This is a genomic window from Rhodanobacter sp. PCA2 (genome assembly GCF_013620825.1).
In the GTDB taxonomy this organism is placed as follows: Bacteria; Pseudomonadota; Gammaproteobacteria; order Xanthomonadales; family Rhodanobacteraceae; genus Rhodanobacter_A.
The window spans coordinates 55,772-171,114 of sequence record NZ_NJIC01000001.1 but is presented as its reverse complement, the minus strand read 5'-3'; the positions used below and the strand labels follow the sequence as shown (position 1 = coordinate 171,114).

91 protein-coding genes and 1 tRNA gene (2 of these 92 running past the window's edge) are annotated in these 115,343 nt (G+C 70.1%); 44 read left to right on the top strand and 48 right to left on the bottom strand.

Annotated elements, in window-relative coordinates:
* Positions 1-413, bottom strand: the start of a protein-coding gene (gene mprF, locus PCA_RS00745) for a bifunctional lysylphosphatidylglycerol flippase/synthetase MprF (protein ID WP_343204383.1). 2,194 nt of this gene lie to the left of the window's left edge; the window shows 413 of its 2,607 coding nt (coding positions 1-413); its start codon is at positions 411-413; its stop codon lies off the left edge, out of view.
* A 162-nt stretch (positions 414-575) separates the two neighbouring features.
* A complete protein-coding gene (locus tag PCA_RS00740) occupies positions 576-2,585 on the bottom strand; it encodes an oligopeptide transporter, OPT family (protein ID WP_181300220.1) in 2,010 nt (669 codons plus the stop codon).
* Positions 2,586-2,758: 173 nt separating this feature from the next.
* On the opposite strand from PCA_RS00740, the gene PCA_RS00735 reads away from it, so the two are divergent.
* Together PCA_RS00735 and PCA_RS00730 are read left to right on the top strand one after the other, a co-directional pair.
* Positions 2,759-3,502 (top strand): glutathione S-transferase family protein, encoded by a 744-nt coding sequence (locus PCA_RS00735; RefSeq protein WP_181300192.1) that lies wholly within the window; start codon positions 2,759-2,761, stop codon positions 3,500-3,502.
* Positions 3,503-3,563: 61 nt separating this feature from the next.
* Positions 3,564-4,031 carry an FKBP-type peptidyl-prolyl cis-trans isomerase gene (locus tag PCA_RS00730; protein ID WP_181300191.1) on the top strand — a complete coding sequence of 156 codons (468 nt, stop codon included), beginning with the start codon at positions 3,564-3,566 and terminating at the stop codon, positions 4,029-4,031.
* Positions 4,032-4,211: 180 nt separating this feature from the next.
* Here PCA_RS00730 and PCA_RS00725 read toward each other — a convergent pair whose 3' ends face one another.
* Complete coding sequence (locus tag PCA_RS00725; RefSeq protein WP_181300190.1) at positions 4,212-5,192, bottom strand: LLM class flavin-dependent oxidoreductase; 981 nt, start codon at positions 5,190-5,192, stop codon at positions 4,212-4,214.
* Between the two features lie 63 nt (positions 5,193-5,255).
* The gene (locus tag PCA_RS17455) at positions 5,256-5,441 is read right to left on the bottom strand and encodes an oxidoreductase-like domain-containing protein (protein ID WP_343204382.1); all 186 of its coding nucleotides are present in this window, start codon (positions 5,439-5,441) and stop codon (positions 5,256-5,258) included.
* Between the two features lie 106 nt (positions 5,442-5,547).
* Between PCA_RS17455 and PCA_RS00715 the strand changes: the two genes are divergently transcribed.
* From PCA_RS00715 to PCA_RS00695, 5 genes are all read left to right on the top strand, one after another.
* Entirely contained in the window at positions 5,548-6,666 is a 1,119-nt protein-coding gene (locus tag PCA_RS00715; RefSeq protein WP_181300188.1) for a glycoside hydrolase family 18 protein, read from the top strand.
* 106 nt (positions 6,667-6,772) lie between these two features.
* The gene (locus tag PCA_RS00710; RefSeq protein WP_181300187.1) at positions 6,773-8,209 is read left to right on the top strand and encodes a hypothetical protein; all 1,437 of its coding nucleotides are present in this window, start codon (positions 6,773-6,775) and stop codon (positions 8,207-8,209) included.
* Between the two features lie 55 nt (positions 8,210-8,264).
* Positions 8,265-10,574 (top strand): transferrin receptor-like dimerization domain-containing protein, encoded by a 2,310-nt coding sequence (locus PCA_RS00705; protein ID WP_181300186.1) that lies wholly within the window; start codon positions 8,265-8,267, stop codon positions 10,572-10,574.
* 388 nt (positions 10,575-10,962) lie between these two features.
* Entirely contained in the window at positions 10,963-11,505 is a 543-nt protein-coding gene (locus tag PCA_RS00700; protein WP_181300185.1) for a hypothetical protein, read from the top strand.
* 76 nt (positions 11,506-11,581) lie between these two features.
* Complete coding sequence (locus PCA_RS00695) at positions 11,582-12,082, top strand: DUF6794 domain-containing protein (RefSeq protein ID WP_181300184.1); 501 nt, start codon at positions 11,582-11,584, stop codon at positions 12,080-12,082.
* A gap of 108 nt (positions 12,083-12,190) precedes the next feature.
* Here PCA_RS00695 and PCA_RS00690 read toward each other — a convergent pair.
* A tRNA-Arg gene (locus PCA_RS00690) sits at positions 12,191-12,267 on the bottom strand.
* A 114-nt stretch (positions 12,268-12,381) separates the two neighbouring features.
* Here PCA_RS00690 and PCA_RS00685 point away from each other — a divergent pair.
* Positions 12,382-13,917 (top strand): aldehyde dehydrogenase family protein, encoded by a 1,536-nt coding sequence (locus tag PCA_RS00685; RefSeq protein ID WP_181300183.1) that lies wholly within the window; start codon positions 12,382-12,384, stop codon positions 13,915-13,917.
* A gap of 104 nt (positions 13,918-14,021) precedes the next feature.
* Here the strand turns inward: PCA_RS00685 and PCA_RS00680 are convergent, their stop codons facing one another.
* Positions 14,022-14,615: an ACP phosphodiesterase gene (locus PCA_RS00680; RefSeq protein WP_181300182.1), complete on the bottom strand. Its 594-nt coding sequence runs from the start codon at positions 14,613-14,615 to the stop codon at positions 14,022-14,024.
* 60 nt (positions 14,616-14,675) lie between these two features.
* On the opposite strand from PCA_RS00680, the gene PCA_RS00675 reads away from it, so the two are divergent.
* From PCA_RS00675 to PCA_RS00655, 5 genes are all read left to right on the top strand, one after another.
* Positions 14,676-15,362, top strand: a complete 687-nt coding sequence (locus PCA_RS00675; RefSeq protein WP_181300181.1) for a CocE/NonD family hydrolase — start codon at positions 14,676-14,678, stop codon at positions 15,360-15,362.
* Positions 15,363-15,415: 53 nt separating this feature from the next.
* Positions 15,416-15,727, top strand: coding sequence for a DUF2845 domain-containing protein (locus PCA_RS00670; RefSeq protein WP_255436572.1), 312 nt, complete (start codon positions 15,416-15,418; stop codon positions 15,725-15,727).
* 42 nt (positions 15,728-15,769) lie between these two features.
* The gene (gene zapE / locus PCA_RS00665) at positions 15,770-16,897 is read left to right on the top strand and encodes a cell division protein ZapE (RefSeq protein ID WP_181300180.1); all 1,128 of its coding nucleotides are present in this window, start codon (positions 15,770-15,772) and stop codon (positions 16,895-16,897) included.
* A 97-nt stretch (positions 16,898-16,994) separates the two neighbouring features.
* Positions 16,995-18,806, top strand: a complete 1,812-nt coding sequence (locus tag PCA_RS00660; protein WP_181300179.1) for a sensor domain-containing phosphodiesterase — start codon at positions 16,995-16,997, stop codon at positions 18,804-18,806.
* Between the two features lie 34 nt (positions 18,807-18,840).
* Positions 18,841-19,224 carry a peptidase C13 gene (locus PCA_RS00655; protein WP_181300178.1) on the top strand — a complete coding sequence of 128 codons (384 nt, stop codon included), beginning with the start codon at positions 18,841-18,843 and terminating at the stop codon, positions 19,222-19,224.
* Positions 19,225-19,254: 30 nt separating this feature from the next.
* Here PCA_RS00655 and PCA_RS00650 read toward each other — a convergent pair whose 3' ends face one another.
* The 4 genes from PCA_RS00650 to gpmA all read right to left on the bottom strand — a co-directional run bounded on the left by PCA_RS00650 (position 19,255) and on the right by gpmA (position 24,693).
* A complete protein-coding gene (locus tag PCA_RS00650) occupies positions 19,255-19,800 on the bottom strand; it encodes a DUF1453 domain-containing protein (protein WP_181300177.1) in 546 nt (181 codons plus the stop codon).
* A gap of 232 nt (positions 19,801-20,032) precedes the next feature.
* Entirely contained in the window at positions 20,033-22,342 is a 2,310-nt protein-coding gene (locus tag PCA_RS00645) for a protease pro-enzyme activation domain-containing protein (protein WP_181300176.1), read from the bottom strand.
* A gap of 269 nt (positions 22,343-22,611) precedes the next feature.
* Positions 22,612-23,907 carry a helix-turn-helix domain-containing protein gene (locus PCA_RS00640; RefSeq protein ID WP_181300175.1) on the bottom strand — a complete coding sequence of 432 codons (1,296 nt, stop codon included), beginning with the start codon at positions 23,905-23,907 and terminating at the stop codon, positions 22,612-22,614.
* A gap of 42 nt (positions 23,908-23,949) precedes the next feature.
* Positions 23,950-24,693, bottom strand: a complete 744-nt coding sequence (gene gpmA, locus PCA_RS00635; protein ID WP_181300174.1) for a 2,3-diphosphoglycerate-dependent phosphoglycerate mutase — start codon at positions 24,691-24,693, stop codon at positions 23,950-23,952.
* Between the two features lie 142 nt (positions 24,694-24,835).
* Between gpmA and PCA_RS00630 the strand changes: the two genes are divergently transcribed.
* A complete protein-coding gene (locus tag PCA_RS00630) occupies positions 24,836-25,486 on the top strand; it encodes a hypothetical protein (RefSeq protein ID WP_181300173.1) in 651 nt (216 codons plus the stop codon).
* A 93-nt stretch (positions 25,487-25,579) separates the two neighbouring features.
* A complete protein-coding gene (locus PCA_RS00625) occupies positions 25,580-25,804 on the top strand; it encodes a hypothetical protein (protein WP_181300172.1) in 225 nt (74 codons plus the stop codon).
* Positions 25,805-25,845: 41 nt separating this feature from the next.
* Here the strand turns inward: PCA_RS00625 and PCA_RS00620 are convergent, their stop codons facing one another.
* Together PCA_RS00620 and PCA_RS00615 are read right to left on the bottom strand one after the other, a co-directional pair.
* Positions 25,846-26,415, bottom strand: coding sequence for an energy transducer TonB (locus PCA_RS00620; protein WP_181300171.1), 570 nt, complete (start codon positions 26,413-26,415; stop codon positions 25,846-25,848).
* A gap of 67 nt (positions 26,416-26,482) precedes the next feature.
* Positions 26,483-27,766, bottom strand: a complete 1,284-nt coding sequence (locus PCA_RS00615; RefSeq protein WP_181300170.1) for an acetyl-CoA C-acetyltransferase — start codon at positions 27,764-27,766, stop codon at positions 26,483-26,485.
* A 177-nt stretch (positions 27,767-27,943) separates the two neighbouring features.
* Here PCA_RS00615 and PCA_RS00610 point away from each other — a divergent pair, with 177 nt between their 5' ends.
* Both PCA_RS00610 and PCA_RS00605 read left to right on the top strand, forming a co-directional pair.
* Positions 27,944-29,077: a hypothetical protein gene (locus tag PCA_RS00610; protein WP_181300169.1), complete on the top strand. Its 1,134-nt coding sequence runs from the start codon at positions 27,944-27,946 to the stop codon at positions 29,075-29,077.
* 219 nt (positions 29,078-29,296) lie between these two features.
* Positions 29,297-31,714 carry a GGDEF and EAL domain-containing protein gene (locus tag PCA_RS00605; RefSeq protein WP_255436571.1) on the top strand — a complete coding sequence of 806 codons (2,418 nt, stop codon included), beginning with the start codon at positions 29,297-29,299 and terminating at the stop codon, positions 31,712-31,714.
* 13 nt (positions 31,715-31,727) lie between these two features.
* Here the strand turns inward: PCA_RS00605 and PCA_RS00600 are convergent, their stop codons facing one another.
* Positions 31,728-32,177, bottom strand: coding sequence for a GNAT family N-acetyltransferase (locus PCA_RS00600; RefSeq protein ID WP_181300167.1), 450 nt, complete (start codon positions 32,175-32,177; stop codon positions 31,728-31,730).
* 157 nt (positions 32,178-32,334) lie between these two features.
* Here PCA_RS00600 and PCA_RS00595 point away from each other — a divergent pair, with 157 nt between their 5' ends.
* The 10 genes from PCA_RS00595 (at position 32,335) to pgm (ending at position 50,322) form a co-directional block, all read left to right on the top strand.
* Entirely contained in the window at positions 32,335-40,938 is an 8,604-nt protein-coding gene (locus PCA_RS00595) for a glucoamylase family protein (protein ID WP_255436570.1), read from the top strand.
* 243 nt (positions 40,939-41,181) lie between these two features.
* Positions 41,182-41,514: an MliC family protein gene (locus PCA_RS00590; protein WP_181300166.1), complete on the top strand. Its 333-nt coding sequence runs from the start codon at positions 41,182-41,184 to the stop codon at positions 41,512-41,514.
* 372 nt (positions 41,515-41,886) lie between these two features.
* Positions 41,887-42,633: a type I methionyl aminopeptidase gene (gene map, locus PCA_RS00585; protein ID WP_181300165.1), complete on the top strand. Its 747-nt coding sequence runs from the start codon at positions 41,887-41,889 to the stop codon at positions 42,631-42,633.
* A 59-nt stretch (positions 42,634-42,692) separates the two neighbouring features.
* Positions 42,693-43,079, top strand: coding sequence for a DUF1304 domain-containing protein (locus tag PCA_RS00580; RefSeq protein ID WP_181300164.1), 387 nt, complete (start codon positions 42,693-42,695; stop codon positions 43,077-43,079).
* 112 nt (positions 43,080-43,191) lie between these two features.
* On the top strand, positions 43,192-43,536 hold the full coding sequence (locus tag PCA_RS00575) for a TfoX/Sxy family protein (protein WP_181300163.1): 345 nt from the start codon (positions 43,192-43,194) through the stop codon (positions 43,534-43,536).
* Positions 43,537-43,774: 238 nt separating this feature from the next.
* Entirely contained in the window at positions 43,775-45,178 is a 1,404-nt protein-coding gene (gene zwf, locus PCA_RS00570; protein ID WP_181300162.1) for a glucose-6-phosphate dehydrogenase, read from the top strand.
* Positions 45,172-45,879: an HAD family hydrolase gene (locus PCA_RS00565; RefSeq protein ID WP_181300161.1), complete on the top strand. Its 708-nt coding sequence runs from the start codon at positions 45,172-45,174 to the stop codon at positions 45,877-45,879. The genes zwf and PCA_RS00565 overlap by 7 nt, the downstream gene beginning before the upstream one ends.
* 32 nt (positions 45,880-45,911) lie before the next feature.
* On the top strand, positions 45,912-47,015 hold the full coding sequence (gene tal, locus PCA_RS00560) for a transaldolase (protein WP_181300160.1): 1,104 nt from the start codon (positions 45,912-45,914) through the stop codon (positions 47,013-47,015).
* On the top strand, positions 47,012-48,679 hold the full coding sequence (gene pgi, locus PCA_RS00555) for a glucose-6-phosphate isomerase (RefSeq protein WP_181300159.1): 1,668 nt from the start codon (positions 47,012-47,014) through the stop codon (positions 48,677-48,679). The genes tal and pgi overlap by 4 nt, the downstream gene beginning before the upstream one ends.
* Positions 48,676-50,322 (top strand): phosphoglucomutase (alpha-D-glucose-1,6-bisphosphate-dependent), encoded by a 1,647-nt coding sequence (gene pgm / locus PCA_RS00550; protein ID WP_181300158.1) that lies wholly within the window; start codon positions 48,676-48,678, stop codon positions 50,320-50,322. Before pgi ends, pgm begins: the two co-directional genes overlap by 4 nt.
* A gap of 258 nt (positions 50,323-50,580) precedes the next feature.
* On the opposite strand, the gene PCA_RS00545 is transcribed toward pgm, so the two are convergent.
* A complete protein-coding gene (locus tag PCA_RS00545; RefSeq protein WP_181300157.1) occupies positions 50,581-50,766 on the bottom strand; it encodes a hypothetical protein in 186 nt (61 codons plus the stop codon).
* Between the two features lie 47 nt (positions 50,767-50,813).
* Positions 50,814-52,094 (bottom strand): phosphoribosylamine--glycine ligase, encoded by a 1,281-nt coding sequence (purD, locus tag PCA_RS00540; RefSeq protein WP_181300156.1) that lies wholly within the window; start codon positions 52,092-52,094, stop codon positions 50,814-50,816.
* Between the two features lie 159 nt (positions 52,095-52,253).
* Here purD and PCA_RS00535 point away from each other — a divergent pair, with 159 nt between their 5' ends.
* The gene (locus tag PCA_RS00535) at positions 52,254-53,411 is read left to right on the top strand and encodes a heparan-alpha-glucosaminide N-acetyltransferase domain-containing protein (RefSeq protein WP_181300155.1); all 1,158 of its coding nucleotides are present in this window, start codon (positions 52,254-52,256) and stop codon (positions 53,409-53,411) included.
* A 39-nt stretch (positions 53,412-53,450) separates the two neighbouring features.
* Here the strand turns inward: PCA_RS00535 and PCA_RS00530 are convergent, their stop codons facing one another.
* From PCA_RS00530 to PCA_RS00510, 5 genes are all read right to left on the bottom strand, one after another.
* Positions 53,451-54,815 carry an AMP-binding protein gene (locus PCA_RS00530; protein ID WP_181300217.1) on the bottom strand — a complete coding sequence of 455 codons (1,365 nt, stop codon included), beginning with the start codon at positions 54,813-54,815 and terminating at the stop codon, positions 53,451-53,453.
* A gap of 341 nt (positions 54,816-55,156) precedes the next feature.
* A complete protein-coding gene (locus PCA_RS00525) occupies positions 55,157-55,729 on the bottom strand; it encodes a Sua5/YciO/YrdC/YwlC family protein (RefSeq protein WP_181300154.1) in 573 nt (190 codons plus the stop codon).
* Complete coding sequence (locus PCA_RS00520) at positions 55,729-58,218, bottom strand: DNA topoisomerase I (protein ID WP_181300153.1); 2,490 nt, start codon at positions 58,216-58,218, stop codon at positions 55,729-55,731. Before PCA_RS00520 ends, PCA_RS00525 begins: the two co-directional genes overlap by 1 nt.
* Positions 58,219-58,354: 136 nt before the next feature.
* The gene (gene dprA / locus PCA_RS00515) at positions 58,355-59,485 is read right to left on the bottom strand and encodes a DNA-processing protein DprA (RefSeq protein ID WP_181300152.1); all 1,131 of its coding nucleotides are present in this window, start codon (positions 59,483-59,485) and stop codon (positions 58,355-58,357) included.
* An 82-nt stretch (positions 59,486-59,567) separates the two neighbouring features.
* Positions 59,568-60,692, bottom strand: a complete 1,125-nt coding sequence (locus tag PCA_RS00510; RefSeq protein WP_181300151.1) for a LysM domain-containing protein — start codon at positions 60,690-60,692, stop codon at positions 59,568-59,570.
* 136 nt (positions 60,693-60,828) lie between these two features.
* Here PCA_RS00510 and def point away from each other — a divergent pair, with 136 nt between their 5' ends.
* From def to PCA_RS00485, 5 genes are all read left to right on the top strand, one after another.
* Positions 60,829-61,338 (top strand): peptide deformylase, encoded by a 510-nt coding sequence (gene def, locus PCA_RS00505; protein WP_181300150.1) that lies wholly within the window; start codon positions 60,829-60,831, stop codon positions 61,336-61,338.
* A complete protein-coding gene (gene fmt, locus PCA_RS00500; protein WP_255436568.1) occupies positions 61,335-62,294 on the top strand; it encodes a methionyl-tRNA formyltransferase in 960 nt (319 codons plus the stop codon). The genes def and fmt overlap by 4 nt, the downstream gene beginning before the upstream one ends.
* Before the next feature lie 844 nt (positions 62,295-63,138).
* The gene (gene rsmB, locus PCA_RS00495) at positions 63,139-64,434 is read left to right on the top strand and encodes a 16S rRNA (cytosine(967)-C(5))-methyltransferase RsmB (RefSeq protein WP_181300149.1); all 1,296 of its coding nucleotides are present in this window, start codon (positions 63,139-63,141) and stop codon (positions 64,432-64,434) included.
* 31 nt (positions 64,435-64,465) lie between these two features.
* A complete protein-coding gene (locus PCA_RS00490; RefSeq protein ID WP_181300148.1) occupies positions 64,466-66,226 on the top strand; it encodes a glycosyltransferase family 39 protein in 1,761 nt (586 codons plus the stop codon).
* Positions 66,223-67,188: a glycosyltransferase gene (locus PCA_RS00485; protein WP_343204381.1), complete on the top strand. Its 966-nt coding sequence runs from the start codon at positions 66,223-66,225 to the stop codon at positions 67,186-67,188. Before PCA_RS00490 ends, PCA_RS00485 begins: the two co-directional genes overlap by 4 nt.
* Here the strand turns inward: PCA_RS00485 and PCA_RS00480 are convergent.
* From PCA_RS00480 to PCA_RS00465, 4 genes are read right to left on the bottom strand one after another with little or no spacing between them, the layout of a single operon-like run.
* Positions 67,185-68,015, bottom strand: a complete 831-nt coding sequence (locus tag PCA_RS00480) for a glycosyltransferase family 2 protein (protein WP_181300147.1) — start codon at positions 68,013-68,015, stop codon at positions 67,185-67,187. The genes PCA_RS00485 and PCA_RS00480 overlap by 4 nt on opposite strands.
* Positions 68,016-68,022: 7 nt before the next feature.
* Entirely contained in the window at positions 68,023-68,937 is a 915-nt protein-coding gene (locus PCA_RS00475; protein ID WP_181300146.1) for a glycosyltransferase family 2 protein, read from the bottom strand.
* Between the two features lies 1 nt (position 68,938).
* Complete coding sequence (locus PCA_RS00470; protein ID WP_181300214.1) at positions 68,939-69,877, bottom strand: UDP-glucuronic acid decarboxylase family protein; 939 nt, start codon at positions 69,875-69,877, stop codon at positions 68,939-68,941.
* A 27-nt stretch (positions 69,878-69,904) separates the two neighbouring features.
* The gene (locus PCA_RS00465) at positions 69,905-71,134 is read right to left on the bottom strand and encodes an O-antigen ligase family protein (protein WP_181300145.1); all 1,230 of its coding nucleotides are present in this window, start codon (positions 71,132-71,134) and stop codon (positions 69,905-69,907) included.
* Between the two features lie 273 nt (positions 71,135-71,407).
* Between PCA_RS00465 and PCA_RS00460 the strand changes: the two genes are divergently transcribed.
* The 4 genes from PCA_RS00460 to PCA_RS00445 all read left to right on the top strand — a co-directional run bounded on the left by PCA_RS00460 (position 71,408) and on the right by PCA_RS00445 (position 75,603).
* Positions 71,408-72,223, top strand: a complete 816-nt coding sequence (locus PCA_RS00460; RefSeq protein WP_181300144.1) for a glycosyltransferase family 2 protein — start codon at positions 71,408-71,410, stop codon at positions 72,221-72,223.
* A 230-nt stretch (positions 72,224-72,453) separates the two neighbouring features.
* Positions 72,454-73,491, top strand: coding sequence for a CDP-glycerol glycerophosphotransferase family protein (locus PCA_RS00455; RefSeq protein ID WP_181300143.1), 1,038 nt, complete (start codon positions 72,454-72,456; stop codon positions 73,489-73,491).
* A 67-nt stretch (positions 73,492-73,558) separates the two neighbouring features.
* Positions 73,559-75,286 carry a glycosyltransferase family 39 protein gene (locus PCA_RS00450; RefSeq protein WP_181300142.1) on the top strand — a complete coding sequence of 576 codons (1,728 nt, stop codon included), beginning with the start codon at positions 73,559-73,561 and terminating at the stop codon, positions 75,284-75,286.
* Positions 75,283-75,603, top strand: coding sequence for a hypothetical protein (locus PCA_RS00445; RefSeq protein WP_181300141.1), 321 nt, complete (start codon positions 75,283-75,285; stop codon positions 75,601-75,603). Before PCA_RS00450 ends, PCA_RS00445 begins: the two co-directional genes overlap by 4 nt.
* A 20-nt stretch (positions 75,604-75,623) precedes the next feature.
* Here PCA_RS00445 and PCA_RS00440 read toward each other — a convergent pair whose 3' ends face one another.
* The 7 genes from PCA_RS00440 to glnA all read right to left on the bottom strand — a co-directional run bounded on the left by PCA_RS00440 (position 75,624) and on the right by glnA (position 86,536).
* Positions 75,624-76,301, bottom strand: coding sequence for a YoaK family protein (locus tag PCA_RS00440; RefSeq protein WP_181300140.1), 678 nt, complete (start codon positions 76,299-76,301; stop codon positions 75,624-75,626).
* A 59-nt stretch (positions 76,302-76,360) separates the two neighbouring features.
* Positions 76,361-77,740 (bottom strand): nitrogen regulation protein NR(I), encoded by a 1,380-nt coding sequence (gene ntrC / locus PCA_RS00435; protein WP_181300139.1) that lies wholly within the window; start codon positions 77,738-77,740, stop codon positions 76,361-76,363.
* On the bottom strand, positions 77,733-78,740 hold the full coding sequence (locus tag PCA_RS00430) for an ATP-binding protein (protein ID WP_181300138.1): 1,008 nt from the start codon (positions 78,738-78,740) through the stop codon (positions 77,733-77,735). The genes ntrC and PCA_RS00430 overlap by 8 nt, the downstream gene beginning before the upstream one ends.
* A 39-nt stretch (positions 78,741-78,779) precedes the next feature.
* Positions 78,780-80,144 carry a hypothetical protein gene (locus PCA_RS00425; protein WP_181300137.1) on the bottom strand — a complete coding sequence of 455 codons (1,365 nt, stop codon included), beginning with the start codon at positions 80,142-80,144 and terminating at the stop codon, positions 78,780-78,782.
* Between the two features lie 55 nt (positions 80,145-80,199).
* The gene (locus PCA_RS00420; RefSeq protein WP_255436567.1) at positions 80,200-82,002 is read right to left on the bottom strand and encodes a sulfotransferase family protein; all 1,803 of its coding nucleotides are present in this window, start codon (positions 82,000-82,002) and stop codon (positions 80,200-80,202) included.
* A gap of 193 nt (positions 82,003-82,195) precedes the next feature.
* Positions 82,196-85,033, bottom strand: coding sequence for a TonB-dependent receptor (locus tag PCA_RS00415; protein WP_181300135.1), 2,838 nt, complete (start codon positions 85,031-85,033; stop codon positions 82,196-82,198).
* A gap of 93 nt (positions 85,034-85,126) precedes the next feature.
* Positions 85,127-86,536, bottom strand: coding sequence for a type I glutamate--ammonia ligase (gene glnA, locus PCA_RS00410; RefSeq protein WP_181300134.1), 1,410 nt, complete (start codon positions 86,534-86,536; stop codon positions 85,127-85,129).
* Positions 86,537-86,826: 290 nt separating this feature from the next.
* Between glnA and PCA_RS00405 the strand changes: the two genes are divergently transcribed.
* Positions 86,827-87,621: an undecaprenyl-diphosphate phosphatase gene (locus tag PCA_RS00405; protein ID WP_181300133.1), complete on the top strand. Its 795-nt coding sequence runs from the start codon at positions 86,827-86,829 to the stop codon at positions 87,619-87,621.
* Between the two features lie 28 nt (positions 87,622-87,649).
* On the opposite strand, the gene PCA_RS00400 is transcribed toward PCA_RS00405, so the two are convergent.
* From PCA_RS00400 to adh, 7 genes are all read right to left on the bottom strand, one after another.
* Complete coding sequence (locus PCA_RS00400; RefSeq protein ID WP_181300132.1) at positions 87,650-88,036, bottom strand: DUF779 domain-containing protein; 387 nt, start codon at positions 88,034-88,036, stop codon at positions 87,650-87,652.
* A 23-nt stretch (positions 88,037-88,059) separates the two neighbouring features.
* Positions 88,060-90,207, bottom strand: a complete 2,148-nt coding sequence (locus PCA_RS00395) for a TonB-dependent receptor (protein ID WP_181300131.1) — start codon at positions 90,205-90,207, stop codon at positions 88,060-88,062.
* Between the two features lie 47 nt (positions 90,208-90,254).
* Positions 90,255-91,502, bottom strand: a complete 1,248-nt coding sequence (locus tag PCA_RS00390) for a c-type cytochrome (protein WP_181300130.1) — start codon at positions 91,500-91,502, stop codon at positions 90,255-90,257.
* Between the two features lie 13 nt (positions 91,503-91,515).
* Positions 91,516-93,216, bottom strand: a complete 1,701-nt coding sequence (locus PCA_RS00385; RefSeq protein WP_181300129.1) for a methanol/ethanol family PQQ-dependent dehydrogenase — start codon at positions 93,214-93,216, stop codon at positions 91,516-91,518.
* A gap of 31 nt (positions 93,217-93,247) precedes the next feature.
* Positions 93,248-94,444, bottom strand: coding sequence for a porin (locus PCA_RS00380; RefSeq protein WP_181300128.1), 1,197 nt, complete (start codon positions 94,442-94,444; stop codon positions 93,248-93,250).
* Between the two features lie 174 nt (positions 94,445-94,618).
* On the bottom strand, positions 94,619-96,967 hold the full coding sequence (locus PCA_RS00375; protein WP_181300127.1) for a TonB-dependent receptor: 2,349 nt from the start codon (positions 96,965-96,967) through the stop codon (positions 94,619-94,621).
* 192 nt (positions 96,968-97,159) lie between these two features.
* Positions 97,160-98,680, bottom strand: a complete 1,521-nt coding sequence (gene adh, locus PCA_RS00370) for an aldehyde dehydrogenase (protein ID WP_181300126.1) — start codon at positions 98,678-98,680, stop codon at positions 97,160-97,162.
* Positions 98,681-98,946: 266 nt separating this feature from the next.
* Between adh and PCA_RS00365 the strand changes: the two genes are divergently transcribed.
* Positions 98,947-100,812, top strand: a complete 1,866-nt coding sequence (locus tag PCA_RS00365; protein ID WP_181300125.1) for a sigma-54-dependent Fis family transcriptional regulator — start codon at positions 98,947-98,949, stop codon at positions 100,810-100,812.
* Between the two features lie 18 nt (positions 100,813-100,830).
* Here PCA_RS00365 and PCA_RS00360 read toward each other — a convergent pair whose 3' ends face one another.
* Positions 100,831-101,832 carry a LysR family transcriptional regulator gene (locus PCA_RS00360; protein ID WP_255436575.1) on the bottom strand — a complete coding sequence of 334 codons (1,002 nt, stop codon included), beginning with the start codon at positions 101,830-101,832 and terminating at the stop codon, positions 100,831-100,833.
* Between the two features lie 145 nt (positions 101,833-101,977).
* On the opposite strand from PCA_RS00360, the gene PCA_RS00355 reads away from it, so the two are divergent.
* The 4 genes from PCA_RS00355 to PCA_RS00340 all read left to right on the top strand — a co-directional run bounded on the left by PCA_RS00355 (position 101,978) and on the right by PCA_RS00340 (position 108,967).
* On the top strand, positions 101,978-103,222 hold the full coding sequence (locus PCA_RS00355; protein ID WP_181300124.1) for an efflux RND transporter periplasmic adaptor subunit: 1,245 nt from the start codon (positions 101,978-101,980) through the stop codon (positions 103,220-103,222).
* Between the two features lie 237 nt (positions 103,223-103,459).
* The gene (locus PCA_RS00350; protein ID WP_181300123.1) at positions 103,460-106,645 is read left to right on the top strand and encodes an efflux RND transporter permease subunit; all 3,186 of its coding nucleotides are present in this window, start codon (positions 103,460-103,462) and stop codon (positions 106,643-106,645) included.
* 124 nt (positions 106,646-106,769) lie between these two features.
* Entirely contained in the window at positions 106,770-108,230 is a 1,461-nt protein-coding gene (locus tag PCA_RS00345; RefSeq protein WP_255436566.1) for an efflux transporter outer membrane subunit, read from the top strand.
* Complete coding sequence (locus PCA_RS00340) at positions 108,227-108,967, top strand: SDR family NAD(P)-dependent oxidoreductase (protein WP_181300122.1); 741 nt, start codon at positions 108,227-108,229, stop codon at positions 108,965-108,967. Before PCA_RS00345 ends, PCA_RS00340 begins: the two co-directional genes overlap by 4 nt.
* 261 nt (positions 108,968-109,228) lie before the next feature.
* Here PCA_RS00340 and PCA_RS00335 read toward each other — a convergent pair whose 3' ends face one another.
* From PCA_RS00335 to PCA_RS00305, 7 genes are all read right to left on the bottom strand, one after another.
* Positions 109,229-110,386 carry an AI-2E family transporter gene (locus PCA_RS00335; RefSeq protein ID WP_181300121.1) on the bottom strand — a complete coding sequence of 386 codons (1,158 nt, stop codon included), beginning with the start codon at positions 110,384-110,386 and terminating at the stop codon, positions 109,229-109,231.
* Positions 110,383-110,694, bottom strand: coding sequence for a hypothetical protein (locus tag PCA_RS00330; RefSeq protein WP_181300120.1), 312 nt, complete (start codon positions 110,692-110,694; stop codon positions 110,383-110,385). Before PCA_RS00330 ends, PCA_RS00335 begins: the two co-directional genes overlap by 4 nt.
* On the bottom strand, positions 110,691-111,164 hold the full coding sequence (locus tag PCA_RS00325; protein ID WP_181300119.1) for an ABC transporter ATP-binding protein: 474 nt from the start codon (positions 111,162-111,164) through the stop codon (positions 110,691-110,693). Before PCA_RS00325 ends, PCA_RS00330 begins: the two co-directional genes overlap by 4 nt.
* 6 nt (positions 111,165-111,170) lie before the next feature.
* Entirely contained in the window at positions 111,171-111,533 is a 363-nt protein-coding gene (locus PCA_RS00320) for a DUF883 family protein (protein ID WP_181300118.1), read from the bottom strand.
* Positions 111,534-111,591: 58 nt separating this feature from the next.
* The gene (locus PCA_RS00315; RefSeq protein WP_181300212.1) at positions 111,592-111,747 is read right to left on the bottom strand and encodes a DUF1328 domain-containing protein; all 156 of its coding nucleotides are present in this window, start codon (positions 111,745-111,747) and stop codon (positions 111,592-111,594) included.
* A gap of 120 nt (positions 111,748-111,867) precedes the next feature.
* Positions 111,868-112,491, bottom strand: a complete 624-nt coding sequence (locus PCA_RS00310; protein WP_181300117.1) for a YbhB/YbcL family Raf kinase inhibitor-like protein — start codon at positions 112,489-112,491, stop codon at positions 111,868-111,870.
* A 50-nt stretch (positions 112,492-112,541) separates the two neighbouring features.
* The gene (locus PCA_RS00305; RefSeq protein WP_219918423.1) at positions 112,542-113,627 is read right to left on the bottom strand and encodes a PQQ-dependent sugar dehydrogenase; all 1,086 of its coding nucleotides are present in this window, start codon (positions 113,625-113,627) and stop codon (positions 112,542-112,544) included.
* 98 nt (positions 113,628-113,725) lie between these two features.
* Between PCA_RS00305 and PCA_RS00300 the strand changes: the two genes are divergently transcribed.
* Complete coding sequence (locus PCA_RS00300; RefSeq protein ID WP_181300115.1) at positions 113,726-113,956, top strand: DUF3820 family protein; 231 nt, start codon at positions 113,726-113,728, stop codon at positions 113,954-113,956.
* A gap of 18 nt (positions 113,957-113,974) precedes the next feature.
* On the opposite strand, the gene PCA_RS00295 is transcribed toward PCA_RS00300, so the two are convergent.
* Together PCA_RS00295 and PCA_RS00290 are read right to left on the bottom strand one after the other, a co-directional pair.
* Entirely contained in the window at positions 113,975-114,988 is a 1,014-nt protein-coding gene (locus tag PCA_RS00295) for an alpha/beta fold hydrolase (RefSeq protein ID WP_181300114.1), read from the bottom strand.
* On the bottom strand, positions 114,985-115,343 hold the 3' portion of the coding sequence (locus PCA_RS00290; RefSeq protein WP_181300113.1) for a lysophospholipid acyltransferase family protein. The gene runs 457 nt beyond the window's last position; 359 of the gene's 816 nt are visible here — the last part of the coding sequence; its start codon lies beyond the right edge, outside the window; its stop codon occupies positions 114,985-114,987. Before PCA_RS00290 ends, PCA_RS00295 begins: the two co-directional genes overlap by 4 nt.

Sequence of the window (115,343 nt, the reverse complement as noted above, 5' to 3'; positions counted from 1 at the left end):
AGGCCGTTCTGCAGGTAGAAGCGGTAGCGGATCGAGCCGGACACCAGCAGCGACATGCCCACCGCGTTGCTGAAGGCATAGCTGATGAAGGAGATCAGGGTGACCCGCCGCCACGGCAGCGACTTGCCGATCGCTTCGAGGCCGAAGCGGTCGTAGAACGACATCACGCCGAAACCCAGCGTGGTCAGCGCGATCGCCATCAGCAGGCGCGTGCGCGACACGCTTTCCACGTACTGGCGGATCTCGTGGTAGGTGACGTCGCGCGCCAGCAGGTGCAGCGCCCACAGCGCCAGGCACAGCATGCCCACCGACAGCAGCGGCCCGGCAATCCGGCGCAACAGCACCACCCGCTGGCTGGGCGGGTCCAGGGCCTCTTCCGTGCGCGGCACCTGTTCGACTTTTTCCTGCTCCACGCGACGCTCGTTTTCCCTGGAAAAGATCCGGCAGACGGCCGGTTGGCGGTCCGGCGGCATAGCCGCACCGGACCGGTGCGCCGGGCGGATGCGGCAAGGCGACACCCGGCAGACGGCTAGTTTAGGGCACGCCTTGTTGCAGGCGATGAACAGCCGCCGCGCTCAGGACGCGACCGTGCCCTGCCCCGTGCGCGCGATCCAGCGGTACATCACCACCACGCTGGCGACGAACACCAGGCCGCCGATCCAGATCGCCGTGCCGTGGAAGTCCTCGCCCACCAGCGCCAGCGGCGCCTTGGGGTTGGAGAAGCCCAGCTTGTCGGCGAACGCCACCAGCGCCGCCACGAACACGCCCAGCAGGCTCTCGCCCACGATCAGGCCGGAAGCCAGCAGCACGCCCAACTGCTTGGTGGCCTCGGCCCTGGGGCCGCGATCCGCGCGCCGGTCGAACCACGCGCCGACCAGCGCACCCACCACCACCATCAGCGTGGTCGAGGTGGGCAGGTAGATGCCCAGGCCCACCGCCAGCGGCGGCAGGCGCATCGATTTCGTGGTCTTGCCCAGCACCTCGTCCACCACGATCAGCGCGACGCCGATCGCGGCGCCGATCGCGATCAGGCTCCAGTCGATGTTGCCGGTGATCACGCCCTGCGCCAGCGCCGAGATCAGCCCGGCCTGCGGCGCCGGCAGCGCGCGCGCCGGGTCCACGCCCGGGGTGCCGAGGAAGCCGTAGGCCTCGTTCAGCAGGTTCAGCACCGGCGGGATCACCACCGCGCCCGCGATCACGCCGATCACCAGCGCCCACTGCTGCAGCGACGGCGTGGCGTCCACCAGCTGGCCGGTCTTGAGGTCCTGCAGGTTGTTGTTCGCGATCGAGGCCACCGAGAACACGATCGCGGTGACGAACAGCGCGAACGCGACCAGCGCCTTGCCCGCCTCCGCCGGCAGCATCGACTTCACGCCCAGCACCAGCAGCAGCGCAGCGATGATCACCACCAGGATGCCCACGCCCGACAGCGGGCTGTTCGACGAGCCGATCAGGCCCGCCATGTAGCCGCACACCGCCGACACCAGGAAGCTCAGGATCACCACGAAGATCAGGCCGCCGATCACCAGCAGCGCCACGTGGTCGCCCAGTCCGCTGACGTTGCTGAAGTGCGCCAGCAGCCAGCCCACCGGGATCAGGCACAGCAGCGTGATCAGGCCGACGATGCCGATCGGCATGTCGCGCTCGGTGCGCGGCAGGGTTTCCAGCTTGCCCGCCTTGCGCACCTTGGAGGCCGCCATCGCGCCGGCGAGGCCGCTGATCACCGGCTTCACCAGCTTGGCCAGCGTCCAGATCGCCGCCACGCCTATGGTGCCCGCGCCCACGAAGCGCACGTAATGGCTCCAGGTGGCCTGGGCGGCGGCGGCCGCCGTGCCGCTCTCCGGATGCATGATGAGGAAGTGCGGCACCGCCCAGCCCCAGCCGATCAGCGCGCCCAGCAGCATCGCCACGCCCACCCACAGGCCCACCAGGTGGCCCACCGCGAACAGCGCGAACGACAGGCCGAAATCGAAACCGGTGGCCGCGCCGCGGTCGCCCACCCGGAAATAGCTGGACACCGCCTCGGCGAACAGCCTGGTCTGCACCACCACGTAGAACACCGCCGAGACGATGGAGCCCACGATCACCGCCTTGAGGCCGGCGCCGCCGGATTCCACCGATTCGGCCGCCTCCTCGCCGCCGGCCGAACCGACCTTCAGCACCTCGGCGCAGGCCACGCCCTCCGGGTACGGCAGGTCGGAATCGGTCACCAGCGCGCGGCGCAGCGGGATCGTGTACATCACGCCCAGGATGCCGCCGGTGGCGCAGATGCCGAAGCTCATCCAGAACGGGAAGCCGTTCCACCAGCCGATGATGATGAGGCCGGGCAGCACGAAGATGATCGCCGACAGCGTGCCGGCGGCCGAGGCCACCGTCTGCACGATGTTGTTCTCCTGCATCGTGGAGTTCTTCATCGCGCGCAGGATCGCCATCGAGATCACCGCCGCCGGGATCGAGGTGGCGAAGGTGAGGCCGGCCTTGAGGCCGAAGAACACGTTCGCCGCGGTGAACACCACGGTGATCACGATGCCGATGATCACGCCGCGCAAAGTGAGTTCGGCGCGCGTGGTGGGCGCGCTGGACATGGGCTTGGAATTCACGCTGGTACTCCCCGGATGGACGCTGCAGCGCAAGATAGCGTGGTTTGGCCGTTCTGCCCATGTTGCGCTGCAGCCGGCGCCACGCCGCCGGGGCTGCTGACAGCAGGCTGTCAGCAGCCCCCCGCCACGCTGGCCGCCATTCCCCACTGGAGTGCGCCATGACCACGCCGCAAATCACCCTGTACGGTTGTGCCCCCGCGTTCGGCCTGCCCGATCCGAGTCCCTTCGTCACCAAGACCGAGGTGCAGTTGCAGATGGCGAACCTGCCGTACCGCAAGGTGTTCGCGATTCCGCCCGAGGCGCCCAAGGGCAAGCTGCCCTGGATCGAGGACGCGGGCGAGGTGGTGTGCGACTCCACCTTCATCCGCGCCCACTTCGAGCGCAAGTACGGCATCGACCTGGACGCCGGGCTCGACGCCCGCCAGCGCGCGGAGGCCTGGGCCGTGGAGCGGCTGGCCGAGGATCACCTGTATTGGGCGATGGTGTGGTTCCGCTGGGTCGACCCGGCGAATTTCGCCAAGGGTCCGGCGCATTTCGTCGACGCCGCCCCCGCGGCGATGCGCGAGCGGTTGCGCGCCGACATGCAGGCCGCGAAGCAGAATGAACTGCATGCCCAGGGCCTGGGCCGCCATTCCCCGGAACAGATCGCCGCGCTGGGCACGCGTTCGATCGACGCGTTGGCCGTGCTGCTCGGCGAGCGCATCCACCTGTTCGGCGACCGCCCGCACGCAGCCGATGCGATCGCGTTCAGCGTGCTGGCGGCCATCCTCACGCCGTTCTTCGACTCGCCGCTGCGCGCAGCCGCCGGGCGCCATGCGAACCTGGTCGCCTACGTGGCGCGCATGATGCAGGTCTACTACCCCGCGCACGCATGGCCGCAGCCGCAAGCCGCGGCCGCGTAGGCCATCGAGGCACGCGGCCCGATCTGCGATGATGCCGCCTCACCATCACGGATACCCGCCCATGCGCCGCTCGCTCGCCCTGCTCGCCTCTTCCGCCCTCGCGCTGGCCGCACTGACCGCCTGCAACAACAACAACGACGCGCCGCCGGCAGCCGCACCGGCCGCCAGCGGCCAGGTGGAGCAACTGGGCGTGGTCGACACGAAAACCGGCAGCGGCGCCGAGGCGAAGCCCGGCATGACCGTGCAGGTGCTCTACACCGGCTGGCTGTACGACGAGCACGCGCCGGACAAGCACGGCGCGAAGTTCGACAGCACCGACGATCACGGCGGCACGCCGTTCTCGTTCGCGCTGGGCCAGGGCCAGGTGATCAAGGGCTGGGACCAGGGCGTGGCCGGCATGCACGTGGGCGGCGAACGCACGCTGCTGATCCCCGCCGCGCTCGGCTACGGCGCGCGCGGCGCCGGCGGCGTGATCCCGCCCGGCGCCTCGCTGGTGTTCGACGTGAAGCTGGTGGGCGTGACCCCGTAAGCCTTTCCGGCTTCGGGAAGGCTTGATCAATCGACTACCTGCTCGTCATCCCAGCGAAAGCTGGGATCCAGTGCCTGTAGCCACGGAACCTAAAGGCTCTGGATTCCTGCTTTCGCAGGAATGACGAGCAAAATCAGACCATCCTTAGCCTTAGCTGCGCGAGCCTTAGCTGTGCGTGCCTCAGCTCAGCGCGGCAGCGACCAACTCGCAGGAGCGTCGCCGCGCCGCGTGGTCGAACACGTTGCTGGTGATCATCAGCTCGTCCGGCCGGTGGCGGGCGACGAAGGCGGCGATGCCTTCCTTCACCGTGGCGGCATCGCCAACCACGGCGCAGGCCAGCGCGCGTTCCACCATCATCTTTTCCGGCGGCGTCCAGAACGCCTCGATGTCGTCGATCGGCGGCGGGATCAGGCCGGGGCGGCCACGGCGCAGGTTCACGAAGCTCTGCTGCTGGGTGGTGAACAGCCGCCGCGCCTCGGCGTCGCTGGCGGCCGCCACCACGTTGAGGCCGAGCATGGCGTAGGGCTGCGCCAGCCGCGCCGATGGCCGGAAGTCGCGGCGGTACAGCGCCAGCGCCTCGTCCATCGCGTCGGGCGCGAAGTGCGAGGCGAACGCGTACGGCAGGCCCAGCCGCGCGGCCAACTGTGCGCCGAACAGGCTGGAACCGAGCAGCCACACCGGCACCTCGCTGCCCGCGCCGGGCACCGCGCGCACCACCTGGTCCGGAGTCGCCGGCTCGAAATACGCCAGCAGTTCCGCCACGTCCTGCGGAAACGCGTCCGCGCTGTCGTAGTAGCGGCGCAGCGCCCGCGCGGTGGCGTGGTCGGTGCCGGGCGCGCGCCCGAGGCCGAGGTCGATCCGCCCCGGATGCAGCGCGGCCAGCGTGCCGAACGCCTCGGCCACCTGCAGCGGCGTGTGGTTCGGCAGCATGATGCCGCCCGCGCCCACGCGGATGCGCGACGTGCCGCCGGCCACGTGGCCGATCAGCACCGCGGTCGCCGCGCTGGCGATGCCGGGCATGTTGTGGTGTTCGGCCAGCCAGTAGCGCGTATAGCCCAGCCGCTCGGCGAGCTGCGCCAGGTCCAGCGTGTTGCGGAACGCCTGGCTGGCGTCGCTGCCCTCGGTGATGGGCGCGAGGTCGAGGACGGAAAACGGAATCATGGCGGCATCCGGTGGCACGATCCGCCCGATCTGGGGGCGGCGTCCGCGATTGCCAACACCGCGTCAGGCCTCGGGATGCCGCGCCTTCCACGCTGCCAGCGCGCTGCGGTAATACGCCACTGCTTCGTCGTAGGTGTCGTAGATGCACGGCGCGCAGCCGTCGCCGCAGCATTCGGAGGGGTCCGGCGCGGGCGGCGGCTGCGGGCGCGGGTCGTCCGGTGGACCGGCGGGTGTGTCGGTGTCGCTCACGGTCAGGGATTCCGGTAGTGCATCAGGTCGCAGTGTATCGCCACGCACTGGCCGCGCTTTCGGCGCGCTGCGATCATCGTAGCGTCCCCAACCGCGGAGTTTCCCCATGCGCTCACGCCGCATACCTGCCCTGCTCGCGCTGCTGACTGCATGGGCGCTGCCGCTCTGCGCGCTCGCCGCGGCGCCGACGTCCGCCACTGGCGAACGCTATCGCGTGGTGGCCTACGACACCGCCCGGCACCCCATCCCCGCGCATGACGTGGACCGTATCGACACGCTGATCTTCGCGTTCGCCAAGGTGGTGGATGGCCGCGTGACGCTGGCGCCCGACGCGCGCGAGCGGCTGCAGCAGCGCGTCGCGCTGAAGGCCGCGCATCCCGGGCTGAAGGTGATGGTGTCGGTGGGCGGCTGGGGCGCGGGAGGCTTCTCCGAGGCCGCCGCCACCGCGGCCGGCCGGCAGCGCTTCGCCGACAGCGCCGCCGCGCTGCTCGCGGAAACGCGGGCCGACGGCCTCGACGTGGACTGGGAATATCCCGGCCACCACGAATCCGGCATCGCCTCCAGCCCGCAGGACCGGGCAAACTTCACCGCCCTGCTGCGCACGCTGCGCACCACGCTGGATCGCACGGGCGATGGCAAGCACGACCTGCTCACCATCGCCGCCGCCGACGGCCCGTTCGTGGACGGCATCGACCTCGCCGCGGTGGCGCCGTCGCTGGACTGGTTCAACCTGATGACCTACGACTTCTGCAACTCGATGACGCCCACCACCTGCAACCACACCGGCCTGCATGCCTCCGCGCTGGCGCCGGCGGATGCGCGCACGCTGGCGCGCGCGGTGCGGCAGTTCCTCGCCGCCGGCGTGCCGGCGCACAAGCTGGTGCCGGGCGTGGCGTTCTACGGCCGCGAATTCGCCGAGGTAACGACGGACCACGACGGCCTGTTCCAGCGCTACGGCCATTACCAGGGCGAACATCCCTGGCCCGCGCTCAAGGCCGGCTTCATCGACCGCAATGGCTACGTGCGCCACTGGGACGCGCAGGCCGAGGCGCCGTACCTGTGGAACGCCGCCACCCGCCGCTTCGTCAGCTACGACGATCCACGCTCCATCGCCGCCAAGGCCGCCTACGTCAAGGCGCAGCACCTGGGCGGCCTGATGTACTGGGAGCAGGACAACGATCCCGACGGCGAATTGCTGCGGGCGGTATGGCAAGGCCTGCGCTAGCGCAGGCTCATGACTTGTGACAGGGGCCCGCACGGCGCACGGGACAGCACGCCGCGAGGCTGGTAAAACGGCAGCCAACGAGGCGCCCCCACCCACGAGGCAGCCGATGAACGTACCGCTTCGCCTGCTCCCCCTGCTCGCCTGCGCGCTGCTGGCATGGGCGCCCTGCGCCTCGCGCGCCCAGACCGCGGCCGAATGGCAGGCGGCACAGCTCGCCGCGGCGAACAAGTCCGAAAAGATCATGACCGAGGCGAACACGCACAAGGGCCTGCTCGCGCAGTACCAGGTGATGCGCAACGCCTACAACGAGGACAGGTCGCCGGCGTTCCGCCTGATCTTCGGCCAGTACATCAGCTGGTACCAGACCTTCATCGGCGACTACCCCGACGCGGCGGCCAGCTTCTCGATCAAGCAGGTGCCGGAACACGACGACGCCCCCTCGCCGCTGGGCCTGCCCGACTACAACCCCCACCCGGCGCTGACGACGATCCCGGAGCTGGCCAGGTCCTACCCCATCGTGCTGCTGAACGAGGCGCACAACGTGCCGCTCACCCGCAGCCTCACCGTGCAGTTGCTGAGCCGGCTGCGCGAGCAGGGCTTCACCTATTTCGCCGCCGAGACGCTGTACCAGACCGACACCGGCCTGCAGGCGCGCGGCTATCCCGTGGACAAGAGCGGCTTCTACACCGCCGAGCCGGTGTGCGCGGAGATGGTGCGCACCGCGCTGAAGCTGGGCTTCAAGGTGGTCGCCTACGAGGCGCTGTCCAACGCCACCGGCGACGCGCGCGAGACCGAACAGGCGAAGAACCTCTACGAGGCCGTGTTCAAGCACGACCCCAAGGCGCGGCTGGTGGTCGACGCCGGCTACGCGCACATCGTGAAATCCGGCCGCTACCTCGACGGCTCATCGATGGCCGAGCACCTGTACAAGCTCACCGGCCTGCCGATGCTGTCGGTGGAGCAGACCATGCTGTATCCGCACGCGTTCGCCAGCGACGACCACCCCGTCTACACCGCGGTGATGCAGCAGCTGCATCCCGCCGCGCCCATCGTGTTCACCAACGCGGCCGGCAAGCCGTGGTCGCTGCGCCCGGGCTACGACGTCAGCGTGTTCTTTCCGCCGCGCCACCTGGTGCACGGCCGCCCCGACTGGCTGACCCTGGGCGGCCTGCGCAAGCCCTGGTTCGTCGACGGCGCGCGCTGCCAGCAGCACTACCCCTGCCTGGTCGAGGCGCGCTACGCCGACGAGGGCGACGACGCGATTCCTGCCGACCGCATGGTGCTGGACCTGGCCCCGCTGATGGCGGCGTCGATGGTGAAGGTGACGACCAGCGCCCAGGGCGCGCCCAGCACCGAACTCTACCTGCGCCCCGGCAAATACCGCCTGCGCTTCAGCTCCACAGGCGGCGACCAGGTCTACCGGCAGAACATCACCGTGCGGGCGGAGGGCGGCAACGACGAGCGGCGCGAAGCGTCGCCGGAACCGCGCCGGGGCCCGCAGCCCTGCCTGCCCGGCGTGCCGCTGCGCTATTGCCGCAGTTGACGCGCGCCCCCGCGCGGTCGCACCGTGCCTGCTGGCCGTGAAGGAGACTACCCGCATGATCCGTCCCGTCGTTCGCCCGGCCTGGGCACTCGGCTGCCTGCTCGCCACCTTCGCCGCCGCGGCCGCCGCCCCGGACGGCAACCCGGCCAGCCCCATGCGGGGCTTCACCGCCGAGGGCGCGGCGCGGCAGCAAAGCCTGGAGCAGCGCTTCGACGCGCTTCTCGATCCGGCCGACCAGCGCGCGTGGCTGCAGCAGATGTCCTCGCAGCCGAACCAGGTCGGCACGCCGCACGACAAGGCTAACGCCGAGTTCATGCTGGCGAAATTCCTCGAATGGGGCTGGGACGCGCACATCGAAACCTTCGACGTGCTCTACCCCACGCCGAAGAAGGTGGCGCTCGCACTGCTGGGGCCGAAGCCGTTCACCGCGAAGCTCAGCGAACCGGCCATGCCCGGCGACGCCACCTCGTCCATCCGCGAAGGCACGCTGCCGCCGTACAACGTCTACGGCGGCGACGGCGACGTCACCGCGCCGCTGGTTTACGTCAACTACGGCATGCCGGACGACTACGAGGCGCTGGCCCGGCGCGGCATCGACGTGCAGGGCAAGATCGTGATCGTGCGCTACGGCGGCGGCTGGCGCGGCCTCAAGCCCAAGCTCGCCCAGGAACACGGCGCAGTGGGCTGCCTGATCTATTCCGACCCGCACGACGACGGCTACTGGCGCGGCGACGCGTATCCCGACGGCGGCTGGCGACCGGCCGACGGCGTGCAGCGCGGTTCGGTGGCCGACATGCAGGTCTACCCCGGCGATCCCACCACGCCCGGCTACGGCTCGGTCCCCGGCGCGAAGCACCTGGCGCTGAAGGACGCGAAGACGCTGATGAAGATCCCGGTGCTGCCGATCTCGTACGCCGACGCCACGCCGCTGCTCGAATCGCTGCGCGGCCCGGTGGCGCCGGCCGAGTGGCGCGGCGCGCTGCCGTTCACCTACCACATCGGTCCCGGCACGGCGAAGGCGCATCTCGTCGTCGAGTCGAACTGGGATCGCAAGCCCGTCTACGACGTGATCGCCACGCTCAAGGGTTCCACCGAGCCGGACCAGTGGATCGTCCGCGGCAACCACCACGACGGCTGGATGTTCGGCGCCTGGGACCCGCTCGCCGGCAACGTGGCGCTGCTGGCCGAGGCCAAGGCCATCGGCGAACTGGTCAAGCAAGGCTGGCGGCCGCAGCGCACCCTGGTCTACGCCAGCTGGGACGGCGAGGAACCGGGCCTGCTCGGCTCCACCGAATGGGCCGAGACGCACGCGAAGGAGCTGCAGGCCAAGGCCGTGCTCTACGTCAACTCCGACACCAACGGCCGCGGCTTCCTCGACGCCGGCGGCAGCCACTCGCTGCAGCACCTGGTGAACCAGGTCGCCGCCGGCGTCGCCGATCCTGAAACCAAGGTCAGCGTGCAGCAGCGCCTGCGCGCCCGCATGCTGGTGGACGGCGCGGCCAAGGGCGCGAACCCGGAAGCGAAGGAAAACGCCAAACTGGCGGCCGCGGGCGGCGACCTGCCGATTGGCGCGCTGGGCTCGGGCTCCGACTACAGCGCCTTCCTCGAACATCTGGGCATCGCCTCGCTGGACCTCGGCTTCAGCGGCGAGGACGACGACGCCGGCGTCTACCACTCGCGCTACGACTCCTTCGATCACTACGCACGCTACGGCGATCCCACGTTCGAATACGGCGTGGCGCTGTCCAAGGTCGCCGGCCACATCGTGCTGCGCACCGCCGATGCCCGCGTGCTGCCGCTGCGCTTCGGCGACTTCAGCGATACGCTGGACCGCTACGTGAAGCAACTGCACGAACTCGTCGACGCCACCCGCAAGGCCACCGACGAACAGCATCGCCTGCTCGACCAGCACGCCTACGCGCTGACCGGCGACCCCACCCGTCCCGTCGCACCGCCGGAACGCGACTCCGACATGCCCGCGATCGACCTCGCCCCGCTGGACCGCGCCGCGAAGCAACTCAAGCAAAGCGCCGCAGCGTACGAGACCGCGTACCACGCCCGCGCCGCCGCCGGCCTCGACCTCGGCGACGCCCAACGCAATGAACTCAACGCGCTGATCGGCCGCATGGAGCAATCCCTCACCGCCCCCGACGGCCTGCCCGGTCGCACCTGGTTCAGGCACATGATCTACGCTCCCGGCATGCTCACCGGATACGGCGTGAAAACCGTGCCCGGCGTGCGCGAGGCGCTGGAAGCGCGGCGTTGGAATGAAGCGGATCGCTATGCCGTGGTGACGGCCAAGGTGCTGGATGGGTATCGCGCGCAGCTCGACGGGCTCACGGCGATGTTGAAACAGCCGCGCTGAGCGGAGTTGCGCAAGCATCCGGCTACGTCGAGCGCGTGCCCGATCCACGTGCATCGCATGCGTCGGCAGCCGGCGCATGCGGGCCGTGGCAGATCAGGGCTCAAGAAGAAAAAGCAGCTGCGGCGGTGCGAAGCCACCGCTTCGTATCACCCACGCTTGCCGACGCCAGCTGCGGGTGAGAGTATCCGCGCGGGGGCGCCACGTCCGGGAACAGCTGCCGAATGGGGCAGCAGACACGGACTGCGCGATCAGGGGATGGGGATCGCTTTTTTTTGGTAAAGCCTGTGCGGTCTGGTGCCTTCCCGGCAGGGAGGGGCCCGCGGGGTCGCGGCTCGTCCAAAAATCAAGCTCAGGTCGGGTTTCAGAAGCGTACAGGGGTCGATCAACCATGGAAAATCCATATCAGGCACCGGCCGCCCAGCTTGAACAAGTCACCGTTTCAGATGACATCGTGTTCTTTCCGGTGTCCACAACCAAGCTTGTCGTGCTGTCGATTTTCTCGTTTGGCCTTTACGAACTTTATTGGTTCTACAAGAACTGGGTCCTCGTAAAAGGGCGTGAGAAATCGAATATCTCGCCTTTTTGGCGCGCCTTCTTTGCTTTCTTCACATGCCACTCCCTGTTCACAAGGATCAGCGATGAGGCCAAAAGCGATGGCATTCCCGTACCGGCACCCGGACTGCTCGCGGCCGCCTGGATCATCCTCACCATCCTTTATCGCCTACCCGACCCCTACTCCCTCATTTCGATGCTTTCCTTCATTCCACTGATTCCGGCACAAAAAGCAATCAACTCCATCAACCGAAAGGCGGCACCGGACCACGACGGCAACCATAAATTCGGCGCGGCAAACATCGCCGTGGTGGTGATCGGAGGAATCATGCTGGCTCTGGTCATTGTCGGAACATTCCTCCCTGAAGGCCAGGCCTAGCCATTCGCCCGGATGAATGCCGATTCAATATGTCATCGGGGATGCCGAATGTCAGCACCGGCCGTCAAGGAAATCCTTGTTTGCCGCACAGCAAACTACCAAATTCGGGCGTTGTTCCATGATGCCAAGACACTCCAAACTCATCGCTCTGTTCTTGTGCATCCTTGCACCCATCATCGCCAGCGCCAGCGAGGTTCCAAACACCATGTTGCAAGCGTTTTCAGCACTCGACAAGCAACTCGGACCGCAAAAACGCGAAGCTTTCAAGAACACCCCGGAAGCCGAGGCCGTGGCAAACGCGGATATGAGTTTGGGTATTTACATGAGAAATGTGTGGTTCCGATCCGGCCATTCCAGGCTGGCCGACAAACTGCATGCCCTTGGCGCCCAGTCATTCGACGACGCATCTGCCGTCGTGCTCGCTTCTTACTGGCGCCATCTCAACGGTCGCCCGCTGGAAATCGAGAAGCAATGCGCCTGTTATGCAAAGTGGTGGCAAGAACAGGACCAACTGATTGCTGCAGCGAAAGCCAAGGGCAAAGACTCCTACCCCATCCCCAGCTTCAGTTGCCCATAAGCGCGGCAACTTGCTCATGGCGGACGAACCAGCCGTCTGACCCAAGCGCGTCGACAACCACGACATCGCCCAACGCCAAAGGCCGGCTCTCGCCGGCCTTCGCGCATCTGGTGACCCCGGCGCGATTCGAACGCGCGACCTTCCCCTTAGGAGGGGGATGCTCTATCCAGCTGAGCTACGGGGCCGAGGCGCGGATTCTGGCATGGATTGCCGCGGTGCGCGAACCGGCGCAGGGGGCGCCCCTGCTAGAATCGGCGTTTCGAAACGGGGCGCTGCGCGCCTCCGGCACTGGAGTTCCCATGTCCCACAGCATCCTCTCCGCGCTCGGCCTCGCCGACGCCAACTCCGGCAGCTATCTCGGCAACGGCGAGTGGTCGAAGACCAGCGACGCCGGCACGCTGCAGCCGCTGAATCCGGCCACGGGCGAGGCCATCGCCACGGTGCACGCCTCCAGCGCGGCCGACTACGCGCTGATCGTCGAGCGCGCGCAGGCCGCGTTCAAGCTCTGGCGCGCCACGCCGGCGCCGCGTCGCGGCGAGGCGGTGCGGCTGTGCGGCGAGGCGCTGCGCAGGCACAAGGATGCGCTGGGTTCGCTGGTCGCGCTGGAGATGGGCAAGATCAAGCCCGAGGGCGACGGCGAAGTGCAGGAGATGATCGACATCGCCGATTTCGCGGTGGGCCAGAGCCGCATGCTCTACGGCTACACCATGCACTCCGAGCGCCCCGGCCACCGCATGTACGAGCAGTGGCACCCGGTCGGCCTGGTCGGCATCATCAGCGCGTTCAACTTCCCGGTCGCGGTGTGGGCGTGGAACGCCTTCCTCGCGGCGGTGTGCGGCGACGTCTGCATCTGGAAGCCCTCGCCGAAGACCCCGCTCTCGGCCATCGCCACGATGAAGATCTGCAACGAGGCGCTGAAGGCCGGCGGCTTCCCCGACATCTTCTTCCTGTTCAACGACGCCGGCGTGGAACTGTCGCAGCAGTTCGTGGACGACAAGCGCATCCCGCTGATCAGCTTCACCGGCTCCACCAAGGTGGGCCGCCACGTGGGCGAGCGCGTGGCCCAGCGCATGGGCCGTTCGCTGCTGGAGCTGGGCGGCAACAACGCCATCATCCTGGACGAGAGCGCGGACCTGAAGCTGGCGATCCCGGCCATCGTGTTCGGCGCCGTCGGCACCGCCGGCCAGCGCTGCACCAGCACGCGCCGCGTGTTCGTGCACGAGTCCATCGCCGACGACGTCACCGCCCGGCTGGTCACCGCCTACAAGCAGGTGGAAGGCAAGATCGGCGACCCGACCCTGGCCACCACGCTGATGGGTCCGTTGAACAGCAAGGACGCCGTGCAGGCCTACCTCGCCGCCGTGGAAAAGGCCAAGGCGGCCGGCGGCAAGGTCGCGACCGGCGGCGCCGCGCTCGGCGACCGCAAGGGCAACTTCGTGCTGCCGACCATCGTCACGGGCCTGAAGAACAGCGACGAGGTGGTGCAGACGGAAACCTTCGCGCCCATCCTCTACGTGATGCCGTTCAAGACCCTGGACGAGGCGATCGAACTGCAGAACAGCGTGCCGCAAGGCCTGTCGGCGGCGATCTTCACGCAGAACCTGAAGGCGGCCGAGCAGTATCTGTCGGCGGCGGGCAGCGACTGCGGCATCGCCAACGTCAACATCGGCACCTCCGGTGCGGAGATCGGCGGCGCGTTCGGCGGCGAGAAGGAAACCGGCGGCGGCCGCGAGTCGGGCTCCACCGCGTGGCAGGCCTACATGCGCAGGCAGACCAACACCATCAACTACTCCGACGCGCTGCCGCTGGCGCAGGGCATCAAGTTCGACCTGTAAGTGTTCCCCTCCCCCTGCATGCAGGGGGAGGCTGGGAGGGGGGCAGGCGCGCGGTGAGATTGCATTACCCCATCCCCTGCACACAGGCGCAGGGAGAAAGCCCGTCACCCTTCCACGTTCTCCCCCATCCATTCCTGCGCGAACGCCTGCAATTGCGGAAAGAACGCGTCGAAGTGCGCCTGCAGCGGCGCATCCAGCGCCGCCAGCAGTGGCAGCATCCGGTCCAGCGGGTTGTCCCGCTGCAGGCGTCCGGCGATGCCCTCCAGCGCCTTTCCGATTTCCTCGCGCCGGGCGTAACCCGCCGGCAGGTCGTGCGCCTGCATGTAGGCGCGGAAGCGGCGCAGGGCCGGCGGCAGCTGCGCGTCCTGGCGCCACAGCAGCCCGAGTGCATCGCCGGAGAACGCCGCCAGCGGCTGCGCGCTCCAGCGTGCGAAGTCGCGCGCCAGGCAGTGGTCGAACCACACATCCAGCGCGATGCCGGCGTAGCGCCGGTACGGCGGCGCAAACCGCGCCCGCGCGGCCACGACCTCGGGATGGCTGTCGGTATAGGCGTCGATGGCGCGATGCAGGCGGATGCCCTGCGCCACGCGTGGCGGCAGCGCCGGGTCGGGCGCGCCGCGCACGAAATCGCCGAGCAGGCCGCCCAGGCGCAGCGGCTCGTCGGGACCGGCCAGCAGCAGGTGCGCGAGATGGTTCACCGGTGCGTGCCCGCCTGTCGGCGGCAGCGGCAGGCGGCAGCGGCGGTTATCATCTTCGGCATGTCACCCACCGTATTTCCCGACGACCCCGCCAGCTTTCCCGACCAGGCCGCCAGCTTCGCGCTGGCCGGCCCCGCCGGCAAGCTCGAAACCATCACCGACCTGGCCGAGCGCCCCGGCGCGCGCGCCGGCACGGCGGTGATCTGCCATCCCAACCCCGTGCAGGGCGGCACCATGCACAACAAGGTGGTGACGATGGTGGAGCGCGCGTTGCGCGAGTCGGGGCTGGACACGCTGCGCTTCAACTTCCGCGGCACCGGCGACTCGGCGGGCAGCTACGACGATGGCAACGGCGAAAGCGAGGACCTCGCCGCCGTGGTGGCCTGGCTGCGCCGCGTGCGCCCGCACGACGCGCTGTGGCTGGCCGGCTTCTCGTTCGGCAGCTACGTGACGATCCGCAGCGCGGTGCGGCTCGGCGCCGATGCGCTGGTCAGCATCGCGCCGCCGGTGGGGCGCTGGTCGATAGCCGACGACGTGCTGCCCGCCTGCCCGTGGCTGGTGGTGATGGGCGAAGCCGACGAGGTGGTGGAACCGCAGGCCGTGTTCGACTGGATAGCCGGCATGGAACAACCGCCCGAACTGATCCGCATGCCCGAGACCGGCCACTTCTTCCATCGCCGGCTGATGGACCTGCGCGGCGCAGTGAAGCACGCGATCCAGGACTGGCTGCCGCCGCCGCGCGGCTGAACGCGCGCCGCCCCTTATAATCCGGGCACCTCCCCATCCATGCAGTCGACATCATGAAACGATGGATCGTGCTCGTCGCCGGGCTGCTGCTCGCCTTCCAGGCGCTGGCCCAGTCCACCGTGCGCATCGGCTCCGACACCGTGCGCTGCGGTTCCGATACCGCGCGCTTCGGCACCAGGGTAATCACCACCGGCGACTCCGAGGAGAAGGTGATCCAGATCGCCGGCCAGCCCGCGAGCCGGATCGAGATGCAGAACATCTACGGCGCGCTGCGCGGCTTCCGCCTCGACTACGTGCAGGGCCGCAAGACCGTGCAGATCTACATCGCCAACGGCCAGGTGATCTGCATCAAGGACATCTTTTGAACGTGTCGCGGCGGCGAAGCCGTCGACGCCGATGACTGCCGCATGAGTGAAACCTCTTCGCCCGCACCCAGCGTGCGCTACCAGGAAGGCGTGGCCGCGCACCGCTGGGAATCCGACCCCGCGCAACTCGCCGTGCTGCCCGAACTGGACCGCCTGCATGCCGCGCTGTGCGCCGCGGCGAACGGCAACGGCGGCAACGGCGGCCTGTTCGGACGGCTGAAATCGCTGCTCGCCAGCGAAACCGCCGCGCCGCCGCCGGGCCTGTACCTGTGGGGCACGGTGGGCCGCGGCAAGACCTTCCTGATGGACCTGTTCGTCGCCAGCCTGCCGCACGGCGTGGCGCTGCGCCGGCACTTCCATCGCTTCATGGCCGAGGTGCACGAGCGCCTGCGCGAGCTGGGCGAACGGCAGGACCCGCTGGCCGAGGTCGCCGCCGGCCTCGCCGCGCGCTGCCGCGTGCTGTGCCTGGACGAATTCCTGGTCAACGACATCGGCGACGCGATGATCCTCGCGCGCCTGCTGGAATGCCTGTTCGCGCGTGGCGTGGCCCTGGTCACCACCTCGAACACGGCGCCATCGGATCTCTACAAGGACGGCCTGCAGCGCGCGCGCTTCCTGCCCGCGATCGCATTGCTGGAGCAGCAGTGCCACGTGCTGCGCATGGCCTCCGCCCACGACTGGCGCCTGCGCGCGCTGAGCCAGGCCGCCGTGTACCACACGCCGCCAGGCGCGGAGGCGCACCGCGCGCTGGAACGCATCTTCCACGACCACGCGGTGGGCGACGTGGCCGAAGGCGGCGCGCTGGAGATCAACGGCCGCGCGATCCCCTGCCGCAGGCGCGCGGACAACATCCTGTGGTTCGACTTCGCCGCGCTGTGCGAAGGCCCGCGCGCCGTGGCCGACTACATCGCGCTGGCCAAGGCCGGCCCCGCGGTCATCGTCTCCGACGTGCCGCAGTTCACCGTCTACAGCGAAGACGCGGCGAAGCGCTTCGTGCAACTGGTCGACGAGTTTTATGACCGTCATGTGAAACTGATCCTCTCCGCCGCCGCGCCGATCACCGAGCTGTACGACGGCGAGCGCCTGCGCGCGGAGTTCGGCCGCACCGAATCGCGCCTGATCGAGATGCAGAGCGAGGAATACCTGGCGCTGCCGCATCGCGCCGACTGACTCCGGCCGGTCCTGCCCCTCCGTCGATTGCCACGTCCGCGTCCGCGCGGTAGCCTCCCGGGGCTGGCACGGTGCGGCCGCGCAAGGGGACGGGAAGATGGGGATCTCCCAAGGTTCGCTCCCGGACGGAGCGCCTGAAGCCGACGCCGCGCCGGCACCCCCGGACGCGGACGAGAAGCATGCCCTGCCCGGCTTCGAAGCGGTGGCGCGACTCGCCTCCAGCGCGCTGGGCGTGCCGCTGGTGGCCTTGCTGCTGGCCGACGGCAGCGCCTACTGGTACGCCTCGCCCGGCCATCCGGGCACGTTCGCGCTGGACGCCGCGCTGCTGGCCGCCTGCCGCGAGGTGGCGCGGCACGGCAGCGCCGAGGTGATCGCCGACGCCCGCGAGGATGCCCGATTCCAGCCCGCCGGCACCGACCCGGTGCGCGCCGAGGTCGCCTTCCTCGCCGCCGAGCCCGTGTTCGGCCTGGACGGTCAGTTGCTGGGTGCGCTGCTCGCGATCGACCGCCGCCCGCGCCTGACCCTCGCCCCCGGCGAACGCGCCGCGCTGCGCGATGCGGCGGCGCTGGCCGGCACCGGCGCCGCGCTGCGCTACTACGTCAACCGCATCGACCCGGCGACGCGACTGCCGCACCGCAATGCGTTCTTCGCCGACCTGGCGGCGCAGTTGCCGCACGAAACGGGGCACGCCTGGCTGGTAGCGATCGAGGTCGCGCCGGTGACGCGCTTCAACGCGTTCGTGCGCGCGATGGGCCACAGCTACGCCGACGCGCTGATGCGCGCCACCGCCGAGCGGGTGCAGGCCTGGATGACGGCGGACATGCAGCTCTACCAGGTGGGCGCGACCCGGCTGGCGGTGCTGCTGGCGGGCTCGCACGACGCGCCCACGCCCATGCGGCTGGATGCGCTGGTGGCCACGCTGCGCGACCCGGTGGACTGCCAGGGCGTGCCGCTCACGCTGCAGCCCGGCGTGGGCCTGCTGCGCGCCGAGGCGGTGGAACTGCGCGGCGGCGACCCGCTGCGCCGGGTGATGAGCGCTTCCCATCTCGCGCAGGGCAGCGCGAACGGCTGGTCGGTGTACGACCGCGACCAGGACGAACGCCAGCGGCAGGAATTCTTCCTGGTCACCGAACTGGCGGCCGCGCTGTCCGACCGCACCGAACTGGAGCTGCACTACCAGCCGCGCGTGGACCTGGCCAGCGGGCGCTGCGTGGCGCTGGAGGCGCTGGCGCGCTGGCACCACCCCACCCTGGGCGAGGTGTCGCCCGGCGCGTTCGTGCCGCTGGCCGAACAGGCCGGGCTGATGCGCTCGCTCACCGACTGGGTGTTCGACTGCGGCCTCGCCCAGCTCGCCCAGTGGCTGCGCGGCGGCCTGGACCTGCGGCTGTCGCTGAACGTCTCCAGCATCGACCTGGACGCGATGCTGGAGAAACGCCTGGTCGCCGCCGCGCAACGCCACGGCGTGCCGCTGGCCCGGCTGGAACTGGAGTTCACCGAAAGCATCGCGATCCACCACGACGAGCTCAACCGCGGCGTGCTCGCCGCGCTGCGCAGCGCCGGCATGGGCATCGCGATCGACGACTTCGGCATCGGCTACAGCAACCTCGACGCCTTGCGCCGGATGCCGGCCACCGGCCTGAAGATCGACAAGTCGCTGGTGCGCGCGCTGGACACCCGCGCCCACGATGCCGCGATCGTGCGCTCGATGGCGGCGCTGGGCCGCGAGCTCGGTTTCCGCGTGGTGATGGAAGGCGTGGAAACCGCGCGCGAACTCGCCGCGATCCGCGACATGCCCTGCGACGAGGTGCAGGGCAACTACATCGCCCGGCCCATGCCCGGCCCGGCGGTGGCCGGCTGGCTGCACCGGCACGCGGCCGCCCGCGCCGCGCCGGCCACGCCGGGCTGCTAAGGTCGCGCCCATCCCCCGCTGCCGGATCGCCCGCATGTCCCTCGCCCTCGCCCTGGCCCTGTGGCTGCTCCCGTCGCCCGCGAACGCCGGCGACGATTTCGCCGCGCGCGTGCGGCAGGCGAAGATGGCCGAGGCCGCCGCCACCGGGCCGGCCTACCAGAAGGCGCTGTGGGGCAGGATCGGCAACCCGACCACCGATGCCTACAAGGCCTGCCTCGCCGCCAACCACGACGACAAGTCGCCGTTCACCCTGGTGCTGGACGTGGACGCGCACGGCAAGCCGCAGCGCATCGTGGCGCAGCCGGCCACGCCGGTCGCCAGCTGCATGGCGGCCCGCTTCGCCGCATGGATGCTGCCCGCGCCGCCGCCGGCGCCGGCGCCGTATCCGCTGGAGATCGACTTCAGCGTCGCGCCCTGAGCCGCCGGGCTGCGTCGCGCGGCTTCCGCCTCAGGCGGCTTCGGAAACGCGCGACTGCTGGTAGCGCCGGTGGTGCACCAGCAGGCCGGCGTAGTAGGCGATGTAGTAGCCGACCAGCAGGCCGACCACCAGCATGGTCAGCGGACTGGCCTGGTAGCCCATCTGCATGTCCGCACCAGGAGCGAACGCATCGGCGTGCTGCCCATGCGGCGCCAGCATTGCCATGAAGCGCCAGGCCAGCCGCCCCAGCAGCAGTGCGGTGAGCAGGGCGCCGATCCAGGGGTTGGGCACGTAGCAGTCGCCCTTGACCGGATCGGTCTCGAAACGCGTCAGGCGCAGGCCGACCAGGCCCAGCGCCGCGCCGAGGATGGCGCCGCCGAGCACGCCCTCGGCCAGCCGGATGTCGTGCAGGCCGCCCAGCATCAGCAGGCCGCCGATCGCCGCGAACATCACGATGCGCGCCGTCATCCGCTTGCGCCGGATCGGCTGGCGGCCGAACTGGCGGCTCACGCGCCGCCAGACCATCCACGCCAGCAAGGGCACCATGATCAGGTATTGGGTCAGATGGGCCGGCATGGGCGACACCGCGATGATGGACGGGCGCCCAGCTTAGTCGGGATGCCGTTCGCCGGCGAGGCGGCGACCCGGCAGCGGGCGCCGCCTGCGCGATGTACCGCCACGGGAACTTCGGCAAGGGCGTTCCGGCAAGACAGGGCGCCCCTCCTGGCGGCGACGGCAGCACACCGCCAGGAGGGAACGCATCGTCAATCAACCGCCATCGCGCAAAACGTCCCGCTGTTCCGCACGATCAAAGCACCTGGAACTTCTTCCACGCCTTCAGCAGGTTCGCGGAATTGACGGTACCCAGGCCGTTGGCAAAGCTCCAGCCCGCCTGCGCCGGATACGCCGGCACATACGAGGTGTTGCTGAGCGAGGTCAGTCCGACATTCACCGTGACGAAACCGAAGTACGCCGTGCCGCTGCCGTAGATATAGCAGTTGGGCGTGGGCGGAACGTCGATGGGCATTCCCAGGACGGACGTCTGCTGCACGCAGTTCGCGGCATTGCCGCCCTCGGTGATGTTGTGGAACACGCAGTTGGCCGTACCCTTGGTGCCGTTGTCGGAGTTGCATGCGCTCAGCGACGAGGGTGCCGCGCCGGTCGGGCCGCCGTACTCGTCCCTGGCCAGCTGATACAGCGTGGGCGCCGCATTGCCCTGGTTCAGCGAACCGCCGGCCAGCGACAGGCCCTGGTCCAGCACCGCCTGGATGCCGGCGAACATCGGGGCCGACAGCGAGGTGCCGCCGACCAGCGACACCGGCGAGGTGAAGCCGGGCGTGCATGGCGCGGAACCGGTGCAGAGGACCGCCCACGTGTAGCCGGCGAACGAGCCGCCGAACAGCGAGATGTCCGGCAGGTCGCGCGACTGGTCCTTCGCCGCGCCGCGAACGATGCGTTGCCACGCGGGCTTCATGTCGAACGAGGATGGACCGCCGCCGCCGCCTTCCGACGTGAACGTGGGCCCGAACGGCAACAGGTTCTTGCATACCTGCAAGGCGGCCTGGTTGAACAGCATCTTCGCGGCGTACGCGTTGCCGCACGACTCGTTCCACGTCAGCTCCGGCACGTACGACTTCGCGCTGCCGTACAGCGCGTTGGGCGTGCTGTTGAAGTACTTGCTGGTGGTGCCGGCAAGCACGTCGGCGGTATCCGTGCCGCCCACCGCGGTGTCGTTGGCCGAGGACGCGAACGCATTGGCGTCGACGGCCGCCCCGTCGGGGCCGCTTATGCCGATGATCGAGCCGTTGAAGCTCGGGTTGGAGCCGGAATCGCCGGACGACACGAACACGGAAATGCCTTCCGCGTCGGCCTGCGCCCACATCATGTCGATGGCGCGTTTCGAGGCCGCGTCGACAAACAACTCGCCGTAACCGTAGCTCGCGCTGATGATGTTGGGCCGCCCGGCCGGGTCCGGATTGTTGATCAGGTTGCTGGACGCGATATAGACGCCGCCGAAGAAATTGTCCGTGGCGCTGTCCGAACAGATTGCGACCCAGACGTTGGCGCCCGGCGCCAACGCGGTGGCGTACTCGGAATCGAGCACGGTCTCGACGCTCTCGCTGGCCGCCGACTCGCCGCCCGGATCGGTGCAATTGGTCGGGCCCGACGCCGGCTGCGGCTCGAACTGCCTGAAGGTGCCGCCGTAGTGGCCCAGGCCGAACTGGCTGACGAAATTGTCCCAGTCGGAGGGCAGCATGCCCACGTCTTCCACCACCGCGATCGTCGTCCCCGTACCGGTGAGCCCGGTCTTGTACAGCGGCGCGGTGTTGTAGATCGTCTGCATGTCGTCGGGAACCAGGCCGCGCACGCCGCTGCTGCCGGTGATGGCCAGGCGCATCGACGCATCGGCCTGCGCCTTGGCGTCGTCCGCCGCCGGCTTGGGCAGCTGGAACATGTGCGAGCTGCGGTTGTATTGCGCCTGCTTGGTCTGCTTCACCAGCGGCTTGGGATGGAAGTCGTTGAGCCCCGCAACGCCGGTGACTACGCCCGCCAGGGCAGCGGGAATGCTGATGTCGCGGTCGTTGGCCACGTGGACGTCACTGCTCTTGCTGTTCGGCGCGCTGACGTCGTAGCGGTTCATCTGCGTGCGGAAGGCGCGGCGCACGGTGCCGGCAGTACCGCTGAAATCGATCTGCGTCTTGTTCGGGTAGATCGAGTTGACCTTGAATCCCTGCGCGGCGAGCCATGCCGAGACCGCCTGGATGTCGGCATCCTTCACGCCGAAATTCGTGCCGTATTCCTGGGGCGTGATCCACTGGTGGTACTTGCCGGACGACGGATCGTGCTGCGCGGCGATCAGCGACTCCAATGCCTGGGTGCGCTGGGCGCTGGGCTTGAGGATCAGCTGCATGTGCGGCATCGGCATCGAATCGGCCACCGCGCCGACCAGCCTGGTCTGCGCCAGCCGCGCCAGGTGGGTCCTGGCCAGCATGCTGACGACGTTGTTGTTCACGACCTGCGTGACGCGCGGCGCTTCCGCCGTGTTGATGCCCACGAGCGCGGCATTGGCCCCGGCGGCCAGGGCGAGCGATGGCAACGCTGCGAAAGCCGTCGTCATCGCAGCGCCGCTCAAAGCGTTTCGGATCTTCATCTGCGTTCTCCCCATGCAATGGTGTTGGAACAGCAAAGTGATCCCCCTGATTGCCGATCGATGGCGCTGCGAAACGGCCCCTCGCCAAGGATGGGTACGAAAAGAAATAACAGAAAGAATTGGCGCAAATCGGCCATGGCTTATCACGGCCATTACGCGACGGATATACGCCATGTCGGAGTTGAGCCATTCATCGCACGATATTGCGAATTACCGCCGCAATAACCAACGACGGATTATTTCTGCCGACGCGACGCGCGCATTGCCGCATTCCATCCGGCCTGAAACCGGGTATTTGCCTTCAGCTTTTTCTGCAGCAATGAAATCCGCCGTTCGTAAGTCCGTGCGGATATTTTCAGGCGACTCGCGATGGCCTTGTCCTTGAGTCCGTTCGCGAGCAGTGCGATCAGCTGTTCCAGTTCGGCGGATTCCGAGCGGCCGTCGCTGCCGTCGGCCAGCCCATCCGCGCTCACCGGCGCCGCATGCTGCCACAACATGTCGAAATGCGCGCACAGCGTGTCGAGCAACAGCGACGGGCGCAGCAACAGGCCCGAGTCGTTGGCCGTCTTGAGGTGCAGCGGCACCAGGGCCATGCGCCGGTCGATGATCGCGGCCTTGATCGGCACGCCTTCGTACAGGCGCTGTTCCTCGCCGGTGGCAAGGCAATCCTGGATGTTCTGCTCGCCGCCGGGCCAGTCCAGTTTCGTGGTGTCGCATATCGTGCGGCAAACCACGTTGCGGCTCCGCATGGGCTTGTGCATCGTGGTGTGCGACTCGAACGAGTTCACGTAGGGCGGGCGGTCGAACTCCAGGATTTCGTGTTTCGCGTTCTCGTAGAACTGGCCGATGACGCGCGTCAGGGCGTCGCGTCCGGTAATCAGTTCGACGCTCAGCTCGCCGCCATGGTTGTGGTTGCCCAGCGGCTTGATCTTGGCCAGGCGGTCGGCCAGGCCCAGGGCCGCCTGCAACCCGCTCTGGCGCAGGGCGACCAACGCGCCCAAGGCCAGTTCCGGCGCCACTGCGTGGTATCTGGCCACGCGCTCGGGGGATCGCGTAAGGAGCCCCTTGGTTTCGAGGTCGGCCAGCAGGCGGCGCACATGGCCTGCCGAAAGGTCGCTCGCGACGACGACATCCAGCGCGGTCGATCCGGGATGTTCGAGCAGGCCTTCATAAATCCTCAACTCGTCCGCCCGCATATCGAGCGCACGCAAGGCATCCGTCTCGGCGCGGTTGGCCTGGTATTGCAAGTCGACGCATCTCCTCCCGTCCCTTGGCGCTTGTGTATAAGCAGGCGTGCGATAGAAGCGTGAAGGTTCGCATGCGCCGGATGCACGAACTTCCGGTGGTCGCGAAAGCAACGACCCGAAATGGCCCGTCCCGCATCCGCCATGGCGGAACGCGGCGCGGTATGGCCGTCCGGACGCGTGTCGATCCGCGGCACGGCGGAAGGACGACTGCATGCCGCCGTCCGCCGGCACGGCATCGCGGCAGCCGGCCACGGGCGACGCGAATGCCGGCGGCAGTCGATCCACGGGCGCAGGCAGGTGCGAATCCTGCCGCGGGGGTCGGGATGACTACTTCGCCTTGCCCTGGTTCGCCACCGCGGCCATCTTGGCCTCGATCGCCGCGGCGTCGCCCAGGTAGTAGCGCTTGAGCGGCTTGAGGTCCGCGTCGAACTCGTACACCAGCGGGATGCCGTTGGGGATGTTCATCTCCACGATGTCGGCGTCGGAGATGCCGTCCAGGTACTTCACCAGCGCGCGCAGCGAGTTGCCGTGGGCGGCCACCACCACGCGCCGGCCGGCCTTGATCGCCGGCGCCAGCACCTCGTGCCAGTACGGCAGCACGCGGGCCACGGTGTCCTTGAGGCATTCGGTGTCGGGGATCTGCGCGGGCGCCAGCGCGGCGTAGCGCGGGTCGTGCACCGCCTCGTTCTCGGCGCGTTCCAGCGGCGGCGGCGGGATGTCGTAGCTGCGGCGCCAGATCTTCACCTGCGCGTCGCCGTACTTCGCCGCGGTCTCGGCCTTGTTGAGGCCGGTGAGCGCGCCGTAGTGGCGCTCGTTGAGGCGCCAGTCGGTATGCACCGGCAGCCACGACATCTCCATCGCGTCGAGCACGCCCCACAGCGTGTGCACCGCGCGCTTCAGCACCGAGGTGTGCGCCACGTCGAACGCGTAGCCCTCGCGCTTCAGCAGTTCGCCCGCCTCGCGCGCCTCCCGGGCGCCCAGCGCGGTGAGATCCACGTCGGCCCAGCCGCTGAAGCGGTTGTCGAGGTTCCATTGCGACTGGCCGTGGCGGATCAGGACGAGCTTGTGCATGACGGGGTGTCTCGGGGGAGGAAATGAGGGATGGTGCAGCCCGACCCGGCCAGCGTCAAATGCGCCCCTGCCGAAGGTCACGCCAACCTTTTGCGGCGACCGTGCATCCCAGTCCAGTCATTCCCGAACGGAGTCCACACCCATGCGCCGCATCCTGCTTTCCCTCGCCCTCCTCCTGCCGCTGGCGGCCGTCGCCGCGGACAACGACATCGACAAGGTCAACGGCAGCGTCCATGTGGACGCCGGCCAGCACGCCGGCGACGTCAGTTCGGTGAACGGCAGCGTGCACGTGGGCGAACGCGCCGTGGTGCAGAAGGCCAGCACCGTCAACGGCTCGGTGGACCTGGGCGCCCAGGCCCACGCCGGCAAGCTGGGCACCGTCAACGGCGCGATCCGGCTTGCCGCCGGCAGCCAGGTGACCGGCCAGGTCGAGGCGGTCAACGGCGCGATCAGCCTCGCCCGGGGCGCCCAGGTGGACGGCCACCTCTCCAACGTCAACGGCGCGATCACGCTGGACGCCGCCCACGTGGCCGGCGGGCTGGAGACCGTGTCCGGCGACATCACGGTCGGCGCCGGCTCGCACGTCGAGGGCGGCATCCTGGTCGAGAAGCCGAACAACGGCTGGTTCCGCTGGGGCAGCGAGCGCAAGCCGGTGGTGGTGATCGGCCCGCAGGCCACGGTGCAGGGCACGCTGGAATTCCGCCGGCCGGTGGTGCTGAAGGTCAGCGACAGCGCGCAGATCGGCCCGGTGCAGGGCGCCACGGTGGAGAAGTTCAGCGGCGCCACGCCGTAGGACCCGGCTCTTTCACCTGCGGGGACCGCGCGAGCGTCGCGCGCCGCCTGACCGCCACGGGCCATCCAGGCGGATGGCCCGCAAGGAACCGCCATGAACATCCGCATCATCGCCGCGGCCTGCGTCGCCGGGGCGCTGGCCGGCTGCGCCGGTTTGCCCCTGGATCGCGCCACCGAGCGCCAGCATGTCGAACGCAACTGTCGGGTGCAGGCCAGCATGTCGCCGGCGTACGCGATCGACAGCACCGGGATCGGCCTGGGCAACGTAGCCTACGACCGCTGCCTGCGCACGGCCGGTTCCCGGCCCGTTCGCGCCTGACCGCAGAACGCGCACCCAGGGCCGAATGAACGCTGCGGGCGTTACAGCGCCTGCGCCACCTGGCCGTCGCCGCTGGTGAAGCGCATCGGCAGGTCGCCGCTGAAGCCGTCCGGATGGTCGGCCGGCACGGCGAAGCGCCAGCCGCGCACGGTGGTCAGCGCATGCGCGTCGAGCACGGCGTCGCCGCTGGACTCGGCCACCGCCGCATCGGCGACGTGGCCGCTGCCGTCGATGGCGAGATGCAGCAGCACGCGGCCGCTCAGGTGGCCTTCCATCCGCGACCACGACACCGGTGCGTCCGGCATGGACACCGGCACCAGCTCGGGCGGCGGGGTTTCCGTGGCCTGCGCAGCAGCCACGACGGGCGGCAGTTCGACCCGTGGCGCCGCCGCCACGCGGGGCGCCCGATGCGCCACCGGCCGGGGCCGCGCGCGGACCGGCTCGCGCACGGGCGCCCTCACGGCAACCCGGGGCGCCGCGGGCGCGAAGCCCGCCACGCGCTCGCTGGGGCCGGCCCAGCCGGTGTTGAGGCCGCTGAGCCAGTACGTGCCGGCGACGCCTGCGGCCAGCGCGACGAGGCTGAGGGCGGTGGTGGTGCGCAGACGGAACATGGCGCCCTTTATGCCCGAACGCGGGCGAATCGCGGCTGAAGCCGCCGGCCCCGGGACCGCGCGACCGTCAGCGTTCGAGGATGGCCGCCACGCCCATGCCGCCGGCGGTGCAGATCGAGATCAGGCCCCGGCCCGAGCCCTTCTGCTCCAGCATCTTCGCCAGGGTGGCGATGATGCGCGCGCCGGTGGCCGCGAACGGGTGGCCGGTGGCGAGGCTGGAGCCGTGCACGTTGAGCCTGGCCGGATCGATCGCGCCCAGCGGCGCATCCAGGCCCAGCCGGTTGCGGCAGTAGTCCGCCGATTCCCAGGCGCGCAGCGTGCACAGCACCTGGGCGGCGAACGCCTCGTGGATCTCGTAGTAGTCGAAGTCCTGCAGGGTGAGGCCGTTGCGCCTGAGCAGGCGCGGCACCGCCACGGTGGGCGCCATCAGCAGGCCTTCGCCGTGCACGAAATCCACCGCGGCCACCTCGGCGTCGCGGAACCATGCCTGCACGGCGAGGCCGCGTTGCGCGGCCCAGCTTTCGCTGGCCAGCAGCGCGGCGGCGGCGCCGTCGGAGAGGCCGGTGGAATTGCCCGCGGTGAGCGTGCCCTGGCCCGAGGTCTTGTCGAACGCGGGCTTCAGCGCGGCGAGTTTCTCCAGCGTGGTGTCGGGACGCAGGAAGCCGTCGCGCGACAGGCCGCGGAACGGCACGACCAGGTCGGTGAAGAACCCCGCGTCGTAGGTGGCGGCGAGCTTGCGGTGGCTGTCCAGCGCGAGCCGGTCCTGCGCCTCGCGGGTGACCTTCCACTGTTTCGCCATCTGCTCGCAGTGGTCGCCCATCGACTTGCCGGTGCGCGGCTCGGCCACGCCGGGAAAGGAGGGCTTGAGCTCCTTCGGCGAGAAGCGGTGCAGCGCGATCTTCAGCTTGTCCTGCACGGTCCTGGCGCGGTTGATCGCCAGCAGGCGCTTGCGCAGGCGGGTGCCGTAGACGATGGGCACGTCGCTGGTGGTGTCGGAGCCGGCGGCGATGCCGGCGTCGATCTGGCCCACCGCGATCTTGTTCGCCACGATGATCGCGTTGTCCAGCGAGGTGCCGCAGGCGCGCGCGGTGGTGATGCCGGGCGTGGTGGGGGCGAGGCCGGAGGACAGCAGCGCCTCGCGCGCGAGGTTCCAGTCCGAGGAATGCCGGATCACCGCGCCCAGCGCCACCTCGCCCAGCTCCACGCCGTGCAGCCCGTAGCGCTCCACCAGGGCGCCCAGCACCTTCACCGACATGCCGAAATTGCCCACGTCGGCATAGGCCGTGTTGTTGCGACAGAACGGGATCCGCACACCGCCGATCACGCCCACGCGCCGTTGCATCTGATCCATGTCCGGGAAGATCCAGTACCGAGCCCTGCCCGCAAGGCTAACCCGCCCTGCCACGGGGCGAAAGCGCAGCCGGCCGCGGCACGCGACTTCCATTCACGGAAACGGCGACGCAGCGGCGCCGGGGCGGTGCGGCGCACTTGCTAGAATGACCGTTTTCGCCGCCCGGAACGCCCCGTCGTGGAAGCCTCTACGCTGATCGCGCTGCCCATCGTGCTCGCGCTGGAACCGGTACCCGGTACGACGATGCGCACCACCCTGAGCCGCGACGAGGCGGAGGCGCTGGCCGGCCTGGTCGCCGCCGACCTGCACGCGCTGCTGCCGCAGGTGGCGCAGGCGCGGCTGCTGCTGGCGGGCGCGCTGTTCGATCCGGTGGAACTGCTGCGCCCCGGCTTTCCGGTGTGGGCCACGCTGGACGAGCTGGGCCGCCGCGTGCCGCGCGCCAGCGTTGAGCACGTGGTGGCGTTCGGCAGCCACGAGGACCGCATGCCGGCGCAGCCGCTGGAGCCCTCGCCGCAGTTCGCCGACGGCCCGATGCGCCTGCTGCCGCTGTCGCTGCTGGCGCCGGAAGCGCTGGCCGCGGAACTGGCGGAGCAGGTCGAGGTGCAGCTGGTCGGCCGCGGCGAGGCCGGCGCGCACACCGCCGACTGGCTGATGCGCACGCTGGGCGTGCAGCTGGAACATGCGCGCTACCTCAGCCGCAACGACCTGATGGCGCTCACCTGCGTGCAGTACGAGCACGTCAGCCTCGCGCCGCTGTGGAGCCTGCTGGAAGCGGCCCTGCTCACCCCGTACCGCGAGGAAGCCGTGCTCAGCGCGCGCGGCCTCGCGCTGCGCTACGCGGAGGGCCGCGTGCTGGCGCAGTCGCCCGCCGCATGGCTGGCCGCGCAGCAGGGCGACGCGGCGGAACGCGCCCACGGCTTCGCCGGCATCGTGTTCGAACTGCGCCAGTACGCCGCCCTGCTCGACGCCCACGCGCTGCCGCTGCGCCTGCAGGCCGCGCCGGAGGACGAAGGCGGCGCCGGCTGGCTGCTGGAGCCCGTGGCCGCCGCCGAGGCCCGCCACGGCGCGCCGCAGCTCTACGCCCACGAGGCGCCCGGCCTGGGCGTGGTCGCGGTGACCGTGGCCCAGCCCGGCGAGGCCAGCCGCCCGCAGGTGCTGGCCCATGCCTACCCGCTGCAGCCGCGCGCGCTGGGGCCGATGCTGGAGGCGCTTTCCACCCGCTATGGCAGCGCCCGCGAGCTGCAGGCGCCGGGCGGCATCGTGATGGACGAGCACGGCCGGCTGGCCGCACCGGCACAGTCCCTGCACTGAACTGCCTCCGATAGCTGAACCGGGCGTAAAGACGGCTAAACGAATTGTTTACACATGGGCCCGTTGTTCGTGCACGAGCCCGTGCAAATCAGGCATCGGCTGGCGCATGATGCGCCGATAGGGATGGCGACCGGATCTTTGCAGGCAGCGAAGATGTCCACGGCAATGCAACCCACCGAAGGCGATCGGCCCGGTTCCGTGCTCCCGCCGGAGCTGGCCATGCACGTGCTGCAAGGCGCGCCGGCGCTGATCGCCTACATCGACACCGCACTGCGCTTCCGTTTCGTCAACGAAACCCATCGCCGCTGGTTCGGCGCCGATCCCGCCGAACTGATCGGCCGGCGCATCAACGAGGCGATGGACGCGCAGAGCTACCTCGGCGCGCGCGCCGCGCTGCTGCATTCGCTGGCCGGCCACGCCACGCATTACGAGGGCGAACTGGCCTGCGGCACGCTGCGCCGCTACGTGCACGGACACTTCCGGCCCGACCTCGACGGCGAGGGCCAGGTGCGCGGCGCCATCGCCGTGTTCACCGACATCACCGAACGGCATGCGCTGGAACTGCAGCTGCGCGAGAGCGAGCAGCGCTTCTTCCAGGCGTTCCAGCATGCCGCGATCGGCATGGCGCTGGTCCACCCGGACGGCCAGTTCATGCGCGTCAACGCCGCGCTGTGCGCCATGCTGGGCTACACCGACAAGGCGCTGCTGGCGTGCAATTGGCGCGACCTCACCCATCCGGACGACCTGGCCACCAGCGAGGCGCTCGCGCGCCAGCTCGCCGACGGCAGCCGCGAGGCGTTCCAGACCGAGAAGCGCTACCTGCACCACGATGGCCACACCGTGCACGTGCAGCTCAGCGTATCGCAGGTGCGCAACGAGGCCGGCCGGCTGCGCTACGTGGTCACCCAGGTGCAGGACATCAGCCAGCGCCACCATCTCGAAGGCAAGCTGTTCCGCGAACACCAGCTCGCCGAAGCCACGCTGAGCTCGATCGGCGACGCGGTGCTGACCACCGACCCCAGCCTGCACGTGACCTCGCTGAACCCGATCGCCGAGGCGATGACCGGCTGGAGCGCCGGCGAAGCCCGCGGCCGGCGCATGGACGAGGTGTTCCGGCTGTACGACGCGGACAGCCGGGCAAGCGTGCAGAACCCGCTGCGCGAGGCGATCCGCCGCAACGCGATCGTCAACCTGTCCGGCAAGGTCGTGCTGGTCCACCGCAACGGCTTCGAGACCCCGATCGAGGATTCCGCCGCGCCCATCCACGACCACGCCGGCAACGTGATCGGCGGCGTGCTGGTCTGCCACGATGTCAGCGAGAACCGCGCGCTGGCGCTGAAGATGATCCACCTCACCCAGCACGACGCGCTCACCGGCCTGCCGAACCGCAGCCTGCTGCCGGCGCGCATCGAGCAGGCGGCGCACCGGGCCGCGATGCACGACCGCCGCTGCGCGCTGCTGTACCTGGACCTGGACAACTTCCGCCACGTCAACGAGGCGCTGGGCTACGAGGGCGGCGACCAGGTGATGCAGGCGGTGGCGCAGGCGCTGCGCGAGACGCTGCGCGAGGACGACACCCTGTACCGCTACGTCGGCGACGAGTTCGTGCTGCTGCTGCCACGCATGGACGACGCCTGCGAGGCGGTCGCGATGGCGGAACGGCTGCTGCGCCGCTGCGAGCGCATCGCGCTGCCGGGCGTGCCGTCGCTGCAGGTGGGCGCCAGCATCGGCATCAGCGTGTTTCCCGACGACGCGGACGGCGGCGACGCGCTGCTGCGGCACGCCAGCACCGCGATGTACGAGGTGAAGGTGGCCGGCCGCGGCGGCTGGCGCCGCTACACCAGCGCGATGAGCGAACGCGCGGCCATTGTGCGCAACATCGAGCAGTCCCTGCGCGACGCGCTGGCGAACGACGCGCTGGCGCTGCACTACCAGCCGATGGTGGACGCCCGCAGCGGCCGCCTGGTCGGCGTCGAGGCGCTGCTGCGCTGGCAGGTCGACGGCCGCGACGTGTTCGTGCCGGACCAGTTCATCCCGGTGGCCGAGGACAGCGGCCTGATCGTCGAGCTGGGCGAGTGGGTGCTGCGCCAGGCCTGCATGCAGTCGCGGCAGTGGCGGCGGCACCTGCGCACGATCCCGATCTCGGTGAACGTGTCGCCGCTGCAGTTCCGCCACGAGCGTTTCCACCCGCAGCTCGTCGCGCTGATGGACGCCTGCGACATCGGCCCCGGCCAGCTCGAGCTGGAACTGACCGAGCGCACCATGATGGCCGGCGGCGACGCCACCGCCCGCCTGCTGGAACGCATCCGCCAGCACGGCGTGCGGCTGTCGCTGGACGATTTCGGCACCGGCTACTGCAGCCTCTCCTACCTCAAGCATTTTCCGGTCGACACGCTGAAGATCGACCGCAGCTTCGTGCACGACGTCATCGCCGATGTCGACACCGCCGCGATCACCCGCGCGATCATCGCGATGGCCCGCAGCCTGGGCAAGACGGTGGTCGCCGAAGGGGTGGAGACCGCCGAACAGGCCGACTTCCTGCGCGAGGCCGGCTGCACCCTGCTGCAGGGCTTCCGCTACGGCGCGCCGATGTCCGCCGCCGAACTCGAACGCTGGCTGGCCGCGTCGCCGGCCTGATCCGCCCGGCGCCTCAGAGCACCTGCTCGTACATCGCGTAGTGGCAGGGCTGCATGCCCAGCTCGCCGTAGGTGCGCTGCGCGCGCCGGTTCTCGGTCTCCACGTACAGGCGCAGGCTGGCCGCGCCGGCTTCCCGCGCGCGCCGCTCCACCTCGGCGTAGAGCGCGCGGAACACGCCGTCGCGCCGCGCCGCGGGCACCACGTACACGCTCTGGATCCACCAGTAGTCGGCGTTGCGCCAGTCGCTCCACTCGTAGGTGACCAGCAGGCCGCCCACCGCCTCGCCGTCGCGTTCGGCGACCAGGTAGAAGCCACGCTGCGGCTGTTCGAACACGCGGCGCACGCCGCGCTCCAGCACCGCCGGGTCCAGCGCGAGACCTTCCGTCTCCTGTGCCATCGCCGCGTTCCACGCGCACAGCGCAGGCGCGTCGGCGGGCGAGGCGGGACGGATCGACAGACGCATGCGCGCACTTCCGGCAAGGACAAGTCGCCCATGGTAGCGCGCATCGCCTTCACGTTCCGCGGCGTAAGGTGACCACGGCACTGGCGTGCACCGGTGCTTCCCCCCGGCACTCCGATTGCGACGAACCGATCGCGCCGGCTTGCGCAGGAACCATGCTTTGAACATCGGCAAATTCCCCACCCTGCTGCGGCTGCGCCGCATGCGTGCGCTCTCGCGGCGCGGCGCGCGACAGACCCGGCCCGAACCGGAACAGGCGCTGCGCGCGGAGCTGTTCAGCACCGAGCAGATGGAACGCCACGGCCGCACCCTGGCCGCGCAGCACCGCATCGGCGCGGAGCGCCATGCCGACCTGCTGCTGGCCCGGCTGGACGACAACGAAGCCGTGCTGGTCCGCGCCTGCGAGCGGCTCACTCCCGCCACCAGCCAGGGCCACCGCATCACGCCCGCGGGCGAATGGCTGCTGGACAATTTCTACCTGGTCGAGGAACAGGTGCGCATCGCCCGCCGCCACCTGCCCAAGGGCTACAGCCGCGAGCTGCCGCGCCTCGCGCAGGGGCCGTCGGCCCGGCTGCCGCGGGTCTACGACATCGCGCAGGAAGTGATCGCGCACGGCGACGGCCGCGTCGACATCGCCGGCCTGCGCCGCTTCATCAACGCCTACCAGACGGTGGCGCCGCTGAACCTGGGCGAGCTGTGGGCGATCCCCATCATGCTGCGGCTGGCGCTGATCGAGAACCTGCGCCGCGTCGCCGCGCGGGTGATGGCGGGCTGGCGCGCCCAGAACAAGGCGACGCGCTGGGCCGACAACCTCACCGCCGCCGCCGAGAGCGATCCCGCCAGCGTGGTGCTGGTGGTGGCCGACATGGCCCGCGCGAAGCCGCCGATGAGCGGCCCGTTCGTGGCCGAGCTGTCGCGCCGGCTGCAAGGCCAGGGCCCCGCGCTGGCCTTGCCGCTGGGCTGGATCGAGCAGCGCCTCACCCAGTCCGGCCTCAGCGTGGAGCACCTGGTGCAGCTGGATGCGCAGCAGCAGGCGGCGGACCAGGTGTCGATCGGCAACAGCATCGGCAGCCTGCGCGCGCTGTCGGCGATCGACTGGCGCGCCTTCGTCGAACGCACCAGCCTGGTCGAGCGCGCGCTGCGGCAGGACCCCGCCGGCGTCTACGCGGCGATGGATTTCGCCACCCGCGACGACTACCGCCACGCGGTGGAGCGGCTGGCGCGGCGCCACCGGCTGGACGAGCGCGCGGTGGCGGAAGCGGCGATCGCGCTGTGCCGACGCGCCGCCGAGGACGACGCGCCGGACCTGCAACGCCACGTGGGCCACTGGCTGATCGCCACGGGCCAGCCCGCGCTGGAACAGGCGCTGGGCGTGCGCGCGCCGCTCGACGAACGGCTGCGCCGGCTGTTCGACCGCGCGCCGCTGCCGATCTACCTCGGCCTGCTGGCCGTGCTCACGTTCGCGTTCGCGCAACCGCTGCTCGCCACCGTGGCGCGCGACGACTTCCCGCTGTGGGCGCTGCTGCTGGTCGCGGTGCCGACCGTGGTGGTGGCCAGCCAGCTGGGGCTGAGCCTGCTGAACTGGCTGGCCACGCTGAGCGTGCATCCCCGGCCGTTGCCGCGCATGGACTACGCCGACGGCATTCCCGCCGAGGCGCGCACGCTGGTGGCGATCCCCAGCCTGATCGGCGACGTGCAGGACGTGGAGGCGCTGGTCGAGGCGCTGGAGGTGCGCTTCCTCGGCAACCGCGACGAGCGCCTGCACTTCGCCCTGCTCACCGACTTCGGCGACGCCGATGCGGAGACGCTGCCCGGCGACGAGGCGCTGCTGCGGCTGGCGCAGCTGCGCATCGAGGCGCTGAACGAGCGCCACGCCGACGCCGGCGTCGACCGCTTCTTCCTGCTGCACCGGCCGCGCCTGTGGAATCCGGGCGAGCAGCGCTGGATGGGCCGCGAGCGCAAGCGCGGCAAGCTGGCCGACCTCAACGCGCTGCTGCGCGGCCAGGGCGCCGACCGCTTCCAGCTGATCGCGGGCGACCTCGCCTCGCTGCCGCCGGTGCGCTACGTGATCACGCTGGACACCGACACCCAGCTGCCGCGCGATGCCGCCGCGGAATTCGTGGGCGCGCTGGACCACCCGCTGAACCGCCCGCACTACGACCCGCGCAAGGGCCGCGTCACCCGCGGCCACGGCATCCTGCAGCCGCGCGTGGGCATCGGCCTGCCCAGCACCGTGCGTTCGCGCTATGCGCGGCTGTTCGGCAGCGACGCCGGCATCGACCCCTACACGCGCATGGTCTCGGACGTGTACCAGGACGTGTTCGGCGAAGGCTCGTTCATCGGCAAGGGCATCTACGACATCGACGCGTTCGAGGCCGCGCTGGACGACCGCTTCCCCGACAACCGCATCCTCAGCCACGACCTGATCGAGGGCTGCCACGCGCGCTCGGCCCTGCTCAGCGACGCGCAGCTGTACGAGGAACATCCGGTGCGCTACCAGGACGACGTGCAGCGCCGGCACCGCTGGATCCGCGGCGACTGGCAGCTGCTGCCGTGGCTGCTGCCGTGGGCGCCGGCCGCGAACGGGCGCTGGCGGCGCAACGCGCTGACCTCGCTGTCGCGCTGGAAGATCCTCGACAACCTGCGCCGCAGCCTGGTGCCGGTGTCCCTGCTCGCCCTGTTCGCGCTGGGCTGGCTGGCGCTGACGCCGGTGCTGTCGTGGACGCTGGCGGTGCTGGCGATGGTGCTGGTGCCGCCGCTGCTGTCGGCGCTGCTGGAGCTGGTGCAGAAGCAGCGCGACGTGCAGTGGGAGCCGCACCTGCGCGCCGCGCTGCACGCCGCCAGCCAGCATCTGGGCCGCTTCGCGCTGCACCTCGCCTGGCTGCCGCACGAGGCGCTGTACAGCCTGGACGCGATCCTGCGTTCGCTGTGGCGCATGGCGGCGAGCCATCGCCACCTGCTGCAGTGGCGCAGCTCGGCCGAGGTGGCGCGCGCCAGCCGCCACACGCCCGCCGCGCTGTGGCGGCTGCTGTGGATCGCGCCGTTCATCGCGGTGGTGCTGGCCGCGCTGCTTGCGGTGGAACGGCCGCCCGCGCTGGCGGTGGCCGCGCCGCTGCTGCTGCTGTGGCTGATCGCCCCCGGCATCGCGTGGTGGATGGGCCTGCCGCGCCGCGAGCGCACGGCCGCGGCGACCGCCGGGCAACGGCAGTTCCTGCGCCGGCTCGCGCGCAGGACCTGGGCCTTCTTCGACGCCGAGGTGAACGCCGAGCACCACTGGCTGCCGCCGGACAACGTGCAGGAACAGCCGGTGGCCGCGGTGGCCCATCGCACCTCGCCCACCAACATCGGGCTGGCGCTGCTGGCGAACCTCGCCGCGCACGACTTCGGCTGGCTGGGCACCGGCCGCCTGCTGGAGCGCAGCGCGCACACGCTGGGCACGCTGCAGGCGCTGCCGCGCCATCGCGGCCACTGGTACAACTGGTACGACACCGAAAGCCTGCAGCCGCTGCCGCCGCTGTACGTGTCCACGGTGGACAGCGGCAACCTCGCCGGCCACCTGCTCACGCTGCGCCCCGGCCTGCTGGAACTGGCCGACGCGCCGGTGTTCCGCACCGCCGCGCTGCGCGGCCTGCGCGACGCCTGGCAGGTGCTGCAGGCCGCATGGCCCCGCGAGGGCGGCGACATCGCCGCCGCGCCGCTGCACGAACTGGACGCCGCGCTGGCCCAGCCGCCCGCCACCACCGGCGCCGCGCTGGCCGTGCTCGAACGCCAGCTCGACCATGCGCTGGCGCCGGCGCCGCCGGACGACGACGAGGCCGCGTTCTGGCTCGCCGCGCTGCAGGCGCAGTGCCGCGAGCTGCGCGACGAGACGCGGGCCTTCCACCTCGACCCGCCGCACGACGACGATGCCGGCTTCGCGGGCATCCCGAGCCTGCGCCAGCTCGCGCGCATCGAGCCGCTGTGCTGGCCGGGCGAGGCGCGCGCCGAAGAGCGCCGCACGCGGGCGCGCGAACACATCGCGCGGATCGAGCAGCTGGCGCAACAGGCCGCCGCGCTGGCGCAGATGGACTGGCGCTTCCTGTACGACGGCACCCGCGACCTGCTGGCGATCGGCTACAACGTGGACGAACGCCGGCTGGATGCCGGCTATTACGACCTGCTCGCCTCCGAGGCGCGGCTGGCCAGCTTCGTGGCGATCGCGCAGGGCCAGCTGCCGCAGGACAACTGGTTCACGCTCGGCCGCCTGCTCGCCACCACCGACGGCGACCCGGTGCTGCTGTCGTGGACCGGCTCGATGTTCGAGTACCTGATGCCCACCCTGGTGATGCCCGCCTACGAAGGCAGCCTGCTCGACCAGAGCTGCCGCGCCGCGGTGTCGCGGCAGATCGGGTACGGCCGGCGGCTGAACCTGCCGTGGGGCGTTTCCGAATCCGGCTACAACGCGTTCGACGCCCACCTCAACTACCAGTACCGCGCCTTCGGCGTGCCGGGGCTGGGGCTGAAGCGCGGGCTGGGCGACGACGTGGTGATCGCGCCCTACGCCAGCATGATGGCCGCGATCGTGGCGCCCGCCGACGCCGCGCGCAACCTGCAGCAGCTCGCCGCGCTGGGTCTCGGCGGCCGCTACGGCATGTACGAGGCGCTGGACTGCACGCCCGCGCGGCTGCCGCGCGGCGCGGACAGCGTGGTGGTGCGCTCGTTCATGGCGCACCACCAGGGCATGGGCCTGCTGGCGCTGGACTGCGCCCTGCTGGGCCAGCCCATGCAGCGCCGCTTCGCGGCCGATCCGCAGTTCCGCGCCACCAGCCTGCTGCTGCAGGAACGCGTGCCGCGCACTGCGGCGGAATACCTGCACGCCACCAGCTTCCCCGAGCTGGCCGGCAGCCTGCGCACGGCGGAGACGCGGCTGCGCGTGTTCATCGACCCCGACCGCCCGCGCCCCGCCGTGCAGCTGCTGTCGAACGGCCGCTACCACGTGATGGTGTCCAGCGCGGGCGGCGGCTACAGCCGCTGCCGCGAACTGGCGGCGACGCGCTGGCACGAGGACATCACGCGCGACGCCTGGGGCATGTACGGCTACCTGCGCGACGTGTCCAGCGGCGCGTACTGGTCGGTGGCGCACCAGCCGGTGTGCCGCAAGACCGAGCTGTACGAGGCGATCTTCTCCGACGCCCGCGCCGAGTTCCGCGTGCGCGAGCGCGACTTCGACGCGCACACCGAGATCGTGGTGTCGCCGGAAGACGACATCGAGCTGCGCCGCACCCGCCTCACCAACCGTGGGCGCACGCGGCGGGTGATCGAACTGACCACCTACGCCGAGGTGGTGCTCGCGCCGCCGGTGGCCGACGCGCTGCATCCCGCCTTCAGCAAGCTGTTCGTGCAGACCGAGCTGCTGCCGGAACTGCAGGCCATCGTGGCCAGCCGCCGCCCGCGCGCGGCCGACGAGGCGGTGCCGTGGCTGTGCCACCTGCTCGCGGTGCACGGCGCCGACGTGGCGGCGATCTCCTACGAGACCGACCGCGCGCGCTTCCTCGGCCGCGGCCGCACCGCGTCGCGGCCGCTGGCGATGGAACAGGAGACGCTTTCCGGCAGCGCCGGCGCGGTGCTCGATCCGGTGGTGGCGATCCGCTGCCGCATCGCGCTGGAACCGGAGCAGTCGGCCACGCTGGACGTGGTCACCGGCATGGCCGACAGCCGCGAGGCCTGCCTGCGGCTGATCGGCAAGTACCGCGACCGCCACCTCGCCGACCGCGTGTTCGACCTGGCGTGGACGCACAGCCAGGTGCTGCTGCGCCAGCTCAACGCCAGCCTGGCGGAGGCGCAGCTGTACGAGCACATGGCCACCGCGATCCTCTACCCCGCCGCGATGCTGCGCGCGGACAGCGGCGTGCTGGCGGCGAACCGCCGCGGCCAGTCCGGGCTGTGGGGCCAGGGCGTCTCCGGCGACCTGCCCATCGTGCTGCTGAGCATCGCCGACCCCGCGAGCATCGAGCTGGTGCGCCAGCTGGTGCAGGCCCACGCGTACTGGCGGCTGAAGGGGTTGGTAGTGGACCTGGTGATCTGGAACGAGGACCGCGCCGGCTACCGCCAGGAGCTGCACGACGCGATCCTCGGCCTGATCGCCTCGGGCAGCGAGGCGGCCCTGCTCGACCGCCCCGGCGGCATCTTCGTGCGCGCCGCGCAGCCGCTGTCCGGCGAGGACCGGCTGGTGATGCTGGCCTCTGCGCGCATCGTGCTGGCCGACCATCGCGGCAACCTCGCCGAGCAGGTGCAGCGGCGGCGGGTGGAACCCACGCTGCCGCCCGCCGTGCCGGAGTGGACGCGCCGCGCCGCGACAGCCGTCGCGCCGGTGAACGCCTCCCTGCCGAAACTGCCGCCCGGCCACTTCGGCGAGGACGGCCGCGAATACGTGATCGTGCTCGACCCCGGCCAGCCCACGCCCGCGCCGTGGGCGAACGTGCTGGCGAACCCGCAGTTCGGCACCGTGGTTTCCGAAAGCGGCAGCGCCTACACATGGAGCGAGAACGCGCACGAGTTCCGCCTCACGCCCTGGCACAACGACCCGGTGAGCGACAGCGGCGGCGAGGCGCTGTACCTGCGCGACGAAGACAGCGGCCAGGTCTGGTCGCCCACGCCGCTGCCCTGCCGCGGCAGCGGGCGCTACGTCACCCGCCACGGCTTCGGCTACAGCGTGTTCGAGCATACGGAGGACGGCATCCGCTCCGAGTTGTGGATGTACGTCGCGGTGGACGCACCGGTGAAATTCTTCCGGCTCACGCTGCGCAACGAATCCGGCCGCGCGCGCCGGCTTTCCGTCACCGCCTACGCGGAATGGCTGCTGGGCGACCTGCGCGAGAAGACCGCGATGCACGTGGTCACCGAGCGGGAGCCGCGCAGCGGCGCGCTGTTCGCCCACAACGCCTACACCACCGAATTCCCCGGCCGCACGGGTTTCCTGGACATGGACCTCACGGAATGCAGCCTCAGCGGCGACCGCGGCGAGTTCATCGGCCGCAACGGCAGCCTCGCCGCCCCCGCCGCGCTGGGCCGCGCGCAACTGTCCGGCCGGCTGGGCGCGGGGCTGGACCCTTGCGGCGCGCTGCAGGGCCGGCTCGCGCTGGACGACGGCGAGGAACGCACGCTCGTCATTCGCCTCGGCGCAGGCCGCGACGGCGCGGACGCCGCTGCGCTGGCGCAACGCTTCCGCGGCAACGCCGCGGCGGACGAGGCGCTCGAACAGGTGCATGCGCAATGGCAGCGCATCCTCGGCGCCGTGCAGGTACGCACGCCCGAGCCCGCGCTGGACGTGCTCGCCAACGGCTGGCTGCCCTACCAGACCCTGGCCTGCCGCTTCTGGGCGCGCAGCGGCTACTACCAGAGCGGCGGCGCGTTCGGCTTCCGCGACCAGCTGCAGGATTCGATGGCGCTGCTGCACGCCGCGCCGGAACTGGCGCGCGCGCAATTGCTCTTGTGCGCCGCGCACCAGTTCCCCGAAGGCGACGTGCAGCACTGGTGGCATCCGCCGATGGACCGCGGCGTGCGCACGCGCTGCTCCGACGACTACCTGTGGCTGCCGCTGGCCACCGCGCGCTACGTGCTCGCCACCGGCGACCGCGCCGTGCTCGGCGAAGTGGTGGGCTACATCGAGGGCCGCCCGCTGCATGGCGACGAGGAGTCCTACTACGACCTGCCGCAACACTCGCCGCTGGCCGAGCCGCTGTACCGCCACTGCCTGCGCGCGATCGAGCGCGGCTTCGCGGCGCGCGGCCCGCATGGCCTGCCGCTGATCGGCAGCGGCGACTGGAACGACGGCATGAACCGCGTCGGCGAACGCGGCATCGGCGAAAGCGTGTGGCTGGGCTGGTTCGAATGCGCGATGCTCGCCGACTTCGCCAACGTCGCCGCGTTGCACGGCGACGCCGACTTCGCGCGCCGCTGCCGCGACGAAGTCGCCGCCCTGCGCGAAAAGCTGGAACGCCACGCATGGGACGGCGACTGGTACCGCCGCGCCTGGTTCGACGACGGCACGCCGCTCGGCTCCGCCACCAACGAGGAATGCCGCATCGACTCCATCGCGCAGAGCTGGTCGGTGCTGAGCGGCGCCGGCGACCCCGGGCGCCAACGCCAGGCGATGGCTGCACTGGACCAGCACCTCGTGCGCCGCGATGCCGGCCTGATCCAGCTGCTCGATCCGCCCTTCGACACATCCCGCCTCGACCCCGGCTACATCAAGGGCTACCTGCCCGGCGTGCGCGAGAACGGCGGCCAGTACACCCACGCCGCGGTCTGGGCCGCGATGGCGTTCGCGAAACTCGGCGACGCCGAACGCGCCTGGGAACTCGCGCGCATGATCGCGCCGGCGCGACGCGGCGAGGACGCCGCGGAGATCGAAACCTACAAGGTCGAGCCCTACGTGGTCTGCGCCGACGTCTACGCCGTGCCGCCCCACACCGGCCGCGGCGGCTGGAGCTGGTACACCGGTTCCGCCGGCTGGCTGTACCGCCTGCTGGTCGAATCCCTGCTCGGCCTGAACCTCGAAGCAGCCAAGCTGCGCGTCGCCCCGCTGCTGCCGCCGGAGTGGGAAGGCTGCGAACTGGATTACCGCTACCGCGGCACGCCCTACCGCATTCGCGTGCGCCAGTGCGAAGCGGGCACGCCGGGCAGCGTGCGGCTGGATGGCGTGGTGCAGGCCGACGGCTGCATCCCGCTGGCCGACGACGGCGTCGAGCACCGGGTTGATGTCGATCATCCGCGCGCGGCGTAAACCGTTGCAATATCGGCACGCAGGACCCTGCAGAACCGACACGCCCGGCCCACCTTGATGGCGTTCCCGGCTGCGCCCGGACCGCAGCAGGGAATGCCATGCCGCTTCGCCGCGGGTCCGGACGGGCACGACATCGAAGCGGCATGTCGGGAACCCTAGCCCCGAGCCGGACAGGCGATCGGGCACCACGCGCCATTGCATCCGGACACCAGACTTCCCCCATGCACTGAATGGAGAGCACCGATGAAGACACGCATGCCTGCCCTGTTCGTCGCCTGTGCCGTTTCCGCCTGCGCCTCGCAGCCCGTGCCCGACAAGCCGCTGCCCGACGAGAACGCCCCCGAGGTTCGCGTGGTCTCCTTCACCTGCACGAACGGCCAGTCGCTGGCCGTCCGCTTCTTCCCTGCGCACGGGGTTGCCGTGCTGGTGCGCAACGGGCAGACCACGGAGCTCCAGCAGCAGCCCAGCGGGTCGGGTTTCATCTACGGCAACGGGCCCATCACCATCCGCGGCAAGGGCAGGGACCTGACCGTGGAGATCGGCCGCATGGTGCCGCTGGAGTGCAAGGCCGAGTGAGCGGGCCGAGCGGCGGCTCAGGCCGTCGTCGTTGCGTGGCGGCGGCCTGGGGGAGTGGGTTACGCTAGCTGGGGAAGGCCTGATTGATCGACAGCCTGCTCGTCATCCCAGCGAAGGCTGGAGGCGCTTCACAACAGCGAAGCAGGTCATCCAGTGCCTTGGTGTTCCGTGGCTTGCAGACACTGGATCCCAGCCTTCGCTGGGATGACGAGCAAAATCGGACCATCGCCAGGCCGAAGCCCCGCTACACGTCGCGGCTTGATCCAGGGGCCAATCTCCACCCAACCCGCCCACCACCGGCACATCCCCGGTGGCGGCAACCACGACCGCGATGGTTTCCAGCCAGCACCACGCAACGAGACAGGAAATCCCATGACCATCGAAACCGAGAATGACGTCGTCGCGCTCAAGCGCATAGGCAGGATCGTCTCGTACGTGCTCGACGAGATGCTCGCCGCGGCCGAGCCCGGCATGACCACGCGCGAACTCGATGCGCTCGGCGCGGCCTTGCTTGAGCGCCACGGCGCGCGGTCGGCACCCCAGCTCACCTACGACTTCCCCGGCGCAACCTGCATCAGCATCAACGAGGAGGCCGCGCACGGCATTCCGGGCGACCGGGTGATCCGCGCGGGCGACGTGTTGAACGTGGACGTTTCCGCCGAGCTGGGCGGCTACTTCGCCGATACCGGCGGAACGCGGGTCGTGCCGCCGACCAACCCGCAGAAGACGCGCCTGTGCCACGCCACCCGCACGGCGCTGGAGCAGGCCATGAAGCAGGCGCGCCACGGCCGGCCCATCAACGGCATCGGCGCGGCCATCCAGCGCACGGCGCGGACCTACGGCTTCCGGGTGATCGAGAACCTCGGCAGCCACGGCGTGGGCCGCGCGCTGCACGAAGACCCAGACCATATCCCCGGCTACTTCGACCCCGCGGACCAGCGCCTCCTGCAGGAAGGCATGGTGATCACCATCGAGCCCTTCCTCTCGACGAAGAGTCGCGTGGTGGACGAGGCGGCGGACGGCTGGACCCTGGTGGGCGCGCGCGGCAACCTGTCGGCGCAGTACGAGCACACCATGATCATCACCCGGGGCGAGCCGATCGTCGTCACCGTGCACTGAAACGAACGCCGGCGCCCGCTCCGGTCGCCGGCATCCATGGACACGAACCGCGGTTTCCCATGAACCTCGCCAGCCAGCTCTTCGCCCTGCTCGCCGCCTTGCTGCACGTGCTGATTTTCTGCATGGAGAGCCTGTGGTTCATGCGGCCCAGGGTGCACCGCCGCTTCGGCGCCCCCACGACGGCTGATGCCGAGGCGCGCCGCCTGTTCGCCTTCAACCAGGGCTTCTACAACCTGTTCCTCGCCGTCGGCGTGCTTGCCGGCCTGGCGGCGATCGATCTCGGCGGGAACGCCGTGGTGGGGCAAACCCTGGTGCTGTTCGGCTGCGCCTGCATGGCGGCCGCCGGCGTGGTGCTGTATTTCTCCGCCGGCCGTGTGATGCTGCGTGCGGCGGCCATGCAGTGCGCGTTCCCGCTGCTCGCGTGGGTGGCGTGGCTGGTGTTCTGACCGCCGCCCGCGCCGATACCGCACCCGGGCAGCCGCCACGGGTTTTGCGCTAGGCTGACCGGAAGCCCCCGCCCGCGCGCGGCCCCACCCAGCATGGGATTGCACACCAGCCATGGCTACCGATCCGGACTTCATCGATTACGTGGCGGAACAGATCGCGCTGGGCGCGCGGCTCACGCACAAGAAGATGTTCGGCGAGTACGCGGTGTACATCGACGGAAAAGTGGTGGCCTTCGCCTGCGACAACAGCCTGTTCATCAAGCCGTCCACGGCGGCGGCGAGTCTCGCGCCCGACCTTCCGCAACGCCCGCCCTACCCCGGCGCCAAGGATTATCCCGTCGCCGACGAACTGCTGGACGATTCGGACGCGATCCGCGCGCTGGTGCTGGAAACGGCCGCGCTGATGCCCCCGCCGAAGCCGCGCAGGCCGGCGCCCGCACGCAGCCGCGCGAAGTGAGCCGCGGCGCGGCCACGCGCGTCGACTGATCCCGTCGACGACCGGCGTGCATGGCTGCCGCGTGCCGCGTTCATCCCATGCCGCAGCAGTCTTGTAGCATCGCTTATGCGCGGACTTCACCCCGCGCCCGGCATGCTGGGCAGTGCGCCGGCACGCCATCGCAACATCATGCGAATGAGCGGTTCCATCGTGCGCTGCACGCGACGCACTCCACCCCGAACGGAGCAGACCCCGGCTCATGACGAACCCGACTTCCGACGCCCTGGTGTTTTTCGGCGCCACCGGCGACCTGGCTTACAAGCAGATATTCCCCGCCCTGCTCGCGATGGTGGCGCGCGACGGGCTGGACGTGCCGATCATCGGCGTGGCGCATGCCGGCTGGTCGCTGGAGCAGCTGCGCCAGCGCGCACGCGACAGCGTGACGGAAGCGGCGAAGAAGGCCGGCGCCGGCGTGGACGAAGCCGCGTTCGCGAAGCTCGCGGCGCGCCTCGGCTACGTGGACGGCGACTACCAGGACGCCGCCACCTTCACCCGGCTGAAGCAGGTGCTGGGTGACGCGAAGACGCCGCTGCACTATCTCGCGATCCCGCCCGCGCTGTTCGGCACCGTGGTCACCAGCCTCAAGGCCGCCGGCTGCGCGGACGGCGCGCGCGTGGTGGTGGAGAAACCCTTCGGCCGCGACCTCGCCTCGGCGCAGGCGCTGAACCGCACCCTGCACTCCGTGTTTCCCGAGCATTCGATCTTCCGCATCGACCACTACCTCGGCAAGGAGGCGGTGCAGAACCTGCTGTATTTCCGCTTCGCCAACAGCGTGCTGGAGCCGGTGTGGAACAACCGCTACGTGGACCGCGTGCAGATCACCATGGCGGAGGAATTCGGCGTGGACGGGCGCGGCAGCTTCTACGAAAGCGTGGGCACGATCCGCGACGTGCTGCAGAACCACCTGCTGCAGGTGACCTCGCTGCTGGCGATGGACGCGCCGATCGGCAGCGATCCCGCCGCGCTCAACGCCGAGAAGCTGCGGCTGTTCCGCGCGATGCGCCCGCTCGACCCGAAGGACGTGGTGCGCGGCCAGTTCAAGGGCTACCGCGAGGTGGCCGGCGTGGCACCGGATTCCGACGTGGAAACCTTCGTGGCGCTGCGCCTGGCCATCGACACCTGGCGCTGGTCGGGCGTGCCGTTCCTGATCCGCGCCGGCAAGAAGCTGCCGCTCACCACCACTCAGGTGATGGTGGACATGAAGGTGCCGCCGCTGTCGGTGTTCGACGCCATCGGCGCGGAACAATCGAACTACTTCCGCTTCCGGCTCAGCCCGCAGGTGGTGATCGCCGAAGGCATGCGGGTGAAGCGCCCCGGCGAGGCGATGCAGGGCGAGCCGGTGGAACTGGTCGTGCACCACCAAAGCGGCGTCGAGATGTCGCCCTACGAGCGCCTGCTGAACGACGCGCTGCGCGGCGACAACTCGCTGTTCACCAGCGACGAATGCGTGGAAGCGGCATGGCGCGTGGTGGACAACGTGCTCGGGCACGACGCTGCGCCGCGTCCCTACGAACCCGGCAGCTGGGGTCCGCCCGAAGCCGCCGCGCTGGCCGGCAAGGAAGGCTGGCACGACCCGCGGCCGGAGGCGCCGCAGCCATGCTGATCGACACCGCCACGCCCGAGCCGCTGGTGTTCCTGCTGGACGTGGACGACACCCTGCTCGACAACGACCGCTTCGCCGCCGACCTGGGCGCGGAGTTGGAGCGCAACTTCGGCGCGCCCGAGCGCGAGCGCTACTGGGCGATCTACGCGCAGCTGCGCGACGAACGCGGCTACGCGGACTACCTCGACGCGCTGCAGGGCTTCCGCGCGGGCCTGGACAACCATCCCGCCCTGCTCTCGATGTCGGCGTTCCTGCTGGACTACCCGTTCGAGCTGCGGCTGTTCCCCGGGGCGCTGGAAACCGTCGCCCACCTGCGCACGCTGGGCCGGCCGGTGATCCTTTCCGACGGCGACGTGGTGTTCCAGCCGCGCAAGATCCGCCGCGCCGGGCTGTGGCAGGCGCTGCAGGGCGACGTGCTGGTCTACCTGCACAAGCAGCGGATGCTGGACGCCATGCAGCAGCGCTATCCCGCCGCGCACTACGTGATGGTGGACGACAAGCCCGACCTGCTCGCCGCGATGAAACGCCAGCTCGGCGCGCGCCTCACCACCGTATGGGTGCGCCAGGGCCATTACGCCGCGGCGGCCGCCGACCAGCGCCCGGAACCGGCGCCGGACCGCACGATCCGCTGCATCGCCGAACTGCAAGAGCGTAAGCTTGAGGACTTCCTTGCGGACGCGGCCACCACGGCCGGCGCCTGAGCGGAATCCCCCACGAAATCCCCGGAGCCAGCATGAAAGCCACGCAGCAACTGCACGATCTCGGCCAGAGCCTCTGGCTGGACAACATCACCCGCACCCTGCTCGACGACGGCACGCTGGCGCGCTACATCGCCGAGGACTCGATCACCGGCCTCACCTCCAACCCCAGCATCTTCGACGCCGCGATCGGCGGCGGCGACGCCTACGACGCCGGCATCCACGCCAAGTCGCTGGTCGGCCTCAAGGGCGAGGAACTCTTCATGGAGCTGGCGCTGGAAGACCTGCGCCGCGCCGCCGACCTGTTCAAGCCGGTGTTCGACGCCACCCACCAGGTGGACGGCTGGGTGTCGATGGAAGTCTCGCCGCTGCTGGCCGCCGACACCGCCGGCACCATCGCCGCCGCCGACGCGATCCACGCGCAGGCACGGCGGCCGAACCTATTCGTGAAGATCCCCGGCACGCCCGAGGGCGTTCCCGCCATCGAGGAAGCGATCTTCCGCGGCATCCCGATCAACGTGACCCTGCTGTTCTCCTGCGCGCAATACCTGGCCGCCGCCGAAGCCTACCTGCGCGGCATCGAGCGCCGCGTCGCCGCCGGGCTGGACCCGCAGGTGGCCTCGGTGGCCTCGCTGTTCATCAGCCGCTGGGACGTGGCCGCCAACCCGCAGCTGCCCGCGAACCTGCGCAACGCGCTGGGCATCGCCGTGGGCAAGCAGAGCTACCGCGCCTACCGCGAGCTGCTCGCCTCGCCGCGCTGGCAGAAGCTCGCCGCCGCCGGCGCGCGCCCGCAGCGCCTGCTGTGGGCCAGCACCGGCACCAAGGACCCGAACGCGCCCGACACGCTGTACGTCGATGCGCTGGCCGCGCCCGACACCGTGGATACCATCCCTGAGAAGACGCTGCACGCCGTCGCCGACCACGGCAGGCCCGGCGCGGTGCTGCCGCCGGACGGCGGCGACGCCGACGCGGTGCTGGCCGCGGTCGCCAAGGCCGGCGTGGACACAGACGCACTGGCGCTGAAGCTGCAGCAGGACGGCGCCGACGCCTTCGTGAAATCGTGGAAGCAGCTGCTGCAGCGCATCGTCGACAAGCAGGCCGCGCTGGCGGCCAAGGGCAAGGAGCCGGTTTCCCGATGAGTCTCCCCGACCTGACCCTGCTGCCCGAGTGGCAGGCGTTGCAGCAGCACTGCAACCAGCTGGAGACGCAGCACCTGCGCGAGCTGTTCGCCGCCGACCCGAAGCGCGGCGAGCGCTTCGTGGCCGAGGCGGTGGGCCTGTACTTCGACTACTCCAAGCAACGCGTGGACGACGAGGCGCTGCGCCTGCTCGGCGCGCTGGCCAAGGCGCGCGACCTCGCGGGGCGCATCGCCGCGATGTTCCGCGGCGACCGCATCAACGCCACCGAGAACCGCGCCGTGCTGCACGTGGCGCTGCGCGCGCCGCGCGGCGAGAAGATCCTCGTCGACGGCCACGACGTGGTGCCCGATATGCACGAGGTGCTGGACCGCATGGCCGCGTTCGCCGACACCGTGCGCAGCGGCGCGTGGAAGGGCCACAGCGGCAAGCCGATGCGCAACGTGGTCAGCATCGGCATCGGCGGCTCCGACCTCGGCCCGGTGATGGCCTGCGAGGCGCTGCGCGACTACAGCCGGCGCGACATGAGGTTCCGCTTCGTCTCCAACGTGGACGGCACCGACTTCGCCGAGGCGGTGCGCGACCTCGATGCCGCCGAGACGCTGTTCATCGTCTGCTCCAAGACCTTCACCACGCTGGAGACGCTCACCAACGCGCACGCGGCGCGCGCGTGGTGCGTCAAGGCGCTGGGCGACGAGCAGGCGGTGGCGAAGCACTTCGTGGCGGTGTCCACCGCCGCCGCGGAAGTCGCGAAGTTCGGCATCGACACGAAGCAGATGTTCGGCTTCTGGGACTGGGTGGGCGGCCGCTACTCGATGGACTCGGCGATCGGCCTGTCCACCATGATCGCGATCGGCCCGGAGCATTTCCGCGCCATGCTCGCCGGCTTCCATGCGATGGACGAGCATTTCCGCAGCGCGCCGTTCGAGAAGAATCTTCCCGTGCTGATGGGCCTGATCGGCCTGTGGAACACCAACTTCCTCGACGCCGCCACGGTGGCCGTGCTGCCCTACGAGCAGTACCTCAAGCGCTTCCCCGCCTACCTGCAGCAGCTCACCATGGAGTCGAACGGCAAGCACGTCACGCTGGACGGCGCGCCCGTGGACTACGCCACCGGCCCGATCTACTGGGGCGAGCCGGGCACCAACGGCCAGCATTCGTTCTACCAGCTGATCCACCAGGGCACGCGGCTGGTGCCCTGCGACTTCATCGGCTTCGGCCAGACCCTGAACCCGGTGCCGGCGCAGGGCGGCGGCGACCAGCACGACCTGCTGATCGCGAACCTGATCGCCCAGGGCGAGGCGCTGGCCTTCGGCAAGAGCGCCGAGGAAGTGCGCGCCGAAGGCACGCCGGAAGCGCTGGTGCCGCACCGCAGCTTCGAGGGCAACCGGCCCAGCAGCACCATTCTCGCCGAACGCCTTACCCCGTTCGCGCTGGGCAGCCTGGTGGCGCTGTACGAGCACTGCGTGTTCGTGCAGGGCGCGATCTGGGACATCGACTCCTTCGACCAGTGGGGCGTGGAACTGGGCAAGCAGCTGGCGAAGACCACCATCGCCGAACTGATCGCGGCGAAGGAACCGAAGCTCGCCCACGACAGCTCGACCAACGCGCTGATCCGCCGCTACCGCGCGCTGCGCGACGAGGGCGCAAAGGAGACCCGACCGTGAGCCAGCAGATCAGCCCGCTCGCCGGCAAGCCGGCGCCGAAATCCATCCTCGTCGACATCGGCAAGCTGCTGGCCGCATACACCGCCGTGAAGCCCGATCCGTCGGTGCCGGCGCAACGCGTGGCCTTCGGCACCTCGGGCCACCGCGGCTGCTCGTTCGACGGCAGCTTCAACGAGAACCACATCCTCGCGATCAGCCAGGCGATCTGCGACTACCGCCAGTCGAAAGGCATCGACGGCCCGCTGTTCATCGGCGCCGACACCCACGCGCTGTCGCAGCCCGCGTTCGAGACCGCGCTGGAAGTGCTGGCCGCGAACGGCGTGGCGACGATGGTCTCCGCGGGCGGCGAGTTCACGCCCACGCCCGCGGTGTCGCACGCGATCCTGGTCCACAACCGGGGACGCCGCAGCGGGCTTGCCGACGGCATCGTCGTCACGCCCTCGCACAACCCTCCCGACAACGGCGGCTTCAAGTACAACCCGACCAATGGCGGGCCCGCCGACACCGACATCACCAGGTGGGTGGAGAACCGCGCCAATGCGATCCTCGAGGCGGGGCTGAGGGACGTGAAGCGGGTGCCGTTCGCGCAGGCGCGCAAGGCCGCCACCACGCACGCGCACGACTACCTCGACGCCTACGTGGCGGACCTCGCGAACGTGGTCGACTTCGACGCGATCCGCAGCGCCGGTGTGCACATGGGCGTGGACCCGCTGGGCGGCGCCGGCGTGCACTACTGGGCGCCCATCGCGGAGCGCTACAAGCTGGACCTCGGCGTGGTGAGCAGCGAGGTCGATCCGCAGTTCGCGTTCATGACCGTGGACTGGGACGGCAAGATCCGCATGGACCCGTCCTCGAAGTACGCGATGCAGCGGCTGATCGGGCTGAAGGACAAGTACGACGTGGCCTTCGCCTGCGACACCGACCACGACCGCCACGGCGTGGTGTCGCGCTCGTCGGGCCTGATGGAACCGAACCACTACCTGTCCGTGCTGGTGGACTACCTGTACCGCCACCGCCCGCACTGGAACGGCACGGTCGGGGTGGGCAAGACCGTGGTCACCACCGCGCTGATCGACCGCGTGGTGAAGCGCCTGGGGCGCACGCTGGTCGAGGTGCCGGTGGGCTTCAAGTGGTTCGCCGAAGGCCTGTTCGACGGCCAGCTCGGCTTCGGCTGCGAGGAAAGCGCAGGCGCCTCGCTGCTGCGCCACGACGGCTCGGTGTGGACCACCGACAAGGACGGCCTCGTGCCCGCCCTGCTTTCCGCCGAGATGACCGCGCGCACCGGCAAGGACCCGGGCCAACTGTTCGAGCAGCTCACCCGCGAACTCGGCCGCCCCTACGCAAACCGCGTCGAGGCCGCCGCCACGCCCGCGCAGAAGGCGAAGCTGTCGAAACTCTCGCCCGGGCAGATCAAGACCGATACGCTCGCCGGCGAGAAGATCGTGCAGGTGCTGGACAAGGCGCCCGGCAACGGCGCCGCCATCGGCGGCATCAAGGTGGTCAGCGAAAGCGGCTGGTTCGCCGCCCGCCCCTCCGGCACCGAGGCCATCTACAAGATCTACGCCGAGAGCTTCAGGGACGAGGCGCACCTCAAGAGCCTGCTGGAAGAGGCGCAGTCGGTGGTGGACGCGGCGCTGGCCTAACGCCTGAAAGCACGCCGCCGATATTGGCGACATGGTCGCGACGGATCGCTCCCACGCCGTCATTCCAGCGCAAGCTGGAATCCAGTGCCTTGGATCTCCAAGGCGAAAGTCGCTGGATGACCAGCTTCGCTGTTGTGAAGCGCCTCCGGCTTGCGCCGGGATGACGGTACGGCGATCTGGCGCATCGCCTTGCCCACAGGGCGACTAGGCTCAGCGATGCAACGTCCGGTGCATAACGTCCCGCCGGCAAAACGCGCATCAATCTGAAAACACCCCGCCCATATTGACGACCCGACTGCAACGGACCGCTTTCAGCTCGTCATTCCAGCGCAAGCTGGAATCCAGTGCCTCGGGTCTCAGGGCGAAAGCCGCTGGATGACCAGCTTCGCTGTTGTGAAGCGCCTCCGGCTTGCGCCGGGATGACGGCACGGCGATCGGGCGCATCCGCCTTGCCTTGCCCGCACAGCGCGTTGCCCACACAGCGACAAGACTCAGCGATGCAGCGCCCGGTGCGCGATGTCGCGCCGGCAGAACGCGCCGTCGAAATGCAGCTTCGCCACCGCGTCGTAGGCATGCGCGCGCGCGGCGGCGATGTCGTTGCCCAGCGCGCACACGGTGAGCACGCGGCCGCCGGCGGTGACTGCGCGGCCTTCCGCGTCCAGCTTGGTGCCGGCGTGGAAGACCTTGGCGTCGGCGCCGAAGTTTGCATCGAGGCCGCCGATCGCGTCGCCGCTCTTCACCTTGCCGGGGTAGCCGGCCGCGGCCATCACCACGGCCAGCGAGGGGCGCGCATCCCACTGTGCGTGGGTGTGGTGCAGCTCGCCGTCCAGCGCGGCCTCGATCAGCTCGACCAGGTCGGACTTCAGGCGCAGCATGATCGGCTGCGTCTCCGGATCGCCGAAGCGCACGTTGAACTCGATCACCTTGGGGTTGCCGCCCTTGTCGATCATCAGGCCCGCGTAGAGGAAGCCGATGAACGGCGCGCCCTCGGCGGCCATGCCGTGCAGGGTGGGTTCGATCACTTCCTTCAGGATGCGCCGCTCCACCTCGGGCGTGACCACCGGCGCGGGCGAATACGCGCCCATGCCGCCGGTGTTGGGGCCGAAGTCGCCGTCGTCGCGGCGCTTGTGGTCCTGGCTGGAAGCCATCGGCAGCGCGTGCTGGCCGTCGCTCATCACGATGTAGCTGGCTTCCTCGCCGTCGAGGAATTCCTCGATCACCACGCGCGCGGAGGCGTCGCCGAAGGCGTGCGCGCCCAGCATGTCGTGCAGCGCCAGCTCCGCGTCGGCCAGCGTCAGCGCCACCACCACGCCCTTGCCGGCGGCGAGGCCGTCGGCCTTGATCACGATGGGCGCACCGTGCTGGCGCACGTAGGCCCGCGCGGGATTCAGCTCGGTGAACACCGCGTAGCGCGCGGTGGGGATGTTGTGGCGTAGCAGGAAATCCTTGGCGAAGGCCTTGGAGCCTTCCAGCTGCGCAGCGATCGCGCGCGGCCCGTAGATGCGCAGGCCGGCGTTGCGGAACTTGTCCACCACGCCCGCCACCAGCGGCACCTCGGGGCCGACCACGGTGAGCTCGACCTTCTCGTTCTTCGCGAGCTTGAGCAGGCCGTCGAGATCGGTCACCGCCACGTCCGCGTTGCGCACGCCGCGCTCGCGCGCGGTGCCCGCGTTGCCCGGCGCCACGATCACCTCGGCCACCCGCGGCGACTGCTTGAGCTTCCACGCCAGCGCGTGCTCGCGCCCGCCGTTGCCGATGACCAGGACTTTCATGCCGATGACTCCGAGGGGCGCCGTGGTGGGGGAATTGGCCGGCTATTGTAGCGGGCGCGCCGGCTGGCCGCGGCCTGGCTGTCCGGCGCGCGCCCGGTGCGGTAGCCTGACGGCATTCCGCCGCCATCGGCGATCCATCACGGAAGGGCCCACGCGCCGATGCAGACGCCGGCAGTCGCACCCCGCCCGACCCAACGCCTCGTCGCGATCGACCTGCTGCGCGGCCTCACCGTCGCGCTGATGATCCTCGCCAACAACAACGGCGGCCCTGCCGCGTTCTGGTTCCTGCAGCATGCGGCGTGGAACGGCTTCACGCCGACCGACCTGGTCTTCCCTACCTTCCTGTTCCTGGTCGGCGTCGCCATTCCGTATTCCACCGACGGCCGGCTGGCGCGCGGCGACGGCCGCGGCACGCTGCTGCGGCACATCGTTTCGCGCAGCGCGATCCTGTTCCTGTTCGGCATCGTGGTGAACAATTTCCCGCTGTTCCACCTCGACACCCTGCGCGTCTACGGCGTGCTGCAACGCATCGCCGCGTGCTATCTGGTGCTCGCCACGGCCTACGTGTGCGGCCTGCGCTGGCGCGGCGCGCTGGCCCTCGTCGCGGGAACGCTGGTCGGCTACTGGCTGCTGATGCGCTTCGTGCCCGTGCCGGGCTACGGCCTGCCGGTGCGCGACGTGCCCCTGCTCGATCCCGTCCGCAATCTCGCGGCCTGGATCGACCGGCAGGTTTTCTCCGCCCCGCACCTGTTCGAGCGGACCCGCGACCCCGAAGGCCTGCTGAGCACCCTGCCCGCGCTGGCCACCACCGCGCTGGGCGTGCTGGCCGGGCTGTGGCTGCGCGGCGCCGCGCCGCTGCACGCCCGCATCCGCGGCCTCGTGTTCGCGGGCGCTGCCTGCGTGCTGCTGGGCGCGCTGTGGAACTTCGGCTTCCCGATCAACAAGCGGCTGTGGACCAGCTCCTTCGTGCTGTTCGCCGGCGGCTGGAGCCTGCTGCTGCTGGCCGCGATGCTCCGATTCACCGATGCGCGCAGCGCCGCCCTCGACGTCGGCAGGCCGCCCATGTGGCAGCGGCCGCTGCTGGTTTTCGGCACCAACACCATCTTCGCCTACATGCTGTCGGAACTGCTCGCGGCGCTGCTGTGGACGATTCCCGCAGGCGGCGGCCTCAGCCTGCAGCAGGCCATCGCGAACGCGTTCGACCGCGGCATTCCGTACCCCACGGCGGCGGCGACCGCGTACTCGCTGGTCTTCCTCGCGGTCTGCTGGCTGCCGACCTGGCTGCTGTGCCGGCGGCGCATCTTCCTCAAGATCTAGCGCGGCACCGGCATACGGCACCGCGGCTACTGGAGCGGGTCAGCCCAGCAACCGCAGCAGCGCGCCGCGCGGCAGCTTGCCGGTCTCGTTGCGCGGCAGCGCATCCACCAGGCGCAGGCGGCGGGGCAGGAACACCGGATCGACGGCGCGGCGCAGCGCATCGATGATGTCGGCTTCGTCGAGCATGGGCGCCACCGCGAGCGCGGCGATGCGGCGCACGCCGGCGGCGTCTTCCTCGTCCAGTTGGAACACCACGCCGTCCTCCACGCCCGGTATCGCCAGCAGGCGGCGGCTGAGGTCGCCCAGCGAGGCGCGCTTGCCGGCGATTTCCAGCAGGTCCGCGTTGCGGCCGCACAGGCGGAAATGACGACCAGCATCGTGCAGGCTCACGATGTCGGCCAGCACCACCGGCTCGTCGAGCTGGGGCGCCTCGATCTGGGTGCCATCGGGTTGCGGGTGCAGGCGCACGTCCTCGTACAGCGCCCAGTCCGCATCCGCGGTGAGGCGGCGGCTGGCGAAGGCGCAGGTTTCGGTGGAGCCGAACACTTCCAGCAGGGGTGCGCCGAAGGCCTGCTCGGCGGCCTGCGCCAGCTCCAGCGGCAGCGGCGCGGTGGCGGAAAGCATCGCCGCCAGCGGCGGCAGCGGCGTGCCGGCGGCGACCAGGGCACGCAGGTGCACCGGCGTGGTCACCAGCACGCGCGGTTCGGGCACCTCGGCCAGCGCCGCGGCCACGTCGGCCGGGAAGAAGGGCCGGCCCGCATGCACGGCGACTTCGCCCAGCAGCGGCAGCAACACGCTCATCTCGATGCCGTAGATATGCTGCGGCGGCACCGTGGCCACCACGTGGAAACGCCCCCCGGCCGCGCCGCCCAGCATCGCCAGCGTGCCGGCGCTGCTGGCGCGCAGGTTGCGCCAGCTCTTGGCATTGGCGCGCGGCGTGCCGGTGGAACCGGAGGTGTAGCCGATCGCCACGACCTGCTCCGCGGGGATCGCCGGCACCGGCATCGGCGCGGCGTGCGGGTCGGCCGCCAGCACGGGCAGCTTGCGGTAGCCGTGCGGCGCGGGCGACAGCGCCTGCTCGCCCAGCGCATAGCTGCCCGGGTGCGCGGCCATCACCTCTTCCACCGCCTGCGGCGCGCGCGAAGGCGGCAGCAGGTTGGCCTGGCCGCGTCGCGCAATGGCGCAGAACGCGACCAGGAAGGCGTAGCGGTCCTCGCACAGGTTCACCGCGGCGGGCGCCTCGGGCAGCAGCGCGGCGACCTGCTCGACGTGGGCGAGGAACTGCGCCGCGCTCACCGCCGTGCCGTGGCGCCAGGCCACGGTGCGCTGCGGATCGCGCGCGGCGAGCAGGGGCAGCAGCTGCCCGGCCTGTTCGTGCTGGAAACTGTCCTGGGCGATGGCCACCGTGGATTGCCGCTCCTGTTCGGCCGCCGTCGTGGCGGCCACTGTTGTCCTGCCGGCCTTTCCCGCCGGCGCCTGTTCACTGCTTGGCCCCCATGCTGATGGCCGCCGCTGAATCGGGGCCAAGCTGCCGCCGCCGTGGTTCATCGCCAGCTAAGGAAGGTCCGATCCATCGACTGCCTGATCGTCATGCCTGCGAACGCGGGAATCCAGTGCCGTTGTGTTCAGTGACTTGCAGGCACTGGATCCCAGCTTTCGCTGGGATGACGAGCGACATCAGACTCTTCTCCCAAGAGTTGCCTGCACAGATCCGTGCAGGCATCCGTAGCCTAGGCGGGCTGCCGTCAAGCCCGAATGATAGTGCCGCTCAGCGCGTCGCGGATCGTGCTGGGGCGATCCTGCGCGCCCAGCGGGGCGTCCAGCAGGCCGTCCAGCGCATCGCCGAAGTAGGCCGCCACGGTGGCCGCGCTGCGCGCAGGCGGCTCGCCGTGGGGGTTCGCGCTGGTGGAGACCAGGGCGCCGCCGAACGCGCGGCACAGCGCGGCAGCGGGCTCGTGCGCGGTGACGCGCAGCGCGATGCCGGCATGCGTGCCGGCCACCCAGCCCGGCACGGCGGCGCTGCGCGGGAAGATCCAGGTGTGCGGGCCGGGCCAGCTTGCGCGCACCTGGGCCAGCGCGTCGTCCGGCACGTTCGCGAAGTCGATGTAGCGCTCGACCTGGGCGAAGTCGGCGGCGATCAGCAGCACGCCTTGCGTGGCCGGGCGCCGCTTGAGCGCGAAGATCTTCCCGAAGGCCGCGCGGTCCTGCGGATCGCAACCGAGGCCGTAGACCGCCTCGGTGGGATAGGCCAGCACGCCGCCTGCATGCAGCAGGTCGGCGGCGGCATCGAGTTCGGCCAGCGGGAAGGTTCGCGGCATCAGGCCGGCGTCTTCTTCGCCGCCGCCTTCTTCGTGGCGGCCTTCCTGGTCGCGGTCTTTTTCGCAGCGGTTTTCTTCGTCGCCGTCTTCTTGGCCGGGGCTTTCTTGGCGGCAGCCTTCTTCGTCGCCGGCGCCTTCTTCTCCGCGGTCTTCTTCGCGGCGCCGGTCTTGCGGCCGAAGCGGCCGCCCTTCTTCACCGGCGCGGCGGCGAGCAGCTCCAGGCACTGCGCCTCGGTGAGCTCCTTCGGCTCGGTGTCCTTGGGTATGCGCGCGTTCTTCTCGCCGTCGGTGATGTACGGCCCGTAGCGGCCGTTGAGCACCTGCACGCCGTTGCCGAAGTCCGCGATCACGCGGTTGGCGAGCATGGTGAGCTTGTCCTCCACCAGCTGCAGCGCGCGCGGCAGTTCGATGGTGTAGGGATCGTCCTCGGGCTTGAGCGAGGCATAGGTGCTGCCCTGCTTCACGAACGGCCCGAAGCGGCCGATGCCCACGCTGACCTCGTCGCCGTTCGGCGCGGCGCCGAGCTGGCGCGGCAGCTTGAAGAGTTCCAGCGCCTCTTCGAGCGTGATGGTGTGCATGCTCTGGCCGGGGCGCAGGCTGGCGAACTGCAGTTTCTCGTCGCTGTCCTTGTCGCCGATGGCGGCGTACGGCCCGAAGCGGCCCAGGCGCACGAACACCGGCTTGCCGCTCTTGGGATCGCTGCCGAGTTCGCGCGCGCCGGTGGCCTCGCTGCGATCCACCGACTCGGTCTTCTCTTCCACCTGCTGCTTGAACGGCTGCCAGAAGCGCTGCATCAGCGGCACCCAGGCTTCCTCGCCGCGGCTCACGGCGTCGAGCTCGTCCTCGAGCTTGGCGGTGAAGTCGTAATCCACGTAGCGGGTGAAGTGCTGGGTGAGGAACTTGCCCACCGCGCGGCCGATGTCGGTGGGCTTGAAGCGGCGGCTGTCCAGCAGCACGTACTGGCGGTTCAGCAGCACCTGGATGATGCTGGCGTAGGTGGACGGGCGGCCGATGCCGTATTCCTCCAGCGCCTTCACCAGCGAGGCTTCGGAATAGCGCGGCGGCGGCTCGGTGAAGTGCTGGTCGGCGGCGATGTCGTGCAGCGGCACCTGCTCGCCCTTTTCCAGCTTCGGCAGGCGGCGGCCTTCGTCGTCGTCGTCCGCGTTCTTCTGGTCGCGGCCTTCCTCGTACACGGCGAGGAAGCCGGGGTCGACCACGGTGGTGCCGGTGGCGCGGAACGCGGCGGGGCCGCCCGCGGCGTGCGGCAGCTCGAAATCCACCGACACGGTGTTGAGCGTGGCGTGGATCATCTGGCAGGCCACGGTGCGCTTCCAGATCAGCTCGTACAGCTTGCGCTGCTCGTCGTTGAGGTAGGCGGACACCTCGCGCGGCGTGCGCATGGCCGAGGTGGGACGGATCGCCTCGTGCGCCTCCTGCGCGTTCTTGCTCTTGGCCTTGTAGAACTGCGGCGCGTCGGGCAGCGCCTTGTGGCCGTAGTCGCGCGCGATCAGCGCGCGCAGCTCGACCAGCGCGTCGTCGGCCAGCGCCACCGAGTCGGTACGCATGTAGCTGATCAGGCCGACGTTGCCTTCGCTGCCCAGGCTCACGCCTTCGTACAAACCCTGCGCCACCTTCATCGTGCGGCTGGTGGTGAAGCCGAGCTTGCGCGCGGCCTCCTGCTGCAGGGTGGAGGTGGTGAACGGCGGCGCGGGGCGGCGCTTGCGCTCCTTGCTGCCCACCTCGCTCACGCTGAGGCGGCCGTGCGCGGCCTCCTTCAGCGCGGCGCGCGCGGCCATCGCGTCGGCCTCGTTGGTGAGGTCGAACTGCTCGAACTTCTTGCCGTGGAGCTTGGTGAGCCTGGCGCTGAATTCGCCGTCGGCGTGGCGCAGCTGCGCTTCCACCGTCCAGTATTCGCGCGCCTTGAACGCCTCGATCTCCTCCTCGCGCTCCACGATCATGCGCAGCGCCGGCGACTGCACGCGGCCGGCGGACAAGCCGCGCTGCACCTTGCGCCACAGCACCGGCGAGAGGTTGAAGCCGACGAGGTAGTCCAGCGCGCGGCGCGCCTGCTGCGCGTCCACCAGATCGTGCGAGAGCTGGCGCGGCGCGGCCACTGCGGCCTTGATCGCCTTCGGCGTGATCTCGGAGAACACCACGCGATGCAGCTGCTTGCCGTCGGTGAGGCCGCGGTCCTTGAGGATCTCGCTGATGTGCCAGCTGATCGCCTCGCCTTCGCGATCCAAGTCGGTGGCGAGGTAGATGTCGTCGGCGAGCTTGGCGGCCTTGGCGATCGCGTCGACGTGTTTCTCGTTGCGCTCGATCACCTCGTACTTCATGGCGAAGCCGTGGTCGGGATCGACCGCGCCCTCCTTGGGACGCAGGTCGCGCACGTGGCCATAGGAAGCGAGGACCTGGAAGTCCTTGCCGAGGTATTTGTTGATCGTCTTGGCCTTGGCGGGCGACTCGACGATGAGCAGGTTCTTGGCCATGAATCTCTGGGGGCAGGCGTGAGGATTTCATGCCGCAGTGCGGCATGCCTATATACTAGTCAGACCACGCCGGCTGGCGGACTGTCAAGCCGTGAGGCATGAAACCGCGCTGCAGTGCGGGTTTCGGCAGGCCGGCCTACCCCGGCAAACGCTGGTAGCGGTTGCCCGGCAGGCCCGCCACCCGCCCTTCCAGTTCCAGCATCAGCAGCATCGAGGACAGCGCCGCGGCGGCCAGCCCGCTGCGTCGCACCAGCTCGTCCAGCGTGGCCGGATCGTGGCCCAGGGCGTCGAGCAGGCGCCGATAGTCCGGGTCGTCGTGCCCGCCCCCGCCAGTGGCCGACGCCGGGGTTTCGGACCGGGCCAGCCGCTCGGCCAGTTCCACGCCCAGCGCCCGGGCCGCCGGGGCCAGCGCTTCCGCCACTTCGGCCGACTCCTCCACCAGCCGGGCGCCGTCGCGGATCAGCCGGTGGCAGCCGCGCGCCAGCGGGTTGGCGATGGAACCGGGCAGCGCGAACACCTCGCGGCCCTGCTCGCCGGCCAGCCGCGCGGTGATCAGCGAGCCGGACTGCAGCCCCGCCTCCACCACCACGGTGCCCAGCGCCAGCCCCGCGATGATGCGGTTGCGGCGCGGGAAGTGGTCGGGGCGCGCCGCCGTGCCGGGCGGGAACTCGCTGACCAGCGCGCCCTGCATCGCGATGCGCTGCGCCAGCGCGTGGTGCTTGCGTGGATAGACCCGGTCGGGCCCGGTGCCGACCACGGCGACGGTGACCGCGCCCGCATCCAGCGCGGCCTCGTGGGCGGCGCCGTCGATGCCGTCGGCCATGCCGCTGGTGACCGTGTAGCCGGCCAGGGCCAGCGCACGGGCGAAGCGGCGGGCATGTTCCAGCCCGGCGGGGCTGGCGCTGCGCGCGCCGACGATGGCGACCTGGGGATGCAGCAGCAGGCCGGCGTCGCCGCTCACGAACAGCGCGGCGGGCGGCTGCGGGATGGTCTCCAGCAGGGGCGGGAAATCCGCCTCCGTGCAGCGCAGCAGGCGATGACCGGGCTCGGCCAGCCACGCGAAGTCGGCGGCGAGCCGCGTCTCGTCGGGCGCGTCCAGCCAGGCAGCGGCGCCTTCGTCCAGCGCGGCGGCCTTCCGACGCAACTGGGCCAGTGCGGCGTCGATGCGGCCGCCGGCTGCGGCCAGCGCTTCGCGCAGGCCACCCGGCCCCAGCCCCGGCGTGCGCAGGGCGACCAGCCAGGCGCGCAATTCGTCCCTTTCGTCCATGCCGGCAGTGTACGCAGTCGCCCCCAACGAAAACGGCGCGGGGTGAGCCGCGCCGTCGTGTCGGAAGAAACCTGTGCCGGGCTTATTCGGGCAGCCTCAGCCGGTCGCCCATCTTCACCGGGCGCAGGCCGTCCATCACCAGGCCGTAGCTGACGTGGTCGAAGGTGCGGAACACCATCACGTGGCCGATGTATTCGTCCGGCAGGGTGACCCGCTTGCCCACGCCGCGGGACCAGCTGTTGCTGGCGACGTCGTCGTGGATGTTCTCGCCGGGCTGCCAGATCGCGAAGGTGGCGCCGTTGTCCACGCCGTCCTTGCTGCCCACCGACAGCGCCACCACCTGGTGCGGGCCCACCGCGTCCATCGCGTCGGTGAACGCGATCACGCGGCCGTCCTTCGGCAGGTTCTGCGGCGCGTGCGGGTAGTAGTACGGATCGTACGGCGCGTCGTCCACCGGCATGATGCGGTCGCCGCTGCGGATCTCCTGGGTGGATTCCAGCACCAGCAGGGTGGACGGATCGCCGGTGCGCAGCGTCTCGGCGGTGCCGATCACCTTCACCTCGACGCCCATGTCGCTGCCGCGGCGGAACGGGTTGGCGCCCTGGCCGCGGTCTTCCTGCCACGGCGAACGCACCATCGCCGCGTTCGCGTACAGCTCGTTGCCGAACACCGAGGTGCCGCCGGCGCCGTCGTCGAAGCCGCGGAACACGTGCTCGGGCCGCACGATCGCCCAGCGCTGGCCGGGCTGGCTGTCCAGGCCACGCACGTAGATGTTCTGGCCCGAGGTGACGCGCAGCTGGTCCTCTTCCACGCCCACCACGTAGGGCGCCTTGCTGACCGCGCCGGAATCCATCACGCGCAGGTCCTTGAGGAAGGTCTTCAGCGCGTCCAGCGGAATCGCCGGCACCGCCTCGCCCTCGCGATGCAGGGCCGGCTGCAGCTTCAGCGACGGGCCGTTGATGAAGGACAGGTTGAGCACGTCGCCCGGGTAGATCAGGTGCGGATTGCGCACCTGGGGATTGGCCTGCCAGATCTCCGGCCACAGCCACGGCTTGGCCAGGAATTTCGCCGAGATTCCCCACAGCGTGTCGCCGCGGCGCACGGTGTACGAATCGGGATGGTTGCCGCGCAACTGCGCGGCGCCGGCGGCGCATACCGCCGCGGCAACCATGGTGCCGGCCAGCACCGTGAACGCTTTCTTGAGCATTGGTGGGAATCCCCCTCCCCGGAGTGAAAGCGAGTGTAACCGAAGCATTAAGCGGCGCAATCGGCACCGGGTCGCAGATTCCACGGCGCTCGCCGCGCTGAACAGCCCCCCGGAGCGGCGTACTACAATGGCGGCCATGTCCACGCTTGCCATCCTCGAATTCCCCGATCCCCGACTGCGCACCAGGGCCGCGCCGGTCACCGTGTTCGACGCCGCGCTGAAGCAGTTCGTCGCCGACATGTTCGAGACCATGTACGCCGCCAACGGCGTGGGCCTGGCCGCCACCCAGGTCGACGTGCACCGGCAGGTGCTGGTGATCGACATGAGCGAGGGGCGCAACCAGCCGCTGGTGCTGATCAACGCCGGGATCGTGGAGAAGGACGGCGCCCAGGTGTACCAGGAGGGCTGCCTCTCCTTCCCCGGCCTCTACGCCGATGTCACCCGCGCGCTGAAGGTGAAGGTGAAGGCGCAGGACACCGACGGCAGGGAATTCCTCTACGAGGCCGAGGGCCCGCTGGCGGTGGCCGTGCAGCACGAGATGGACCACCTCGCCGGCAAGGTGTTCGTGGACTACCTCTCGCCGCTGAAGCGCTCGATGCTGCTGAAGCGCCTGGAAAAGCAGCGCAAGCAGGCGGCCAGCGCTTGAGCCGGCCGCTGCGGCTGGTCTTCGCCGGCACCCCGGAATTCTCCGTTCCCTGCCTCGAGGCCTGCCGCGCCAGCGGCGCCGAGGTGGTCGCCGTCTACACCCAGCCCGACCGCCCCGCCGGCCGCGGCCGCAAGCTCGCGCCCAGCCCGGTGAAGCAGGCCGCGCTCGCCGCCGGCATCGCGGTCGAGCAGCCGGAAACCCTGAAGGACGCCGCGGTGCAGGCCGCGCTCGCCGCCCACGCGCCCGACCTGATGGTGGTGGTGGCCTACGGCCTGATCCTGCCGCGCAAGGTGCTGGCGCTGCCGCGCCTGGGCTGCTGGAACGTGCACGCCAGCCTGCTGCCGCGCTGGCGCGGCGCCGCGCCGATCCAGCGCGCCATCCTCGCTGGCGACGCCGAGACCGGCGTCGACCTCATGCAGATGGAGGCCGGCCTGGACACCGGCCCGGTGCTGCTGGAAAAACGCACCGCGATCAGCCCCGACGACACCGGCGGCACCCTGCACGACCGCCTCGCCACGCTGGGCGCCGCCGCGCTGGCCGAAGGCCTCGCCCGCGTGCTCGCGGGCGAGACGCTGGCCGCCACGTCGCAGCCCGCCGAAGGCGTCACCTACGCGCACAAGCTGGACAAGGCCGAAGGCCGCCTGGACTTCAACCGCCACGCGATCGAGCTGGAACGCCAGGTACGCGCCTTCGACCCGTGGCCCGGCAGCGACGCCGTGATCGCCGGCGAACCGCTGCGCATCTGGGCGGCGCGCGCACTGGACCACACTCACGAAACGGCGCCCGGAAGCCTGTTGGGCGCGGGGCGCGAGGGCATCGACATCGCCTGCGGGAAGGGAACGCTGCGAATCACCGCCGTGCAGCGGGCGGGCGGCAAGCGCATCGGTGCCGCCGATTACCTCAACGCGCGGCCGGAGTTGCGCTCCCTCTCCTCTCTGGGGAGAGGGTTGGGGTGAGAGGCGGGTATCCGCGATGGGCCCTTTTTCGCCACGCCCCTACTGGAAAAGCAGTTTCGAGCGCCTCTTGGGCGCCCGAGTTACTTTTCTCTGGGTGGCCAGAGAAAAGTAACCAAAAGAGAGGCCACCCCGATGGCGCGCCCTCCAGGCATCCTGCCTTCCGGGTGCGCGGGCGGGTTACGGGGTTTTTCGACAGCACATCCTGTGCTGGCGAAAAACTGGCCGGCATCCCTGCCGGCCATCCTGCGGACTTTCCTTCACCCGCCCGCCGCGCCATAGGGGCCCCGGTAAAGCAGCGCGCTCCCGGCGCGCAGAAGCCACAGCAGGGCACGGCCAAAGCACAGCCAGAGCCAAGGATGGCCAGATCAATCGACTGCCTGCTCGTCATTCCTGCGAAAGCAGGAATCCAGTGCCGTTGTGTTTCGTGACTTACAGGCACTGGATCCCAGCTTTCGCTGGGATGACGAGCAAAATCAAAAGCGAAGCGCCGCATACTCGCAGCGCTTCGCTTTTGCATTTGCTGTTGCTTCTGGCGCGCACGATGCGCGCCTGCTTTTCCGGGGCCCCTGGGCGGCGGTGAGGTGGGGACGATCAGGCCGCGCAGCGGGCGAGGCCATGGAGGGCCTCGCCCGCTGCGCGGGCAGGATGCCCGCTCGAAAAGCCCGGCCACGCCTCACGTACTTTCCGTCCATGGATGGACGGAAAGCGCCAACCGGGGTGCCCTTTTCTCTTGGCTACTTCTCTTTTGGGCACGCAAAAGAGAAGTAGCTCGGCCATCGTCAGATGGACGAAACTGCTCTGGATGAATGCCAGCGCCAAATCAGCAACCAGCCAAACCACAACCATGACCAACCCGCGCGCCGAAGCCGCCCAAGCCCTCGCCAACATCGCCCTCCAGGGCGCCTCCCTGCGCGAGGCAATGGAACGCCACGCCCCCAGAATCCCCGACCCCCGCGACCGCGCCCTGCTGATGGCGCTGGTCAGCGACGGCGCGCGCTGGTGGCCGCGTTTCGACGCGGCGCTGGACCGCCTGCTGGAGCGCCCGCTGCGCCGGAAGGAACCGGCGGTGCACGCGCTGCTGGTGCTGGGCCTGGTGCAGCTGGAAGTGCTGGAACTGGCCGATTACGCGGCGGTGGCAGCCACGGTGGAAGCCGTGCGTGCGCTGAAGCGGCCACAGCTCGCCGGCCTGGTGAACGCCGTGCTGCGCCGCTGGCAGCGCGAGCGCGCCACGCATCTCGCCGCGCTCGACGCGCAGCCGGAAACCCGCCACGCGCACCCGCGCTGGCTGGCCGCGGCCATCGCCCGCGACTGGCCGGCGCAGGCCGAAGACGTGATGGCGGCGGACAACCGCGAGCCGCCGCTGATGCTGCGCGCAAACCGTCGCCGCACCACCCGCGACGCGCTGATCGAACGCCTGCGCACGGACGGCCAGTCGGCCGAGCCGCATGCCTGGCTGGCCGATGCCATCGCGCTGCCGCACAGCACCGACGTGACCCGCCTGCCCGGCTTCGCGGAAGGCCTGTTCGCGGTACAGGACGGCGCCGCGCAGATCGCCGCCGACCTCGCCGACGCCCGCGACGGCCAGCGTGTGCTGGACGCCTGCGCCGCGCCCGGCGGCAAGGCCTGCCACCTGCTGGAACGCGCCGATGTGACGCTGACGGCGCTGGAGTTCGAGCCGAGACGCACGGGGCGCATCCGCGAGAACCTGGCCCGGCTGCACCTGCAGGCCGACGTGCGCACGGGCGATGCCGGCGATCCCTCGTCGTGGTGGGATGGCCAGCCGTTCGACCGCATCCTGATCGACGCGCCCTGCTCGGCCACCGGCGTGCTGCGCCGCCGCCCGGACGTGCGCCTGCACCGGCGCGCCGACGACATCCCCGCACTGGCGGCCCAGCAGCAGCGCATCCTCGCCGCGCTGTGGCCGCTGCTGGCGCCGGGCGGACGGCTGCTCTACATCACCTGCTCGCTGCTGCGCGCGGAGAACGAGGCCGTGGTGGCGCCCTTCCTCGCCGCCCACGCCGATGCGCACGCCGTGCCGTTCACGCTGCCCGCGGGCCAGGCCGCCGCGGTCGGCTGGCAGATCCTGCCCGGCGATGGCGACCTCGACGGCATGTACTATGCGGTGCTCGAAAAGCGCTGATCCCCGCGCGGCGCGTGTGCAGGAACGTTCCATGTCCGCTCTCCCCAAGGCCAGCCCCGAGGAACGCCGCCGCTTCTGGCTGCTGCTGCTGATCGCGCTGCTGATCCTGGGCGCCGGTATCGGCCTGCGCGATCCCTGGCCCTCCGACGAGCCGCGCTTCACGCTGGCCGCGAAGCAGATGGTGGAGAGCGGCGACTGGCTGTTCCCCCATCGCGGCAGCGAGTTGTACGCGGACAAGCCGCCGATGCTGATGTGGTCGGAGGCGGCCAGCTTCGAGCTGGTGCGCTGGTGGCGCCTCGCCTTCATGCTGCCCTCGCTGCTGGCCGGGCTGGGCACCCTGCTGCTGGTCTACGACCTCGGCCGCCGGCTGTGGAACCGCCGCGCCGGCCTGTACGCCGCGGGCGGCCTGCTGCTGGCGTTCCAGTTCGTCTACCAGAGCCAGCGCGCGCAGATCGATCCGCTGGTGGTGTTCTTCATCACCGCGGCGAACTGGGGCCTGCTGCGGCACCTGCTGGCGCCGCCCAATCCTGACGGAACGAGCACGACGCACTGGCCGCTGTACTGGCTGGGCTGTTTCTGCGCGGGGCTGGGCGTGATCACCAAGGGCGTGGGCTTCCTCGCGCTGCTGATGCTGGTGCCGTATGCCTGGGCCGCGTGGCGGGGCTGGGACGGCGTGGTGCGGCCGGGCCGCGGCGCGTGGTGGCGCTGGCTGCTGGGACTGGCGGCGGCGCTGGCGGCGATCGCGCTGTGGCTGGTGCCGATGCTGCTCACGGCGCAGGCGCGCGACGGCAATCCCGCGTATGCGGCCTACGTCAACGACATCCTGTTCCACCAGACCGCGAAGCGTTACGCGAACGCGTGGCACCACCTGCATCCGTGGTGGTACTACATCCCCATCCTGCTGTTCAGCTGGCTGCCGCTGTCCCTGCTCTACCCCGGCTGCCTGCCGCGCTGGTGGCAGCGGATCAAGGCGCGCGACGCGCGCGTGCTGCTGCCGCTGGGCTGGGTGGTGCTGGTGCTGCTGTTCTTCAGCGCCTCGGCGGGCAAGCGCGACGTCTACATCCTGCCCGCGCTGCCGATGCTGGCGCTGGCCTGCGCGCCGTTCGTGGACGAACTGCTGCCGAAACGCTGGCTGCGCGTGGCCGGCCTCGCGTTCATCGCCGTGCTGGGCGCGGCGATGCTGGGGCTGGGCGGCTACGCGCTGTGGTCGCACGCGCCGAAGGTGGCGCAGTTCGCCGCCGAGCGCGACCTCGCCCACGGCGGCGCGGCGCTGTGGTGGATGTGCGTGCTGCTGGGCGCGGTGCAGCTGCTGCTGGTCGCCACGCTGCGCGTGCGCCGCGCGGGGTGGGCGGTGTGCGGAGGGATGGCCGCGCTGTGGCTGGCCTGGGGTTTCTGGGCGGTGCCGCTGCTCAATCCCTCCAGTTCCTCGTCCGCGCTGATGGCCGACGTGCGCGGCCATCTGGCGCCCGGCGACCAGTTGGGCCTGGTGGCGTGGACCGAGCAGAACCTGCTGATGCTCGATCGCCCCGCCACCGACTTCGGCTTCAAGCAGCCGTTCCATACGCAGTTCGCCCGCGCGGTGCAGTGGCAGGCGCAATCACCTGCCACGCGCTGGCTGTTCGTGCAGCAGGCGGCGATGGGCGATTGCGTGGATCGCGGCAAGGCGATTTCCCTGGGACACGCGAACCAGCGCGAGTGGTGGATGTTCAAGGCCGACGCGCTGGTGCCGGGCTGCCTGCCGGACGCCAAGGTGGACGAATTGCCGGACGGCGATCCGGGCGCGGAACCGTGACGGCAGCGCCGCGCATCCAGTTGCTGGCGCGCGACAACGGCGCGGGCCTGAGCCGCGACATGGCCCTGCTCGCGGCGGCGCTGGGCGAGGCGTGCGCTTCGGTGCGCACGCGCGGGCTGCCGCATCGCGGCCGCTGGGCCGAATGGATGACCCGCGTGCAGTTGACGGGCCGCCCGCCGGCGTTCGACCTCAACCTCATGCTGGAGCGGGTGCGCCCCGAGTTTGCCCGCGCCGCGCGCCGCAACGTGCTGGTGCCCAACCCCGAGTATTTCCGCGTGCAGGACCGCGCCGCGCTGGGCTGCATCGACACGGTGTGGGTGAAGACCCGCCATGCCGAACGCCTGTTCGCGGCGCTGGGCGTGGCCACGCGCTACATCGGCTTCGCCAGCCCCGACCGCCTCGACGCCGCGGTGCCGCGCCGGCACGCGTTCTTCCATGGCCCCGGGCGCAGCAACAACAAGGGCACCGCGGCGCTGCTGGCGCTGTGGGCCGAACATCCGGAGTGGCCCCTGCTCACGGTGGCGTGGCGGCGCAAGCGGGTGGAACTGGAAGCGCTGCCGCCCAACGTGCGGCTGATCCGCGAGCACCTGGACGACGCGGCGTACCGCCGCCTGCAGAACGAGCACCGCTTCCACCTGTGCCCGTCGCAGACGGAGGGCTACGGCCACTACCTGGTCGAGGCGATGAGCTGCGGCGCGGTGGTGGCGACGCTGGACGCGGAGCCGATGCACGAACTGGTGAGCGCCGAACGCGGCGTGCTGGTGCCGGCGCAGGCCGCCGGCACCCAGGACCTGGCCACGCTGTACGGCTTCCGCGCCGAAGACATGGCCCGCGCCATCGAACGCTGCGCGGCGATGCCGGAAGCCGAGGCCGCCGCGCTGGGCACGGCGGCGCGGGCGTGGTTCGAGGCCGAGCGCGCCGCGTTCCCGCGGCGGCTGCGCGAGGCGCTGGACGCCGCCTAGCGGTCCGCGAATTCCGCGAGGTGGCCGTCGATGCCGCGCTCGCAGCGCACGATCCCTTCGTTGCGCGTGGCGTGGAACAGGCGGTTGTTCGGCAGGCTGAGGTCGTCCACGTCGGGCTGCGCGCGCGAGTCGTGCCACAGGTGCACGGCCAGCGCCGCCCACTTCAGCGCGCGGCGGCGCAGGTCGGCGTTCTCCAGCCGCGCGACCAGTTCGCGGTCCTCGGCGCCGTAGCCTTCCATGCGCTCGTCGAAGCCGTTCACGCGCAGCAGGTCGTCGCGCCAGAAGCTCATGTTGCAGCTCATCACGCGGCCGCCGTTGCGCGAGCGCGCCTTCCAGCGCGCGAGCTGGGGCTGGCGGAACGCGTAGAGGCGTTTGCTGCCGTCGAACTCGTGGAAGTCGGCGCGCGACCACGGCGCGAACACCGGGCGCGCGCCGGCCAGCAGCCTCGCGCTTTCCTCGCGCGTGGCCTTGATCCGGCCGCCCTGCAGGAAGTAGCCGCGCTCCGCCAGCATCAGGTGGTCGGCGACGAAGCGCGGGTGCAGCAGCATGTCGCCGTCCAGCAGGATCACGTAGTCGCCGCGGCTGGCGGCGATGCCGCGGTTGCGCGCACGCGCCGCACGGAAGCCGCGGTCCTCCTGCCAGACATGGCGCAGCGGCACCGGATAGCCGCGCGCCATGCGTGCGACCAGCGTGCGCGTGGCGTCGCCGGAGCCGTCGTCGGCCACGATCACCTCGTCCGGCAGCCGCGCCTGCGCGGCGAGGCTGGCCAGCAGGAGTTCCAGCGCCTCGGGCCAGTTGTAGGTGATCGCGACGACGCTGGTCTTCATGGCGCGGTCAACGCCCGCGCAGGCCGCGGCGCAGGATGGACAGGGCGCGCTCGGCCCGCTTCCACCACGGCGACGGGCCGCGCATGGCGATGCCGGCGTAGCGGCGCGCCTCGGCCCAGTCGGGGCGTTCGCGCGTCTTGAACTCGGCGCGCGCGAGGTCGAGCGCATGCGCATCGAGGTGCATGCGCTGCGCATAGAAGTTGATCAGGCAGCGCGAGCGGAACTGCGCGGGAAACTCGCGCATGCGCGCCTGCTCGTGCCACCAGCCGTTGCGCCCGTGGATGCGGTAATCCACGTTGCCGGTGGGCAGGTAGTACTTGCGCGCACCCAGCACGCTGGCGCCGAACACCAGGCAGTTGTCCGCGCTGATGCGCCAGTTCGCGACGAAATCCGGCGGCAGGTCCAGCACGCGTTCGGCCAGCGTCCGCCGCAGCGCCAGCGCCGAGGTGGGCGCGCCGTACCAGCGCGCGTGCACCCAGGTGCCGAGCACGGTATGGCCGAGGTCCGTGGCCTGCTCCGCATACCCCTGCATGCCCGACTCGTTGCCCACCAGGCGCACGTCGGAGAACACGAAGTCGATGTCCCTGCGCGCGGCGAACACCTCGGCGAGCTGGCGCAGGTAGTCCGCGCCCCAGCGGTCGTCGGCGTCGAGGAAGCACACCACCTCGCCGCCCACGGCGGCGAGGCCGCGCCGGAACGCGGCAAGCTGGCCGCCGTTCTCGCCGCACAGCAGCCGCACCCGCGGTTCGCCGGCGTAGCGTTCGCGCAGGTAGTCGGGCGAGCCGTCGGTGGAGCCGTCGTCCACCACGATCACTTCCAGCGGCGCATGGGTCTGCGCCAGCGCGCCGTCCACCGCCTCGGCCACGAAGTCGCGGTAGTTGTAGTTGGTGACGACGACGGAAATCGCGGGCGCGGCGGCCACCTCAGGCCTCCAGCGTGCGGCGGAAGTAGGCGATGGTCTCCCGGAGGCCGTCTTCCAGGCCCACCTTCGGCCGCCAGCCGAGTTTCTCCTGCGCCAGCGCGATGTCGGGCTGGCGCTGGCGCGGATCGTCGGCGGGCAGCGGGCGGAACACCAGCTTCGAGCGGCCGCCGACCAGCGCCAGCACCTTCTCCGCCAGCGCCAGCATGGTGAATTCGCCGGGATTGCCGATGTTCACCGGGCCGGTGAACCCGCGCGGCGATTCCATCATCAGCACGAACGCCTCGATCAGGTCGTCCACGTAGCAGAAGCTGCGCGTCTGGCTGCCGTCGCCGTAGATGGTGATGTCCTCGCCTTTCAGCGCCTGCACGATGAAATTGCTCACCACGCGGCCGTCGTTGGGGTGCATGCGCGGGCCGTAGGTGTTGAAGATGCGCACCACCTTGATGTCCAGTTCGTGCTGGCGGTGGTAGTCGAAGAACAGCGTCTCGGCGCAGCGCTTGCCCTCGTCGTAGCAGGAGCGGAAACCGATCGGATTGACGCGGCCCCAGTACTCCTCGCGCTGCGGATGCACTTCCGGGTCGCCGTACACCTCGCTGGTGGACGCCTGCAGGATGCGCGCCTTTACCCGCTTGGCCAGCCCCAGCATGTTGATCGCGCCGTGCACCGAGGTCTTGGTGGTCTGCACCGGATCGTGCTGGTAGTGCACCGGCGAGGCCGGGCAGGCCAGGTTGAAGATGCGCTCCACCTCCACGTACAGCGGAAACGTGACGTCGTGGCGCAGCAGCTCGAAATACGGGTGGTCCAGCAGGTGCGCCACGTTGCGCTTGCTGCCGGTGAAGAAGTTGTCGGCGCACAGCACGTCGTGGCCGTCGGCCAGCAGGCGGTCGCACAGATGCGAACCGAGGAAGCCGGCACCGCCGGTCACCAGTACCTTGCGCATCATGTTTCGTCCCGGAACGCGAGGCGGCTAGTGTAAGCGAGACGCGGCCGCGGCACGGCGGCGCGCATCGAGTTCCAGCCACAGCGCCAGCGCCAGCGGCAGCCACACCAGCAGCCAGCCGGGGCGCGGGCTGTCCAGCAGCTGCGGCATGTCGAACTGCAGCACCACGCTGGCGTACAGCCACAGCGCCAGCACCAGCCGACCGCCCAGCCGCTGTCGATGGCGCCAGCCCAGCCATACCGTCATCAGCCACAGCGCGAGCAGCAGCAGCAGGCCCGGCAGCCCCAGTTCTATCGTGGTCTGGGTCCACATGTTGTGGCTGTGCGTGTAGGCCGTGCCCGCCACGTCCAGCGTGAACGGCGCGCCCTGGCCCAGGCCGGTCCACGGGTGCCGGGCGATGAGATGCAGGGACTGCTCGAGCAGTTCCGGCCGCAGCGAGGTGCCACGTTCCACCAGCGCCGGCCAGGGCCGGATGCAGCACACCAGCACCACCACGATCGCCACGCCGGCCAGCCAGCGTGCCCCGTGCGCCCGGTGCCACAACGGGGCGAACACCGCGCACGCCACCAGGGCCAGCCATACGCTGCGCGACTCGGTCAGCGCGATGAACACCAGCAACACCGGCACCGCCAGCCAGCGCAGCGCCGAGAGACGCCGGTCCGGCACGGGCAGCAGGCTGAGCCAGAGGCAGGCCGCGCCCATCGTCGCCGCCGCGTAGTTCGCGGTGGCGATCACGCCCTCGCCCACGATGCGTCCGTCGGCCGGCGGCTGCCACAGGTACTGCAGGCAGTAGAACCCCGCGAACAGCGCGATGCCGAGGCCGCCCGCCAGCAGCAGGCGGCTGCCCCGCCGCTCGTCGTCGCCCAGCCACAGCGGCCATGCCAGCACGAAGGCCAGCACGCTCAGCAGGCGGCTCAGCTCGTCGCCGGGATGTCGCGAATGCGCCCACGCCAGCGACAGCGCCGCCCAGGCAAGCAGCAACAGGAACATCCGGAACGCCGGCAGCGGCAGCAGCGCCTTCCAGGTGGCTGCCCGCGGCGTCAGCGCGAGGCACCAGGCGGGCAGGTAAAGCAGCGCGATCAGGCTGCCCTGGTACAGCTTGCCCGGGTTGAACGACACGCCCGAAGGCATCGCCACCAGGCCCAGCATCATCCAGACCAGACCCGTGCCCAGCACCCCCTGCCAGAACCCGCGGCGCAGCAGGAACGGCGGCCGCGCCGCAACCGCATCGGCCAGCGGCGACGCGGCGGCGGACATACTCTCGATCCGTGGGAGATTGTGCTTTTCGTGACCCATGAAACCTTCGACGTGCGGCCGGCAAGCACCGCGCCTTCCCTTGTCCGGCCCGCAGCATAGTCAATGCGCCGGAGCCACAGGGTGAACGCACCGCAGTGACACGGGCATGACACGGTGACCGCCGCATCATGCCCGCCGCCACCTGAAACCCAGCCCACCGGGGGGCATCGGCAGGCGGGAAACGTCGACCCGGTCTCATCGGGGCGGCGGGGCGCGGGCGGCTAGAATGCCGCCATGCCCATCCTGCCGATCACCCTCGCCGTCATCACCCGCAACGAGGCGGCCTGCATCGCGCGCTGCCTGGACAGCGTGCCGTTCGCGGCCGAGAAGCTGGTGGTGGACTCCGGCAGCGAGGACGACACCGTGGCGATCGCGCAGGCGCACGGCGCGCGCGTGGTGCACCAGGACTGGCTGGGCTTCGGCCCGCAGCGCAACTTCGCCACCACCCAATGCAGCCACGACTGGATCCTGGTGCTGGACGCCGACGAGGCGCTGTCGCCCGAACTCGCCGCCGAGCTGGAACGCAAGCTGCCCGCGCTGATGGCCGGCGCGGCGCCCGCCGCGTGGCTGCGCCGCCGCACGATCTACATGGGCCGGGCCATGCGCTGGTACCGGCCCAGCGTGGGCGAGAAGCTGGCCCGGCTCTACCATCGCGACCGCGCCCGCTGGAGCGACGTGCGGGTGCACGAGTCGCTGCGCTTCGAGGGCAGTGCGCCCACCTTCGACGCGCCGTTCGACCACGCCAACAACCCCACCCTGGTGCACAAGCAGCTCAAGGTGCTGCGCTACGCCGAGCTGAAATGCCGCGACTGGCTGGACAAGGGCAAGCCCGCCCGGATGTGGCAGGCGCCGTTCGTCTACCTGCTGGCCTTCCTCAAGGACTATGTGTTCCGGCTGGCCTGCCTGGACGGCTGGCGCGGCTTCGTGATCGCGCAGACCGCGGCCAGCTACGCGCTGTACAAGCGCATGCGCTATTACGAGATGGTGAACAACCCCGCGTCGGTCGCGGAAGCGACCGACGCATTGAACAAGCACCATATCGAGCGCTGATCTCAACGAGACTGCAAAGCCGAAAGTTGCGGAACCGCATAGCACGTTCGCCTCCTCTCCCCTCCGGGGAGAGGATTGAGGTGAGGGGATCAAGGCTTGCCCAGCACTGGTCAAAGTCTGCTTTGCCCTGATGCGACGTCCCGGCCAGAACCGCCCCTCACCCCAGCCCTCTCCCCGAAGGGTAGAGGGAGAAAAGCTAAGCTATGCACCTCGCCCGAACCACCAGCCCCATGCCCAAGCACTATCTCCTCTACGGCTCCGAGCGCTACGCGCTGGCCATCCTGCGGCCGATCCAGGCGGCGATACGCGCGCGCGGCGACGAGGCGGCCTGGTTCTTCGACGGCCCCGGCGCGGAAGACCTGCACGCCGACGAGCGCCTGCTCACGGTGGCCGAAGTGCGCGCGTGGAAGCCGCTGGCGGTGATCACCTCGTCCAACGCGGTGCCGCACTTCTTCCCCGGCGTGAAGGTGGAGACGTTCCACGGCTTCGACGCGGGCAAGCCGCGGCACATCTACGTGCGCGGCTTCTTCGACCTCTACTGCACCACCGGCCCGCGCGACACCGCGCAGTTCCAGGCCATCGCCGACCAGCTCGGCCACTTCAGCGTGATCGAGACGGGCTTTCCGAAGATCGACCCCTTCATGCGCGAACTCGGCGGCGCCGTACCGCCGGTGCGCACGCCGCCGGCGATCCTCTACCACTCCACCTTCTCGCCCTCGTGGAGCGCCGCCGAGACGCTGTACGAGGAGGTGAAGCGGCTGTCGCGCGACGGCCGCTGGCGCTGGATCGTCAGCTTCCACCCGAAGATGAACCCGGACACGGTGGCGAAGTTCAAGGCGCTGCAGAACGACTACCTGGGCTTCGCCGAGAACGACAACATCCTGGAGCTGTTCGGCCAGGTGGACATGATGTGCTCGGATACGTCCTCCGCGCTCAACGAGTTCCTGCTCACCGGCAAGCCGGTGGTGACGTTCGACAACCGGCGCCCCGGCCCGCAGCTGATCGACATCCACGACGCGAAGGATTTCGAGCCCGCGATCGAGCGGGCGCTGAGCCGGCCGCCGGAGCTGATGGCCGCGATCCGCGCCTATGCCGACGCGATCCACCCCTACCGCGACGGCCGCTCCAGCGAGCGCGTGCTGGACGCCATCGATACCTTCGTCGCCCGCGGCGGCCGGAACCGCCGCGCCAAGCCCTGGAACCTGTGGCGCAAGCTGAAGATCCGCCGCCGCATCGGCTACTGGGGCCCTGCGCGCACCGGCAAGTGAACACGGATGCGGCCCCGCGTCGCGGCTCCCCGCTAGAATCCCGCCGACCCCCCGCCCGAATGCCGCCGTGACCCTGACCTCCTACAGCCGCTCCGAACACCTGCGCTCGCTCTGGCCGTGGCTGCCGCTGTGGACGGTGGCGGCCCTGCTGGCGATCTTCGCGCACGGCCCCATGCCGCTGTATTCCACGCGCACGCTGGCGGTGGCGTGGGAGATGTGGACCCAGCACCACTGGCTGGTGCCGCACATCAACGGCGAGCCCTACAGCGAGAAGGCGCCGCTGCTGTTCTGGCTGATCCAGGCCGGCTGGGCCGTGTTCGGCGTGAGCGACGTGTGGCCGCGGGTGCTGGAGGTGATCTTCGGCGGCGCCCAGCTGGTGCTGATATCGCTGCTGGCGCGGCGGCTGTTTCCCGCCCGGCCGTGGATGGCGAAGGCCGCGCCGTGGAGCCTGCTGGCGCTGTCGTACGCGTTCCTGTTCGGCCTGCAGATCATGTACGACGTGCTGCTGGCGGTGTGGACGCTGGGCGCGCTGCTGTGCCTGGTGCCTGGCGCGCGCCGCACGCAGCCGCGCTGGTGGCTGTTCGGCGTGTGCATCGGCCTGGGCCTGCTCACCAAGGGCCCGGTGATGCTGCTGCACGTGCTGTTCCCGTGGCTGCTGGGCCCGCTGTGGAGCGACGCGGCCAGGGCGCAGCGCGCCCGCTGGTACGGCTGCGGCGCGCTGGCGGTGCTGCTGGGGCTGGCGATGCTGCTGGCCTGGGCGGTACCCGCCGGTTTCTCCGGCGGCGATGCCTACATGCACCGGTTGTTCTTCAGCCAGACCGCCGCCCGGGTGGTGCATGGCGTGGAGACGGCCGAACCGCTGCAGAGCCATGCCCGTCCGGTGCTGTGGTACGTGCTGTCGCTGCCGCTGCTGCTGTTCCCGTTCTTCGGCTGGCCGCGCGCGTGGGTGGCGCTGGCCACGCTGCGCCGGCCGCTGGAACCGGGCCTGCGCTTCGCGCTGTGCTGGGTGCTGCCGACGTTCCTGCTGTTCTCGGTGATCCGCGGCAAGCAGTCCTACTACCTGCTGCCGGAACTGGCCGGCACCATGCTGCTGATGTGCGGGGCGATCGCCACGCTGCGCGAACGCCGGCCGAAGCTCGCCAGCACCGCCTGGCTGGGCACCTGGCCGCTGGCGGTGGGCAGCCTGGTGTTCGCGCTGCTGCTGTTCCTGCTGCCCAACCTGGTGGCGGGCGACTACCTGCACGGCGAATGGCCGGACACCACCGCGCCGTACAGCCGCTACTTCGCCGTGGTGTTCCTGTTGCTGGGCCTGTTGCTGCTGCTGCGCGGTCGCGGCGAACTGCGCCGGCTGGCGGTGGCGGGGCTGGTCGGCACGCTGGCACTGAACACCTTGTTCACCCTGACCATGTGGCCGCGCTACGAACTGCGTCCCACCGCGCAGATGCTGGGCGCGGCGGACCAGCAAGGCCGCGCGCTGGCCTACTACGGCAGCTACGACGGCCAGTTCCATTTCCAGGGCCGCCTGACCCGTCCGCTAGTGGAACTGCGCGGCGAGGCGGAGCTGACCGCGTTCGCCAAGGCGCATCCAGATGGCCTGGTGGTGGAGCACCCGCACGCGCTGAACGCGCAGATCATGCGCTACGCGCTGCTGGTGCAGCCGTTCCGCTCCACCTGGCTGGTGGTATGGCCCGCGACCACGCTGGCCGCCCTGCGCAGCGGCGCCACCCCGCCCGAGCCGGCCCAGCCGCCCCAGGTGTACGGCGCCGACGGCGGACGCACGCGCGCGCAGCCATGAGCAAGGACGCGCTGCTCGCCAGCCTGCGCGGCCAGTGCGGCGGCCCGCGCGACGGCGCGCTGCTGCGCTACGCGCTGGGCAACGCGCTGCTGGAAGCCGGCGACCTCGTGCAGGCCGGCGAGGAACTGCAGCATGCGCTGCGCTTCGACCCGCGCTACTCCGCCGCCTGGAAGCTGCTGGGCAAGGCCCGCCTCGCCGCCGGCGATTCCGCCGGTGCCGCTGTCGCCTGGCGCGACGGCATCGCCGCGGCGCGCGGGCGCGGCGACAAGCAGGCGGAGAAGGAGATGACGGTGTTCCTGCGCCGGCTGGAGCGCTGAAGACGCGCGTCGGTGTCGCTTCAGCGCGCGGCGCCCAGCGAATACTGCCGGTACAGGCCGTAGCACAGGCCGCAGACCCCGGTAAGCGCGGCGGGAATCAGCACGGCGTGCTCCTGCAGGCGCGCGAACAGCAGCGCGCCGATGGCGCTGCCGAAGATGAAGGTGGACGCCACCACCACGCACACGCGCAGGCGCAGCATGTCCACCGGCAGGCCGCGCAGCAGGTGGCCCAGGTAGATGCCCAGGTCGGTGAAGATGCCGGTCACGTGGGTGGTTCGCACCACGGCGCCGCTGTACGCGCTGACCATGCCGTTCTGCAGGCCCATCGCGACCGAGGCCAGGTAGAGTCCGGCCGAATGGGCGCCGTCCAGCAGCGGCACCGCCGCGAACAGCAGCAGTGATTCCAGCGTCAGCGCCACGCCGTAGCGGCGCCCCAGCTTCAGCGTGCTCTGCTGCACGATGATGCCGCTGAGCATGGTGCCCAGCACGAACGCGGCGATCGCGAGCACCCAATGCAGCGCTTCGCCGCCCTCGCCCTGGCCCACCGCGATACCGAGCAGGCTGGCGTTGCCGGTCATGTTGCTGATCGACTCGTGGCGGAAACCGAGATAGCCGACCGCATTCACCAGCCCGGCGATGAACGCGAGCGCGGCCGTGCCGAACCATGCCCAGCGGGGCAACTGACGCAGCAACGGCATGACTCAGCTCTCTCTCGCGACGGTCGACATCCGCCCATTTTACCAAGAGCCCGCAGCCCTCAGCGGCGGCGCGTCCGCGATGCGCCCAGTTTGCGCGTCAAGGTGTTGCGTCCCACGCCCAGCGCGGCGGCGGCGTGCTGGCGATGGCCGCCGTGCGCCGCCAGCGCGGCTTCCAGCAGCACGCGATCCAGCGCTTCGCGCGCCCGCGTGTGGATGTCGGCCTCGTCGTCGGCCAGCGCCTGCGCGGCCCAGTGGCGCAAGGCGTCGGTCCAGTCGCCGCCGCCGGCCGCCGACGGCGGCGTGCCCAGGTCCGCCGCGAGGATTTCCACGCCCGGCGCGATCACCGCGAGGCGGCGGCACAGGTTTTCCAGTTCGCGCACGTTGCCGGGGAAGTCGCGCTGCGCCAGCGCCTTCAGCGCAGGCTTCGCGAAACGCCTGGGCGGCAGCTTCAGTTCATGCGTGGCGGCGGCGAGGAAGTGCTGCGCCAGCAGCGGGATGTCGCTGCGCCGCTCGCGCAGCGGCGGCAGCGCGATGCGCACCACGTCGAGGCGGTGCTTGAGGTCGGCGCGGAACTGCCCGGCCGCCACACGCGCGTCGAGGTCCTGGTGGGTGGCGGCCACGATGCGCACGTCGCAGCGGATCAGCTCGCGCCCGCCCACACGGTAGAACTCGCCGCCGGCCAGCACGCGCAACAGGCGCGTCTGCAGCGCCAGCGGCATGTCGCCGATCTCGTCCAGGAACAGCGTGCCGCCCTCGGCCTGCTCGAAGCGCCCCGTCACGCGCCGTTGCGCGCCGGTGAACGCGCCGGCCTCGTGGCCGAACAGTTCGCTCTCCAGCAACTCGCTGGGGATGGCCGCGGTGTTCAGCGCCACGAACGGCCGCTGGCGGCGCGCGCTTTCCTCGTGCAGCGCGCGCGCCACCAGTTCCTTGCCGGTGCCGGTTTCGCCGGTGACCAGCACGTTGAGGTCGCTGGCCGCCACGCGCCCGATCAGGCGGAACACCTCGCGCATGGCCGCGCTCTCGCCCAGCAGCGCATGCGCGGGCACCGGTTCCGCGGCGGGCGGTGCGGGCAGTACCGCACGATCGGCCAGCACGCGCTGCACCGTGGCCACGGCCTGGTCCAGGTCGAACGGTTTGGCGAGATAGTCCGCCGCGCCCGCGCGGTACGCCGCCGCGGTGGTCGCCACGTCGGTGAACGCGCTCATCACGATCACCGGGCCGACGCCTTGCCGCTGCAACTCTTCCAGCAGCTGCAGCCCGCTGCTGCCCGGCATGCGCACGTCGGTGAGCAGCAGCGCGGGGCGCCGCTTGCGCAAGGCCTCGTGCACGGCTGCGGACGCATCGAACTCGCGCACCGCGAGGCCGGCTTCGCGCAGCGCCGCCGCCAGCACGAAGCGCACGCCGCGGTCGTCGTCGACGATCCAGATTTCGTCACTCATGGCCACGCTCCAGCGGCAGGTACAGCGAAAATACGGTCTCGCCGGGACGGCTGGCGCAGCGCAGTTCGCCGCCGTGTTCCAGCGCGATCTCGCGCGACAGCGCCAGGCCCAGGCCGGTGCCTTCGACGCGGCCGGACACCAGCGGCTCGAACAGCGTGTCGCGCAGTTCCGCCGGCACGCCGGGGCCGTCGTCGACCACGTCCACGCGCAGCACGCCGCGCAGCATCCGCGCGCCGGCGCGCACGCCGTGTTCGGCGCGCGTGCGCAGGGTGAGCGTGCGGGCGCCGGCTTCCACCGCGTTGCGCGCGAGGTTCAGCAGCACCTGCTGCAGCCGCCCCGCGTCGCCCCGCACGTCGGGCAGGCTGGGATCGAAGTCCTGCTGCAGCCGCGGCGGCGCGGGTTCCGCCTGCAGCAACTCGGCCAGGCGGTCCAGCAGCTGGTGGATGTTCACCATGCCCACCTGCGCGGCGTCGTGATGAAGAAGCCGGTTCGCCAGGGCGGCGAGGCGGTCGGCCTCGTCGATGATGAGGCCGGCCAGCGCCTGCAGCTCGGCGCCCTCGACCCGGCGCTGCAGCAGCTGGGCCGCGCCGCGCAGGCCAGCCAGCGGGTTCTTCACCTCGTGCGCGAAACCGCGCAGCGTGGCGGACAGCGGCGACGCCGCCAGCGAATGCGGCGCCAGCGCGTGCACCTCCAGCAACAGGCCGCCCGCGCCGTCCGGCTGCAGGCCGAGGTCGGCCTGCAGCGTGCGCTCGTCGAAGGTGGACAGCGCCACCTCGCGCAGTTGCACGAAACGCGCCTCGTCCAGCGCACGCCGCACCTGGGCCAGGTCGTCCGGCGCGCCCAGCCACAGCGCCAGCGGCTGCCCGGTCGCGCGACGCATGCCGCTGCCCAGCAACTCGGCCAGCGCGGAGTTCAGCCAGCGCACGCGCAGGTCCGAGTCGACCAGAGCCACTCCGGTCGCCAGCTGTTCCGCCCATGCCTGCCACGGCTGCACGTTCATTGCACCATCATGGTACATGCGCCTGAATGGTGCAACAGCTTATTTCGGCAGCGGCAACACCAGTTCGCTGCGGCCGGAATGTGGCGCGTGGTAGCGCATGTGCAGCTGGCGGCCATCCGGGTCGATGCGGATCTCGCGGTCGCCGCCCGCGCGCAGCAGCGGCAATGCCCGCACCAGTTGCTCCTGCCACTCCGCGGCGGTGCCGGCGCTGCCGCGCGTGCGCAGCAGCCATGCAGTCACGCGCAGGCCGGCGGCGTAGTCTTCGTTGCGCATCGCGTATTGCGCGTACTGTTCGCGAGCCGAGGCGCCGACGCGGGCGAGGATCACTCCGCCGGCATTCGCGACCAGATCGAACAGGTCGTAGCGCACCGCCGCCGCGTTTTCCATGGAGAGCACCCGGTCCGCGAGCGCCGCGGCCTGCACGTCCGGCCGGCAAGCCCACGCATAGGCCGGCGCGAGCAGGCGGCGCATGCCTTGCGGATCGATCGCCAGGCGATAAGCCTGCTGCGCGTAGCGACGATCGCGGTCGGGGTGGAGCGGCGTCGCACCGATGCCGGCAATGGTCTCGAACTCGTATTGCATCGGCGCGCACAGGCTGACGTCCAGCGGCGCAGGTGCCGCGAAGGCCTGCGTGCATGCCTCCGACACCGGCTCGGCGGACGGCCGTTCCCGCAGCATGCCGGCCAGCGCGTGCTCGTCCGCCTCCATCCATGCGTTCGCGACCATGGCGGCGACCAGCGAGTTGGTGTGCGCATGCAGGCGGCGCACGCTGGCGGCCTGCCGGCAGACGGCAGTCAACGCCTCCGTCGGCCGACCATCCACGAACGCCACCGCCGCCGCCGTGAGCAGCAGGTCTTCCGTGTTCGTGAAGGCGGGCAAGCGCGTGTACATGTAGGTGTCGGGCGGCAGGTCGCTCCAGAGCACGTCCGCGTTGTTGATGGCTTCGATCTGTGCGATCCGGCCGGCCTGGCGCGCCAGCAGATCGCGCAGCGGCTGGCCGCCGGCGCGCGCCTTGGCGAGGCAATCGTCCTCGCGGGGCGCGCAGAGCAGCCCACGATCCGCGGCGCTGACGACCGCGCGCTTCGGATACCGTGCAGCGACCACCGGCTCCCAGACGCCCGCCCCGGGCGAGGACTGGGCCATCTGGCGGCGGACCCACTCCTGCATGCCCGCGCGTTCCTCCGCGTACGTCGCATCGATGCGCTCGGCCGGCACCTCGTAATCCAGCAGCCACAGCGCGGCCCAGGCATTGCGACCGGGCGGCGGCGGCGCGGCTTGCAACAGCGCCAGCGCCTCGGCTTGCGCCGGCGTGGGCGGGCGCAGGCGGCCCCATGCAAAAGCCGCGACGAGTACGACCACCAGGGTGCCGACGATCCAGGCCACCCACTTCAATGCATCCCGCATGGCATTCCCCCTTTCCTGTGTGTCTTGCTGCAGGCGCGGGCTGTCCCGGCCCGGCTCACGCCTCGTAGCCCAGCCGTTCCATCATCGGCCGCAGTATCGGCAGCACCGGCTCGAAATGTTCGCGGTAGGCCTGCCAGCGGCCGACCGCGTTGCGATGGATGCCTTGCGTCACCTGCGCGTAGCTGGGCGTGCTGATGTAGCCCTTCGCCTTTGCGTGTTCGGCGAAGCGCGCCAGCGGCGCGGTGTCTTCGATGCCGAGGAAACCGCCCAGCCGCGCGATGTGTTCGTCGAAGCGGCTCACCACCGATTCGTAGCGCCACTCCAGCACGCGCGGCGCGAACACTTCCACGTGCGACAGCCATTGCTCGAAGGCCTGCACATAGCCGCGCGCCAGCCGCGGCAGGGAGGAGCACAGCGTCATGAAGGACGGCGACCGGAACGGCAGCATGTAGCAGCTCAGCAGCACGTCGCAGGGATGGCGCAGGCACAGGATGAAGCGCGCCTCCGGATACAGGCGCGCCATCATCGGCAGGCTCAGCATGTTGAGCGGGTTCTTGTCGACGAGGCGGGCATGGCCGAGGCCGGGCAGCACCCCGGCGACCATGCCGTCGTAGGCCTCGCGCAGCATGCGCGTCTCGTCGGCCTGCAGCGTCGCCAGATCGTCCGGATAGGCCTGCCCCACGTGCTCCATGCGTTCGATCAGGTCGTAGATGAAGGCGCGCTCGTCCATCGAACGGAAATCGGGGTGCGCATCGATCATCTGTTCCAGCAAGGTGGTGCCGGAGCGCGGGAACCCGACCACGAACACCGGACTCTGCCCGGCGCGCGGCGCGGGCAGCGCGGACCACGCATCGTGGGCGCGGCGCGTGACGCGGTGCCCGGCCATGGGCAGCGACTGGGCATGTTCGTCGAGCAGGTGCGGCACGATGTGGCGCACGCCTTCGCACTGCAGGACATGCGCGAGCTGCAGCGCTTCCCACGCCTGCTTGTGCTGGCGCAGCTTGTCGCGCGCGGCGGCGAGGCCGAAGGCGGCGGCGACGCGCAGCTCGGCGAGCGGCGCATGGTCGAGGACGTATTGCCAGAGGTCGGCGGCGTCGCCGTGCTCGCCTTCGCGCGCCAGAAGCGTGGCGCGCACGCTCCAGATGCGGCAACGCACCGGCTCGTGCCCGGCAGGCAAGGCGGCGATGGCGTCCAGCGGCAACAGCGCCAGTTCGGCCCTGGCCTTGTCCAGCCGATTGCCGCGCTCATGCAGGGATGCGCGCATGGCGGTGATGCGCCAGGCGTGAAAGAGACCTTCTTCGCCCCTGGACAGGATCGCCTTGTCCAGCAGGTCGAACGCGACGGACTGCTCGCCGCGCGCGGAGAGCATGGTGGCCAGCGACAGCGCCTGCTCGGCCGGCTGGGGCGGCCAGTGCGCCACGTCCTGCAGCATGGCTTCCTCGCCCGGCAGGTCGCCGCAGACATGGCAGGCGAGCGCGCCCTGCAGGCGGGCGTCGATGAAACCGGGGGCGTGTTCCACCGCGTCGAACTGGCACTGGCGCGCCTCGCGCCAGCGCCCCTGCCGGGCCAGCAGCAGGCCATGGTTGTGATGGAACTGCGCGTTGCCGGGGGACAGCTTCAAGGCCTGTCCGAACGCCTGCCCGGCTTCGGCGAGCGCTCCGCTCAACTGCGCCGTGATGGCGAGGTTGTTCCAGTAGTCGGGTACCGCCGGATATTCCTGCACGAGCCGGCGAAAACAGGCGGCGGCCTCGCTGTCGCGTCCGTTTGCATGCAGCGCCAGGCCGAGCAGCAAGCGCACGGTTTCGTGTGCGGCTTCCGGCGCCGGCAGGGACTGCGCCATGGCGATGACCGCGGCCATGTCGCCGTTCCGGTATGCGGATGCGATGCGTTGCAGGGTTTGCTCGCCAGCGGGGAACGGAGACGACGCGTGATCGGTCATGGCGGGCGGGTGCGTTGAGTCGTGCCGCCATCATGCAGCAAAAAGCGGGGGCTGGCCCCCGCTTTCTGCGACTGCCATCCATGGCAGCGCCTTCCAACCAGCGCCGGAGCCGTCAGAACTTCAGCGTGGCGCGTGCCCAGTAGTAGCGGCCGATCGTGTCGTAGGTCGCCGTGTCGACGTTGTAGTTCATGCCGCTCTGGTAGATCAGCGGCGGCAGGCGGTCGGACAGGTTGTCCACGCCCACGTCGAACGTCGTGTGGATCGACGGCACGGCGTAACCCAGCTTGATCGAATGGTACGCAGCCGAGGCTTTCGAGAGGCTGCCGGGGACGTCGTAGTACGCATTCAGCAGGGTGAAGTGGCCGATGTAGCGCGTCTGCCACTGGGCGCTCCAGTTGCCGCGCACCCAGTTCAGCGTCGCCGAACCGCGCCAGCGGGCCAGGTTGCCGAACTGTGCCGAGTACGTGCCGGCGTAGTCCTGGCTGGCCGTACCGGGCATGCCGATGCGGTAGGTGCTGGTGTAGGTGCTGTTGAAGGTCAGCTTGAAGTTGCCGGGATCGACGGTGCCGACATCGAAGTGCGGAAGCACGTAGTTGACGTTGAAGTCGATGCCGCTGGTGCTCAGGCTGCCCAGGTTCACTTCCGGCGTGTAGATGTAGTACAGCGCGCCCGGCGTGGCGCTCGTGGCCGGATTGCGGTTGATGTACGCGCAGTACGGGCTGGCGTCATTGCCCTGGCAGACGTTCAGGACGGTCTGCGCGCTGACCGCCTGCAGGTAGTCGGACAGGTTGATGCGCCAGAAGTCCAGCGTGCTCGACAAGCCATTGGCCCAGCTCGGCGAATACACCAGGCCGTAGCTGAAGGACTTGCCGTGTTCCGGGCGCAGCTTGGTGCCGGCGAGCGCGCCGCCCTGGTACAGGGCGGTGATCTGCGCGGCGTAACCCACCGAGTAGCCGACCGGCACGTTCTGGCAGAGGTTGGCATGCTGGGCCAACTGGGCCGCACTGAGGTTCTGGCACGGGTCGGTGACGGTCGGGTTGAGGACGGTCAGCCCGTCGTACAGCTCGTCCAGGTTCGGCGCGCGGAACACCTGCGATACGGTGCCGCGCACGAGCAGGTCGTCGATCGGCTTCCACTCCACGGCCACCTTCTTGTTGGTGGTGGTGCCGGTGGTGGTGTAGTCGGACGAACGGATGCCGATGTCCAGGTTCAGCGACTTGGCGAACGGCGCATCGCTGAGCAGCGGGATGAAAGCCTCGGCGTACAGCTCCTTGACGTTGAAGCTGCCGTGGCCGGGCGACGCGCAACCTTCGGCAGCGATGTCGCAGTTGAGCGTCGACGGATTGAGGATGGCGTCGCTGGTGACCTGGTAGTCCATCTGCTCCTTGCGGTACAGCGCGCCCGCGGAGAGCTGGACGGCGCCGGCCGGCAGGTCCCACAGCTCGCCCGAGGCGTTGAACGAGACCTGCTTGGAACTGTTGTTCTTGGAGTAGACCGGGTCGTCCGTCACCGAGGTGGGCAGCGTGGTCTGGTCGAAGATGTTGGCGCCCGAATCGATCGCCGCCTGCAAGCCGGCCACGTTGAGTTCGTTGTGGTTCTTCTGCACGCGCTCGGAGTGGCCGTAGTTGAGGTCCAGGTCCCAGGTCCAGCTGCTGCTGCCGAACTTGCCGCGCAGGCCCGTGATCACGCTGTACGTGTTGGTGCGGAACGTGTGCAGGCGATCGCCCGCGCCGGTGAGACGGGTGTTGTAGGCGCCGCCCGTGCAATTGGGGAGGCTGGTGTTGCAGAACGGTATGCCGAACGGGTTGTTGGGGTTGTTCGCGGCGATCGTCCAGCCGTCGCCGGTGCTGGTCGGCTCCGGCGCGTCCATGCCGGCCGAATCGGTGTGGTTGTAGAACGCGTCGGCGTACCAGGTCAGGCTGTCGTTGATCTTGTAGTTGCCCAGCACGAACACGCTGGTGCGCTCCTGCGACGTCTGGATGTAGTTGAAGGCGTTGTAGTTGTAGTAGTCCGAATTGGCGAAGCAGCGGTAGTCGCCCAGCGACGAACCGGAGCCCGAGCCGCGCGTGAGGCGGCTGCAGCCGAACTGGTCCTGCAGCGCGCCGGCGGGCAGCGTCACCTTGCCGGTCGGGATGTTGGACGAGCCTTCCGCCTGCAGGCCGGAGCTGTACAGGTAGTACTGGTGCGAGGAGAAGCCGCGCTGGCTGGCCAGGATGGAGTTGTACTTGTTGTAGTTGATGCCGCCGACGACATTGCCCTGCTCGCCGCTGGCTCCCACGGTGAAGGTGGCGCCGTGGCGCTGCCCGTCGCCGTGGCTGGAAATGCCGTCGTTGACGCTCAGTTCGCCGCCTTGGAAATCCTTGCGCAGGATGAAGTTCGCGACGCCGCCGATCGCGTCGGAGCCGTAGGCCGTGGTGGCGCCTTCGGCCAGCACGTCCACGCGCTCGATCATGTTGGACGGGATCATGTTGAGGTCGGGGTTGGCCATGCGCTGGCCGTCGATCAGCATCAGCGTGCGGGTGAACCCGAGGCCGCGCAGCGACAGGCGGGAAGCGCCATCGCCGCCTTCGAGGGTGGGACTGGCGATGCCGCCGCCATTGCTGTTGTTCGATGGGTTGGTCGCCTGGCCGGAAAAACTCGGCAGGGCCTGCAGCACGTTGCCCAGGGTGGGATTGCCGTTGTTGGTGAGTGCCGTCCTGTCTAGGGTCACCACGGGACTGGCCGTTTCGGCATCCACGCGGCGGATCAGCGAACCGGTGACGACCACGGCTTGCAGGTTCTTGGCCTGGGCGGCCTTGGCCTTGCCGGTGTCGCCGCCCTGCGCGTTGTTCTCCTGCCCGCTCCCCGTGCCCTGGCCGGTGTCCTGTGCCCAGGCGAGGCCTGCCGTCGAGACCAGCCCGAGCGACAACGCCAGACGTACGGCCAGTGAAAGGCGATTCTGGTTTCTCATGTTTTTTTGTACCCCTCAAATGACTAGGGCAACGCCTCCGCGTTGCCCTAGTGCGCTTCAACAGGCGCGGACGGACCTTATCCGCGTCCCCTTTTACAGAGCGTAGTACATCTGGAATTCCAGCGGATGGGTGCTGGCGCGGTAGCGGGTGACCTCCTGCATCTTCACGCCGATGTAGGCGTCGATGAAGTCGTCGGTGAACACGCCGCCGGCCTTCAGGAACTCGCGATCCTTGTCCAGCGCGACCAGCGCCTCGTCGAGGCTGGCGCACACCTGCGGGATGTTCTTCTCCTCTTCCGGCGGCAGGTCGTAGAGGTCCTTGTCGGCCGGTGCACCCGGGTCGATCTTGTTGAGGATGCCGTCCAGGCCGGCCATCATCAGCGCGGTGAACACCAGGTAGCCGGAGTTCATCGGGTCGGGGAAGCGCACCTCGATGCGTCGGCCCTTGGGGCTGGACACGTAGGGGATGCGGCAGCTCGCCGAACGGTTGCGCGCGGAGTAGGCCAGCATCACCGGCGCCTCGAAGCCCGGCACCAGGCGCTTGTAGCTGTTGGTGGTGGAGTTCGCGAACGCGTTGATCGCCTTGGCGTGCCGGAAGATGCCGCCGATGTACCACAGCGCGGTCTGGCTGAGGCCGCCGTACAGGTCGCCGGCGAACAGGTTCTCGCCGTTCTTCGCCAGCGACTGGTGCACGTGCATGCCCGAGCCGTTGTCGCCCACGATGGGCTTGGGCATGAAGGTGACGGTCTTGCCGTTCTGGTGCGCCACGTTCTTGATGACGTACTTCATCGTCATCAGTTCGTCGGCCTTCTTCACCAGCGTGTTGAACTTCACGCCGATCTCGCACTGGCCGGCGTTCGCCACCTCGTGGTGGTGCACCTCGACGGTCTGGCCCAGCGACTCCAGCACCTTGCACATGTCGGCGCGCAGGTCGCCCAGCGTGTCCACCGGCGGCACCGGGAAGTAGCCGCCCTTCACCGCGGGGCGGTGGCCCATGTTGCCGTCCTCGTACTTGAAGCGCGTGCTCCACGAGGCCTCGTTGGACTCGATCTCGTAGAACACGCGGCCCATGTCGTTCTGCCAGCGGATCGAGTCGAAGATGAAGAACTCGGGCTCCGGCCCGAAGAACGCGGTGTCGGCGATGCCGGTGGACTTGAGGTAGGCCTCGCCGCGCTTGGCGATGGAGCGCGGGTCGCGGCCGTAGGCCTGCAGGGTGCTCGGCTCCAGCACGTCGCAATGCAGCACCAGCTGGGTGTGCGCGCTGAACGGGTCGAGGTAGGCGGTGTCCGGGTCGGGCATCAGGATCATGTCCGACTCGTTGATGCCCTTCCAGCCGGTGATCGAGGAGCCGTCGAACATCTTGCCGTCCTCGAAGGTCGACTCGTCGATGGCGTGCGCCGGGAAAGTGACGTGGTGGTGCTTGCCGACCATGTCGGCGAAGCGCAGGTCGACGAACTCGACCTCGTGTTCCTGGATCAGGTCGAGCACTTTCTGGGCAGTCATGGCGGAACCTCGATGATGGTTGACGTGCTTGTGGAGGCAAGGGTCATGCCAGCGGCAAAACCTTGGACGAACAAGAACTTGCGCGATACCGGCGACCGGGAAAGTCTCATGCTGGTGCAAACTGCAGCCCTTTTTGCACCGATCTTGATCAAATTGCGAGACCTGGCGACCGCTGGTCGACGAAATTCGCCCATCCTCGCACCGGGAACACCCCGCAGTCATCCGCTGCCTCTAAGCTACGCCCTCCGCCGCGGCCCCGACCCGGCGCCCGACCACACTGGCGCGCATCCATGACCGATCTGCTCAACATCGTCCTGCTCGGCATCATCGAGGGCATCACCGAGTTCCTGCCGATTTCCTCCACCGGCCACCTGCTGATCGCGGAGCACTGGCTGGGCGCGCGCTCCGACCTGTTCAACGTGGGCATCCAGGCCGGCGCGATCCTCGCGATCACGCTGGTGTACTGGAAGCGCATCTGGCAGTTGCTGACGCAGTGGCGCGACCCGGCGACGCGCGATTACCTGTTCAAGCTGGCGGTGGCGTTCCTGATCACCTGCGTGCTGGGCCTGGTGGTCACGCACTACGGCTTCAAGCTGCCGGAAACGGTGGCGCCGATCGCCTGGGCGCTGATCATCGGCGGCTTCTGGATGATCGGCGCGGAAGCGTTGGCGGCGCGCCAGCCGGATCGCACGGAAGTGACCTGGACGGTGGCGATCCTGGTCGGCATCGCGCAGATGGTGGCCGGCGTGTTCCCCGGCACCTCGCGTTCGGGCGCCACGATCTTCGCGGCCATGCTGTTCGGCACCAGCAACCGCGCGGCGGCCACCGAGTTCGCCTTCCTGGTCGGCATTCCCACCATGTACGCGGCCACCGGCTACGAGCTGCTGAAGGTGTGGAAGAACGGCAGTGCGGCGCACGAGGACTGGACCGCGCTGATCGTCGGCTTCATCGTCTCGCTGATCGTGGCCTTTGCCGCGGTGAAGTGGCTGCTGGGCTACATCCGCACGCACCGCTTCACCGTGTTCGCGGTCTACCGCATCGCGCTGGGCGCGGCGCTGCTGCTGTTGATGCCGATGGGTGCCTGAGGCGCGGCGCGGACGCGGGCCGGCCGGTTCAGAGCTGGCCCGCGGCGATCAGCGCCTCGACCTCCGCGTCGTCGAACAGCCGCGAGCGGGTGAGGAAGCGCACCCCCTCGCCGTTCTCCAGCGAGAACATGCCGCCCATGCCGCGCACCACGTCGATGATGAGCTGGGTGTGCTTCCAGTATTCGTACTGTTCCGGGTTCATGTAGAACGGCGCGCCGGCGATCTCGCCCAGGCGTACGTCGCGGTCGCCGACGATGAACTCGGCCTGCGGATAGCACATCGGCGAGGAGCCGTCGCAGCAGCCGCCGGACTGGTGGAACAGCACCGGACCGTGCTTCGCGCGCAGACGCGCGATCAGCTCCTCCGCCTGCGGCGTGGCGATGACCCGGACGGGAACGGAAGCGTCGGAAGACATGGCGGTACTCCTGCGGTTGCGAATCAGAAACTCAGCCGGGCACCGAGCATCCAGGTGCGGTCCGGACCCGGCTCGTAGTAGCGCGCGTTGCCGTCGTTGACGATCACCGAGCCCACGTAGCGGCGGTTCGCCAGGTTGTCGACGCGCGCGCTCAGCTGCAGCCGCTGCGCGGCGCCCAGCGCGAACACGTAGGCCACGTCCGCGCCGACCAGGCCGTAGCCGGCGGCACGGGCCGTCTGGGTGTCGTTGGCCACCACGTTGCCGGCGCCGCTGAGCGTGAGCCCTTCGCGCCAGCCCAGCTCCGCGCCGTGCTGCAGGCGCAGCGAGCCGTAGTTGCCCGGCACGCCGGAGATGCGCGCGCCCCGCCGCACCGGCGTGGACGGGGTCTTGCACGGGGTGCTGGCGCAGGTGAGGAAACCGCTGCGGAACACCGCCTGCAGGTGGGTGAAGCCGGCGGCGATCTGCCAGTCCGGCGCGATCGTACCGGACAGCGACAGCTCCACGCCCTGGCGCCGCGCGGCGCCGGCGTTGCGGTAGGTGGAACGGCCGTTCTCGTTGGTGGCGACGACCAGCTCGTTGCGGGTGTCGGCGCGGAACAGCGCCAGCTCCGCCTTCAGCGCGGCGGTCGGTTGCCACTTCGCGCCCAGCTCGCTGTTGTCGCTGTGCACCGCGCGCAGGTTGAACGCCAGCCCGGGCCGGCCGTCGCTGCGGTAGCCCAGCTCGTTGAAGCTCGGCGTCTCGAAGCCGCGGCCCCAGCTCGCGTAGAGCTGCAGGTTGTCGCGCGGATGGAACAGCACGCCGAGCACCGGCGTGGTGGCGGAGTAGTCGACGCGGCCGCTGTCGTCCGGATTGAGCGGCGTGACGTAGTGGTCGCGCTCCCGGAAGTGCACGCGGTCGTGGCGCACGCCCAGCAGCAGCGACCAGTGCTCGGCGAAATACCAGTACCACTGCGCGTAGGCGTCGAGGTTGTCGACGTCGTCGTCCTCGTCGCGGCGCAGCGCGCCGCGCACGCCCAGCGTGTTGCCGACGAAGTTCTGGTAGCCCAGCCGGCGCTGCCATTGCGCGTCGGCGCCGCCGCCGAGCACGAACTCGGTGTCGCGGCCGAACAGTTGCCCGTCGTGCGTCCAGCGCAGGTCGAGGCCGCCGTAGTTCGTGTCCGGCGCCACCACGCCGCCCGGCTGCAAGGGGTTCGCCTGGGTGGCCTTGGGAATGGACTGGAACTGCTCGATGTCGCGGCGGCCGAAGTAGCCGGCGACGCGCAGCTGGTCGCCGCCGTCGAACGCCTGCTCGTACACCAGCCCGAGCTGGTCCTGCCGGATGCTCTTGCGGGTGTCGTACTGCAGCGCAGCCGGCGCGGCCTGGCGCGGGTCCGCCTGCAGCTGGGCGCGGGTCAGGCCCATCGGGTCTTCCGCGCGCGGCTGCGCGAAATGGTCCAGCACCACGGTGAGCTTGCGCTGCCCGCCCAGCGGGATGCCGAAGCGCGCGTGCGCCGACTGCCGGTTCACGCGACTGTGCCCGCGGTAGCCGCCGGAGAGGAACTGCGCGGCGGCGACGTTGTAGTCCACGTCGCCGAGCATGCCGCGGGTGGCGGCGCTGTAGCGGAAGCTGTCGTGGCTGCCGGCGTTGACGCCCAGCGTGGTCTGCGGCACCGCCGTGCCGGGTGCGCTCCACAACTGCACCACGCCGCCCGCCGCGTTGCCGTACAGCACCGAGAACGGCCCGCGCAGCACTTCCAGCCGGCCGCCCATGTCGAGGTTGAAATCGGAGACCTGGCCCTGCCCGTCCGGCAGCGTCGCCGGCACGCCGTCCACGAACAGGCGGATGCTGCGCACGCCGAAGGTGGAGCGCGCGCCGAAGCCGCGTACGGAGAACTGTTCGTCCTGCGCGTAGTTCTGGCGGTCGCGCGCCAGCACGCCCGGCACGCCGACCAGCGCCTCGGACAGGTTCACGCCCGGCTGGCCCGCCTGCGCCGGGTCCACGTCGACGATGCTGACGGCGGCCGGCACGTCGCGCGGGTCGATCCGCAGCCGGGCGGCATTGACCCGGATCGCCGGCAGCTCCCTGGCGGAAACGGCCGGTTCGCCCGTCGCGGCGGCATCCCGTGCCGCTGCCGGCACGGGCGACGCCGCGGCCGCCACCCATGCCGCCGTCGCCACGGCAAGCAGCGGCATGGATGAAGACTTCCGCAAGCTGGCGGAACGATCCGACATGGCGCCCCTCACTGTCCGCGGTAGATGAAATCCACCTTCGACTGCTTGGCCTGGTCGAAGGTCAACGCAGTGCTGCCGGCCGGGTAGCCGTTTTCCTGCAGCAGGAAGGCCATGATCTCCACGTAGTCGTCCTTGGGCAAACTGCCAGGCTGGGTCGCGGGCATGTTCTGCGAGACGATGGTGAAGATGTCGCCGACGTGGAAGTGCGAGGCCGCCGAGGCGAAATTCGCCCCCTTCAGGGCCGGCCCCGCCATGCCGCCGAGGTCGCGTCCGTGGCAGCGCGAGCAGTTCTCGAGGAACTTCGCCTTGCCGATATCGGCCTGGGCCTGGGTGTACAGCGTGGGCACGCGGGCCGGCTTCCTGCTCTTGCCTGCACGCGCGTTCGCGGCGCAACGGCGATCGGCCGCATGCCGCGTGCGCGCTGCGCCGAAGACCCGCCGCTCGGCAGACTTCGCTCCCGCGACCGCGGTCAGGGCGGCCCCCGGTTGCGCGTACGGCGCCAGGGTCTGCGCCAGCTCGCCGCTGGCCGCCATGGCGGCCACCGCCTGCTCGAAGGCTTTCGCGGCTTCCGCATGGGCATCGTCATACAGCGCGACGAGATCGAAGCGGGCGTGGCTTTCGTCCAGCTCGTGCATGTCGTAGTGCTGTTCCAGCCCGCGCTCGCCGAGCTGGCTGACCACCGTCGGGCGCCACAGCATCGCGGCGACATCCTTGCGCGACTGCAGGGCCTTCAGCGTGGCCGCGTCGTCGAGCTGCACGTCCGCCGCCAGCTTCGGATGGTCGGCCAGGTAGATGTTGGGCGTGGTCTGGTAGGTGACCGCCACGCGCGAGCCGGCCGGCAGGCTTGCCAGCGAGGTCCACCCCTTGCCGCGCGGCGTGACCAGCACGAAGCCGGTGTGGCCGTAGGCACGCGTGGCGTGCAGGCCGGGCATGGGCGCGCCGTGCGCCCCGGCGTCGACCGGGAAGCCCAGCACGAGGTCGCATTGCGCGGCGAGGCGGTGGAAATCCTTCGCACCCAGGCCGTCGTCGCCGTCGCCCGCGCCGTCGAAACGATGCAGGGCCAGCGTGGCGCCTTCGTGCCGCGCGACTGCCTGGGCGAGACGCGTATCCATCGGTGCGGCAGCGCTGCTCTTGTCCACGCACAGGGTCACGGTTCCGGCTCGTGCGTGGCCGCCGTACGCAAGTACGGCGGCCAGCACGACGAACCATGCAAACAGGTTGCTGCGTGGAGTGTTCAGTTTCTTGACCTGCTTCATGGTCCGTACCTCCTCAGAGTGCAAACACGTACAGGTGACCGCCCAGCGGGATGTTGGCGACCGCAGGATCCTTGGCCATGTCGCCGCCCCAGATCGGCGAAGCGCCGCCCCAGCCGGCGTACACGCCCACGTACTGCTTGCCGTCCACCGTCCAGGTGCTCGGCGGCGCCACGATGCCCGAGGTGAGCTGCGGGCTCTTCCACAGCACCTTGCCGGTCTTGGCGTCGAAGGCGTACAGGTGGCCGTCCGCACTGCCGGAGAACAGCAGGCCGCCGGCCGTGCTCAGCATGCCGCCGTTCCAGGGCAGCTTGGACGGGAAGTTCCACGCCTGCTCGCCGGTGTTGACGTCGATCGCCTGCACCGCGCCCCAGGTGTCCTTGAACGCCGGGTCGGCCGTCACGTTGAAGGTCTCGCCGAGGAACGGCAGGCCCGCCTTGTAGCCGACGGTGGCGCCCTTGATGGTCATGCAGCTGTGCAGGGTCGGCACGTAGGCCATGTGCGTCTGCGGATCGACCGAGATCGGCCACCAGTTCTTGCCGCCGAGGAAGCTCGGACAGGTGAAGACTTCCTTGTCCACGTCGGGATACAGCGACGCGTCGGTGACCATCTGGCCGTCCTTGACGCCGCTGACCGAGGTGGCGGTGACGAACTTCTTCGCGTAGATCAGCTTGCCGTTGGTGCGGTCGATGGCATAGAACCAGCCGTTGCGGCTCGCCGAGACCAGCGCCTTGTACGGCTTGCCCTGGTAGTCGAGGTCGGTGAGCACCGTCTCGTTGGTGCCGTCGTAGTCCCAGGTGTCGTGCGGCGTGTACTGGAAGTGCCACTTGATCTTGCCGCTGGCCGGATCGAGCGCGATCACCGAGTCGGTGTACAGGTTGTTGCCTGGACGCAGCTTGGCGAGCCACGGGCCGGGGTTGCCCACGCCCCAGAACAGGGTGTTGGTGGCCTCGTCGTAGCTGCCGGTGAGCCATGCGCCGCCGCCGCCGGTCTTGTAGGCGCCCTTGGGCCAGCTGTCGCCGCCCGGCTCGTTCGGCGCCGGGATGGTGTAGCGGCGCCACACCTGCTTGCCGGTCTTCGCGTCCAGCGCCTCGACGAAGCCGCGCGCGCCGTATTCGCCGCCGGATTCGCCGACGATGATCTTGCCCTGCAGCGCCATCGGCGCCAGGGTCATCGCATAGCCGAGGTCCGGCGCCATCAGCTGCCTGTTCCAGCGTACCTTGCCGGTCTTCGCGTCGAACGCGATCACCCGGTTGTCCAGCGTGGCCATGTAGACGTTGTCGCCGTACAGCGCGACGCCGCGATTGACCACGTCGCAGCAGACCGTCTTCAGGCCCACGTGCGAAAGATCGTGCTGGTACTTCCACAGCAGCTTGCCGGTGCTGGCCTGGAAGGCGAGCAGCTCGTCCTTGGGCGTGGTGACGTAGAGGTAATCGCCGTTCACGACCGGCGGTGATTCGTGGCCCTGCTGGAAGCCGGTCTCGTGGTCCCACACCTGCTTGAGGCCGGTGACGTTGGATGCGTTGATCGCGTCGAACGGGGCGTAGCCGGAGCTGCCGTAGTCGCGCCGGTACATCAGCCAGCCCGGATCGCTGGCGGCCTTCATCAGGCGCGCGTCGGTCACCGGATCGTAGTGGTCCGCCGCCATGGCTCCGCCGGTGAAGGCGAGCAGCGAAGCGAACAACACGGTGTATCGATGCCATGAACGTTGTTTCATGTTGACTCCTCCATCGTGTGGTGCAGGGGGTTCAGAAGAACAGGATGCCGCCGGCCGAGATGCCGTTCTGGCGTGCGCTCTGTCCGGTGAAGTACCTGGAACGGGTCTGCGAAAGTTCGACGCTCAGCGTCACGCTCTTGGTCAGCGCGTAATAGGCGCCGGCCGTGAGGTTGGTGTTGGACTTGAGGTGCGCGTCCTCGGCGAGGTCGTCGCGGTTGCGGCTGACGCCGCCGCTCAGGCCGAGCTTGAGCTTGCCGGTCACCGCGAAGGTGCCCTGCAGCAGGTAGTTGATGCCGCGCATGTTGGCCTGGTCGCCATCGGTGAGGATGCCGATGCCGCGGCCCACCTGCACGTTGCCGAGCAGGCTGAAGCGGCCGAAGGTGCCGGAGGCGCCGATCTCGCCCGCCGTCATCGTGAAGTTGTCCGGCTGCGCACCCGCGGCGCTCGAATAGAACCGCTGGGTCTTGGCGCCGATCCATCCCTTGAAGCCGCCCGCGGTGTAGGACACTTCCGCCTGCACCTGCGGCGCGGTGCGCGAATCGTAGCTGCCGGTGTTGTCCACCGGGCTGAACACGCCGCCGCTGAAGCCGAAGCCGCTGGTGCCCGGCGTGGTGTAGATGATCTGCGCGTAGTTGCCGAGGTAGGTGTAGCCCGCGCCGATGTGGCCGAGCGAGACGCGGCCGCGCTGGGTGGCCTGGGTCGGCATGCCCGTGCCCATCAGGGTCATGTCGCCGACGGTCGCGTTGTAGCCGAACAACCCGTAGTCGCGGCCCAGCTTCACGGTGCCGAAGTCCGGCGTGCCCAGGGTGAAGAAGGCCTGGCGCACGTCGATGCCGTTGTTGCTGGCCAGCGCATTGGAGGTGGCGATGCTCGGCATCAGCGAAATCTGCGCGCCGATGTCGATGCCTTCCTGCTGGGTGGTGACCTTGGTGATCAGGGCATCGGGCAGCAGGCCGTTGCCGATGGTGGTGCGGTCCTTCTGGCCGCCGCAGCCGAGCGCCCGGCCGGCCAGGGCGGTGCCGCCCAGGTTGGTGCCGGAGCCGGAGCAGCTCGTGGTGGTGTAGTACGCGTTGACGAAGCCGCTGATGTCGACCTTCCAGTTGTCGCCGCTGAAGCTGGTGGCCTGCGCGGCCAGCGGACAGGCGGCGATCAGTCCGAGTGCAACCAGACCGCCCCGCTGCCGGGCCCGCTGCCGATGCCGCCCTGGTGGTTTTGCCGTGTTGCTCATGTGCCTCTCCCCTCGCGTGATCGCGGCGTTACGGTGTGTGCGCCGCGGGTGGTGCGGACATCGCCGGCTCATGCAGGCAGGCGGGCCGCGTCGTGTCGCCGCCACGGTTCCCGGCGGCCGTCGCATCCCCATGCGCGGCCGTCGGCGTGGCGACGACGTGGAACAGGCCGGGCATCAGTCGAGCCTCCGGCCGAAGTCGTACTGGAGTCCGGCGAACCAGGCGCGCGGTGCGCCCGGCGCGACGAACAAGGTCGATGTGCCGGGGCCATTCGTGTCGACCAGCCGGTCCGGCGTGTCGAACACGTTGCTGCCGAGCTGGCCGCTGGCGAAGTAACGCCGGTCGAACACGTTCTGCACCTGCACGAACAGCGTCAGCGCCGGAACCGGGCGCCAGTGCAGGTCGAGATCGAGCAGCGCGTAGCCGGGCAGCCGGCCGTGCGCGTCCTGGTTGTTCTCGTCGCCCGTGGCGTACTGGCCCGCGCAGGCGCGCAGGTTGGCGCCGAGCGACCACTGCGGCGTGAAGTGGTACTCGCCGGCCAGCGTGCCCATCTGCCGCGGGATGCCCGGGATGCGGTCGCCGCGGCGCACCTGGATGGCGTCGAGGCGATCGGCGCTGCTGTTGTCCTCGCTCAGCTCCGCGAACGGCGCGCCGTAGGTCGCAGCGACGAAGCTGTAGTCGACCTGCCATTCGAAGCGGCCGGACTGGCCGCCGAAGCCGGCATCCACGCCCTTGCGCACGGTGCGCGGCACGTTGGCGAAATAGCCTTGCGCGCTGCCGCCGGTGTGGATAGTGAGGATGTCGTTGCTGACGCGGCTGTAGTACGGCGACACGTTCCAGTGCAGCCGCCCGTCGGCCAGCGTGCCGCGCAGGCCGGCACTGAACGTGTGCGCCACCACCGGCTTCAGCGGCGGATCGCTGGTGAAGTCGTTCGGCAGCGCGCAGGGCGCGGCCGGGTCGGCGCACTCCAGCTCGATCGGCGTGGGCGCGCGCATGCCCTCGTCGTAGTTGAGGTAGGCGTTGAGCCTGGCCGACAGCGACCAGGTCGCGCCCAGGCTGGGGTTGAAGCGGTGGAAGCTGTTGCGGCCGTCGATGGCGGGCTCGTTGCCCGACAGGTCGCTCACGCCGATCCGGCTGTGGTCGTAGCGGCCGCCGGCGCTGACGTGCAGCGCATCGGTGAGCGCCAGCACGTCCATGAAGTACACGCCGTAGCTGCGCGTGCCGGTGGCGGCCGCGGTCATCGGGTCCAGTTCGAACGGCAACAGGCCCACGGTGTTGCCGCGCTGCGCGACGTCGTAGGGGAAATACGCCGGCTGGCCGTACTGGGTGAAGCGGCTGCTGCCTCCGTCCAGGCTGGCGCCCACGGTGAGGCGGTTGCGGTGGCCGTCGAACTCGCTGTCGTCCACCGCCTGGACCGAGGCGCCGTAGCCGCGCGTGTGCACGTTGCCGAGCACGTTCGCGGCGGGCACGTTGTTGATGGTCGCGCCGGGGTTGCGCGGGTCGTAGGCCGGGCTCAATCCCGTGTAGTAGTACTGGCCGACCGAGGCGCCATCGAACGGACCGTCGACGGCGTAGCCCAGCGGGCCGTCGTCGTCGTAGCCGTCGTAGGCGTTGACGTTGCTGTTGAAGCTGCGGCTCTGCGACAGGCGCAGGTAGGCGGACGCCTGCAGCGACCAGCCGCCGCCCAGCTCGCGCGTGCCGCGCAGGTTGAACTGGTTGATGTTGTCGGTGAAATGGTCGGGCCAGGTGTAGGCGGCGGCCGGCGTGTCGGCCCATTCGACGGGCAGCGTCTGCGTGCCGAACAGCGTGGCGTGCGTGCCCGCGTAGCTCAGCGCGATGGCGGTGGCCGCGTCCGGATGCCAGTCCAGGCGCAGGAAACCCTGCTGCACCCGGCTGGACGAATGCGCGCGCCAGCCGCTTTCGTAGTCGCTGCCGATGCCGGCGTAGAAGCCGAAGGTGTCGCCGTGCGCGCCGAAATCCGCGTCGGCCTGGATGCGTCCCCACGAACCGCCGGTGACGCTGAACGAGCCGCCCGGATCGGTGAAGCCGCTCTTGCTGGTCAGCACCAGCGAGCCGCCGAGCGTGTTGAGGCCGTACAGCGGATTGGAACTGGGAATCAGCGCGACGTTGCGGATCGCGAAGTCGGGAATCGCTTCCCAGTTCATCGTCGCGGCGAACGACTCGTTCTGGCGCACGCCGTCGAGATAGATCGACAGGCCCGAGGGCGATCCCTGCAGCGGCGACAGGGTGAAGCCGTGGAAATACAGGTTGGACTGCCACGGGTTGCCCTGCGACTGGGTCAGGTTGACGCCCTGGAAATCCCGCGCCAGCAGGTCGGTGAGCGACTGGCCGTGGATCTGCTGCAGGTCGTCGGCCTGCGCCACCTGCACGTTCAGCGGCACCTGCGCCAGCGGCAGGTCCAGCCCCGGCAGCGGCGTCACGCCGACCACCACGACTTCGCCGAGCTGGTGCACGGGCTGGTCGGCCTGCGCCAGGCACGGCAGCAGGGCGGCGCAGCACGCCATCGCCCTCCCGGCCGATGCGGCAGCAGACAGATTCAGCCTCGATCCGATCAATTCGCGTCTCCCGATCGTGTGTCGTCGCGCATCGCCGTTGCGGGCACGTGGCGGCCCGCGGCCCCGCTGGCGGGACCGGTGTTGCGCGTTGCATATCCCCCTGGAAAGCGGCCGGCCGCCTCCGCGGCCGGCCGCGCGCGCTCAGAAGAAGCCGAGCGCCTTCGGCGAGTAGCTCACCAGCAGGTTCTTGGTCTGCTGGTAGTGGTCCAGCATCATCCGGTGGTTCTCGCGGCCGATGCCGGACTGCTTGTAGCCGCCGAACGCCGCGTGCGCGGGATACAGGTGGTAGCAGTTCGTCCACACGCGGCCGGCCTGGATGCCGCGGCCCATGCGGTAGCAGGTGTTCGCCTCGCGGCTCCACAGGCCGGCGCCGAGGCCGTACAGCGTGTCGTTGGCGATCGCCAGCGCTTCCTCTTCGTCCTTGAACGTGGCGACGGACACCACCGGGCCGAAGATCTCTTCCTGGAACACGCGCATCTTGTTGGTGCCGGCGAACACGGTGGGCTTCACGTAGTAGCCGTCCTTGAGTTCGCCCGGCAGCACGGCGCGCTCGCCGCCGGTCAGCACCTTGGCGCCTTCCTGCTTGCCGATGTCGAGGTAGGACAGGATCTTCTCCAACTGCTCGCCGGAGGCCTGCGCGCCGATCATGGTGGTCGGGTCGAGCGGGTTGCCCTGCTTGATCGCCTGCACGCGCTTGACCGCGCGCTCCATGAAGCGCTCGTAGATCGACTCCTGCACCAGCGCGCGGCTGGGGCAGGTGCACACCTCGCCCTGGTTCAGCGCGAACAGCGCGAAGCCTTCGAGCGCCTTGTCGAAATAGTCGTCGTCCTTGTCCATCACGTCGGCGAAGAAGATGTTCGGCGACTTGCCGCCCAGCTCCAGCGTCACCGGGATCAGGCTCTGGCTGGCGTACTGCATGATCAGCCGGCCGGTGGTGGTCTCGCCGGTGAAGGCGATCTTGGAGATGCGGTTGGACGAGGCCAGCGGCTTGCCGGCCTCCAGGCCGAAGCCGTTGACGATGTTGAGCACGCCCGGGGGCAGCAGGTCGCCGACCAGCTCGGCCCAGACCAGGATGCTGGCCGGGGTCTGTTCGGCCGGCTTCAGCACGATGCAGTTGCCGGCGGCCAGCGCGGGCGCCATCTTCCACGCGGCCATCAGCAGCGGGAAGTTCCACGGAATGATCTGGCCGACCACGCCCAGCGGCTCGTGGAAGTGGTAGGCGACGGTGTCGTCGTCGATCTCGCTGATGCCGCCTTCCTGCGCGCGGATGCAGCCGGCGAAGTAGCGGAAGTGGTCGATCGCCAGCGGCACGTCGGCCGCGCGGGTCTCGCGGATCGGCTTGCCGTTGTCCCAGGTCTCGGCGTGGGCGAGCACGTCGAGGTTCTGTTCCATGCGGTCGGCGATCAGGTTGAGGATGCGCGCGCGCTCGGCGACCGAGGTCTTGCCCCAGGCGGCCTTGGCGGCGTGCGCGGCGTCCAGCGCCGCCTCGACGTCGTCCTTGTCGGAACGCGGGATCTCGCAGAACGGCTTGCCGGTGATCGGCGTGACGTTCTCGAAGTACTTGCCGTTGGCCGGGGCCACCCAGCGGCCGCCGATGAAATTGCCGTAGCGCTGCTTGAAGGGAACCTGCACCGGGAGATGCTGCTGCTCGAGTCGCGTCATGGTCGTTGCTCCGTGTGGAATTGAATCCCCGTTCCTGTCGCGAAGTCCGTGCCAACCGCGGGTGCCCGCCTTGCCTTGACGCAATGCCGCACGACCCTGATCCACGGCAAATTGCAAATCTGTTTCAACCCGTGCCCCGTTTATTTCGCGGCGCAGCATCGAAAGATCCCGCCAACCCTTGCGTATGGAGCCCGGATCGGTGTTGTGTGGAGAAACAGTCCACGCACCACTGTTGCAAATTGCGACACTTGCCAGAGGCCACCACGATGTCGCTGCCCTCCCGCCAAGCGATCAGCACCGCCCGCCAGCGTTTCTTCGAAACGGGCGCCAACCCGCGCGAGCTGGTGGGCGAGACCATCCTGGCGTCGTGGAAGCGCTGCCGCGCGCTGGGCCTGGCGCCGGAGCAGCGGCTGAGCATCGCCCCGCCCGAGCAGCCCACGCTGCGCGAGTTGCGCGATCGCAACGAGGCCCTGATCCGGCTGTGCCGGCCGGAACTGGAACTGCTCTATTCGGATGCGCGCACCTGCGACAGCATCGTGATCCTCGCCGCGCCGGACAGCACCATCGTCGAGGCCAGCGGCAGCACCGACTTCCTCGACAAGGCCGCGCGCGTGGCGCTGCGCCCGGGCGTGAGCTGGAGCGAGGACATCATCGGCACCAACGCGATCGGCACCGCGCTGCACGAACGGCGCCCGGTGGAGGTGCGCGGCGGCGAGCACTATTTCAGCAACAACCGCGTGCTGAGCTGTTCGGCCTCGCCCATCCTGGACGGCCGCGGGCAGGCGGTGGGCCTGCTCGACATCTCCGGCGAATCCAGCGTGCACCAGATGCATGCGCTGGGCATCGTCCAGCTCGCGGTGGACCAGATCGAGCGGCGCCTGCTCAAGCGCGAGATGCCCGGCCGCCAGGTGATCCGCCTGCACCACGACGGCAGCCTGCTGGACACGCCGCGCGAAGGCGTGCTGGTGTTCGAGGACCAGCGCCTGGTGGCGGCGAACCGCTACGCGATCAAGATGCTGGGGCTGGACTGGAGCGAGCTGGGCCGGCTGCGCTACACCGACCTGTTCGAATCCGCCCGGCCGCCGCGCAACATGGTGGTGCCGCTGCGCGGTCCTGGCGGCGAGACCTTCCAGGCGCGCAGCCAGAGCGGCGACGCCAGCCACATCGCGGTGCCCGGCACGCTGCCGCCGCGCAAGCCGGCGGCGGCATCGCCCACGATCTTCTTCGACGCGGTGCAGGAGGCGCAGCTGGTGCGCGGCGTGCGCCTGCTCGACGCCGACATCCCGCTGCTGCTGCAGGGCGAAACCGGCACCGGCAAGGAAGTGTGGGCACGCGAGCTGCACCGCCGCAGCCGCCGCGCCAGCGGCGCGTTCGTCGCGATCAACTGCGCGGCGCTGCCGGAAACGCTGATCGAGGCGGAGCTGTTCGGCTACCAGGCCGGCGCGTTCACCGGCGCCCGCCGCAGCGGCGCGCCGGGCCTGCTGCGCGAGGCCGACGGCGGCGTGCTGTTCCTGGACGAGATCGGCGACATGCCGCCGCAACTGCAGAGCCGCCTGCTGCGCGTGCTGCAGGAGCGCGAAGTGGTGCCGCTGGGCGGTGGCCGGCCGGTGAAGGTGGACTTCGCGGTGGTCGCGGCCACCTTGCGCCCGCTGGACGCCGAAGTCGCGGCCGGACGCTTCCGCACCGACCTGTACTACCGCATCGCCCAGTCCAGCATCACGCTGCCGCCGCTGCGCGAACGCGAGGACTGCGGCGAGCTGATCGGCTGGCTGTGGGAACGGCTGGGCGCCGACACCGCTTGCGTCGCGCTGGGTCCGGACACGCTCGCCCTGCTTTCGGCGTACCCGTGGCCGGGCAACATCCGGCAGTTGCTGGGCACGCTGAAGTCCCTGCTGGCGCTGGCCGAGCCGGGCGCCACGGTGGGGCCGGACGAGCTGCCGGAATTCGTGCGGCGGCCGCTACTCGCCGAGCTGCCGCCCGCTCCGGTGCGCCCGCACGAAGTGCCGCGCCTGGACACCGTCGCGCAGGAAACCATGCAGGCCGCGCTGGGCGCCTGCCAGGGCAACGTGTCGGAAGCCGCGCGCCGGCTGGGCGTCAGCCGCAGCACGCTGTATCGCCGCCTGCGGCCCTGAAGGCGCCGGCGACGGGCGTCATTCGGCGGTCTGGGAAATCGCCGCTTCCACGCCCCTGACCGGCGCCGCCGACGCCATGCCCCTGGTCTTCGCCGGCAGCGGCATCGTCATGCGGCAGGCCGGCAGGTTGGTGCGCTCGAACAGCTCGTGCACCCATTCCAGGAAGGCCTGCACACGCGCCGAAAGGTGCTTCTTCTGCGGGTAGACCAGCCACACCGGCGAGCCGGTGCAGATGGCGTCCTCCATGATCACCTGCAGCTTGCCCATGCCGATCGCGCAGGCGGCCAGCCAGTGCGGCGTCTGGATGATGCCCAGGCCGGCCATCGCCGCCTGGATCACCGATTCGCCGTCGTTGATCAGCAGGTGCGCGTCCACGTCCAGCGCGATGCGGCCATCCGGCGTGTCGAACTGCCACTGGTAGGCGCGGCCGCTGGTGGGATAGACGTAGTTGATGCAGCGGTGCTGTTTCAGATCCTCGACGGTGGCCGGCGTGCCGTGCCGCGCGAGGTAGTCGGGCGAGGCGCACAGCACGTTGCTGAAGTAGCCCAGCTTGCGCGCGATCAGGTTGGAATCCTCCAGCTCGCCCATGCGGATCGCGCAGTCGATGCCTTCCTCGATCAGGCCGATGTTGCGGTCGCTCATCGACAGCTCCAGCCGGATGTCGGGGTAGCGCGCCTCGAAATCGGCCAGGTTGGGGATCAGCGCGGCGCGGCCCACCGACACGTTCACCGCCACCCGCAGCTTGCCGCTGGGCTTGGTGCGCGCGTAGTTCAGCGCGTCCACCGCCTCGCCGAGGTCGGCCAGGATCGCCTTGCAGCGCTGGTAGAAAGATTCCCCGTCGTCGGTGAGCCGCAGCGCCCGCGTGCTGCGGAACAGCAGGCGCACGCCGATCTGCTCCTCCAGCCGCGACACCGCGCGGCTTACCCCGGACGGGGTCATGCCCAGCTGGACGGCGGCGGCCGCAAAACTGCGGGCTTCCACCACCCGGACGAAGCTCGATATTGCCGAGAAGTCTTCCATCACCGTCATTATGCGGTCATTCGTGACCAAATGTCATGAGTGGAGTTCACAAAATCGGGTTTTTCTGTACCCGATAGTACACCTATTATCCATCTCCCCCATCGTGCTGCGTCGCCGCACGGTCCCCATCCAGGGAGCGCAAGAGATGAAAAAGAAACTGATACTGGCCAGTCTCGTCGTGGTGGCGATCGCTGGCAGCTGGGCCCTGCTCGGCGAACACGGCGGCAGCCACGCCCAGTCCGCCGGCCCCGGCGGCGCCCTGCCGGAAGTGACCGTGGCCCGCGCCCTGCTGCGCCCGGTGAGCAACAGCGCCGACTTCACCGGCCGCGTGCAGCCGGTGGACAGCGTGCAGGTACGGCCCCGCGTGGGCGGCTACGTGGACTCGGTGTCGTTCCGCGAGGGCGCCCTGGTGCACAAGGGCGACGTGCTGTTCCGCATCGACCCGCGGCCGTTCCAGGCCGAGGTGGACCGCCTCGCCGCCAACCGCAGCCAGGCGCAGGCCGAGCTTGGCCTGGCCCAGGCCAACGCCCAACGCGGCCGCCGCCTGCTCGACCAGCGCGCCATCGCGCAGGAAGAGGCCGACCGCCTCGACACCGCCGCGCAGAGCGCACGCGCGTCGCTCGCCGCCGCCGATGCCGCCCTGGCCACCGCGAAGCTCAACCTCGGCTTCACCGAGGTGCGCGCGCCGGTCGACGGCCGCGTCAGCAACGTGCACATCACGCCCGGCAACCTCGTCACCAGCGCCGACGTGCTGACCAGCGTGGTCTCGGTGAATCCGGTCTACGTGTACTTCGACGTGGACGAGCACACCTGGCTGAAGCTGGACCACCTGCGCGCCAGCGCGACGCGCGACGGCAACAGCCCGCGCATCGAGGCCTCGATGGAGCTGGCCGACGAGAACGGCTACCCGCACACGGGCCGCATCGACTTCGTCGACAACCAGTTGCACACCGACTCCGGCACGATGCGGCTGCGCGCCGTGTTCGACAACAAGGACAGCCTGTTCACCCCCGGCCTGTACGCGCGCATCCGCCTGCAGAGCGGCCAGCCGCAGCCGCGCCTGCTGATCGACGACCGCGCGGTGGGCACCGACCTCGGCAACCAGTTCGTCTACGTGGTGGATGCCAAGCACAAGGTGGAGTACCGCAAGGTCAGCACCGGGGCGCTGTTCCACGGCCTGCGCGTGATCGACAGCGGCCTCTCGCCCGGCGACGTGGTGGTGGTGAACGGCCTGCAGCGCGTGCGCCCCGGCGCCGAGGTGAACCCGCAGCAGGTGGCGATGGACTACCGCCTCGACACGCGCGACAAGGCGCTGGTCGAAGCCGGCGGCCATGACGACGCACGCACCGCGATGGCCGCGCCGCCGGCCGCGCACGAACCGCAAGGCTGAACCCGCTCTTCTTCCTCTCCCCTTCGGGACGCGGAGTAGGGCCATGGATGGCCCTGCTCTGAGGAGCGAGGAAGAGGACCGAGATGAGGGGCCGGTCTTGCGCAAGCACCGCCCACCAATCGAAACCTGAAAACGCTTTGCCGCAGCGCGAACGCCCCGGCAAGCCCCGGCCCCTCACCCCAGCCCTCTCTCCGGAGGGGAGAGGGGGTCGGCATTCCGAAGTCATCGAGACAAACCATGAAAAACATTGCCCAGTTTTTCGTCGACCGGCCGATCATGGCCGCCGTGCTGTCGCTGCTGTTCGTGATCACCGGCAGCATCGCGGTGTTCCAGCTGCCGATCAGCGAATACCCCGAAGTGGTGCCGCCCACCGTGGTGGTGCGCGCCAACTATCCCGGCGCCAATCCCAAGGTGATCGCCGAGACCGTCGCCACGCCGCTGGAGGAACAGATCAACGGCGTGGAAGGCATGCTCTACACCTCCTCGCAGGCCACCAGCGACGGCGTGATGACTCTCACCGTGACCTTCGCGCTGGGCACCAACCTCAGCACCGCGCAGGTCGAAGTGCAGAACCGCGTGTCGCAGGCGCTGCCGCGCCTGCCGGAGGAAGTGCAGCGGCTCGGCGTGACCACGCAGAAGAGCTCGCCCGACCTCACCATGGTCGTGCACCTCACCTCGCCCGACCAGCGCTACGACATGCTCTACCTGTCGAACTACGCGCGGCTGCACGTGAAGGATGTGCTCAGTCGACTCAACGGCGTGGGCGACGTGCAGATCTTCGGCGCGGGCGAATACTCCATGCGCGTCTGGCTCAACCCGGACAAGCTCGCCCAGCGCGGCCTCACCACCGGCGACGTGGCGAACGCGATCCGCGAGCAGAACGTGCAGGTGGCGGCCGGTGCGCTGAACGCGCCGCCGGTGCGCGGCGACACCGACTTCCAGCTCAACATCAACACCCAGGGCCGCCTGAGCACGGTGGACGACTTCCGCAACATCGTGCTGCGCACCGATCCCGACGGCGCCACCGTGCACCTGGGCGACGTGGCGCGGCTGGAGCTGGGTTCGAACCAGTACGCGCTGCGCAGCCTGCTGGACAACCAGCCGGCGGTGGCCGTGCCGATCTTCGCGCGGCCCGGCTCCAACGCCATCCAGATCTCCGACGAGGTGCGCGCCACCATGGCGCAGCTGAAGAAGGAGTTCCCGCAGGGCATCGACTACCACATCGTCTACGACCCCACCGTGTTCGTGCGCGGCTCGATCGAGGCGGTGGCGCACACCCTGCTGGAGGCGATCCTGCTGGTGGTGCTGGTGGTGATCCTGTTCCTGCAGACCTGGCGCGCCTCGGTGATCCCGCTGATCGCGGTGCCGGTGTCGCTGATCGGCACGTTCGCGGTGATGTACGTGGTGGGCTTCTCGCTCAACGCGCTGTCGCTGTTCGGCATGGTGCTGGCGATCGGCATCGTGGTGGACGACGCCATCGTGGTGGTGGAGAACGTGGAGCGCCACATCGAACTGGGGCAGACGCCGAAGGAGGCCACGCGCAAGGCGATGCACGAGGTCACCGGGCCGATCGTGGCCACCGCGCTGGTGCTGTGCGCGGTGTTCATCCCCACCGCCTTCATCAGCGGCCTCACCGGCGAGTTCTACCGCCAGTTCGCGCTGACCATCGCGATCTCCACGGTGATCTCGGCGTTCAATTCGCTGACCCTGAGCCCGGCGCTGTCGGCCATCCTGCTGCTGCCGCACGACGCGCCGAAGGACCGCCTCACCCGCGCCATCGACCGCCTGTTCGGCTGGCTGTTCCGCCCGTTCAACCGCCTGTTCCACCACGGCGCGGAGCGCTACGTGGCGACCACGCGCAGGCTGCAGGGCAAGGGCGCGGCCGCGCTGGTGGTGTACGCGGCGCTGATCGCGCTCACCGCGTTCGGCTTCTGGCGCGTGCCCACCGGCTTCGTGCCGACCCAGGACAAGCAGTACCTGGTGTCATTCGCGCAGCTGCCCGACGCCGCCTCGCTGGACCGCACCGAGGACGTGATCAAGCGGATGAGCGCGATCGCGCTGAAGCAGCCCGGCGTCGAGGGCGCGGTGGCCTTCCCCGGCCTGTCCGTGAACGGTTTCACCAACAGCACCAATGCCGGCATCGTGTTCGTGACGCTGAAGCCGTTCGAGGAGCGCCGCAGCGCGGATCTTTCCGCGGGCGCGATCGCAGGTGCGCTGAACGCGAAGTTCGCGTCCATCCAGGACGCCTACATCGCGACCTTCCCGCCGCCGCCGGTGATGGGGCTGGGCACGATCGGCGGCTTCCGCGTGCAGATCGAGGACCGCGGCCAGCTCGGCTTCGAGGAGCTGTACAAGCAGACCCAGAACCTGATCGCGGCGAGCCGCAAGGACCCCGTGCTGGCCGGCCTGTTCTCCAGCTTCCAGGTGAACGTGCCGCAGGTGGACGTGGACGTGGACCGCGAGAAGGCCAAGGCCGAAGGCGTGAACCTGGGCGACGTCTACCAGACCATGCAGGCCTACCTCGGCTCGCTCTACGTCAACGACTTCAACCGCTTCGGCCGCACCTACCAGGTGAACCTCTCCGCCGAGCCGCAGTTCCGCCACGACCTGGAGGACATCAGCCAGCTGAAGACGCGCAACGCGAAGGGCGAGATGGTGCCGCTGGGCTCCTTCGTCACCGTGACGCACGGCGCCGGCCCGGACCGCGTGATGCACTACAACGGCTACCCCACCGCCGAGATCAACGGCGGCCCGGCGCCGGGCTACAGCTCGGGCCAGGCGCAGGCGGCGATCGAGAAGCTGGCGCAGCAGGTGCTGCCGAACGGCATGAGCATCGAGTGGACCGAGCTGACCTACCAGCAGATCCTCGCCGGCAACACCGCGGTGCTGGTGTTCCCGCTGTGCGTGCTGCTGGTGTTCCTGGTGCTGTCCTCGCTGTACGAGAGCTGGTCGCTGCCGCTGGCGGTGATCCTGATCGTGCCGATGGTGCTGCTGTCCGCGATTGCCGGCGTGTGGCTGTCGGGCGGCGACAACAACATCTTCACCCAGATCGGCCTGATCGTGCTGGTGGGCCTGGCGTGCAAGAACGCGATCCTGATCGTGGAGTTCGCCCGCGAACGCCAGCACGAAGGCATGAGCCGCCACGAGGCGGTGCTGGAAGCGGCACGGCTGCGGCTACGCCCGATCCTGATGACCTCGATCGCCTTCATCATGGGCGTGGTGCCCCTGGTGACCTCGCACGGCGCCGGCGCGGAGATGCGCCACGCGATGGGCGTGGCGGTGTTCTCCGGCATGCTCGGCGTGACGATCTTCGGCCTGCTCTACACCCCGCTGTTCTACGTCGTGATCCGCGCCCTGGTGGAACGCCGCGAAGCGCGCAAGCACGCGCAGGCGAACGCACTGCCGGCGCTGGAGGGACATTGAGATGAAAACCTTGATTGCAGGCATCGCTGATGCCGCTCCTGCTCGCCCCGCTGCCGCACCCGCCCGTCACCCCGGCGAAAGCCGGGGTCCAGCGACTCTCGCCCCGATGACCCAAAGGCGCTGGATGCCTGTTTCCGCAGGCATGACGGGCAAGGCGACCGCATTGTTCGCCGCATTCGCGCTGGCCGGCTGCGTCAGCGTCGGACCGAACTACCACCAGCCCGCCACGCCCACGCCGCAACTGCAGGGCGTGGATGCGGCGCGCGAAAGCGCCGCGCAATTCCAGGCCCAATGGTGGAAGCAGTTCGGCGATCCCACGCTGGACGCGCTGATCCAGCGCGCGGCCGCGAACAACCTCGACCTGCGCATCGCGGTGGCGCGCCTCGCCGAATCGCGCGCCCTGCTTGGCGGCGCGAAGTCGCAGTACCTGCCGAACGTCCAGGCCGGCGTCTCCTACACCCGCAGCCGCGAGCAGACGCCCGGCCTCAGCGACCAGCGCAACACGGTGACCGCCTACCAGGCGGGCTTCGACGCGAGCTGGGAGATCGACGTGTTCGGCGGCGTGCGCCGCTCGGTGGAAGCCGCGCGCGCCGACCTCGGCGCCAGCGAGGCCGCGCTGCAGGACGCGCAGGTGAGCCTGTTCGCCGAGGTGGCGCGCAACTACTTCGCGCTGCGCGGCGTGCAGCAGCGGCTGGACATCGCTCGCCGCAACATCGCGAACCAGGAAGACACGCTCAAGCTGATCCGCGCCCGCGCCGAGGTGGGTACGGCTTCGGACCAGGACGTGGCCAGCGCCGGTGCGCAACTCAGCGGCGTGCAGGCGCAACTGCCCCTGCTCGACATGCAGGCGCATGCCGACGAATACCGCCTCGCCGTGCTGCTGGGCGAACAGCCCGGCGCGCTCGACATCGACGTGTCGCCGAAGACGTTCACGCCGATCGACGCCGTGCTGCCGATCGGCGCCGCCGGCGACGTGCTGGCGCGGCGCCCCGACGTGCGCGTCGCCGAGCGCGAGTACGCCGCCGCCAATGCGCGCATCGGCGTGGCCAAGGCGGACTTCTTCCCGCATCTCTCGCTGGGCGGCTTCCTCGGTTTCCTCGCCGGGCGCAGCAACGACTTCGGCGGGCCGTCTACCCGCGCGTGGTCGATCGCGCCCAGCATCGCCTGGAACGGTCTCAACGTGCAGCGCGTGCGCGCCAACCTGCATGCCGCCGAGGCGCGCACCGATGCGGCGCAGGCGAACTACCGGCGCACCGTGCTGGAAGCGATCGAGGACGTCGACAACGCCGTGGTCGGCTACAACCTGCAACACGCGAACGTCGAGAAGCTGATGGCGCAGTCGGCGCAGAGCCGCAAGGCCGCCGAGCTGGCCAGGGTGCGCTACGAACAGGGCGCCACCGGCTACCTCGAACTGCTCGACGCGCAACGCGTGCAGCTTGCCGCCGACGACGCGCTGGCCCAGGCGCAGGCCGCGATCGATACCCGCGCGGTGGCGCTGTACAAGGCGCTGGGCGGCGGCTGGCAGGCCTGCGGCGACGACGTGCATTGCGCGCCGGTCGCCACCCCGGTGGCCGCCGTGCCATGAACACGGCGCGCAAGCGGGCGGTCACGGATGCGGCGGCGCTGCCGCCGCTGCATCGCGTGGCCCTGGTCACCGGCGCGAACCGCGGCCTGGGTTTCGAAGTGGCGCGCCAGCTCGCCGCGCGCGGCTACAGCGTGCTGCTGGGCGCGCGCGACCTCGCCAGGGGTCGGCATGCGGCGAAGCAGATCGGAGGCGAAGCGGTCGCCGTGCCGCTCGACGTCACCGATGCGCGGCAGATCGCCGAACTCGCCGCGTGGATCGAGCGCGAACACGGCCGCCTCGACGTGCTGGTGAACAACGCCGGCGGCCATGCCGACCGCGAGGCGCGCGCCGAGACCGCCACGCCCGAGAGCGTGCGCGCGGCGCTGGAGACCAACCTGCTCGGCGCATGGCAACTGTGCCGCGCGCTGCTGCCGCTGATGCGCCGGCACCGCTACGGCCGCATCGTCAACGTCACCAGCGGCTGCGCGACCAGCGCGACGACCGACGGCATCGGCTACCCCGCCTATCGCGTGTCCAAGGCCGCGCTCAACGCCTACACCCGCGCGCTCGCCGTCGAAGTGGCCGGCAGCGGCATCCTGGTCAATGCGGTCTGCCCCGGCTGGCTCGCCACCGGACTGGGCGGCCCCGGCGGCGGCCCGGTGGAACGCGGCGCCGCCAGCGTCGTCGCCGCCGCCTGCCTGCCCGAGCCCGGCGTCAACGGCGCGCTGCTGCGCGACGGGCAACGCATCGCGTGGTGACGCACGCCAATCCGGACTTCCACGCCGACGACTCGGCCCGGGGCAACGCCGGCTGGCTTTGCCCGTCATCCCGGCGAACGCCGGACAAGCGCAAAGCGCGCAGAACGCCCGCAGGGCGGCCCCGAAGGGGCGAGCGCAGCGAGTCATCCAGCGCCTGTGAGCCACAGAACACAAAGGCACTGGATGACCAGCTTCGCTGTTGTGAAGCGCCTCCTGCGTTCGCAGGAATGACGAGCAGGCAGTCGATCAATCAGACCTTCCCTAGCGCTCCACCATGTGCGCGAACCACTCCCAGCCGCGCACGTTCTCGGTGATCAGCTTGACGCTGGTGAGCATGGGCACCGCGAGCAGCGCGCCGGGGATACCCCACAGCCAGCCCCAGATCAGCAGCCAGACCAGGATCGCGATGGGCGACAGGCGCATGCGCCGGCCCAGGATCAGCGGCGACACCACGTTGCCCTCGAACGCGGTGAGCCCGGCGAAGCACAGCGCGGGCAGCAGGGCGTGAGTGGGGTCGTCGAAATGCGCCAGGCCCACCAGCAGCAGCACGGTGGTGGTGACGATGGCGCCCACGTAGGGAATGAAGTTCGCGAGCATCGCCACCGCGCCCCACAGCAGCGGATCGGGCATGTGCAGCAGCCAGGTCAGGCCGGCGGTGAGCGCGCCCAGCGTGAAGTTGATCAGCACCGTGGTGAGGATGTAGCGCGACACCTCCTCCTGGATGCCGCGCACCACCGCCACTGTCTGGCGCTTGTGGCCGAAGCTGGGCGCGATCTCCACCACGCGGCGCAGCAGCAGGTCGCCGTAGACCAGGAAGAAGAACACCAGCAGCACCACGGTGAGTACCGCCGCCAGCACCTTGGGCGCCGTGGACACCACGTCCCATGCGCTCACCGACACGGGCGGCGGCGGCGCCGCCTGCACGCGCACCGGATGGCCGCTGACCAGGGTCTGGGTGGCGCGGTTGGCGGCTTCCAGCGGCTGCGTGATGTGCTCCAGCTTCGGCACGAAGCTGCGGATGGTGGCGGGCGCTTCATGGAACCATTCGAGCGCCGGCGGCGTGAGCATGCCGATGCCGGTGCCGATGCCGCCGATCAGGCCCAGCATCAGCACGCTGGCCGCCAGCCAGCGCGGCACGTGGAAGCGCGCGCCGCCGGCCACCACGGGGTTCAGCGCCAGGCCGAGGAACGCGGCCAGCACCAGCGGAATCAGCAGCGCCTTGCACAGCGTCACCGTGTACAGCAGCGCCAGCAGCAGCAGCGCGTTGAGCAGCACGCGGATGCCGCGCAGGTGGCGACGTATCCCCCGCGCACTGCGGCGGGCGAACAGGCCGTGCGGCGACGACACCACCTGCACCGGCAACGCGGCCGCCTGGGCCGCCGCCTCGACCCCACCGGCCAGCGGGGCGGGCTCGTTCATGCGGAGGCGTCGTCCGCAGCGGCGCCGGCCACGGCGCCGACACCCAGTTCGGTCACCAGGCGCAGTCCCTGCGCCACGGCCTCGGCGAGGCCGCCGCGCAGCAGCGGTCCCACGCCGGGCACGCGCAGCGGTTGCATGTCGAAACCGCCGAGCACGAAGCCGGCGCCGCCCGCGATGCCCAGCACCGTGAGCGGATGGCGGTGGCCCCGCGCCAGCAGGCTGGCGGCCGGCGCGGCGAGTTCCGCCCGATGGATGGCCACGCGCGCCTGCGCGGCGCGGACCTTCCCGATTTTTGCGAACAGGCTCATGACTTGCCCTCTTCCGCGATCTTGTGGTCCGCCGTGCGCTCCGCGCGATGCACGGTCTCGCTGAATACCGCGCCCAGCTCCTGGCGCGTGGCGGGCAGGCTGATCCAGTGCATGCAGCGCCGGAACAGCGCGATCGCGCCCCACAGCAGCAGGATCTGCAGCACCGCCAGCACCGCCAGCGCCCACGGCCAGGAGTGGAACCAGCCCGCCAGCAGCACGCCGACCAGGCCCAGCAAGGTCAGGCCCAGCGCCACGCCGGCCACGGTGGCGACCAGCGCGGCGAGCAGCAGCCACGACACCGCCGCGCGCGCCAGCCCCAGCTCGGCGGCCAGCAGCTGCAGCTGCGCGCCGAACAGCCGCCGCACCGCGCTGCCCAGCTGGCCCAGCTCCTGCAGCAGAGACGAGGACGGCGCCGGAGATCCTTCCGGCGCCGTCCCGCGATCCTGCCCCTGCGCGGGTTCCTCCTGCATGCCCGGTCAGCGGCGCAGCAGGCGGCCGAGCAGCCAGCCGGCGCCCAGCGCGATCGCCACCGACTGCACCGGCTTCTCGCGCACGTAGTCGCGCACCTGTTCCATCCATTCGTCGGCACGGTCCATGGTGGCGTCGTAGGCGGCGCGGCCGCGCTCGCTGGCGTCGGCGAGCTTCTCGCTGGCGCGGTTCGCGCCCTCGGCCACCTTGTCGGTGGCGCGGTGCAGGCTGCCCTCGACGTGGTCGGCGGCGCGCCCCACCGCGTCCTTGGTGCTGGCGACGGCGCTAGAGGTGGCCTGCTTGACGCGCTCGGCGCCTTCGTCGATGCGGTTGTGCGCATCCTTCTCGGACGTTGCTGGTTGGTTGTTCATGCTGCCTCCTGGATGTTCATGCGGAAGAATGCCGGTTTGCCCGGCATCGCGCCACGATTCACTTCGCGCGGCGCAGGAACGAGATGATGGCAAGGATCAGGAACACCACGAACAGGATCTTGGCGATCCCGGCCGCCGTACCCGCGATGCCGCCGAAACCGAGCACGGCGGCAATGATGGCGACGATCAGAAACACGATTGCGTAGTGAAGCATGGCCGAGTCCTCTTGAATGGATGCCGACGACAGCGCGTGCTGTCGCGTGGCCTCATTCACCCACACTGCCTGCCATCCCGGTGTGAAGATACGCGTTGCACATTCCCTAGACATTTGTCGTCACGCGGCGCCTGCGGGCTGGATGGCATACGTGCCGACGATGCCTGCCTCCGCCAGCACGTGGCCGCGCATCGCCGTGCGCAGCCCGGCCAGCGTGAAGCCGTTGCGCAGGTCCAGCTTCGCCACGTCGAGCGCGTAAACGCGGAAGTGGTAGCGGTGCACGATGCTGTCGTTCCACGGCGGGCACGGGCCGTCGTAGCCCAGGTAGTCGCCGCCCATCTCCGCGTCGCCGGCGAACCAGCCGGTGTAGTCGTTCATGCCCTGCACGCTGCCCGGCGGCCCCAGCGGATCGCGCTTGCCGCGCGGCACGATGCCGTCGCCGCAGGCTCCCTCGGCCAGCTCGCCGCACTCCTCCGGAATGTTGGCCATCAACCAGTGCGCGAATTCCACGCGCGGCAGGTCGGCGGGCACGCGGCGGCCTTCCTTGTTCACGTCGTCGCCGCGACTGGGCACGTCGACGTCGATGCAGGTGAGCACGAAGGAGCGCGTGCCTTCCGGCGCGCCGCTCCACGCGAGGTGCGGGCTGCGGTTGTCGGACAGCGCCACCGGCGCGCCGGGCTTGCCGAAGGCGTTGGCGGCGGGGATGGGCTGGTGGTCGGCGAAGTTGTCGCTGCGCAGTTGCATGGCGGTCCCGGTGGTCAGTCTGTTCGATGCGGAAGCATGGCGCATGCACCTTACGGCGCGTATGTGACCCGGTACACCGCGCCGGCCAGGTCGTCGCTCACCAGCACGCTGCCGTCGGGCAGCGGCTGCACGTCGACCGGGCGGCCCCAGGCTTGCTCGTCTTCCTGGAAGCCGGTGATCAGCGGCTGGTAGCTCGCCACCTTGTCGCCGTCCAGGCGCACCGCCATCACGCGGTAGCCGGATTTCTTCGTGCGGTTCCACGAGCCGTGTTCGGCGACCAGGATCGCGCCCTTGTAGCCGGCCGGGAACATGCCGCCCTCGTAGAAGCGCATGCCCAGCGAGGCCACGTGCGCGCCCAGCTTCAGCACCGGCGGCGTGTAGTCCTTGCAGCTGTGGCCCTTGCCGAATTCGGGATCGAGGATGTCGCCCTGGTGGCAGTACGGGAAGCCGAAGTGCTCGCCGACGTGGCTGACGCGGTTCAGTTCGTCGCTGGGGATGTCGTCGCCCAGCATGTCGCGACCGTTGTCGGTGAACCACAGCTGCTGCGAACCGGGGCGCCAGTCGAAGCCCACGGTGTTGCGGATGCCGTAGGCCACGTCCTCCGCGCCGCTGCCGTCGGCGTTCATGCGGGTGAGCTTGGCGTAGGCCTTGCCCTTGTCGCAGACGTTGCAGGGCGCGCCGATCGGCACGTAGAGCTTGCCGTCGGGTCCGAACGCGATGAACCGCCAGCCGTGGTGGGTGTCGCTGGGCAGCTTGTCGGTGACGAGTTCGGGCTTGGGCGGATCGTCGAGGTGGTTCTCGATGTCGCGCAGCACGTAGATGCGGCTCACCGCGGAGACGTAGAGGTCGCCGTGGTGGAACGCCACGCCCACCGGCATCTTCAGCCCGCTGGCGAGCACGCGCACCTTGTCGGCGCGGCCGGCGTGCCGGCTGTCGGTGAGCGCGTAGACCTTGCCCGCGTCCTCCGAGCCCACGAACACCGTGCCTTTCGCGCCCAGCGCGATCTCGCGCGCATTCGGCACCTGGTCGGAGTACACCGCGATGTGGAAGCCCGCCGGCAGCGTGAGCTTGTCCAGCGGCGCCGACGCGCAGGCGGGTACGGCGAGCAGCAGCAACAGCGGGACCAGCAGCGACAGGAACGAAGGCAGGCGCATGGCGCGGACTCCGGAATCGGCGGGAACGCCAAGCCTATACCCATGCCGTGACGCATGCCGCCTCTGCTACCGTCGTCACGATGGACGCACCCGATCCGCCCCAGCCCGACGATCTCAAGCGACTGCTGGTCGTGCGCATGCCGTACGGCAAGTACAAGGGCCATCCGATCGCCGACCTGCCCGGCGCCTACCTCGCGTGGTTCGCGCGCGAGGGCTTCCCGCGCGGCGAACTCGGCCGGCTGCTGGCATTGATGCTGGAGATCGACCACAACGGCCTGAAGCGCCTGCTCGATCCCTTGCGGAAACCTTGAACGGCGCGCGCGGGTGCCTCAGCGGCCCGCCGCGTCGGCCACCGCGTTGAAGCGCGCTGCGATGTAGTCGTCGGTGAAGCTGGTCATGTCGCGGCCGCGGATGAAGCCGCAGTGGCCGCCGTGGTCGGCGATGTCCAGTTCCACGTTCGCCGGCAGCCGCAACTGCTCGAACGCGGCCACCGGGATCACCGGGTCGTCGCGCGCGGTGAGGATGGTGGCGGGAATCTGCATCGCCGCCAGCGCCTCGCCGGCCACCGAATAGCCGTCGAGGTACTGCTGCAGCGAGCCGAAATCGGTATGCCGGCGCACCAGCGACTCGGTGAGCCCGCGCAGGTCCTGGCGCAGTTCGGACATCTCGAAGTACTGGTGCTCCGGAAACGCCTTCTGCTTCGTCAGCAGCGAGTGCCGCCACTTGCGCATGAAGTAGGCGCGGTAGAACCACGGCGCCGATTCCTCCAGCGAGAACAGGCCCTCGGTGGGATCGATGATCGGGCACACCGCCAGCGCGTAGCTCAGCGGAATGCCCACGAGCGAGGTATGCAGGGCCGCGCGCAGCGCGAAGTTGCCGCCCAGCGAGAAGCCCGCCAGCGCCAGCGGCCGTGCCGGCCAGCGCGCGGCGATCTCGCCCAGCGCGTGCACCACCTCGTCCAGCCGGCAGGAGTGGAACAGCGCCTCGTTCAGGCCATGGCTGTCGCCGTGGTCGCGGAAGTTGAGGCGGAAGATGTCCCAGCCGTCGGCGAGCAGGCGGCTGCCGGTCTGCAGCACGTAGGTGGAATCCACGCTGCCTTCCCAGCCGTGGAACAGCACGGCGAGGCCGCGCGGTTGCGGGCGCAGCTGCTGCGCGGTGTACGCCCCGGTGAGGCGCACGCCGCCGCCGCCGTCCACCATCACCGGCTCGGCGCCTTCCTGCACCGCGCGCGCGGCGCGCGGCAGCAGCATGCGGCGCACGCCGCTGGAGGAGAGCATGGTCTGGACGTGCCCGCTGGTGAGCGGCCAGGACGGTCGGAAGTCCTTCCCGCTCGGCAGGCTCATGCGGTGCGCGGCTCCTGCGGGGCATTCTCCAGCGCCGCGGCGATGCGTTCGCGCGACAGCTCGGCCATGCGTCGGCGCGCATCCGGGCTGGCCGGCACCGGCTGCAGGAAATGCACCTCGGCATCCATCGGCGGGCCGCCCAGCAGGCGCAGGAAGTTGCCCATGAAGCTTTCGTTCTCGCGGAAGCCGGCATCGACCTGGCGCCGGCCGTCGCGCGCGAAGCGCAGCGCCACCGGCTGCACGGGAACGTCGGCGTCCAGCGCGGCCTGGAAGATGCGCGCGTGGAACACTTTGAGCACGCCATGGTGGCCGGTGCCGCCCTCGGGGAACACCGCCACCGAACGGCCCGCGCGCA

Bases quoted from the DNA above. Each gene is read 5' to 3' on its own strand.
- PCA_RS00740 (WP_181300220.1), bottom strand. From the start codon at position 2,585: ATGTCCAGCGCGCCCACCACGCGCGCCGAACTCACTTTGCGCGGCGTG.
- PCA_RS00735 (WP_181300192.1), top strand. From the start codon at position 2,759: ATGACCACGCCGCAAATCACCCTGTACGGTTGTGCCCCCGCGTTCGGC.
- PCA_RS00730 (WP_181300191.1), top strand. From the start codon at position 3,564: ATGCGCCGCTCGCTCGCCCTGCTCGCCTCTTCCGCCCTCGCGCTGGCC.
- PCA_RS00725 (WP_181300190.1), bottom strand. From the start codon at position 5,192: ATGATTCCGTTTTCCGTCCTCGACCTCGCGCCCATCACCGAGGGCAGC.
- PCA_RS00715 (WP_181300188.1), top strand. From the start codon at position 5,548: ATGCGCTCACGCCGCATACCTGCCCTGCTCGCGCTGCTGACTGCATGG.
- PCA_RS00710 (WP_181300187.1), top strand. From the start codon at position 6,773: ATGAACGTACCGCTTCGCCTGCTCCCCCTGCTCGCCTGCGCGCTGCTG.
- PCA_RS00705 (WP_181300186.1), top strand. From the start codon at position 8,265: ATGATCCGTCCCGTCGTTCGCCCGGCCTGGGCACTCGGCTGCCTGCTC.
- PCA_RS00700 (WP_181300185.1), top strand. From the start codon at position 10,963: ATGGAAAATCCATATCAGGCACCGGCCGCCCAGCTTGAACAAGTCACC.
- PCA_RS00685 (WP_181300183.1), top strand. From the start codon at position 12,382: ATGTCCCACAGCATCCTCTCCGCGCTCGGCCTCGCCGACGCCAACTCC.
- PCA_RS00675 (WP_181300181.1), top strand. From the start codon at position 14,676: ATGTCACCCACCGTATTTCCCGACGACCCCGCCAGCTTTCCCGACCAG.
- PCA_RS00670 (WP_255436572.1), top strand. From the start codon at position 15,416: ATGAAACGATGGATCGTGCTCGTCGCCGGGCTGCTGCTCGCCTTCCAG.
- zapE (WP_181300180.1), top strand. From the start codon at position 15,770: ATGAGTGAAACCTCTTCGCCCGCACCCAGCGTGCGCTACCAGGAAGGC.
- PCA_RS00660 (WP_181300179.1), top strand. From the start codon at position 16,995: ATGGGGATCTCCCAAGGTTCGCTCCCGGACGGAGCGCCTGAAGCCGAC.
- PCA_RS00655 (WP_181300178.1), top strand. From the start codon at position 18,841: ATGTCCCTCGCCCTCGCCCTGGCCCTGTGGCTGCTCCCGTCGCCCGCG.
- PCA_RS00650 (WP_181300177.1), bottom strand. From the start codon at position 19,800: ATGCCGGCCCATCTGACCCAATACCTGATCATGGTGCCCTTGCTGGCG.
- PCA_RS00645 (WP_181300176.1), bottom strand. From the start codon at position 22,342: ATGACGACGGCTTTCGCAGCGTTGCCATCGCTCGCCCTGGCCGCCGGG.
- gpmA (WP_181300174.1), bottom strand. From the start codon at position 24,693: ATGCACAAGCTCGTCCTGATCCGCCACGGCCAGTCGCAATGGAACCTC.
- PCA_RS00630 (WP_181300173.1), top strand. From the start codon at position 24,836: ATGCGCCGCATCCTGCTTTCCCTCGCCCTCCTCCTGCCGCTGGCGGCC.
- PCA_RS00625 (WP_181300172.1), top strand. From the start codon at position 25,580: ATGAACATCCGCATCATCGCCGCGGCCTGCGTCGCCGGGGCGCTGGCC.
- PCA_RS00620 (WP_181300171.1), bottom strand. From the start codon at position 26,415: ATGTTCCGTCTGCGCACCACCACCGCCCTCAGCCTCGTCGCGCTGGCC.
- PCA_RS00615 (WP_181300170.1), bottom strand. From the start codon at position 27,766: ATGGATCAGATGCAACGGCGCGTGGGCGTGATCGGCGGTGTGCGGATC.
- PCA_RS00605 (WP_255436571.1), top strand. From the start codon at position 29,297: ATGCACGTGCTGCAAGGCGCGCCGGCGCTGATCGCCTACATCGACACC.
- PCA_RS00600 (WP_181300167.1), bottom strand. From the start codon at position 32,177: ATGCGTCTGTCGATCCGTCCCGCCTCGCCCGCCGACGCGCCTGCGCTG.
- PCA_RS00590 (WP_181300166.1), top strand. From the start codon at position 41,182: ATGAAGACACGCATGCCTGCCCTGTTCGTCGCCTGTGCCGTTTCCGCC.
- map (WP_181300165.1), top strand. From the start codon at position 41,887: ATGACCATCGAAACCGAGAATGACGTCGTCGCGCTCAAGCGCATAGGC.
- PCA_RS00580 (WP_181300164.1), top strand. From the start codon at position 42,693: ATGAACCTCGCCAGCCAGCTCTTCGCCCTGCTCGCCGCCTTGCTGCAC.
- PCA_RS00575 (WP_181300163.1), top strand. From the start codon at position 43,192: ATGGCTACCGATCCGGACTTCATCGATTACGTGGCGGAACAGATCGCG.
- zwf (WP_181300162.1), top strand. From the start codon at position 43,775: ATGACGAACCCGACTTCCGACGCCCTGGTGTTTTTCGGCGCCACCGGC.
- PCA_RS00565 (WP_181300161.1), top strand. From the start codon at position 45,172: ATGCTGATCGACACCGCCACGCCCGAGCCGCTGGTGTTCCTGCTGGAC.
- tal (WP_181300160.1), top strand. From the start codon at position 45,912: ATGAAAGCCACGCAGCAACTGCACGATCTCGGCCAGAGCCTCTGGCTG.
- pgi (WP_181300159.1), top strand. From the start codon at position 47,012: ATGAGTCTCCCCGACCTGACCCTGCTGCCCGAGTGGCAGGCGTTGCAG.
- PCA_RS00545 (WP_181300157.1), bottom strand. From the start codon at position 50,766: ATGCGCCCGATCGCCGTGCCGTCATCCCGGCGCAAGCCGGAGGCGCTT.
- purD (WP_181300156.1), bottom strand. From the start codon at position 52,094: ATGAAAGTCCTGGTCATCGGCAACGGCGGGCGCGAGCACGCGCTGGCG.
- PCA_RS00535 (WP_181300155.1), top strand. From the start codon at position 52,254: ATGCAGACGCCGGCAGTCGCACCCCGCCCGACCCAACGCCTCGTCGCG.
- PCA_RS00525 (WP_181300154.1), bottom strand. From the start codon at position 55,729: ATGCCGCGAACCTTCCCGCTGGCCGAACTCGATGCCGCCGCCGACCTG.
- PCA_RS00520 (WP_181300153.1), bottom strand. From the start codon at position 58,218: ATGGCCAAGAACCTGCTCATCGTCGAGTCGCCCGCCAAGGCCAAGACG.
- dprA (WP_181300152.1), bottom strand. From the start codon at position 59,485: ATGGACGAAAGGGACGAATTGCGCGCCTGGCTGGTCGCCCTGCGCACG.
- PCA_RS00510 (WP_181300151.1), bottom strand. From the start codon at position 60,692: ATGCTCAAGAAAGCGTTCACGGTGCTGGCCGGCACCATGGTTGCCGCG.
- def (WP_181300150.1), top strand. From the start codon at position 60,829: ATGTCCACGCTTGCCATCCTCGAATTCCCCGATCCCCGACTGCGCACC.
- rsmB (WP_181300149.1), top strand. From the start codon at position 63,139: ATGACCAACCCGCGCGCCGAAGCCGCCCAAGCCCTCGCCAACATCGCC.
- PCA_RS00490 (WP_181300148.1), top strand. From the start codon at position 64,466: ATGTCCGCTCTCCCCAAGGCCAGCCCCGAGGAACGCCGCCGCTTCTGG.
- PCA_RS00480 (WP_181300147.1), bottom strand. From the start codon at position 68,015: ATGAAGACCAGCGTCGTCGCGATCACCTACAACTGGCCCGAGGCGCTG.
- PCA_RS00470 (WP_181300214.1), bottom strand. From the start codon at position 69,877: ATGCGCAAGGTACTGGTGACCGGCGGTGCCGGCTTCCTCGGTTCGCAT.
- PCA_RS00465 (WP_181300145.1), bottom strand. From the start codon at position 71,134: ATGTCCGCCGCCGCGTCGCCGCTGGCCGATGCGGTTGCGGCGCGGCCG.
- PCA_RS00460 (WP_181300144.1), top strand. From the start codon at position 71,408: ATGCCCATCCTGCCGATCACCCTCGCCGTCATCACCCGCAACGAGGCG.
- PCA_RS00455 (WP_181300143.1), top strand. From the start codon at position 72,454: ATGCCCAAGCACTATCTCCTCTACGGCTCCGAGCGCTACGCGCTGGCC.
- PCA_RS00445 (WP_181300141.1), top strand. From the start codon at position 75,283: ATGAGCAAGGACGCGCTGCTCGCCAGCCTGCGCGGCCAGTGCGGCGGC.
- PCA_RS00440 (WP_181300140.1), bottom strand. From the start codon at position 76,301: ATGCCGTTGCTGCGTCAGTTGCCCCGCTGGGCATGGTTCGGCACGGCC.
- ntrC (WP_181300139.1), bottom strand. From the start codon at position 77,740: ATGAGTGACGAAATCTGGATCGTCGACGACGACCGCGGCGTGCGCTTC.
- PCA_RS00430 (WP_181300138.1), bottom strand. From the start codon at position 78,740: ATGAACGTGCAGCCGTGGCAGGCATGGGCGGAACAGCTGGCGACCGGA.
- PCA_RS00425 (WP_181300137.1), bottom strand. From the start codon at position 80,144: ATGCGGGATGCATTGAAGTGGGTGGCCTGGATCGTCGGCACCCTGGTG.
- PCA_RS00420 (WP_255436567.1), bottom strand. From the start codon at position 82,002: ATGGCCGCGGTCATCGCCATGGCGCAGTCCCTGCCGGCGCCGGAAGCC.
- PCA_RS00415 (WP_181300135.1), bottom strand. From the start codon at position 85,033: ATGAGAAACCAGAATCGCCTTTCACTGGCCGTACGTCTGGCGTTGTCG.
- glnA (WP_181300134.1), bottom strand. From the start codon at position 86,536: ATGACTGCCCAGAAAGTGCTCGACCTGATCCAGGAACACGAGGTCGAG.
- PCA_RS00405 (WP_181300133.1), top strand. From the start codon at position 86,827: ATGACCGATCTGCTCAACATCGTCCTGCTCGGCATCATCGAGGGCATC.
- PCA_RS00400 (WP_181300132.1), bottom strand. From the start codon at position 88,036: ATGTCTTCCGACGCTTCCGTTCCCGTCCGGGTCATCGCCACGCCGCAG.
- PCA_RS00395 (WP_181300131.1), bottom strand. From the start codon at position 90,207: ATGCCGCTGCTTGCCGTGGCGACGGCGGCATGGGTGGCGGCCGCGGCG.
- PCA_RS00390 (WP_181300130.1), bottom strand. From the start codon at position 91,502: ATGAAGCAGGTCAAGAAACTGAACACTCCACGCAGCAACCTGTTTGCA.
- PCA_RS00385 (WP_181300129.1), bottom strand. From the start codon at position 93,216: ATGAAACAACGTTCATGGCATCGATACACCGTGTTGTTCGCTTCGCTG.
- PCA_RS00380 (WP_181300128.1), bottom strand. From the start codon at position 94,444: ATGAGCAACACGGCAAAACCACCAGGGCGGCATCGGCAGCGGGCCCGG.
- PCA_RS00375 (WP_181300127.1), bottom strand. From the start codon at position 96,967: ATGGCGTGCTGCGCCGCCCTGCTGCCGTGCCTGGCGCAGGCCGACCAG.
- adh (WP_181300126.1), bottom strand. From the start codon at position 98,680: ATGACGCGACTCGAGCAGCAGCATCTCCCGGTGCAGGTTCCCTTCAAG.
- PCA_RS00365 (WP_181300125.1), top strand. From the start codon at position 98,947: ATGTCGCTGCCCTCCCGCCAAGCGATCAGCACCGCCCGCCAGCGTTTC.
- PCA_RS00360 (WP_255436575.1), bottom strand. From the start codon at position 101,832: ATGGAAGACTTCTCGGCAATATCGAGCTTCGTCCGGGTGGTGGAAGCC.
- PCA_RS00355 (WP_181300124.1), top strand. From the start codon at position 101,978: ATGAAAAAGAAACTGATACTGGCCAGTCTCGTCGTGGTGGCGATCGCT.
- PCA_RS00350 (WP_181300123.1), top strand. From the start codon at position 103,460: ATGAAAAACATTGCCCAGTTTTTCGTCGACCGGCCGATCATGGCCGCC.
- PCA_RS00345 (WP_255436566.1), top strand. From the start codon at position 106,770: ATGCCTGTTTCCGCAGGCATGACGGGCAAGGCGACCGCATTGTTCGCC.
- PCA_RS00340 (WP_181300122.1), top strand. From the start codon at position 108,227: ATGAACACGGCGCGCAAGCGGGCGGTCACGGATGCGGCGGCGCTGCCG.
- PCA_RS00335 (WP_181300121.1), bottom strand. From the start codon at position 110,386: ATGAACGAGCCCGCCCCGCTGGCCGGTGGGGTCGAGGCGGCGGCCCAG.
- PCA_RS00330 (WP_181300120.1), bottom strand. From the start codon at position 110,694: ATGAGCCTGTTCGCAAAAATCGGGAAGGTCCGCGCCGCGCAGGCGCGC.
- PCA_RS00325 (WP_181300119.1), bottom strand. From the start codon at position 111,164: ATGCAGGAGGAACCCGCGCAGGGGCAGGATCGCGGGACGGCGCCGGAA.
- PCA_RS00320 (WP_181300118.1), bottom strand. From the start codon at position 111,533: ATGAACAACCAACCAGCAACGTCCGAGAAGGATGCGCACAACCGCATC.
- PCA_RS00315 (WP_181300212.1), bottom strand. From the start codon at position 111,747: ATGCTTCACTACGCAATCGTGTTTCTGATCGTCGCCATCATTGCCGCC.
- PCA_RS00310 (WP_181300117.1), bottom strand. From the start codon at position 112,491: ATGCAACTGCGCAGCGACAACTTCGCCGACCACCAGCCCATCCCCGCC.
- PCA_RS00300 (WP_181300115.1), top strand. From the start codon at position 113,726: ATGGACGCACCCGATCCGCCCCAGCCCGACGATCTCAAGCGACTGCTG.
- PCA_RS00295 (WP_181300114.1), bottom strand. From the start codon at position 114,988: ATGAGCCTGCCGAGCGGGAAGGACTTCCGACCGTCCTGGCCGCTCACC.